This is a genomic window from Actinocorallia aurea, assembly GCF_054783995.1.
Genome location: NZ_BAAGPQ010000008.1, coordinates 110403 through 211385, shown reverse-complemented (window position 1 = coordinate 211385; position 100983 = coordinate 110403). Strand labels below are relative to the sequence as shown.

The window sequence follows — 100983 nt, the reverse complement described above, 5'->3', positions numbered from 1 at the left end:
ATGATCCTTCACAACTGAGCGTCACGACCAACGAGCCGACCCCAGGGAGTGAGACAGAGCCAAGTGGTGGGCGGGTGCCCACCGGCCTCCTAAGGTCGTGAAGTCCATGCGGAATCGCGCGCCGCGGTCGACCCGACCGCCCGCCGACCTGAGGAGGTCAGCCTGACTTTCGAATTCGCTTCCATGGAATGGATCTGGACCGATCACTCCATCCGCGTCAACCTCCCCGACGGCCAGGAACGTCTCTACTCCGGCAACTTCGGCGAAGTCCTGGCCGTCCAGAACGACCTGGGTAAGCAGGGCTGGGACGTGGCCACGAGTGTGGCCAGCGGCAACTGGATCTACTGGACCTTCCGCCGCGTCCGCTGACCCCCGGCTTTATGACCTGGCGCGCTCTTCCCGCTGGAAGGGTCATCACATCGACCCATGGCGGTTTCCCTCGAACCTGAGTGGCAGCGCGGCTTCATCATGACGGGCACGACCACGGCTCGACGGCTGGGGCGGTTGGCTGCGGTCTGCATGGACGGACGCGGTGGCGGGCCCGTGAAGGGGATTGGGCGCGGCAGGGGCCGCGCCCAATCCGGTTCAGGGTGCCGGTGTTCAGATGCGGTGGGTGTCGAGGGTTTCGGGGGCGAAGATCTCGGTGGGGGAAAGGGGGCGTTCGGTCAGGCCCTGCTCGTAGGAGTAGCGGAGCAGGGTGCGGAGGGTGGGCAGATTGGGTTCCACGCCGTAGGGCCAGAAGTCCGGTCCCATGATGGAACGGGTGTGCTCCACCTCCTGGTAGAGCCAGGGGAGGGAGTAGCGCAGGGCGTTGGTCTCCCCTATCCGGCGCATCGCCAGCGCGAGGGATTCCTCGAAGGCCTTGTAGAGGGAGAAGGCCAGCCAGGGTGGGTTTCGTACAGGTCTCGGCGGAGGACCACCACGTGCATGATCGAGAAGATGCCCGTCTCTTGCGCGTACCGTTCCCCGCCGCCGCGGCAATCGGTGAAGAGCCGGGCGATGCCCGGTTCCCACGGGCGAAGGGGAGCGGCATCCGGTTGATGCGGACCAGTTCCTTGCGGTCCTTCTCGGGCAGGATCTCGACCATTCGGTCGGGTCATCTCCGCGGCGGTCCGGGACACCTCGACGAAGACCTGCCTGCCGGGGTGAGCGACAGCAGGTTCCGCCGCCGGTCGTGCAAGTCCCTGGCGCGCTCGACGTATCCTCGGCGGACGAGGCGGTTCACCACGTCGGCGACGGTCGAGGAGTCGAGGGAGACCCTTCGCACGATGGAGTTCTGGTCGATGGGCGAACGCTCGGCGATGGCGCTGAGCACCGCGAACTGGGTGGAGGTGACCTCTGTGGACACCTCGGTGGACCAGAGGTAGGTGTGCACCTGCTGGGCACGGCGGATGAGGTGGCCCGGCTGCTGGTACATGTCGATGCGCAGGGCCGCCCGCATGACGTCGCGGTCGCGGTCGTTGTCGTCGCTCATCGCTTCGCCTTGTGTCCTGGCCCGCTGCGGTAGCGGATGGCGCCTTGAGCGCTGACACCCACCTCGAGGGTTCCGATCAGGTCGATGTCAACGTGATCACGTCACCGTCGGTGAGCACGCCCGCCCCGGCGGGCGTCCCGGTCGCGATCACGTCACCGGGACGCAGCGTCATCGCGGCGCCGGCGTAGGCGATCAGCTCGGGGACGCCACAGATCATCTTGCCGGTGGGCGCGCGCGGTCTCTCCCGGGCTGCCCAGTTGGTAGCCGGCGACCAGCGTGTGCGTCGTGCCGAACATCCGGCTGGGGTTGAAGGCGTTGAGCGCACGGCGGTCAGCGTCGTCCACGCCGAGCGACATTGCCTCGTCGGCGCGGTGGAGCAGGGGCTCCAGATCTCGGAACCGCCACACGTGGGGCACCTCGGCGACCGAGGGCTCGGCATCGGTGGTTCCCGGGATCCTCCACAGCGACGAGACCTTTGGCCTCTTCGAGGCTCTTGTAGTCGTCGTCCGGCGCCTTGTCGGGCAGCGGGTGCATGTCCATCTCGGGGCACTCCCGGCCACATCTTCAGATTCATACGTACACGTATGTTCCGTGTACGTATGAAAAGCAGCCCGGTCGAAACGAATCAGGGGAAAGGGTGGCGATTTATTCACTCTTGCCCGCGTCGTCATCCACCCGGGAGGGCACGCACCCACGCGTGACCAGGCGCTGGTCCTGCCTGGGAGCGCACCAGGCGGACCGCCGCGGCCCCGCACCGACGCCGGAGATGCTCCGGATCGACGCGGCCCTGGCCCGGCCGGCACCGTTGGACGGGCCATCTCTCCGCACCGCCGACTCGTCCGAAGGACCCGCGCCGCCCGAGCGGTCACCGGGTCGGTACGGGCCAGGCGGCGTCATATGAGCGCGAACCCGCCCACTTGACCATGGACTTCGCGCGTTCGGGGACCAACAGGGAACCCGTCAGGGGCCGCCGATCAGGTGGGGCGCGTGGACGGGCGATGGCGATCGCCCTCGGGCGCATCGAGATCATTCACACGGGGACGCGGGCGGGTGGTTTGCTGGTGGGGTGAACGGATTCGGGCGGCGGGAGTTCCAGTTGGTGCTGCTGCGGCGGATGGCCGACTACCAGCCGGATCTGGTGTGGGAGGCGGCCCGGGCGCTGGGTTCCACGCGCACCGAGATGCGCGAGGTCAACGCCCGCTGGCAGCGGGTGCTGCGGTCCCGTGCGTTCCCCGGCGGACGACAGCGGTACGTGACCGTCCTGGGTCCACCCGAGACGGTGCGGGAGCGCCGCCTGGGCGACGTCGAGTTCACTGCGGCGCACTGGACCCTCCCCCTCTGGCCCGGCCTCCGGTTCGAGGTCCTCACGGCGGACAACGGGGCCCTGCTCCAGGAGTGGCTGGTCCGAGCCGACGGGGCCCCGGTACCTGCCCTGAACTCGGTGGCCGATCTGACGCCCTGGTCGTGCGTCGTCGGCGACCTGGACGCCCGCTTCGGCCCGCTGGCGCACCGCGAAGGAGAAGGCCCGAGCCGCTGGACCGCCGGCTTCACCGCACCGGACGGCTCACGCCACGTCGCCCACTTCGTCTGGGGCCTGCTCCAGACGGTCGCCGAGGCCTGAGCACCCGTCCGACGGGAGAAGACACCGACGGTCGGCCGGAACTGGTTCGCGCAAGGTCCGGAGCCGCCGCGACGACGCGAACCCCACCGGCTCGCCCCGCGATCACGCGAAGCGAGCGGCACCTCCGATCCCACGCCCGAAGGGCGCCTCGCCCGCCGCGACAGGCCCGACGGCCGACGCGTCGCCCCGGGGTGGCAGGAGGAATTCGGCGACCGCCGATCCCGACACCAGGGTGCCTCGCCCGTCGCGACCGAACCTGCCGCCACCGCGTCGCCGTGTTCGCGCCCCACGGGCGGAGTGCCGAACGGGCGGGGTGCCGAACGGGGACGTCAGGCGAGGGCCTGCGTGATGGTGGTGGTGACGTGGGCGACGGCTTCTGGGAGGGGCAGTTTGAGGGTGTCGCCGGTGGAGCGGGTGGTGAACTCGACGGTGCCTTCGGCGAGGCCGCGTTTGCCGACGGTGACGCGGTAGGGGATGCCGACGAGTTCGGTGTCCTTGAACTTGACGCCGGCGCGTTCCGGACGGTCGTCGATGATGGCGTCGATGCCTTCGGCCAGGAGGGCGGAGTAGATGTCCTCGGCGGCCTTGGCGGTGTCGGGGTCGTCGGACTGGGCGGTGACGACGGCGACCTGAAAGGGCGCGACGGACAGGGGCCAGACGATGCCCTTCGCGTCGTGGTGGCATTCGATGATGGAGGCCATGGCGCGCTCCACGCCGATGCCGTAGCTGCCCATGATGACGGGGGTGCGCTTGCCGCCCGCGTCGAGGACCTCGATGCCGAGGGCGTGCGCGTACTTGTAGCCGAGCTTGAAGATGTGGCCGACCTCGATGGCCTTGCGCACCTCCAGCGGGTTTCCGCAGCGCACGCAGGCCTCGCCCTCGGCGACCTCGCGCAAGTCGGCCCAGGTCGTGACGGCGATGTCGCGGGCGACGTCGACGCCGCGCAGGTGCACGTCGTCGGTGTTGGCGCCGGTGAACATGCCGGTGCGCCCGCGCAGCGCCTCGTCGGCGAGGATCGTGAGTCCGGTGACGCCGACCGCGCCGAGGCTGCCGGGCAGCGCGCCGAGGGCCTCCTGGATCTCGTCCGGCCGGGCCGGGCGCAGGGCCGTCGCGCCGGTGGCGTCGATGAGCTTCTGCTCGCTGAGCGGGTGGTCGCCGCGCAGCAGGACGAGGGTGAGCGCCTCGTCGAGGACGTAGACGAGGGTCTTGATCTGCCGGTCGCCGGGCGCGTCGAAGCGCCGGGCGAGGTCGTCGATGGTCCGCACGCCGGGGGTGTCGAACCGCTCCGGGCTACTCGCCCCGGGCTCGTCGGCGGCCTCGGCGAGACGGGAGACGGCCTTCTCGATGTTGGCCGCGTAGCCGCAGGACGGGCAGTGCACGACGAGGTCCTCGCCGACCTCGGCCGGGCACATGAACTCGGTGGACGCCGACCCGCCCATCGCCCCCGAGGACGCCTCGACCGGGATCGCGGGGATGCCGAGCCGTTCGAAGATCCGCACGTAGGCGTCATGGTGGCGGTCGAAAGCGGTGTCCAGGCCCTCGGGGGCGAGGTCGAAGCTGTAGGAGTCCTTCATGGTGAACTCGCGCGTGCGCATCAGCCCGCCCTTGGCGCGCGGCTCGTCGCGGAACTTGGTCTGGAACTGGTACCAGATCTGCGGGAGCTGCTTGTAGGAGCTCAGCTCGGTCGCGAGCGTGCCGAAGATCTCCTCGTGGGTCATGCCGAGAGCGAGGTCCGCGCCTTTGCGGTCCTTGAGGCGGAACATCTCCTCGCCCATGACCTCCCAGCGGCCGCTGCGCTCCCAGACTTCGCGCGGGTGCAGCGCGGGCAGGATGAACTCCTGAGCCCCGATCCGGCTCATCTCCTCGCGGATGACGCCGATCACCTTGGCGCGGACCCGCACCGCGAGCGGCAGCAGCGAGTAGTGCCCCGCCATCAGCTGCCGCACGTATCCCGCCCGCAGCAGGAGCCGGTGGCTGGGCGCGTCGGCGTCCGCCGGATCCGTCCGCAACGTAGGAATGTGCATCTGCGACCACCGCATGACCAGCCACCCCGCTTCGTTCACCGGTGCCGCCCGCGTCCCCCGCGAGCGGCGATGCCCGAAATCCTAGCCCGGTCCCGGATCCCCGCAGAAAGTTGTCCACAGGCCGGTGGACGGGTCGCCGAGTCGTCCCTCCGGAAAGCGAAGGGCTCCCGGCGGGGTGACCGCCGGGAGCCGCGGGTCTGCGTTCAGGACGCCGGCGTCGTGAACGTGCAGGGCAGGCGCTTCAGGCCGTTGATGAAGCCGGACTGGAGGCGGTCGGGCTCGCCGTCGGTGCGGATGTCGGGCACCCGGGTGAACAGCTCGCGGAGCATCAGGGTGATCTCGCGGCGGGCGAGGTTCGCGCCGAGGCAGTAGTGCGGGCCGGGGCCGCCGAACGCGATGTGCGGGTTGGGCGAGCGGGTGATGTCGAAGACGTCAGGGTCGGTGAAGACCGTCTCGTCCCGGTTCGCCGACGGATAGTACAGGGACACCCGGTCGCCGGCCTTGAACTGGTGGCCGTTCAGCTCGTAGTCGCGGGTGACGTTGCGGCGCATGAAGATGACGGGGCTCGCGTAGCGGATGATCTCGTCCACGGCGCCCCCGATGCGGCCGTCGAAGTCCTCCAGCAGGAGCGCGCGCTGGTCGGGGTTGTCGGTGAAGAGCTTGAGCGCGTGCGCGATGGCGTTGCGGGTGGTCTCGTTGCCCGCGACGACGAGGAGCAGGAAGAACGCGCCGAACTCCTGCGGCGTGAGGGATTCCCCATCGACGTTGGCGTTGACCAGAGCCGAGGTGAGGTCGCCGGTCGGGTTCTTGATCCGCTCGCGGCCGAGGCGGGAGGCGAGCCGGTGCAGCCGGTACCCGGCGAGCGACATGGTGCCGAGGGTGCGCAGCATCCCGAAGGTGCCCATCTTGGCGGTGCCGGAGCTGTAGTCGATCTCCGCGCCGACGTACTCCGGGTCGGTGTAGCCGACGGTGATGTTCGTCAGCTTCACGACCTGCGGGTAGTACTTCGGCGGAATGCCGAGCATGTCGCAGATGACCTCGGTGGGAAGGCGCACCGCGACCTTGGCCACGAAGTCGCCGGGGCCGGATTCGATCAGCTCGTCGACGATCCGGGTGGCGCGGCCGGCGATGTCGTCCTCGAACTTGGAGATCATCTTCGGGCTGAAGGCGCGGGAGACGACGCGGCGGATCTTGCCGTGCCGCGGGTCGTCTATGTCGATCATCGACTTGAAGTAGCGCTCGACGATCCGCGGCAGGTCGGTCGGGCTGGTCGCGCTCGGCTCGCTGCTGAACACCTCGGAGTTGCGGCTGGCCTCGGCCACGTCCGCGTGCCTGACGAGCGCGTAGGTGCCGGGGCTCTGCCCGACGATAGGCATCTTCGGGAGGGTGAAGAAGCGCGGCCCGGGGGCGGACCGCAGGACCCGGAAGGCCTCCGCGCGTTCGTCCAGGGGGAGCTTCCAGAACCTCAGGTCTGCGAGGTTGATGTCCTCGACGGCCAGTCTTCCCGCAGCGTTGTCCGTGGTCACCGGCGACCGCCCTCCTCGACGCACACACCAGATCGTTCCAACTTCTGGTGATGGGGCACACCAGAAATTCTGGTGTCAACGATGACCAGAATTTCGAGGGGCGTCAAGGGGTACGGCAGAATCGGATCCGTGACAGCCCAGCGACGCCCGCGCCCCTATCGGGGGGTCCCCGCCGAGGAGCGCCGCGCCCAGCGCCGCGCGGCGCTGATGGAGGCAGGGCTTGAGCTGCTCGGCACCCAGGGCTGGGCCGCCACGACCGTCCGCGGCGTGTGCTCGCTCGCGGGCCTGAACGACAGGTACTTCTACGAGAACTTCGCCGACCGCGACGCGCTGCTGCTGGCCATCGTCGACGAGCAGGCCGCGCTCGGCACCGCGCGGATCCTGGAGGCCGCAGAGAGGTCCGACCAGCGGCTCCCCGACCTCGCCCGCGCCTCGGTGACCGCGACGATCGACTTCCTCACCTCCGACCCGCGCCTCGCCCGCGTCCTCGGCCACGAGTTCCCCGCGCACCCGCTGCTCCAGCAACGCCGAAGCGAGATCATCGGCAACCTCGCGAAGCTGTTCACCGGCCGGACCGCGGCGCTGCTGGGCGAGTCGCCCCTGTCCGACACCGACCTGGCGCTCACCGCGTTCACCCTGACGTCCGGCCTGTGGGACCTCATCGCGGCCTGGCTGCGCGGCGACGTCCCCATCGGACGCGACCATCTCGTCGACTACACCGTCGCGCTCCTGCTCACCACGACGGACCTCGCCGCGCCCCTGCACAGGCGGCTCAGGTGACGGACGGCGCCGCACGCCGTGCGCGCCTCGCCCGTCCGACGAGGTGGGAGGCGGCCACGCCCAGGCAGCCGAGGAGAACCGACAGAAGGACGGCCGTCCGGTAGGGGTCCAGTACGCCTATCGCCCACAGCGCGATAGGCAGGAGCGCAAGGAGGCCCGATATCAGTGCGACGGGAGCCACCGCCAAGGCACGTCGTCTGTCGGAGCCGTTGAAGACCGCCAGGCAGAGCAGAACGAGACCCGCGAGCATGAGCGCCCACGTCACAGGCGCCGACAGCAGGACCGTGATGCCCTGGGCGTGGAGCGTCGAGCCGAGGGCCGCGCCCAGGACGGCGCAGAGGACGCCCCACAGCAGCGTGGCGCTCATCGGCAGTCCCACCCCGAGCGACAGGGCGAGGACCATGAGGCCGACGCAGAACAGGCGGAAGCCGTAGGCGTTCCCGTCATCGAGGCTCGGAGCCGTCCACACGACCTGGGCGGGCCCTTCCGCACTCGTTGAGGAGGCGAAGCCCAGCCTGTGCCAGACGCCTCCCAGATCCTTGAAGGCGAGGCCGTCTCCCCTGTTGGCGACCGCCACGACGTGGCCGCCCTCGATCTCCTGTACCGCGATCGCGCTGCTCGCGACCAGCGGGTCCAGTCCTCTGTCCTCGGCCTGGCGGCGCAGGAACTCCGTCCTGCCCTCGGGGACCTCCCAGGCCGTCCGCCATACCCGTCCGTCCTGGGTCTCCTCCACCGCGAGCCTTCCGGGGACGATCCTGTAGCAGTGGCTCGGCCGAGAAGGCAGGCACGCGCTGGTCGCGCCGCCGGGAGCGGGGGTGAGGCTCGGGCTCGGGCGCGCGCTTGGGCTCGGGCTCTGTGTCGGCGGTGAAGGCTCCGGTTCCTCCCTCTGCCACCAGGTCCGCCCTCCATCACCCGAGTAGGTCTCCCGAGCGAGGCCCTCGACGTGGATGCGCCCGTCGGCGACCCGGACATCGGCGACCGTACGGGGCTCGACCTGCGACGTCGCCGCCGTCGCGACGACGGCCAAGGGGACCGCGACCAGGATCCGGACCAGCCGGACCCAGCGCGCTCCCACACCGCTGTCCCGGCTCCTCAGGTGAACGGCCCAGCTCAGGCCGAGGGCGGGCAGCGCGAAGAGATCGGTCGGATCGGCGAGGACCGCCGACGGCCCGGCAGCGGCCGTCCACAGGGCCGAAGCCGCGTCCGCGCCTACGGGGGTCGCCTTCACCAGGGCGAAGCCGACGCCCGTGACGGCGACGGACCAGGCGGCCGCCCGTCTCCCGGCCCATCCGAACACCGCGAAGGCCAGGGCCAGAAGGGCGGGCGCGAACACGAGGCCCGCCACGTCGCTCAGCTTGCCCGTCAGCAGGCCGGGGAAGGCGGGTTTCAGCTGGTGGTCGTTGACCGCGAGGACGATCACGGCGCCCACCGTCACAGGGTGTCCCGCCCAAGCCAGGGCGGATCCTTGGGCCGGTGAAGGCCCGGTGGACGGTGCCTGCAGGCGCGAGGGGGGCATGTGCGCCGACCCTACGTGGGCGCGCGGAAACCCGGAAGGGTCCTGCTCAGCCTCCGCCGACGGGCTTCACACCGAAGGCCAGCGCGCAGCCCCCGGCCCGTGAGCCGCGAGGGTGTCTCCGGGGTTGCTCAGCGCGCAGGAGCCGAGGCTGAGGCAGCCGCATCCGATGCAGTCGTCAAGGGTGTCGCGCAGAGCCTGAAGGGCGGCTATCCGGGCGTCCAGACGGTCCCGCCATGACGCGGACAGGCGCGTCCAGTCGTCCCGGGTGGGCGTGCGGCCGGACGGAAGGGAGTCCAGCGCCTCCCGGATGTCCGTCAGCGAGACGCCCAAGCGCTGGGAGGTGCGGATGAAGGCGAGCCGCCTCAGGGTGCTGCGGCGATAGCGGCGCTGGTTGCCCGAAGTGCGCTCGGCGGTGATCAGCCCCTCGCGCTCGTAGAAGTGCAGGGCGGAGACCGGGACTCCGCTGCGCCGGGACGCCTCCCCGACCGTCAGCAGGCCGGTCTGCGGCGTGCTCTCGTCCACTTTCGGGCCTCCGTCACGCGCTTGACCTCAACAATGGTTCAAGTTCTACCGTCACCGCATGAGCATCTTCAAGCAGGCGCAAGAACGCCCTGAACGAACAGGACGCCCGGAACGGACGGAACGGGCGAGTGTCCTCGGTGGCGGGTTCCTGTGGGTGACGCTCGGATCGTGTGCTCTGGTCTTCCTCACCGCGTTCGAGAGCATCGCGGTCACCGCGGTGATGCCCGCGGTGAGCGCCGACCTCGACGGGGCCCGCTGGTACGCGCTCGCGTTCGCCGGGCCCCTCGCGACCGGGGTGATCGGCATGGTCGCCGCGGGACTGTGGGCCGACCGGCGCGGCCCGATAGCGCCGCTTTACACCTCGGTCGCCTTGTTCGGGGCGGGCCTGGTGCTCTGCGGGCTGTCCCCGACCATGGAGGTGCTCGTCGCCGGGCGGCTCTTCCAGGGCCTGGGCGGCGGGGCGATCACCGTCGCCCTGTACGTGGTCGTGGGCCGGATCTACCCGGAGACGCTCCAGCCCGTCCTCTTCGGCGCGTTCGCCTCGTGCTGGATCCTTCCCGCGCTGATCGGCCCTGCGGTCGCGGGGGGCGTCGCGGCGCTGCTCGGCTGGCAGTGGGTGTTCCTCGGCGTCGTCGGCCTGGTCGCGGTCGCGATGCTCATGGTCGTGCCGGCACTGCGCGACGCCGGCCCTCAGTCGGCCGAGGAGCGCGCGGACCGCGGATTCGCGCTGCTCGGGTGGGCCGCGCTCGCCGCGGCGGCCGTGCTGGTCCTGAACCTCGCCGGCGGCCTGCCCAAGATCGGCGCGCTCCTTTCCGCCGTCGCGGTGGCGGTCGCGCTGGCCGCCGTGCGGCCGACGCTGCCGGGCGGCACGCTCACCGCCCGGCGCGGCCTGCCGAGCGCGATCCTCGTCCGCGGGCTGGTGTCCGCGGCCTTCTTCGGCGGGGACGTCTACCTGCCCTACCTGCTCACTGAGAACTACGGCTTCGCTCCCGCCCTCGCGGGACTCACCCTTACCGTCGGCGGCCTGGCCTGGGCCGGAGCATCGGCCGTCCAGGGCCGCTCGGGCGGCCGGGTGGCGCACCTCGCCTGGATCCGGATCGGGTCGGCGCTCGTCCTGGCGTCGCTCCTCGGAGTCCTCGCCGCCGCCGCGTTGGCGCTGCCCGCGGCCGTCGCGATCACCGCCTGGGGTGTCGGCGGAGCGGGGATGGGCCTCATGTACCCGCGGCTGAGCACCCTGACGCTCAGCCTCTCCGCCCCCGCCGAGCGCGGCTTCAACTCCTCGGCGCTCGCCATCGTCGACTCCCTGGGCGGGGCGCTCGCCCTGGCCGTGGGCGGACTCATCTTCGCCGCCGCCTACGGCGGCTTCACCGGGGTCTTCGCTCTGGGCGCGGCCCTCGGCCTCGCCGCCGTCGTCCTCGCCCCGAGGGCGGCCCCATCCGCCGGACAGCCGGCATCTGACAACGCACCCATGGAGGTTGCAGCGTGAAAGCGATCGTGCAGCGGGAGTTCGGGCCCGCAGAGGTCCTGGTGCTGGAGGAGGCCGATCGGCCTGCGCCCGGCCCAGGGCAGGTCCTGGTGAGAGTGGGCGCGGCGGGCGTCCACGCCGTCGACACCAACATCCGCGAAGGCCAGGGGCCGCCCACGCTGCCCAAGCCCTCACTGCCGATGACGCCCGGCCGCGAGGTCGCCGGAACGGTCGAGGCCGTCGGCGCGGACGTCCCGGGCACGTGGACGGGCAAGCGCGTCGTCGCCCACGTCGGGGCCTTGAGCGGCGGCTACGCCGAATACGCGCTCGCTCCCGCCGCCTCCCTGCACGAGTTGCCTGAATCGGTCTCCTACGCCGCGGCGGTGGCCGCCATAGGCACCGGCCGCACTGCGCAACTCGTCCGCCGCTCGGTGGCTTCCGGGCCCGGGGACGTCGTCATCGTGACGGGCGCGTCGGGAGGCTTGGGCAACCAGCTCGCCTACCTCGCCCTCGCGGCGGGATCCCAGGTCGTCGCCCTCTACGGCGGAGAGTCCAAGCGCGAAGCCGTCGCCGGGATCGTCGGCCGGGACGGGAGCCGCCCTGAGGCCGTCGACACCTCTGCCGAAGACTGGACGGCAAGACTCACGGACGCGGTCGGCGCGAAAGGCGCGGCGGTCGTCTACGACGGAGTGGGCGGGCCCGTCGCGCGCGCGTGCCTTGAGGCACTCGCGCGCGGCGGTCGCCACATCATCTACGGATGGTCCAGCGGCTCCCCTGTCGAGGCCACCACCCAGGACATCGTCGACCGGGCGCTGAGCGTCACCGGCGCGCTCGGCGTACCCATCCCGGACCTGCGCGCGCTTGAGACGCTCGCCTTGGACGCGGTGGGCCGGGGTGACGTCGTCCCCCTCGTGAGCGCGTTCCCGCTGGCCGAGGCGGCCGCGGCGCACACCGCCATCGAGACCAGGGCCTCGCGCGGCAAGGTCGTCCTCGTCCCGGCCTGATCCGCCGTCCGCGTCACCAGCCGCGCGACCTCCTCCTCGCGCTCGGCCGGTGCCGGAAGGTCCCCCAGCCCAGCCCCTGCCCGCCTTCCTCGGGCGGGGGCTCCGGCGCTTCCGCCTCCTCCGCCTCGAACGCCGCCTCGAACTCCGACACGGCATCCGTCATGTGTTCCTCCGGCACCGCGGCCCTCCTCCGCTCGCAACCGACGGGCACGACCAGGCAGGACCTACCCGTGTCGCCGCCCTTCTCCCATCGGAACCCGGCGCACCCTTCCGCGCCAGACCCGGCAGCGGGCCTCATCGGGCCAGCCAACGGGAGCTGATCCACATCTTGAGCGCGCGCGCTCTCTTAGGCGGTGAGCGAAACGGAGGCACCGACGGATCGGGCAGCGGATGACGCTTCGAAGGAGTCCGTGCGCAACGGGATCCGCTGTGCTCGGTCGTCCACACGGTGGCCGGCTTTTGTGGCCGGCATCGAGGGCGTGCTCCAGGAGACATGGCTTGGGCGGGCCGAGCGGAGGCCCGAAACGCGGTCGCCTACCCGACGCGCACCGCGGTGGACGCCGCCCTAGCCCGGCGGCGTGGAGGCCTTTCGACGGGCGGGGCCGTCATGGCCGCGGCACCACGGCGAGCCCGCTGCCGGTGAACCCGAGCGACTTCAGCGTCAGCCGCGTCACTCCGCGGGTGGTGATCCGGCCCTTGGAGTTGCGCAGGATGTAGGCGCGGCCCGCGCGCTCTCCGGGCGATCCCACCACCAGCTCCGGCTTTCGGTCGCCCGACAGGTTCAGCAAGGAGACGACTTCGCCGAAGCCCGGCCACCTTTGCGGGCCTGCGCCGACGCTCTTGCGCGTGAACATCTGCGCGCCCTGGGTGGTGAGACCCTTCCGGGCTCCGTACAGCACGCGGACCTGGCCGCTCAGACGATCGCCGATGACGACGTCGTCACGGCCGTCCCCGTTGATGTCGCCCTTGGCGAAGAAGCTGTTGGAACCCCACGCGCCGCCGGGCACACCCGGCGTCGAGCCCTTCAGAAGCTGCGGCTTCTTGAAGCCCGTGGCACGGCGCAGGCTGACGCGCAGGGTGCCGCGGACCCTTGTCAGCAGATCCTCCCGGCCGTCCCCGTTGACGTCGGCGGCGAGCGTCAGACGGTTCTGGGCCAACTCCGTCAAGGCGACGGGAGCGGTCGGCCCGTCGGGAGAGCCCGCGAAGAGCGCGGGGGTCCAGCGCCCGAAGGAGGTCAGGACGATGTCGTCGATGCCGTCCCCCGTGAAGTCGGCGATCTCCGGCTGGACCGCACGGTGGTCGACGCGAACGACGGCGGGAGCCTGCCCCGGAGCCGCACCGCGGAAGACGCCGAACCCGGAGCCGTAGAAGAAGACGAGGTCGGGGCGGCCGTCGCCGTCGACGTCACCCGAATCGAGCTGTGAAGCACCCGACCATTCGGCCAGGAGCAGGTCCGCGTCTTCGGCCAGGCCCTTGCGCGAGCCGTGGTGGACGCGGATGCCGTCCGCGGCCGGATCGGTGACGGCGAGGTCGGCGTAGCCGTCGGTGTCGAAGTCCGCGGAGGCGACAGTGGGGAGGGCGATGCCCCGGAGGACCTGCGTGCGCCCGGTCTTGGCGTACCGGATGACCACCGGCCGCGGCGGACCCCCGGTCTTGGCCTCCGGGCCGAGCAGCACGAGGTCCGGGCTGCCGTTTCCGTCGAAGTCATAAGGGGCCGCAAGGGACGCGGCGGAGGCCGGCGCGGGGAGGGCGGTGAGGAGGGCCGCGGTGGTCGTGACCGCCACGACGAGGGAAGCAGGACGCATCGAACCGTCCGTTCGGGAGCGGATCAGAAACAGGGTGTCCCTTGTGACGCCCGCACCGCACCATCAGTTCGTACAAAACCGACAATCCGGGCGGTCTGGAAATCAGCGCCCGCCGACGGGATCCGTTCAAGGAAAATCTGCCGTCGGCAGAGAAGGCTTTCCGCGCATATTCACACGCCCTATCGTCGAAATCGAAGCACCGTCTCGATCATTTCTGCGACAGGGAGCGAAACCATGGGGGAAAGCACTGGCGAAATCGTCGGGGGCCTCGACGACCAGCTCGCCGCAAGACTGCTCTACCAGCGCATAGTCGTACTGGGCGCCGAGGTGGAGGACCGGATCGCCAACCGGATCTGCGCGCAGCTCCTGCTGCTCTCGGCGGAGGATCCGCGCCGCGGAATCAGCCTCTACATCAATTCTCCCGGCGGCTCCGTCAGCGCCGGACTCGCCATTTACGACACCATGCGGCTCATCCCCAACGAGGTGAGCACGCTGGCGCTCGGCCTCGCCGGGAGCATGGGGCAGTTCCTGCTCAGCTCCGGCGCCCCCGGCAAGCGCTACTGCCTGCCGCACGCCCAGATCCTCATGCACCAGGGATCGGCGGGCTTCGGCGGGACCGCGGCCGACGTGGAGATCTACGCGGCCCACCTCGAACGCGTGGGCTCCCTCCTCACCCGGATCACCGCCGAGCAGACCGGCCGGCCGTACGAGACCGTGGAGCGCGACAGCGAACGCGACCGCTGGTTCACCGCCGAGGAAGCGCGCGCCTACGGGCTCGTCGACCACGTGGTGGAGCACATGGACGACATCCGCCCCGCACCCCTCACCTACCGAACGGGCCTGTGACGATGAGCCAGTACACGATCCCGACCGTCGTCGAGCGGACCCCGCGCGGCGAACGGGCCTTCGACATCTACTCGCGGCTGCTGTCCGACCGGATCGTCTTCCTCGGCACCGAGATCGACGACGGCGTCGCCAACGTGGTGATGGCGCAGCTCCTGCACCTGGAGTCCGAGAGCCCCGACACCGAGATCGGGCTCTACATCAACTCCCCCGGCGGCTCCTTCAGCGCGCTCACCGCGATCTACGACACGATGCAGTTCGTCCGCCCCGACGTCGCGACCTTCTGCATGGGCCAGGCCTCGTCCGCGGCGGCCGTCCTCCTCGCCGCAGGGGCGCCGGGCAAGCGCGCGGTGCTCAAGCACTCCAAGGTGATGCTGCACCAGCCGTCGAGCCAGTCGCGCGGCACGCTCCCGGACCTCGCCGTCCAGGCGCGGGAGGTCGCGCGGGTGCGCACGGAGATGGACGAGATCCTCGCCAGGCACACCGGGCATCCCGCCGCGAAGATCCGCAGCGACACCGACCGCAGCGTCACCTTCGACGCCGCCGAGGCCGTCGCCTACGGCCTCGCGGACGTCGTCATCTCCAGGCGCGACGACATGCCGGTTTGAGCGCGCTGGGCGGCCGGCGCCCTGCCGGCCGCCCAGCGGCTCAGGCGGCCAGGCAGAAGACGTCCCCGTGCCCTGCCGGACGGGCGGGGCGGGCCAGGGCGACGGGGGCTCGGAAGGCGATCATGCCGCGTCCCACCTCCGTGAGGACCTCGCCCAGGTCGACGCTGAGCGCCTCACAGACGGAGGCCAGGACCTCCGAGGATGCCTCCTTGCGACCGCGTTCGACCTCCGAGAGGTAGGGCATGGAGATGCGCGCGTGGCGGGCCACGTCGGCGAGCGTCCTGCCCTGCTCGCGGCGGAGGCGGCGCAGCTCCCCGCCGAGTAGGTCGCGCAGCAGCGGCCGCGCGGCGATCTCTTCGTCCAGCCCGTCCCGCACCTGTTCCGGCATCGCTGCCCCTCCCTCACGCCTCGGCGGCCCGCTCCGCGAACGGGCTCACCGGTCCTTCCTAACCCGGGACCGGCGGCGCGGGAAGCCTGTTTCGCATCTGGCGAAGCGGCGCGGGCACGCTCGCCGGGAGGGTTCCGCCGGATTCCCGGGCTGGCGACGTCCGCGGGTGATCATCCTGTGGCGAGCCGCGCCGCCGTCGGAAAGAGCTGTGACCGAGGGGATGCGGCGGTTATCCACAGGCGCGTGCGACGCTCTGTGACGATCCGTGCTTGAGTTGTGGCATGGACGAGAACACGCTGAAGACCGTCGAACTGAACAACGGTGTCGCCATGCCCCGGCAGGGCTTCGGGGTGTGGCAGGTCGGCGACGACGAGGCCGTCACCGCCGTCGGCCTCGCCCTCGACGCCGGATACCGCAGCATCGACACGGCCTCCGCCTACGGCAACGAACGGGGCGTCGGACGGGCGGTGCGCGAGTCGGACCTGCCCCGGGAGGACGTGTTCGTGACGACCAAGCTGTGGAACGCCGACCACGGCCACGACGCGGCGCTCAAGGCGTTCGACGCGAGCCTGGAGAAGCTCGGCACCGAGTACGTCGACCTCTACCTCATCCACTGGCCCATGCCGGCGCGTGACGATTACGTCGACACCTGGCGCGCGCTGGAGCGAATCGCCGGGGAGGGCAGGGCCCGGGCGGTGGGCGTCTCGAACTTCGCGATGCCGCACCTGGAGCGGCTCGCCGAGGAGACCGGGCTGGTCCCCGCCGTCAACCAGATCGAACTGCACCCGTACTTCCCACAGACCGAACTGCGCGCCTACCACGCAGAGCACGGCATCGCCACGGAGGCCTGGAGCCCGCTCGGACAGGGCCGCGGCCTCCTCGACGACCCCGTCCTCGGCCGCATCGCCGCCGCCCACGACCGCTCCCCCGCCCAGATCGTCCTGCGCTGGCACCTTCAGAACGGCGACATCGCCATCCCCAAGTCCGTCACCCCGTCCCGCATCAAGGAGAACCACGCCCTGGCCGACTTCACCCTCACCTCCGAGGACATGACCGCCATCAACGCCCTGAACCGAAACGAGCGCTACGGCCCAGACCCCCTCCGCTTCAACGCCACCTGACCACAGCCCGAACCGGCCTCTCCCGACCTGCGTCCCCGCACGACGCGAGCCGCCGCGCGGGAACGTCGTCGGCCGGTGGTCGGCGGCAAGAAGCAGGGGCGAGTGCGGGGTTCTCGCCATGGGCGAGGTGTATGGCTGTGAGTCCCACGGGCCGCCGACCTCGCCCCGCGCGGGGATCAGCCCGAAGGTCCACTGGGTCGGCCTCCTTAGACCCCATGCCTCGGCCCAGCGCCGCCCCCGAACCACAGGCCACGAGGCCCTCGCACAATCACGTCGGCCGGGCAACGGCCCAGTAAGCGATCGCCACCGCAACACCCGCTCCGGCACCCCCCTTCGGCGCACAGCGCACTCACGCCACGCGAGGGTCACCGAAGCAGAAGGGCGTGCCGGACCGTTGCAGGCTTCACTGCCGACCGGACCGCGTAGACCGACCGGATCACGTCTTTGGACTGATCGCGCGTTCCGGCTGTGTCACGTCTCCGGGCTCGGGCACGTGTTCCGGCAGGTCCCGTGTTCCGGCTGGGAGCGTCTCCGGCTGAATCGCGTGTTAGGGCTGGATCGCGCGTTCCGGCTGGCTCGCGTCGCTGGGCTCGGGCATGTGTTCCGGCTGGCGGCGTCTTCCGGCCAAATCACGTCTTACGACTGGGCCACGTGCTCCGGCTGAATCGCGTCTTCGGGCTGAACCGCGTGCTCCGACTGGGCCACGTGTTCCGGCTAGGGCACCTGCTCCGGCTGGGGGGTGTCTTCGGGCAGGGGCGCGTCTTTGGGCTAGGGCACGTGCTGCGGCTGGAGGGCTTCTTGGGCTGGGGCATGTGTTTCGGCTGGAGGGCGTCTTTGGGGCGGGGGGTGGGTGCGGGGGCGGGGTGGGGCCGCCCCCGCGGGGTGATCAGGAGTCGCCGGTGACGGTGACGTGGGGGTCGGCGGCGTCGCCGGTGGACCAGACGTAGTCGGCCGCGGCGTCGTCGCCGAACTCGGCGAGCAGGAACTTCGCCGCCCAGCGGGCTGCGATCTCGATGCTCTGGGCCTGGGTGAGGGACTGGCCGGCGACCTCGGGGTCGGCGCCGGCGGGGTTCTGGACGTCGGTGATGCCGTAGTGGTTGGCGCCGGAGATCCGGACGATCTGCTTGGGGTCTTCCTGGAGGCGGCCGTAGGTCTCCTCGGCGTCGGCGGGGAGCGCGACGCCGTCCTGGAGGCCCTGGACGAGCTGGACCGGGATCTCGTTGTCCACGTCGGAGAACGTGCCGGTGAGGAACGACTTGTTGTTCGTGCCGAACAGCGAAGCGGCCTTCACCTCCGACGGCCGGGAGTAGACCAGCCCGGTGCAGAAGGGGAAGACGCACTTGCTCTCGGCGACGGACAGGCCCGCGGCCCCGCCGAAGGAGTGGCCGAGCAGCGCGATCCGGCTGAGCCGGAACCGGTTGAGCAGCGGCGAGGCGGACCTGTCGTCCTCGTCGCCCATCCAGTCGGCGGTGGCCGCCGCCTGCGACTGTTCCGGGTAGAAGTCGTTGTCGAAGAAGAGGAGACGCTTGTGGTCCGGAACCACGACGATGAATCCGTAGGCGGCGACCGCCTCGGCGTAGTCGGAGTAGAACCCTCGCCCGACCTGCGCGCCCTGGAGCATCAGCGCGACGGGCAGCCTTCCGGAGATCTTGGTCGGGTAGTAGACGTCGGCGGTGTCCCCGCCGACGGTCGTCACGTACGTGGCGACGGCGGGCACCGCCTGGGCGGACGCTGCGGGCGCCCCTGCCAGCGCGGCGCCCAGCAGGACGGGGATGACGGCTCGGGCCACACGACGAAGCCCCATGGGGCCTCCTTTTCGTATTGGAACGTCGTTTCCCTTACACAGACAAAGTTCCGCTAGTGGATACACATTCGTCAACCCCCGGCGCCCCGGACCGCCACTTCCGGCCATCGCGCCCCCGGAGTGGCGACCCGGACCCGCCGCGGCGACGGTTCCTCGACGGGCTCGGCGAGGGCGCCCACCACCTCGGTTTCGAGGCCCCCGATCTCGCGGGGGCCGACCGCGGGGCCGAGCGCGACGCCCGCGGGAAGGGACTCGGCGTGATCTCCCGCGCGCTGCGCGTAGACGGCAGCGGCTTCTGCCACCTCGACACCCGTGCCGGAGCCGACGGGCCCGGTCGTCCTGGAACCGCGCCGCACCCAGGCGTGAGAGCACCGCTTCGGAGCCCCGTCCCGGCAGAGGGCGCGTGGGCGGGGGTTCCGGGCGGACCTTGATCGCAGTAGCGTGGCGGCGGACCGTTGCGCGGGAGAGGAGGTGAGTCGCATCAGCGGTGTTCGTCGATGCGGGCACTCCCCCTCGGGGCGCGCGAAAGCGCTCGCGTAGAACGGGTGGGGAGTGCCCCGGGAAGCAGCCGGAAGGTTACCCATGTCGTTGGTGTCGAATGTTGTACTGATGGACGCGATCACCGCCTCGCTGCGGCAGGCAGGGTGCGTGTTCGCCGAGGACGAGGCCGCGGTGCTGGCCTCGTCCGCGAGGTCCGCGCAGGAGTTGCGGGCCATGGCCGCGCGGCGGGCGGCCGGGACTCCCCTTGAGCACGTCGTGGGGTGGGCGGAGTTCGCCGGGCTGCGGATCGCCGTCGCACCGGGGGTGTTCGTCCCGCGCAGGCGCACGGAGTTCCTCGTCGCCGAGGCGGCCCGGCTGACGCCCGACCACGCGGTGGTCGTCGACCTGTGCTGCGGCTCCGGGGCGCTCGGCGCCGCACTGCACGTCGCGCGTGAGGGAGTCGAACTGCACGCGGCGGACATCGACCCCGCGGCGGTGGCCTGCGCGCGCGGAAACGTCCGCGGCGCCGTCTACCAGGGCGACCTCTTCGACCCGCTGCCCTCGCGCCTGCGGGGCCGGGTGGACGTGCTGCTCGCGAACGTGCCCTATGTCCCGTCCGAGGAGATCCCGCTGCTTCCGTCCGAGGCCCGCGATCACGAGGCGCGCGCCGCCCTGGACGGCGGGTCCGACGGCCTCGACGTGCTGCGCCGCGTCGCCGCCGAGGCTCCAGGCTGGCTCGCCCCGCGCGCAAGTCTGCTGGTCGAGACGGGCGGCCACCAGGTCGCCGCCGCCGTCGCGGCCTTCACCCGCCACGGGCTGGCCGTCCGCATCGCCTCGGACGACGACTACGACGCGACGGTCCTCATCGCCTCGCTTTCCTGATTCCGCCCGGAACCCCGGCGGGCCGCAGGACGCCGGGGTTCCGCCACGGGTTACCGACGTGTCGGGCAGTCCACACCATGCTTGGAGAAACAGAGCTATATGGTGCGATGCGGAGTAGCTGGGTCTGAGTTCTGGAGGGGAAGATTTCCGCCGCGCGTCTGGCCGCCTGCCTCACCGTCGTGCTGTTCGCGCTCAACGGGTGCTCCGATGGCGTGGCGCCGCCGGAGGACGGGATTCCCGGACTCGGGGCGGTCTCGGTCATCACCAAGGACGAGGAGATCCGGCTGCCGCTCGACTACTTCTCGCCCAGCACCGAGGAGAACGACGACATCGTCCTCGCCGAGGAGTACCTGGGGCGCAAGTGCATGGAAGGGTTCGGGCTCACCTACCCGGTGAAGCCGCAGCGCCAGCCCGGCTACTCGATCATCGCCCACCCCGGAATGTTCGGTCTCATCGACCCTGACCAGGTGAAGTTCGGGTACGGCCCGGTGCTCTCGCCGAACGGCTGGGACGAGCCGACGGCGCCCGTGCAGAACCGTCCGGCCACCGCGGACGAGGACGACGTGTGGCTGGGCAAGGTCAACGAGTACGACGGCAAGGCTGTCCCGCAAGGAGGCTGCCTTATGGAAGGGCGCAGGCAGCTCGGCGGTACGGCCGATCTGTTCTGGCCCAAGGAAGAGCTCCAGGCCAAGGCCGTGAAGCTCGCCGACAAGGATCCGCGCACTGCCGAAGTCACGCAGGCATGGTCGGACTGCATGCGGGACGCCGGCTACTCCTACGCGTCGCCGGGCGAGGCCGCCTCCGACGCGCGGTGGCTGGTGCCCGGGCCGCCGAGCCCGGCGGAGGTGTCGGCGGCGGCGGCGGACGTCGGCTGCAAGACGCAGGTGAACTACGCGGGGATGCGCACGGCGATCCTCACCGCCTACGAGATGCGCCTCGTCCGCGAGCACAGGGCCCGGCTGACGACGCACAAGCTGGAGCTGTCGCTGCGGCTGAACAACGCCGAGAACCTGCTCGGCCGCACCGACGTCGACGAGTTCTGAGCACCGCCCTTGCCCGGCGCACCGACTCGCCGCCAACGCTTACGCGAGGTCGAGTCGCCGCCCCTTCGGCGATGCGCCGAACCTCACCTCCGGTCCTCCTCCGCGACGGAGCATCCGCCCCGTCCGGCAAAGCGAAGATCACCCAGGACCGGCCCGACCACACCGAAACAGTTCACTCGGGAACCATGGGATGTTCTCGGGCGTCCGACGGGGGCGGCGGGATCTTTCGGGGGACAATGCCCGGAGGCGGCCGGGGTTCGCCCTGAGCGCGGGACACGAGAAGGCGGAGTGATGATCGACGGAGTGCGGTACCTCGGGCGCGGCATCGGTTGGGTGGCCAGGAGGCCGGCCCAGTGGGTGTTCGGGCTGATCCCCGCGATCCTCACGCTCGTGCTGTTCGGGTGGCTGCTGGTGTGGTTCGGGTTCAAGGCCGACGACCTCGCCGAGTGGCTCACCCCGTTCGCCGACGACTGGGCGAAGGGGGCGCGCGATTCCGTCCGGATCCTGGCGGGGGTCGCGCTCTTCGCCGGCGGCGCGTTCGTCTCGCTCCTTCTCTTCACCGCGGTCACCCTGATGATCGGCGCCCCGTTCTACGAGGAACTCTCGCTACGCGTCGAGCGTTCCCTGGGTGGGCATGTGCCGGAGTCCGACGAGCCGCTCTGGCGGAGCGTCGCGCGCGGCGCGAAGGACGCGCTCATCCTCGGCGTCATCGCGCTGGGGCTCGGTGTCGTGTTCTTCGCGCTCGGGTTCGTGCCGGTGATCGGGCAGACGGTCGTCCCGGTGGTCGCGCTGGTCGTCTCGGGGTACTTCCTCGCGGGCGAGCTCACCGGCATCGCGATGGACCGTCGCGGGCTGCACCGCAAGGCGCGGTTCGCGGTGCTGCGCTCGGTGCGCGGCCGCACGCTCGGCTTCGGCACGGCGACGGCGGTGGTGTTCCTCATCCCGCTCGGCGCGGTGCTGTTCATGCCGGGGGCGGTGGCCGGCGCCACGCTGATGGCCCGGGACGTCTGCGACCGCGACACATCAACGGGCTTCAAGGTTGCATGAACGAACGATGATTATCCGGAACTTTTCGCCATATTTTTCCGGTCTCCGGTAGCGTGCTCCGGGCAGGAGCGGTCGACCCCGAGGTGAGGGATGCAGGACGGACAGCGTGACAACGCGATGAGAAAGGCGCTCCGGCGCAGGGGAGCACACCTGCTGGAGGCCGTGAGGCCTCCGGGCGTGGCGCTCAAGCGGAAGGCGCCACTGCCCGACCGGTCCGCCTCGCGTCTTGTCGACTCTCCTGTCTTCCTTCTCTCCTCGGTACGGTCGGGGTCGACCCTCCTGCGCGTGCTGCTGAACAGCCACTCGCGCATCCGCGCCCCGCACGAACTGCACCTGCGCACCCTCAAGGTGGAGCCGAGCCGCGAGTTCTCCGAGGACGTCATGGACGCGCTCGGGCTCGACCGCGCCGAGCTCGAACACCTGCTGTGGGACCGGATCCTGCACTTCGAGCTGGTGTCCACGGGCAAGGACGTGATCGTCGACAAGACGCCGGGCAACGCCCTGATCTGGCAGCGGATCTCCGCGGCCTGGCCGAACGCCCGCTACATCTTCCTCCTGCGCCACCCCGCGTCCGTGGTGGAGTCGGTGCTGAACCGCCGCAAGAACGCCGACCACGACGCGGTCGTCAAGGAGGTCCTCGCGTACGTCACCGGCGTCGAGGAGGCCCGGCGGATGCTCGACGGCGTCACGGTGAAGTACGAGGACCTCACGGCCGACCCGACGGGCGAGACCCAGCGGATCTGCGCCTACCTGGGCCTGCCCTGGGAGGAGTCGATGCTGGACTACGGCGCGCAGGACCACGGCCCGATCCGTCCGGTCTTCGGCGACTGGAGCAAGAACATCAAGTCGGGCAGGGTCCAGCCGGCCCGGCCGCTGCCGCGCGAGGAGGACGTGCCCGCCGAGCTGCGGGACATCTCCCGCGCCTGGGGCTACCTGTCCTGAGCGCCGCGCAGCCGCGCCGCTTTCAGCGACATGTGCAGCAGCAGCCTGTCGGCCCCTGAGTCCAGGTCGAGGCCGGTGAGGGCGGTCACCCTGCCCAGCCGGTAGTAGAGCGTCTGCCGGTGGATCGTGAGGGACGCCGCCGTGCGCTGGGCGTTGCCCGCCTCGTCGAGGTAGAGCTCGACGGTCTCGCGCAGGGCCTCGTGCGCCGGGTCGAGCAGCGGCGCGACGGCCGGGTCGGGTTCCGGCAGGGCGGTCAGCATCCGGTACGGGCCCAGATCCGCCCAGGCCGCGACGGGCCCGCCGACGGTCCTGGCCACCCGGTGGGCGAGCCTGGCCTCCTCCAGCGCCTCCCTGGCCGCCGTGAGGCCCCTGCGCGGCCCGCTCACCCCCGTCGGAACCCCCAGCCTGGCAGCGGACTCCCGCGCCTCGGCGGCCCGCACGACCAGCACGTCCCCCGTGCCGAGGACGCCCGCGGGGATCTGCGCGCCGGGCGCGAAGAGCACGGAGAACGCGGCGCCCGCCAAAGGGTGCCCGGCGAGCATCGCCGCCGCGGCCGCCCGCTCCTCCTGCGCCGCCGACAGCAGGCCCTCCAGCGCGCGGGACGGGCTGGCCGCGAGTTTGGCCGCCGCCTCGGCCGCGAGTTCCATGGCGGCGCCGAGCCTTGGGTCGTCGAGGCCGATCTCTCCTTCGTCCAGCAGCCACAGGTACCCGTAGGTGACGCCCCGGTGGCGCGCCGGAAGGCACAGCCTCGCCTTGGTCCCCTCGACGGGGTCGGCGGGGGTCCGCAGCGGCGCCGTGGCCCTGGCGATGCCGAACGACTCGAACCAGGCCCTGACCCGGGCGTCGGAGCCGCGGCGCAGGATCGATCCGAGCCGCACCGGGTCGAGGTCGCCGTGCTGGGCGGCGAAGGCGACCAGGCGGAAGTCCCGGTCCTCCAGGGTGGCCGGAGCGCCGAGCAGATCCGAGACGGCGTCGGTCAGCTCCTGGAAATCCCTCTCGTACACATGTCCAAAGTACTCGTGACCGTTGTCGATGGCCGCCGCGCGTGGCCCTCCCTAGGGTCGGGAACATCCGCGAAAAGGAGGTGTCCCTCATGCTCGGTCCGATCCTGCTCTCCGCCGCCCGCAGCCAGACGCTGCGCCGTGTGGTCTCGGCGAGCCCGCTGACCCGTCCCGTCGTCGACCGGTTCGTGGCCGGGGAGACCCTCCCCGACGCGCTCGGCGCGGTCCGCGCGAACGCCGCCGACGGCATCGACGTGACCTTGGACTTCCTCGGTGAGGACATCACCACCGAGGCCGAGGCCCTGGCCAACCGGGACGCCTACCTGCGGCTGCTGGAGGCCCTGGGCACCGAGGGCCTGGCCGCCCGGGCGGACGTGTCGGTGAAGCTGTCGGCGTTCGGCCAGTCCCTGCGCGAGGACCTGGCGCTGGAGGGCGCCCGGCGCGTCGCCGAGGCGGCCCGCGCCGTCGGCAGCACCCTCACCCTGGACATGGAGGACCACACGACGGTCGACTCGACCCTCGGCATCCTCGGCGAACTGCGCAAGGACCACCCCGAGACCGGCGCGGTCCTCCAGTCGTACCTCTTGCGCACCGAGGACGACGCCAAGGCGCTCGCCCACGAGGGCTCCCGGGTCCGCCTGGTGAAGGGCGCCTACAAGGAGCCCGTCGAGGTGGCCTTCCAGGACAAGTCCGAGGTCGACAGGAACTATGTGCGGCTGCTCAAGATCCTCATGGCGGGCGACGGCTACCCGATGATCGGCAGCCACGACCCGCGCATGATCGAGATCGCCAAGACCCTCGCCGCCCGCAACGGCCGGACGATCGACTCCTACGAGTTCCAGATGCTCTACGGCATCCGGACCGAGGCGCAGCACAGGCTCGTCAACGAGGGCCACCGGGTCCGCGCCTACGTGCCCTACGGCGGCGACTGGTACGGCTACTTCATGCGCCGCCTGGCCGAGCGCCCGGCCAACCTCGTGTTCTTCCTGCGCTCCTTCACCACCCGTTCCTGACGGCTCAGCCGATCCTGACGGCGAGTGACATCTCGATCACTCGACGCCATAACGGGCTACCCGGGAATGCCCGCCGGGGGCCGAGCATGTTACTTAACCTAAGTAAGTACTTCGCTCGACCCCCGGCAGGAGCCCCCTTGACCAGTACCGTCCCCGACGCGACGGCCACCGATCAGAAGGAACGACAACCCACTCAGGGTGAGGCGGCACCAGCGGGCAGGTCCGTCTGGATCACCCTCATCGCCCTCGCCCTCGCCGGATCGGTCGTCTCGATCCAGCAGACCCTCGTCATCCCGCTGCTGCCGACCATCTCGGCCACCTTCGACGTCCCGGTGACCTCCGTCACCTGGCTCTTCACCGCCTCGCTGCTCGCCGGAGCCGTCGCCACGCCGCTGCTGTCGCGGTTCGGCGACATGTACGGCAAGAAGCCGATGATGCTCCTGACCCTCGGCCTGCTCGCCGCCGGATCGGTGATCTGTGCGCTGTCGGCCGATCTCGGCGTCCTCATCGCCGGCCGGGCCGTGCAGGGCGTCAGCGCGGCGATGATCCCGCTCGCCATCGGCACCATCCGCGACACGTTCCCCGGCCCGCGCGTCATGAGCGCGATCGGCATCGTCAGCGCGACCCTCGGCGTCGGCGGCGCGGTCGGCATGCTCATCACCGGGCTCATCTCCAGCCATACCCCCGACCACCACCCGGTCTTCTGGGTCGCCGCGGGCGCCGCGGTCCTCGCGTTCGCCCTGGTCGCCTCGGTCGTGCCGAACGGCGGGGTGCGCCACGGCGGCAGGCCCGACATCGCGGGGGCCGCACTGCTGGCCGTCGTGCTCGTCTGCCTGCTGCTGGCCATCAGTCAGGGCAACGGCTGGGGCTGGACGTCGCCGGGGGTCCTCGGCCTGTTCGGCGCCGCGCTCGTGCTCGGCACGGGCTGGGTCGTGCTGGAGTTGAAGGTCGCCGAACCGCTGGTGCGGATGAGCATCCTGGCCGGCCGCAGGTCGCTGTCGGCGAACGTCGCCTCGGTGTTCCTCGGCTTCTCCATGTACGGGTCGTTCACCCTCATCGCGGCGCTCGTCCAGGCCTCCCCGGAAAAGGTCGGCTACGGTCTCGGTGGAACGGTCCTCACCGTCGGCCTGCTGGCGCTGCCGAACACCGTCGCCATGGTGGGCGCCTCGTTCCTGTGCGGCCGCCTCGCCGCCCGCATCGGCGCGGCGTACACGCTCGCGCTGGGCTCGGCCATCGCCGGCGGCGCCTACCTCTACCTGGCCCTGCTGCACTCGACAACGCAGGACTTCCTGGTCTTCAACTTCCTCCAGGGCCTCGGCTTCGGCATCGCCTACGCCTCCATCGGCACCCTGGCCGTCCAGCACGTCCCGATGGACTCCAGCGGGATCGCCAGCGGCATCAACGTGCTGGTGCGCACCGCCGGCGGCAGCGTCTCGGCCGCGATCGGGGCTGCCATCCTCACCGGCGGCGGCCTCGTGCCGACCATCGGGGACTACGTGCTCTGCCTGTACATCGTGCTGGTCGGATCGGTGGGCGCGGCACTGGTCGCCGTCGTCCACGGGTTGCGGCACCGGGACTGACCCCGGTCCACTGCCGCAGCGCGGCGCCCTCCTGGGGCGCCGCGCCGGGCGCGTCAGGCGTTCAGCGCCTTCAGAGGGCCTTCACCGCGGAGACGAACGTGCGGAAGGGCGGGCGGGCGAACGCCAGCGCGGGCGCCTGGGGGTTCTTGCTGTCCCGCACCCCGACAGCCGTGGTGCGTGCGGCCGTGCCGACCTCCACGCAGGCGCCGTTCTGGGCGCTGTGGCTGCTCTTCCGCCAGGCGACGCGAGAGTTTTCCGACATTTTTCGTCTGTTTCCTTCATGGGTTCGGTCCGCGCGCGTCGCCATCCTCGGCGATGATCTGCCGGATGAGTTCCGCGGATGATTCCGGGGAGAGCGCGACCGCGCGGAGCTGATCGTAGATCTGCGTGTATTCCAGGAGATCCGCGGCTTCTTCGAGATAGATCGAGCCGCGGCGGAACTGAAGGTACACGATGGAGGGATCACGTCGCGCGGGAAAGTTCAATATATGAAAACTTCCGTCGACGGCCGCGTGCGCGCCTGCCGAGAAAGGCAGGATCTGCAACGTCACATTGCGCGGCTCGCACAGCTCGATCAGCCTCTCCAGCTGGACTTTCATCACCGATCGACCGCCGACGGCGCGCCGCACGGCCGCCTCGTTGAGAATGATCCACAATCGCGGTGCGTCCGGACCCCGCATCCTTTCCTGGCGCTTTGTCCGAACTTCTACGCGGCGATCCTTTTCGAGCTGGCTTTCCCCGGGAAGAAGTGGATCGACCTTGAGCAGGGCCCGGAAATAGTCCTCGGTCTGGACCAGGCCGGTGATCAGTTCATGTTCATAGATGAGAATGTCGGACGCTTCCTCTTCCAATCCGACATAGGTTTCGAACCAGATCGGAATGGAAGAACGCGGCTTCTGCCACCAGCCGCGCAGGCGGCTTTCCCGCGCCAGCGTCATCAACTGCTCGGAATGGTCGTCGGCGAGGCCGTAGTAGAGGCACAGCGCCCGCACGTCGTTGACCTTCGGCGCGTGGGTGGCGTGCTCGATCCGGTACACCGTCGTGCGCGGCACGTTCGAACCGCGGGCCACCTCGTCGAGATTCGCCTGCCGCTCGGCTCGGAGTTTGCGCATCACGGCGGCCAGACGCCGCCTGCGGACCGTCGGACTTGTCCGTCCCATCACCATGTGGACACTCCCGCGTCCCTCGTCCCGGGCCCGGGGGAGGCCCAGTTTGGAATATTCCAGCGAAGCGCTTTACATGACGCCCTGTCGCGTCCCACACTCAGAGCGTAGCGACACGGACTGCGCTGCGTGAGCGGATCTCAGGGGGTTCCGGCGATGGACCGGCCGATGTTGAGAGAACGACAATGCTGACGGCCACGCGCGTCACGATGCCGGGGATGCCCGAGCAGGCACGGGTGGCGCGCAGATGGCTCGCGGAATGGCTGGGCGAGGACCACCCGGCCCACTACGCCGCCGTCCAGCTCCTGTCCGAGGCGTTCGGGAACAGCGTGCTGTACGCGACCCCGGGCGGCCGGATCGAGCTGGGGGCCGAACTGCGCGACCAGCAGGTGCTGGTGGAGGTCGTGGACGCCGGCGGCGGCGGCGACCCCGTGCCCGGCCGGGACCCGGCGGGCGACGCCGAGAGCGGCAGAGGGCTCTTCATCCTCGACGCCCTCGCCAAGGAATGGGGCTGGGAGCGCCTGCCGGACACCCGGCTGCGCTTCTGGTTCACCGTCGGCTTCTGACCGCCGCGCACGCCCGGACGAGCGCATGCCTCAAGCTGGCACGTCGAAAGCCTGCACGTCGAGACGGGCACGGCCCCGGCCCCGCCCGACCTACGCCGCGTTCGGGCCTTCGTCCGGGCCTTCGTCCGGGCACGGGGCAGGCAGACGGCCCGGCTCTGCCACGGCACCGGTGCAGGCGGAACGCGCGGGCGCCGCAGAGCCCGGCACCGGGAGCGGTCCACACGGGGTCCGGTCCCGGGGCGCCGGGCTTCAGATGAGCCGGCCGCGCCAGGTCGGGTGCGCGGGAGCCCAGCCGAGCGACTTGGCCTTCGCGTTGGAGACGGGCCGGCCCGTCGCGGCCGCGTGCCTGCGCGCCTTCGGCTCGGGCGCGCCCAGCGCCGCGGCGTAGTCCGGCAGCCACTCGTCGGCGGTCGCGGACTCGTCGTCGACGATGTTCACGATGCCGGCCTCCCAGTCGAGGGCGGCCACCGCCGCGTCGGCCGCGTCTTCGAGATGGATGAACGAGGTCCAGAAGGGGCCGCGCGGCAGTTCGCCGTCCATCACGTTGGCCGCGATGCGGCCGTCGGCGGCGTACCAGGTGCCCGGGCCGTAGAACGCGCCGTAGCGCAGCACGACGCCGCGCGGCATCTCCGCGACGGCCTCCTCCAGCGCGACGACGCTCTTGTACGGAGGCAGGGTCGGGTCGAGTTCGTCGGTCTCGACCGCGGGCTCCTCGCCGCGCACGTACAGCCAGGCGATGCTCTGCGCGATCATCGTCTCGACGCCCGCCGCCTTGGCCGCGTCGACGAGGTTGCGGGTGCCGTTGATGCGCAGCAGCCCGTTGGCCTCGAAGTCGCGGTCGGACAGGTCGGTGAGCTGGTGCATCACGATGTCGGGGCGCTCGGCCTTGACGGCCTTCTTGAGCTTGCGCGCGTCGAGCACGTCGACGATGACGGGGTGGGCGCCCAGTTCCTCGATGAGCTTGCCGCTCTCGCGCCGCCGCGAGGTGCCGGACACCTCGTGGCCTGCCGCGACGAGCTTCGGCACCAGGGCGCGGCCGACCGCGCCGGTGGCTCCGGCAAGAAAGATCTTCATATTGGGGGGACCTCCAGGAGTCTCACTTCTGTGTGGTCACCTGCGGACCAAGCCCAAGCTATCCCGTCTTGACGCTGTCTGGCGACCACCCCGTCCGGGGTTTGCGCACTCGGTGTAGTCCCATGGTCACCACAAGGCTCAGCAGTCCCAGACCGGTGAGGACGCCGAGTGCCACGGGAACGGCGTCCTCACCGAAGACGGCGGCGCCCAGCGCGGCGTATCCGAAGGTCGAGGGGAGCGCGCCGATACCCGTGCCGAGGAGGAAGTGACGGTAGCGCGCGGCCGAGGTGCCGAAGGCGTAGGAGACGAGACCGAAGTTGGCGACGGGCAGGAACCGGACGGTGAGGACGCCGACGACCCCGTTGCGGCCGATCCAGCCGTCGAGCCCGGCAAGCCGGGCGGCGACGCGCCCGCGCCATCCGCCGGGTCGGGCCGCCAGCAGCGCGTCGACGTACTCGCGACCGAGCGATCTCCCGACGAGGAACGCGGCGCTCGCGCCGAGCAGCGCCCCGGCCAGCACGTAGGCCATGCCGGGGCCGAGCCCGAACAGCAGCCCGGAGACGAACGCGAGAGCGGTGCGCGGGAACATCGCCATGATCAGCAGAGTGCTGCCGAGCACGGCGAGGACCGGGCCGAGCGGTCCCGCGCCCTCGACGGCCGCGGCGATCCCCTCCCGGTCGGGCAGGACGAACGCCGACAGGGCCGCAGCCGCGACGACGCCCGCGACGAGCAGGGCGAAGCGCAGGGCGGGGCTCTTCAGGACGGGACGGCGCGCAGGTGCGGGCGGGGGAGCCGGGTCCCCGGGGGGAGCGGACTCGGTGGCCGGGCTGCTCATGGTGGTAGCAGCGTAACCGCCGGGTGCGGCAGACTGCGCCGGTGACCTCGGTGACCCGCGCTGACCTCATGGCCCGCTACGGCGTCGGCCGCAGCACCCTGGAGAAGTGGTTCAGGGAGCGCGCCGAGAACGGCCACCCCGAGCCCGACGGGGCCGCCGGGCGCACGCTGACGTGGGACGCCGACGCGTGGCACGTCTGGTACACCGCCCGTGAAGCCGCCCCTGAGGCTCCCGAGGGCCTTCTGTCCCGCGACGAGCTCGGCGCCCGGCACGGGCTGTCCAAGCACGCGTTGAAGGAGCTGTGGGCGGCCCGGGAGACGAACGGGCACCCTCAGCCCGCCCTCGTCCGGGGCAAGGCCCTCTACTGGGACGGCGACGCGTGGGCCGCCTGGTACGACGCGCTGCCCGACGAGCCGGAGGCGGACCCGGACGCGTTGATCACCCTTGCCGAGGCGGGGCGGCTGCTCGGCCTGTCCCCCGGTTCGGTGACGGTTTACGCGAGCCGCCCTCCGAAGGGCTGGCCCGCGCCCGTCGAAGAGGTGGCCCTCAAGGGCGGCCGGGTGCGCCGCCTCTACCGCCGGGATGACGTGCTCGCCTACCGCCGGGCCAAAGAGGCCTGACCGGCCGGAGCAAGACCCCGCTGACCTTAGAGTGGGAAGGCTGGCTTCCGTCCGGAGAGGGGTTACAGGGTGTCCACCGTCAAGGCGAAGATCGACGAGGTCTCGGCCGAGGCCGCGCGACGGCGCACCTTCGCCGTGATCAGCCACCCGGACGCCGGCAAGTCCACGCTCACCGAGGCGCTCGCGGTCCAGGCCGCGGCGATCTCGACGGCGGGCGCGGTGCACGGCAAGGGCGACCGCGCGGGCGTCACCTCCGACTGGATGGAGATGGAGCGCAGCCGAGGCATCTCGATCACCTCGTCGGTGCTGCGGTTCGACTACCACGGCGCGCTGCTGAACCTGCTGGACACCCCGGGTCACGCCGACTTCTCCGAGGACACCTACCGCGTCCTGTCGGCCGTCGACGGCGCGGTCATGCTGCTCGACTCGGCCAAGGGCCTGGAGACGCAGACCCTGAAGCTGTTCGACGTCTGCAAGCACGGGAACGTGCCGATCCTGACCTTCGTCAACAAGTGGGACCGGCCCGGCCGCGAGCCGCTGGAGCTGCTCGACGAGATCGAGCAGCGGATCGGCCTGCACGCTGCCCCGCTGAACTGGCCGGTCGGCATCGCGGGCGACTTCCGCGGCCTGATCAGCCGGGCGGACGGCTCCTTCACCAAGTTCGTGCCGGGCATCGGCGGCGCCAAGGCGCAGGCCGTCCGGATGTCGGCCGAGGATGCCGCGGCCGAGCTCGGGGACGTCTGGGAGACCGCGATGGAGGAGCTGACCCTCCTCACCGAGATCGGCGCGGAGCTCGACGAGGAGGCCTTCACCGGCGGGATCTCCACGCCCGTCCTGTTCGGCGCCGCGCTCCCCCAGTTCGGGGTGAGCGCCCTGCTGGACGCCCTCACCACCTATGCCCCGCCGCCTTCGGCCCGCAAGGACGCCGGGGGCGGAAGCCGTCCGCTGGACGCGCCGTTCTCCGGCCAGGTCTTCAAGGTCCAGGCCGGCATGGACAAGGCGCACCGCGACTCCCTGGCCTTCATCCGGGTCTGCTCGGGCCGCTTCGAGCGCGGCATGACCCTCACCCAGAGCTCGACCGGCCGCGGCCTGGTCACCAAGCACGCCCAGACGGTCTTCGGCCGCGACCGCACGACCGTCGACACCGCGTACCCGGGCGACGTCATCGGCCTGCCCAACACGCACGGCCTGACCGTCGGCGAGTCCCTCTACGACGGCCCGAAGGTCGAGTACCCGGCGATCCCGGCGTTCGCGCCCGAGCACTTCATGGTGTGCCGCGCCAAGGACGTCGGCAAGTACAAGCAGTTCCGGCGCGGCATCGAGCAGCTCGACAGCGAGGGCGCGGTGCAGGTGCTGCGCAGCGACATCCGCGGCGAGCAGGCCCCGATCCTCGCGGCGGTCGGCCCGCTGCAGTTCGAGGTCGTCGCGCACCGGATGGAGCACGAGTTCAACTCGGCGGTGAACCTCACCGGCATGGACTTCTCCGAGTGCCGCCTCACCGACGCCGAGTCGGCCGAGCAGCTCGCCAAGATGCGCGGCGTCGAGGTCTTCACCCGGTCCCTCACCGGCGACCTCGTGGTGCTGTTCGCCGACAAGTGGCGGCTGCGCGCCATCGAGCGGGAGTTCCCGGACCTGAAGATCGAGCAGATGCTGGCGGCCGGGCAGTACTAGCCCGGCGCGCGCTGACATTTGTCATGCCGACCCGGTGATCGGCGGCACTGACCCGCGCCATGCCCCGGTTCCTACCGTAGGGGCATGGAAGCGATCCGATTCTCACAGGTGCGCAAGGCCTACGGGCAGGTCCAGGCCGTCGACGGGCTCGACCTCTCCTTCGCCGGAGGGCAGAGCGTGGCCCTGCTCGGGCCGAACGGGGCGGGCAAGAGCACGTCGATCGGGATGCTGCTCGGCCTGGTGCGGGCCGACGCCGGCACCGTCGAGGTCTACGGCGGCACTCCCGCCGAGGCGGTCCGCAAGGGGTGGATCGGGGCGATGCTCCAGGAGGCGGAGCTGCCCGAGGGGCTGACGGTCAAGGAGATCGTCTCCTTCGTCGGCGGGCTCTACCCCGAGCCGCTGCCGCTCGGCGAGGTGCTGGAGATGGCCGACCTCGCCGACCTGGCCGGACGCCGGGTGACGCGCCTGTCGGGCGGGCAGGCGCAGCGGGTGCGGTTCGCGATGGCGATCGCGGGCGCCCCTCGGGTCCTGGTGCTGGACGAGCCGACCGCGGCCATGGACGTCGAGTCGCGCCGCGCGTTCTGGACGGGCATCCGCGGCTACGCCGCCGCGGGCCGCACCGTCCTGTTCGCCACCCACTACCTGGAAGAGGCCGACGAGAACGCCGACCGCGTCGCGGTGATCGCCCGGGGCCGCGCCGTGGCCGACGGCACCCCCGCGGAGATCAAGCGGCTCGCGGGCGGGCGCAAGGTCAGGTTCACCCTCGGCGACCAGCCTTCGGCGGGCCTCGACCGGCTGCCCGGCGTCGTCGAGGTGCTGGTGCAGGGCGGGTCCGCGGTGCTGCGGACCACCGACTCCGACGCCACCGCCGCCGCCCTGTTCACCGAGAGCGGCCTGCTGATCAAGGACCTGGAGATCACCGGCGTCGGCCTCGAAGAGGCGTTCCTGACCCTCACCTCCGCCTGACCCCCGCTTCGCCTGCACCTCCCTCCCCCTAAGGACCTGTGATGCTCTCCTACCTGCGTCTCGAAATCGTGCGGGCCCTCCGCGACCGCCGCTTCCTCTTCTTCACCCTCGCCTTCCCCGTCCTGCTGTTCCTGCTGCTGTCGAGCGTCTACGGCGGCGACGGCCAGACCGACGACGGCACCGGGCTGACGGCGGCGCTGTACATGATGGTGGCGTTCGGCTCCTACGGCGCGATCGGCGCCGCGCTGAACTCGACCGGCCCGAAGCTGGCGCTGGAGCTGCGCGGTGGCTGGCTGCGGCAGCTCCGGCTGACCCCGCTGGCCGCCTGGAAGGTGATCGTCGTGCGGATCGTCACCGCGCTCGTCGTCGCGCTGCCCTCCCTGGCCCTGGTGGGCCTCGCGGCGGCGCTCTTCCAGGACGTCCGGATGCCCGCGGCGCGCTGGGTCGTCCTCATCGCCGTCCTCGCCCTCGGCACGCTCCCGTTCGCCGCGCTCGGCGTCCTCATCGGCACCGCGGTCAAGGCGGACGTGGCCCAGCCCGTCACCCTGATGCTCTACACGCTGATGGCGATCGTCGGCGGCCTGTGGCTGCCCGTCTCGCAGCTCCCGGACTTCCTCCAGGACGTCGCGCCCTGGACGCCCGCGAACCGGATGGGCGAGCTCGGCTGGGCCCTCGTCGCCGGGCACGCCCCCGACACCGCCACGCTGGGCGTCCTCGCAGGCTGGACCGTCGCGCTGGGCGCGCTCGCGCTCGTCGCCTACCGCCGCACTACCGTGTCCGCGTGATGCTCGACATGTCCGGCCCGGAGGAGAAGCGGAAGAAGATCACTTCTGTCCGCCTCGTCCGGGCCCTCGGCCTTTCCCTGGGATTCCTCTACGCCCTTCCCCAGGTCCACCAGATCGCCGGACTGGGCGGCGCCCGAGGCCTCTTGGCGGGCGTGGTGTTCGTCCTGTTCACGCTGCTGTACTTCGGGCTCGGCCTGTACCGCGACGCCTGGCAGCGGGCCCGGCCCGTCCCGCGCTGGGCCCTGTACGGGTCGTTCGTCGCGCTGTGCGCGGCGGCGCCGTTCGTCTTCGGGCCCGGAATGGACGGCACCCCCGTGTACGCGGGCGTCATCTCGGCGCTCCTGCTGTCGGGGCGGCCCGCGATCGTCGCGGTGTGCCTCGCCGCGGCGGGCGCCGCCGCCGTCGCGGTCCGGGACGGCGACGACACCGACACCGTCCTGATCTTCGGCGGGACGACGTTCGGCCTCGGCATGCTGCTGCTGAACTACCGGCGCTCGCGCGAACTCGTCGGGCAGCTCCGGGCCGCGCGGGCCGAGGTGGCGGTGCTGGCCGCGGCCGAGGAGCGGCTGCGGATCGCCCGCGACCTGCACGACCTGCTCGGCCACAGCCTGTCCCTGATCGTGCTGAAGAGCGAGCTGGCGGGGCGGCTGGCCGAACGCGACCCGGCCGCCGCGGTCCGCGAGATCCGGGACGTCAACGCGGTGGCCCGCGAATCCCTGCGGGACGTGCGCGAGACCGTCACCGGCTACCGCAGGCGAAGCCTCGCCGAGGAACTCGACTCCGCGCGCGGCGTGCTCGCCGCGGCCGGGGTGGAGCCGGTGCTGCGGACGTCGGGGACGCCGCTGCCCGAACCGGTGGACGCGCTGTTCGCCTGGGCGGTCCGCGAATGCGTCACCAACGTGGTGCGGCACGCGCGGGCGACCCGCTGCGAGATCACCGTCGCGGCGGCGCGTCTTGAGGTCGCCGACGACGGCAAGGCCAAGGCGCCCGTCATGCCGGGGAACGGGCTGGAGGGGCTGCGCGAGCGGGCGGCCGAGCTGGACGGCACCGTGCAGACCTCGGTGCGGCGTCCTTCCGGGCTCGTCGTTAGGGTCGCCCTGTGATCCGAGTGCTGCTCGCCGAAGACCAGGCGATGGTGCGGGGCGCCCTCGCCAGCCTGCTGTCGCTGGAGGACGACCTCGACGTCGTCGCGACCGCCGGAGACGGGGCCGAGGCCGTCGCGCTCGCGGTGGAGCTGCGCCCCGACGTGGTGCTGCTGGACATCGAGATGCCGCGGATGGACGGGCTGACCGCGGCCGCCGAACTCGCCGCGAAGGCACCGGGGTGCCGGGTGGTGATCCTCACGACGTTCGGCCGTCCCGGCTATCTCCGCAGGGCGATGGAGGCGGGCGCCGCGGCCTTCCTGGTGAAGGACAGCCCCGCCGAGGAACTCGCCTCCGCGATCCGCCGGGTCCTGGCCGGCGAGCGCGTCGTCGACCCGGCGCTCGCCGCGACCGCCCTCAGCGCCGGCCCGAACCCGCTGACGGCCCGCGAGGCCGACGCCCTGCGCGCCTCCCGCGACGGCTCGTCCATCGCCGACATCGCCCGCCGCCTCCACCTCTCCGAAGGCACCGTCCGCAACTACCTGTCCTCCGCCATCGGCAAGACCGGCACCCGCAACCGCATCGAAGCCGAAGAACGCGCCCGCCTGCACGGCTGGCTGTGACCCCGGGATTCTGCGCCGCGGAACTTCCCGCAGGTCACGCGCCGACCCGCGGGGGTTCCCGGCCCTACTCGTCGCGCAGGCCGCCGATCAGATCCGCCCAGACCACACGCGACAGCCCGAGGACGGCCTTGTGCGGGTGGCACGAATCACGGACCATGATCATCACGTCGTAGGGCGCGACCTCGACGCAATTCACATTCGGTTCACCACTCGCTGAACTCTTGCGCCAGGGAAGCCCGGCAAGGGCATCCGGCTGAGCAGCCATCCGGCGCTCCTCCCATTTCTCGCGGTGTGCCCCCGTGCTCCGAGAATTCGGAAGTGGTCGCTCGCTGAATGAGTCAGGGCGCACGACACTCATCCCGTGGAAGATTGTCTAAGAATCTGGGTGATTTGACCAGAATCTTCCACCGGCTGTTGGGAGGAGCGTCTGGCTCAGACGCGATCGTCGAGCTCGGCGGCGACCTCCAGCATCAGGTCGAGGGACTTGTCCGGCGGCAGTGCCTCATCGACGCTCTCCGCGTAGACGTCGCGGTAGTCGTTCACCACATCGGGGTCGGTCGCCAGCTGGCTGGCGCCCTTCGCGCCTTCGATGTAGACCACGTCGTCCAAAGGGCCGTCGAACTCCAGCAGGTTGAAGCCGAGGGACCGCAGGCCCACATAGAAGCCCGCGCTGAACGGCACGATCTGGATGCTGATCCGCGGGTTGGCCCGCGCCTGTTCCACCGCGTAACGGATCTGCCGCTGCTGCACGCCGGGGTTGCGGCTGACGCCGATCTGCCGGCGCAGCACCGCCTCGTCGATCACGTAGTGGACCTGGGGCTGGTCGGCGCGCTCGGCCAGATGGCGCTGCCGTTCGAGCTTCAGCCGGACGCCCGGACTGCGCATGGCCGCGCCCGGCTCCGCGTCCGCCGAAGCCTCAAGGACCTCCGCGTACTCGGGAAGCTGGAGCAGACCGGGGAACACCGTGCCGTGATAATGGCGGAGAAATGAGGCACCTGACTCATATCCCACGAAATTCAGGTAGCGGTCGCTGATCATCTCCCGATACCCGCTCCACCACCCCTGCTCCCGGGCACCGCGGGCGAGATCCTGCATCCTCGCCTGCTTCGACTCCGACGTCACTCCGTAATGGACGAGCAGGGCACCAAGGTCGACGCGGTTGATGCCGGTCTTCCCGCCTTCGATCCTGATCAGTTTGGAGGGGTGCCACTCAAGCGCCGCCGCCACCTGTTCCTGGGTGTAGCCGGCGTCCTTGCGCGACCGCACGAGCTCTTCTCTGAGCAGCGCACTCTCCACCACCGGGCCCTGTCCGCTGGGCATGAAGACCGATCACCCTCCGTCAATAAGGTGGATAGCGAAATGCCAGGTAGCACATCGCCACCCAATACACCCCGAGCCGCCGTTGGCACGAGGAACTTCCCATGTGCTCTCTGAATCCTTACACAGCCGCCACCAGAGACGGTATCGAACCGCCGTTTCATCTGGTTACGATCTGATGCATCACGGTATGATGGCATTCACGATGCAACCTAGCAGATGATGTCATGACAGAACCGAGACAAGATCATCCTACTTACCGCAGTCAACACCGGAACCGCCCAACACCCCGCACGCGTCGTAGCGAGAACGACACTCCGCCTCTATCGGACCCGAACCCGTCCCGGCCCTCCTCGGAGCACTGTGCGAGCCGAGGGAGCACCAGCGAGTCGCCCCAAAGCAGAGCACCCCACCCTTCCAGCGCATTCCCTGTCGCCAAACCGAGATGCGCGCGGAAGGGCGGGGCGACCCATTCATACGCAGTACCCGAACGGGACATCACATGAGCCAGCCTTCCGACTTGACCTGCGCAATCGACCCCTCCGAGCACATCCAGTCTACGCGTGGGAACGCGACCCCGACCAGGGTCGGAAACTCTCCTGAGAGGTTTCCGGCACATGTCCGGGCCGCCTCTCCCGCGGCCCCGGCGCCCCTTCCCGGGGAGCCCTCCTCCGCCCTTCTCCTCCGTCTTCCCGGCTCCCCGACCATGGCGGACGGCGCCGCTCCGTCCCGGCGCGACGCCCCGCTCACCGGGCTGCTGCGCCGGCTGCGGCGGCTGCCGTGGCCGGAACAGGACGCCGCCGCACTCCTGGCCCGCCTCGCGGCGAACTGGCCCCTCGCCCCGCGCGACGACGGCGTCCGCGCGTACGTGCGCCCACGGGTGCTCGGCCTCGTCGCGGGCCCCGCCCCGGTGCCCTGGGGCTCCGTCGTCACCGTCTCCTCGCCCGGTCCGGCAGCCTTCACCGGGCAGAACTGCTCCATCCTCATGGTCGACATCACCGGGTTCAACGGGATCGGCCGCACCGACGCCGACCGGCTGGCCCTGCGCGAGGTCATCTACTCGGGTCTGCGGGCCGGGTTCGAGCGGGCCGGGACGCCGTGGGAGGACTGCCACGTGGAGGACCGGGGCGACGGCGCCCTCGTCGTCGTCCCGCCGCACATTCCGACGCGGGTCCTGCTGCGACCGCTGGAGGATCTCGCCGAGGCCGTCCACACGCACAACCTCACCGCCCTGCCGGGCCGGCGGCTCACCGTCCGGGCCGCGCTGAACGTGGGCCCCGTCGTCGCCGACGCGCAGGGGCTGGTCGGCGGCGAGATCAACGGCACGGCCCGCCTCCTCGACGCGCGCGTCCTGAAGCGGCGGCTCGCCGAGAGCGGCGGCGCCGTCGGCGTCATCGTCTCGCGGTTCGTCTACGACACCGCGGTCCGCTCGTTCCCTTCCTTCGCCGCGTTCTACCCGGTGCGCTTCCAGGTGAAGGAGACCCGCGCCAGCGGCTGGGTCGCCTTCCTGTAGCGGGCCGAGGCTGGGGCCGGCGCCGTCCTCCGGCGGCGCCGGCCCGCTGCGCCTCCTCACGGGCAGGCGCAGCCCGGAACCGTCCACCGCGTGACGGTCTGGTCGGGATGCTCCTCGACCAGGACGGAGCCCTCGCACAGAAGGAAGATCAGGGGAAGCCCGCGGCCGCTCTCGGCCAGCAGGTCGAAGTCCGGGTCCGCGAACGCCGGATCGGCCTCCGGATCGGACAGCCGGCGCATCTCCGAGACGGTGCGCTGGGTGAAACCGACGTGGCCGGACGGTGGCATCCGGTGCACGAGCTTTCCGGTGAGGTGACCCCCGATGTGTCCCACGGTGAGGGTCGCGTCGCCGGGAAGGCCGTGGACGACGCAGTTCCCGAGCAGTTCGGAGACCACGACGAGGTAGTCGTCCCGCGCGCCGCACTCGGCGGGGAGCGCGCGGCGGACCCACGACCGTGCCTCGGCCACCCGGGAGGCCTCGGTGAAGAAGGTCCGCTCGACCGCGTTGGGCGAAGCGGTCGCGAGCGCTTCGTCGAAGGTCATGGCTCACAAAATAAGGAGCGGCGGCGCACCCGGTCCAGTTGGTTTCTCATCGTTTCTCCTACGGCGCGGCGGCTTCGATGAGCGCGCGGGCCTCCCTGCCGTAAACGGACGCCTGCGCGAGCCTTTCGAACGTGCCCAGATACGCCTGGACGTCGCTGGGCTGCCGGTTGCGGACCTGCCCGGCGACCAGGTCCGGCCGGACCTCGCGCGCGTCGTAGATCCAGAAGCCCTCCCAGGGCCAGACCGGTCGCGGCGCGCGCAGCGGCAGGATGCCGAGGACCACGTTGGACCGTCCGCCGGTGAACTCCAGCAGGCGGGCGAGCTGGGCGCGCATCCCGCTCGGCGGCAGCATCGGCGCGTGCAGGGCGGCCTCGGAGACGACGAACGAGAACGTCTTGGTGCCGTCGTCGAGGTAGCGCTGGTGGGACTGCCGTTCCCGGGTCGCGTCGGCGACGTCGTCGGGGATCTGCCGGAACTCCATGATGGCCGTCAGATGGGCGGTGGTGTACTCGCGCGTCTGGAGCAGCGACGGGATCGGCGCGTGCTGGAAGATGCGGAACTCGCGGGTGTCCTCGTAGAGGACCTGGAACGAGCTCTGCACGGTGCGCAGCCCGCCCTGCTCCATCCGCCGCCACTGGACGTACAGGCCGTCGAGGTTGCGGACTGCGGCGATCAGCTCGGGGATCTGGTCGGAGTTGCCGGTCGCCTGGCACCAGACCCGGATGTCCTCCTCGGTGGGCGTCTGTCGGCAGTTCTGGATCTTGGAGACCTTCGACTTGACCCAGCCGACCTCGGCGGCCAGCGAGGTCACCGTGTGCTGCGACTGGGTCAGCAGCTGCCTCAACTGCGAGGCGAGGATCTTCGATGCCTCGTCCGCGCGCTCCTTGGTCGTCGGCATGTACTGACGGTACGCCGGTTGTTTCTCTTTGTCCCCGGGTGTTTCCGAGCCGGGATGAGAAATCGCGGCGGTCCCGCCCCTCCCGTCAGTCCAGTCGCGCGAAGTCCTTCACGTGCAGGACCGCGGTGCCCGTCTCGTCGGAGGCGGCGAGGTCGACGTCGGCGGTGAGCGCCCAGTCGTGGTGGCCCGCCGGGTCGGCGACGGTCTGGCGGACGTGCCAGACGCCGGGCTCCTCGGTGATCTTGAGGAAGGCCGGGCCGCGCGCGTCGGCGCCGGTGGGGAGCTCGTCGTGCTCGTCGAAGTACTCCTCGACGGCGTCCTCCCAGTCGGCGGCGTCCCAGCCGGTGCCGAGCTCCTCCAGTTCGCGCCAGGCGCGGCGCGAGGCGAGCTGGAGGTGGCGGAAGGCGGCGTTGCGGACGAGGACGCGGAACGCGCGCGGGTTCGCGGTGACCGCGTTGGTCTTCTCCTCGATGGGCTCGTCCGCCTCGGCCGTCGGGTTGGCGAGCTGCTCCCACTCGTCGAGGAGGCTGCTGTCGACCTGCCTGACGAGTTCGCCCAGCCACTCGATGAGGTCCTGGAGCTCCTCGGTCTTGGCCGAGTCCGGCACCGTCTGGGCGAGCGCCTTGTAGGCCCCGGCCAGGTACCGCAGCACGATGCCCTCACTGCGGGCCAGCTCGTAGTGGTGCACGTACTGGGAGAAGTTCATCAGCCGCTCGGAGAGGTCCCGCACGACCGACTTCGGGCGCAGCGGGTGGTCGGCGACCCACGGGTTGCCGCGCGCGTAGATCTCGAACGCGCCGTCGAGGAGGTCCTCCAGCGGCTTGGGGTAGTCGACCTCCTCCAGCAGCTCCATGCGCTCCTCGTACTCGATGCCGTTCATCTTCATCTCCGCGACGGCCTCGCCCTTGGCCTTGTTCAGCTGGGCGGCGAGGATCTGGCGCGGGTCGTCGAGGGTCGCCTCGATGACGGAGACGACGTCGAGCGCGTACGTGGGCGCGTTCTTGTCGAGCAGTTCGAGCGCGGCGAGCGCGAAGGTGGACAGCGGCTGGTTGAGCGCGAAGTCCTCCTGGAGGTCGACGGTGATGCGCACCCACCTGCCGTCCTCGTCCGGGACGGTGAGCTCCTCGACGATCCCGCCCGCGCGCAGCGACCGGTAGATGGCGATCGCGCGGGAGATGTGGCGGCGCTGGGCGGCGCGGTCCTCGTGGTTGTCGGTGAGGAGCTTCTTCATCGCCTGGAACGCGTTGCCCGGCCGGTTGATCACCGACAGCAGCATGGTGTGGCTGACCTCGAACCGGGACATGAGCGGTTCTGGCTCGGCGGTCTGGAGGCGGTTGAAGGTCTCCTCGTCCCAGGAGACGAAGCCCTCCGGCGGCTTCTTGCGCACGAGCTTGCGGAGCTTCTTGGTGTCGTCGCCCGCCTTGAGGACCGCCTTGTGGTTCTCCACGATGTGGTCGGGCGCCTGGCAGACGACGTAGCCGACGATGTCGAACCCGGCACGTCCGGCGCGGCCGGCGATCTGGTGGAACTCGCGGGCGCGCAGGCGGCGCACCCGGCGGCCGTCGTACTTGGACAGGGCGGTGAACAGCACGGTGCGGATCGGCACGTTGACGCCGACGCCGAGGGTGTCGGTCCCGCAGATGATCTTCAGCAGCCCGGCCTGCGCGAGCCGCTCCACGAGGCGCCGGTACTTGGGCAGCATGCCCGCGTGGTGCACGCCGATCCCGTGCCGGACCAGCCGCTCCAGGGTCTTGCCGAACGTGGTGGTGAAGCGGAACCGGCCGATCAGCTTGCCGATCTCGGCCTTCTCCTCCTTGGTGCAGACGTTGACGCTCATCAGCGACTGCGCCCGCTCGATCGCCGCCGCCTGGGTGAAGTGGACGACGTAGACCGGGGCCTTCTTCTCCAGCAGGAGGTGCTCGATCGTCTCGTGCAGCGGAGTGAGCTTGTAGGAGTACTCCAGCGGCACCGGACGCGTCGCCGAGCGGACGACGGCCGTCGGGCGGCCGGTGCGGCGGGTGAGGTCCTTCTCGAACATCGCCACGTCGCCGAGCGTCGCCGACATGAGCAGGAACTGGGTCTGCGGCAGCTCCAGCAGCGGGATCTGCCAGGCGACGCCCCGGTCGGGCTCGGCGTAGAAGTGGAACTCGTCCATGACGACGAGCCCGATGTCGGCGCGGTCGCCCTCCTGCAGGGCGATCGCCGACAGGACCTCGGCCGTGCAGCAGATGATCGGCGCGTTCGGGTTGACCGAGGCGTCGCCGGTCATCATGCCGACGTTCTCGCTGCCGAACTGCTCCACGAGGTCGAAGAACTTCTCCGACACCAGCGCCTTGATCGGCGCGGTGTAGAAGCTGCACTCGTCGCGGGCCAGCGCGGCGAAGTGGGCGCCCGCCGCGACCAGGGACTTCCCGGAGCCCGTCGGCGTCGCCAGGATGACGTTGGCGCCGGTGACGAGCTCCATCAGCGCCTCCTCCTGAGCCGGATAAAGGCTCAGGCCGCGCTGCTCGGTCCACCCCGCGAAGGCCTCGAACGCCTTGTCGGGATCGCCGTCTTCGGGAAGCAGGTCGTGGAGGTTCACCCTTCCATGATGGGTCATCCCCAGACCGCGCCGACCTCCTCGGCGACCTCGGCGGCCTGGGCCCGTCCGGCCTCGAAGGCGGGCAGCCAGAGGCGGCCGTCGAGGATGTCCACGCCGAACAGCTCGATCGAGACCTGGTTCGGGCCGATGGCGGCGATCTTGGCGTCACCGAGGGCGATGATCTCCCTTTCCAGGACGGGCCTGGGCGTCATGTGCGCCATCGGCTCGATGATCACGACCTGGTCATGGCCCGCGGCGAGGTCGGCGTTGCTGACCGAGCGGACGCCGCCGTCCATGTAGCGGCGCCCGGCGATCTCCACGGGCGGGAAGACCGCAGGGACGGCGCAGCTGGAGGCGACGGCGAGGCCCAGAGGCACCCCGGCGTCCTTCGTCCAGATCTGGAAGGCGCCGTCCGCGGTGTCCACGGCGGTGATCCGCAGGTCCCGGTCGGGCCACTCCTGGCTCGGCAGCCGCTCGCCGATCTGGGCGAGCCTGGCCCCGTCGCCGGTGACGGTCAGGGCCAGCTCGCCGATCCGTCGCCGCGCCTCCTGCGGGTCGAGGCCGGGGTCGCCGTACATGAGCGCGAAGGCCTGCATGACCTTGTCCATGTCGACGTCCATCGCCTCGGCCGCCTCGGCTTCGGCGGCGGCGACCGCGGAGATCTCGGTAGCCAGGTCGGTGCCTTGGGCGACCATCGCGCCGACGACCGAACCCGCGGAGGTGCCGATGATGAGGTCGGCCTCACCGAGGTCGACGCCGGCCGCGCGCAGGCCCGTGACCAGGCCCGCCTCCCATCCGATGCCGGCGACGCCCCCGCCGGCCAGGACCAGTGCTCTGCTCATGGTCCCAGTGTCGCGCAGAAGGGCGGCGCGCCGGAATCAGGCCCCCATCCAGGCGGGGTCGGCGGGCAGCGCGCCCATTCCCGGCGCGAACGACCCCGCGGGGAAGCACGCCCAGGCCCTGGTGTTGGTCTCCTTGACCTCGATGGAGACCGGCCGGTAGCGGTCGGCGAACCTGAGGCCGGAGACGACCTCGCCGAAGACGAACGCCGAGACGATCACGCCGAGGTCGGCGGTCGTGGCGGCCAGCTCCTTCTTGAAGTCCGGCGCGTCGAGGGCTCGGTGGAGCTGGTTGGCGGCCCTGCCGACGAGCCCCCGCCCGTCGTGGATGACGTGCCCGGCGTCCACGGACATGCGCATGCGCAGCCGGGACGGCTCGGCCGCGCGCCGGTTGTGGTCGGCGAGCAGCCTGTGCAGGTGCCCGACGAGCGGATCGATGAGCTTGACGGTCGGTAGCCCGGCGGGCAGCGCCATGAGGATGCCGTCGCCGCGGTCCTCGCGGTGGCTCTGCGTCCAGGGGAGCCGCAGCCCGCCCTGGTCGAACGCCTGCTCGACCAGCCGGTACATCGTGTCGCGCAGGTAGATCATGTCCTCGTGGCTCCGCGCCAGGTTCCCGAAGGCGCAGATGTCGAAGGCGAGCAGTGCGTGCACGCCGCCTTCCGGGCGGACCCTGCCCCCGTCGGTGCAGGTGGTCGGAAAAGTCCCTCGTCTAGTGTGGTGAGACCGCTTCATTACCCAGCCATCCCCTGGTTCTACTTCCTGGTGTTGCCCCCAGACGGGGATGAGACGCAACAAACCGGCGATCGGCTCCATCCCAATGGTTGGGATGTTTTGATGGAGTTCGAAGCGATTTCCAGGAGGGATCGAGCCATGCCCGGGCCGCTCTGGCGTGACATCTCCGAGACGCTGCTCAGGCGGATCGAGTCGGGGGAACTGGAGCCCGGCGCCCAACTCCCCACCGAGCCGGAGCTCATGGAGGAGTTCATGGCCGGGCGCAACACCGTCCGCCAGGCCCTCCAGCCGCTGATCCAGCGCGGCATGATCACCGCCCAGCCCGGTCGCGGCACCTTCGTCACCGAGAAGATCGACCCGTTCGTCACCACGCTGACCGAGAACCCGAGGACGGGCTTCGGCGGTGGCGAGGGCGCCGCGTACATGTCGGAGGCGAGCCTCCAGCAGCGGATGGCCCGCAACGGGCCGATCAAGGTCGAACTCCAGATGGCCACCCCGTACATCGCGCGCGGGCTCGGCGTCGAGGCGGGCACCCCCGTCGTCAGCCGGCACCAGGACAGGTTCATCGACGGGCGGCCGTGGTCGCGGCAGTCGTCGCACTATCCGATGACGCTCGTCGAGGCAGGGGCCGCGCTCCTGCTCCAGGCGGTCGACATCGACCAGGGCCCCGTCGCGTACCTGGAGGACGCCCTGGGCATCCGCCAGGTCGGCTACCAGGACCTCGTCCTGGGCCGCCCCGCCCACCCCGCCGAGGCCGCGTTCTTCCGGCTCTCCGGCCCCGGCAGCCTGGTCTTCGAGCAGCGCCGCACCGCCTTCGCCATCGACGGCCACCACATCCGCCTCACCGTCACCGTCTACCCCGCCGACCGCAACCGCTTCCTGATCAACGAAGGGGTCGTGCCCGAACACGCGGTGAGCCCCCCGCCCGCGAAGGACCGCGGGTGAGGGACTCGGCGCGAGTCCGTCTCCTTCGTCAGGCCCTGGCCGCGGCGCGGACCGGCCGCAGCAGGTCCATCAGGCGCGGCCCGGGGTGCCCGAGTTTCTCCAGCATCCGCGCGGCCTCCCCCGCGGTGAGCCGGTCGGCGGGGTCCTTGCGGAGCAGGCCGTCGATGACCGGGCGCAGCGGCCCGGCGTTGCGCGGCGGCGTGTGCTCGTCCACGAGGACCGCGAGCATCGACGCCAGCGCCCCCGCACGTCGGTAAGGCGGACGCCCGTCTACGGCGGTGTAGAGCGTGACACCCAGGGACCACAGGTCCGAAGCCTCGGTGAGCCGGTCGTTGCGCGCCTGTTCGGGCGACACGTACGCCGGGGAGCCTTCGAGGACGGTCAGGTCGGTGTCCTCGGTGTGGATGGCGAGCCCGAAGTCGGTGAGGACCACACGTCCGTCGGGGCACACCATCACGTTGCTCGGTTTGACGTCCCGGTGCAGGAGTCCGGCCGCGTGCGCCGCGCGCAGCACCGCGCACAGCTGGCGGCCGATCTCGGCGGCCCGGGCCGGGTCAAGCGGGCCCTCCTCGTCGATGACCTGTTGCAGATTGGGCGCGTCGACGAACTCCATGACCAGCCACGGACGTCCGCCGGCGACGAGCACGTCGTGCACCGCCGCCGTGCCGGAATGGCTGAGCCGCGCCATCGACCGCGCCTCACGGGTGAGCGAGCGGCACAGTTCGCGCCGTCGCTCGGTGTCCGCTCCCAGCGGGAGCAGGATCTCCTTGACCGCGACCACCCGGTCGAGGACTTCGTCGTGGGCGCGCCACACCACGCCCATGCCTCCACGGCCTCGCTCTTCGAGCAGCCGGTAACGCCCCGCGACAAGAATTGGTCTGACCCCCGTCTCGCACGTCCAGCACGCTCTCTGTCCTCACGTACTGCCCGTTTTGCGAGGATGAAATGGTCGGGTGATCTTCAAGAGTCGGGCAGTTTTCGGCCGCGTCGCGACAGCCACCAGGCCCAGACGAGGCCGCCCAACGGGATTTCCACGACATAAGTGAAGAAGCTGTACAGCAGGACCGCAGTGGCCGCGCCCGCCGCGTCAAGGCCGAAGTGGACGAGCACCGCTGCCGTCCCCGTCTCGGAGACCCCGGTCCCGCCGGGGGTGAGCACGACGCTCGTCAGCACCCGGTTGAGCGCGAAGGCCGCGACGGTCTCGGCGAGCCGCGGCGGCTCCCCGACCGCCCAGAGACACGCGTAGAACAGCACGCCCTGGAGCAGCAGGTATCCCGTCATGCCGAACGTGAGGACGCGCCAGCCGGTGCGCAGGACGTCGAGGGTCTCGGCACGGACCCGCAGCAGCGAGGCGCCGAGGCCGCGCAGCAGGGAAGCCATGCGGCGCGGCGCGCGGGCGGCCAGCGCGCGCAGGCGGGCGTCGACCCAGCGCGCGGCGCCTTCGTACCGCAGCGCGACGCCGAGGAGCACCGCGCAGCCCGCGAGCAGCGCGCCCGCCGACGCCGCCGCGGCGGCCAGCTCCCGGTTGGGCGCCTCCCCGATCGCCAGCAGGGCGGCGATGCCGACCGCGGGCAGCAGCAGCCTGCCGAAGACGTTCCAGACCCCGCTCACCAGCGTCGAGACCGCCACGGACGCGGCGGGGAACCCCCAGCTCCCGGCCATCGCGAACGTCGCGGCGACCCCGGCGGCCCCGCCGAACGGCAGCAGGTTGCTGACCGCGCTGCCCGCTGCGTTGAGCTGGAACGCCTGCGTGTGCCGCAGGCCCGGCAGCGAACCCGTCAGGACGAACGTGTACAGGCCGAGCCCCGCCAGCCACAGCACCACGAGCAGGGCGGCCTGGCCCGGTCCGAGCGCGGTGAGGCCCGCCGCGATCGCCGTCCAGTCGGCGCCGACGAGCCTGGGCATCAGCGCGATGAGCCCGGCAGCGAGGGCCAGTGAGGCCGCCGACAGGACGAGCCTTCTCACCGCCGTACGTAGTACTCGGTGCCGAGCGCCAGCCTGAACAGCGGCCCGGGCAGCCTGCACAGCACGGCCAGGAGGCGTGGGCCGCCGGTACCTTGGCTGGCGTGCGCGGCCATCGCGGCGCGCTTCGCGGCGGCGAAGCGGCGGACGTCGACGCGATGGCTGATCTCTGAGCCGGGTGTGTATGCCTGCCTCCAGCCGTCCAGCGGGAACACGCCTGCCAGCGGGCGCAGCCACCGCCACAGCCGGTCCCGGTCCACCGTCGCCTCCAGCACCACAGGCGTGCCCGCGGCGCGCGCGGCGGCCACCCCCACGCGGTGCACCTGCACGTGGTCGGGATGGCCGTAGCCGCCCCGCTCGTCGTAGACCGTCAGCAGGTCCGCGTTCTCCTCCGCAAGGATGCGCGCGAGCCTCTGCGCGGGCTCCTCGACGGGACGCGACGCGAAGCCGCCGGGCGCGCACCCGTCGAGTCCCGAGTCGGGGTAGCCGAGCGGGACGACGCGGGCGCAGCCGAGGACGCGGGCCGACTCTTCGAGCTCGCGCAACCGCAGCGGGCCCAGCGCGCGGGTGCGCAGCCCCGTGCGCCCGAGTTCGCCCGCGGTGGCGACGACGAGGACGACCCGGTTGCCTTCCGCCGCGAGCCTCGCCATGAACCCCGCGGTCAGCAGCGCCTCGTCGTCGGGGTGGGCGTGGAAGAAGACGCAGGTGCGCATGAAGCGGAATCTGCCCTGCGCCTTGTGAAGATCAGGCCGTGCGGGGGTCAAGTCTGGGTCAGAGCGGACGCCGCAGCCCGGTTCCGGCGCGCGCGCTCCCGAAACTCACGAAGGTGAGGATTCTCCATGTGAGCGACTGCTTCCTGCCGCGCCTCGGCGGGATCGAGGTCCAGGTGGACGAGCTGGCGGCGGCACAGCGCGGGTGCGGGCACGAGGTGGCGGTGGTGACCGCGACCCCCGGGCCCGGCTACGACGGACTGCTGCGGGTCGGTCCGCGCGTCCCGTGGGGCCTGCCCGTCGGCGGATCGCTGCGGCCGGTCGTGGAGGAGCTGAAGCCCGACGTGCTGCACGTCCACGCGGGCGTCGTGTCGCCGTTCGCGTGGCGGGCCCTGGCGACGTGCCGGGACGTGCCGACGGTCGTCACCGTCCACAGCCTGTGGGGAAGGCCGACCGGGCTCGTCTACCGGCGGCTCGTCGACCGGGACGTGGCCGTCACCGCGGTGAGCGAGGCGGCGGCCCGGCCGATCCGCCGGGCGCTCGGCGCCGACGTGCGGGTCGTCCCGAACGGCATCGACACCGCGCCGTGGCGGGCGATCCGGCCGTGGCTGCCGACCGGCGCCGTCCACGTCGTCGCGGTCGGCAGGCTCGCCCCGCGCAAGGAGCCGTTCACGCTGCTCAAGGTGCTGCGCGCGGCGGGCAAGCGGGTGCCGATCCGGGCGACGATCGTCGGCGACGGCCCCGCCTCGCGCGGGGTGCACCGTTTCCTCCGCGAGAACCGCATGGCGCACTGGGTGCGCGTCACCGGCAGGCTCGACCGGTCCGAAGTGCGCGAGGTGCTCGCCTCCGCTGACGTGTTCGTGGCGCCCGCCAGGCTGGAGTCCTTCGGGCTCGCCGCCCTGGAGGCGCGGCTCGCCGGGGTGCCCGTGATCGCGCACGCCGCCTCCGGTGTCGCCGACTTCGTCGCGCCCGAGCGCGAGGGGCTGCTCGCCGGATCGGCGAAGGAGATGACCGAGGCGCTGGTCCGGCTCGTCACCGACGCCGACCTGCGGCACCGCATCGCCGAGCACAACGGCGCCACGGTGCCCGAGCGGTGCACCTGGCCCGCGGTCCTCGCCGCGTTCGAGGAGCTGTACGAGGGCCTTTGCCCCGCACCGACCGACCTGTCGGAGGGATCTCTCCCGGAAAGAGACCAGTCGGCGAGCCGGTCGGACGGCGCGCGGGTGCCCGGCCCCCAGGAGCCGGACCCGGGCGAGGAAGTGCCGCGGACCGGCCGCCCGGAGGACGACGGTCCGCGGCACCCCGGCAGCGCGCAGAAGCCCGGCAGCGCGCGGAACCCCGACGGGCCTCAGACGCCGAGCACGGACCGCGCCCACTTGTAGTCCGACTTGCCGACCGCGGTCCGCTGCACCTCCGCGACGATCTGGAGCTGGCGCGGCATCTTGTAGCCCGCGATCCGCTCACGGCAGTGCTCGACGATCTCCTCGAGGGTGATGCCCTCGTAGCCCGGGGCCGGCGCCACGACGGCCGCGACGCGCTGGCCGAACCTGTCGTCGGGCACGCCCACCACGACCACGTCGTAGACGCCGGGGTGCTCCTTGACGGCGACCTCGACCTCTTCGGGGTAGACCTTCTCGCCGCCGGTGTTGATCACCAGGGAGCCCCGGCCGAGCAGGACGATCGAGCCGTCCTCCTCCAGGCTGGCGAAGTCCCCCGGGACGGACCAGCGCACCCCATTGGAGTCGGTGAAGAACGTGGAGGCGGTCTTGGCCGGGTCGTTGTAGTAGCCGAGCGGGATGTGGCCGGTGCGGGCCAGCTTGCCGATCTCACCGGCCTTGACGGGCCGCAGGTCGTCGTCGAGGACGGTGATGCCCTCGTTCATCTTGAAGCGCGCGGTGCCCTCCTTGCCTTCGACGGACGGGCCGCACGCGCCGGTCTCGGACGCGCCGTAGCTGTCGAGGAACAGGCCGGTCGCCAGGTGCTTGCCGAGGGCGGCCTTGGCGACGTCGGTGAGGGGGGCGCCGCCCGAGCCGATGGCCAGGAGGCTGGAGATGTCGTAGCCGCCCTTGTCGAGTTCGGCGGCGAGCGGCCTGCCCATGACGTCGCCGACGATCATGACGATGTTCGCGCCCTCCTCCTTGACCAGGTTCAGCACCCGCGCCGGGTCGAAGGAGTGCTCGTTCCACAGGACCAGCCTGTTGCCGCTGAGCAGCGCCATCATCGCCACCCACTGGCCCGCGCCGTGCATGACGGGCGCGCAGTCCAGCACGGTCGCGCCGGGGGCGGCGACGCGCTCGACGATCTCCTCGGGGGTCTTGATCGGCTCGCCGAGGGAGTTGCCGCCGCCGAGCGCGCCGAAGAAGATGTCCTCCGCGCGCCACTCGACGCCCTTGGGATAGCCCGTGGTCCCGCCGGTGTAGATGATGTAGCGGTCGTCGTTGGAGCGCGCGGCGAAGTCGTCGTCCGCGGACTGCGCCGCGAGCGCCTCCTCGTAGCCGACGGAGTCGGCGATCTCCTGGTCGCCGCCGTCCTCCAGCACGATGACGTGCCGCAGCAGCGGGAGTTGGTCCCGGTCGAGCCTGGCCAGCAGGGAGCGCTCCCCGATCACCGCGACGGACCGGGAGTCGGTCAGCACGTGGTGCAGTTCGCCGGCGACGTACCGGTAGTTCACCGGGATCGGCACCGCGCGGATCTTGAACGCGCCGAAGAAGGACTCCAGCCACTCGGCCCGGTTCCACGAGAGGATCGCGACGTGGTCGCCGGGGCCGACGCCCTGGGCGGCGAGGTGATGAGCGATCTTGGAGGCCCGGGCGTTCAGTTCGGCATAGGTGAGCCGGACATCTCCGGCCACCAGAGCCTCCCGATCAGGTGCCGCGGCTCCCGCCAGCAGCTCCAGAAGATCGGCCAGGTTGTAAGTGGACATGGGTCTCCTCCCGAGGGGTGATCGCGCGAGACGTGCGGCCATCCTCGTTTCCATTGGATTAACCGGCAATACCTCGCATCACCCCCACGAGGAGATTCGGATCACAATTCGGACTCGTTACCAGGCTGCTGAGCTGGGGTCCAGTGCCCCGGCGACGGAACTCGGCCCGACACCCTTAACGGCGTTCTTATGGACCGAACGGCAGGGTAGATAACGATTCAGCAACCTGTCGCTCAGCGACCTGGCGGCAGGGGGCCAAGACGTGGGGGGCCAAGACGTGAGCACACCGGTTGCCTGGACACCGCCGAGTTGGGAACAGATCGTCACCGAGCACTCCGGCCGCGTGTTCCGGCTCGCCTACCGGCTGACCGGGAACAGGCACGACGCCGAAGACCTGACCCAGGACGTCTTCGTCCGGGTCTTCCGATCCCTGTCCTCCTACACCCCGGGCACCTTCGAGGGCTGGCTTCACAGGATCACCACCAACCTCTTCCTCGACGGCGCCCGCCGCCGCCAGCGCATCCGCTTCGACGCCCTCACCGACGAGGCGGCCGCCCGGCTGCGCAGCGTCGACCGCGGCCCGGCCCAGATCATCGACGACGCCGCGCTCGACCCCGACGTGCAGGCCGCGCTGGACTCCCTCGCGCCCGAGTACCGCGTCGCCGTCGTCCTGTGCGACATCGAGGGCCTCACCTACGAGGAGATCGCCGCCACCCTGGGCGTCAAGCTCGGCACCGTCCGCAGCCGCATCCACCGCGGCCGGGCGCAGCTGCGCATGGCCCTGGAGCACCGCAAGCCCCGCTCGGCCCGGCCTGCCGACGCGGTCGCGGCCGGAGTCTGACCCGCCCGCGACCCTTCCGCTAACCCAAAGGTCGGCTGTGTCCTAGCGGAGACAGGTGGGTTTCTCCGGGGTTTCTTGTGATCGCCCGCCTATGACCGCCCGGTCTTCCCGGGTTATCTTCCGGCCATGGACATGGTCTTCGCACGCCGCGGGTCAGGCCCGCCGCTCGTCGTCCTGTGCGGCACGGGGCCCCGCGGCCGGGCCTGGGAGCCGGTCATCGGCATCCTCGCGGCCGAGCGGGAGGTCCTCCTCGCCGCCGTCCCGCCCGGCGACCTCGACGCCACCACCACCGCGCTCGCCTTCGCGCTCGCCGACCTCGACCGCCCCCACATCGCCGGATGGGGCTTCGGCGGGCTCGTCGCACTGGAGGCCGCGGAACGCGGCCTCGTCTCCTCCGCCACGGCCATCGCCCCGACCGGCTTCACGACGGCGGACGAGCCCTCCCTCCTGCTCGCCGCAGCCCGGCGCGCGGCGGCCCTGCCCGGCCTGCTCCTTGAGCGGCTGGTGCCCCCACCCGTCGCGGGCTCGCTGCCCTACCGGGCCGGGTTCGGCGGCGCGCGGCCCGCGCCGGACGACGGCTCCGCGTTCTCCGGCGACCTCGCCGACGTCCCCGTCACCCTGGCCTGGGGCACCCGACGCCGCGGCGGCGCCCCCACCTCCGCCCGGTCGGCCCGCGCTCAGCTCCCCCACGTCACCCACCTGCGGCTGCCCGGCTGCGGCAGGGTCCCCATGGCCGACGCCCCGCGCATGGTCGCCGAGGTGATCCTCACCGCCACGGCGGCCGCCGAGCGGCAGCGGGTGGCGATCGCCGGTTAGGGCCGCGCGAGCGGCAGTCGCAGCACGAAGCAGGCGCCCTTGGGCGTGTCTACGGCCGCGAGGTCGCCGCCGTGGGAGCGCGCGATGTCGCGGGCGATGGCCAGGCCGAGCCCGGTGCCCCCCGCGTTCCTGCTGCGCGCGGTGTCCAGCCGGGAGAAGCGGGCGAAGATCCGCTCCCGGTCCTCCGGGGGGATGCCCGGGCCGTTGTCGCGCACCTGCATGACCGCCTCGCCTCCCTCCCGGCGCACGATCACCGTGGCGTCGCCGCCGCCGTAGCGCTCGGCGTTGTCCAGGAGGTTGCCGTAGAGCCGGGCGAACTGGAAACGGACGCCGTGCACCCGCACGCCGTGCTCCGCGTCCAGCCGCACGCCCTTGCGCGCCTCCAGCCGGGCCAGCTCGCCGAGGTCGAAGTCCTCGGCGACCGACGTGCCCGCGCCGAGCTGGGACAGCAGCAGCAGATCGGTGATGATCGCCTCAAGTCGGTCGGTGTCGCGCAGCGCCGCCCGGGACACGTCCTCCCAGTCGGCGTCCTCGGGATGCAGGAGGGCGCCCTCCAGGTTGGCGCGCAGCCCCGCGATGGGGGTGCGCAGCTCGTGCGAGGCGTCGGAGGCGAACTGGCGCTGGCGCTCCACCGAGCGCTCCAGCCGCTCCAGGGTCTCGTTGGACGTCTTGGCCAACCGCACTATCTCGTCATCGCCCTTCGGGACGGGCACGCGCTGGTGCAGGTCGGAGGCGCTGATCTCCGCGAGCTGCCGCCGGATCCCCTCGATCGGGCCGAGCGTCCGGCCGACGATCAGCCAGGTCGCCCACGCGGTGAGCGCGGACAGGCACACCACGCCGAGGCCGGTGAGGAGGTTGAGGCCGATGCCGGACAGCGCCGAGGGCATCGGCATGGACGCCACGACGATGTCGGAGTCGCTGTAGATCGTCGTGCGCAGCGCCACGATCTGGGAGCAGTGCTCGGAGGGCGGGCACTCGACCCGCTGGGCCAGTCTGTCCTCGGAGGGCGGTCGGAGCACGCTGAGCGGAGGCTTGTTCCGGGCGTCGGACGTTCCGGCGATGACCCTGCCGTTCTCGTCGACGACCTGGATGAGGTGGACGCCGGCCACCGACGGGATCGGGTCATCGAGGTGGCCCGCGCGCACGTCCGCCGAGACCCTGCGCACCGCGCGCTCGGCCGACTCCTCTATCTGGGCCTGGATGTTGCGGCGGAACAGGCTGGTGACGCCGATGGCGATCAGGCTGAAGACGAGTGCGGACAGCAGCGCGGCCACCACGGTGTCGCGCGCTCGGATGGAGCGCGGCCACCACCTCATGCCTACCCCCGATGCCTGCCCCCGACGGCCGCGACGAGGTGCCGCGGCGACCCGACATGCGTCCGCCCGATGCCCGACCGGGCCGCGGCGACCGCCCTCGGTGTGCCTACCCGGACGAACGGCCGTCCCAACCCGTCGCGCACGGACTCGTCACGCATGGTGACATCACCGACTGTACTGAATCGATCACGAGAATGGGGGTGGGGGTGCGGAACGCCGTCCACGGACTGAGACCGGGGTCGGTCCGGTGAACTTTCGATGAGACCTGGCGGCATCGGCCCGCGGGGACTGACTCAACGGGTCAGCATGGCGTTATGTTGCCGGAGTGGCATTTTCCGCCCCGACCGGGGAGGAAATCGGCGGTATTCGGGGCCCGATGCACCATGATCAGGTAACGACCGTTACTAGATTGGAACATCGCCCCGCACACCCCCTCCCTCCAGCGATATCCGCCCTTATCGGACCTCTCGGGCGCGCTCCCACCGCAAAGAGCGCGGAAGTTGCCAAGGAGCGAAGGCCGATCCTGGCCCTCCCCGGACCTACACTGGCGGTCTGGTGAACCACCAGAGCATGATTTGCACCACAATCTCAGACGAAAGTCGTCATGATCATTGACATGATCACGACGATCGAGCTGCCCCAGGGCGCGCGGGGCCAATGCCGGATGGAGGTCACCGCGTGACAGCAGAAGTGGGCATCCCCTCCCGCACCGGGCGTGCCGGGCGGGGCCCATGGTCGGACATTCCACGCGAACTCGCCGAACACGTTCTGCCGCACCTCGACCTGGTCGCCGAAGAGATCATCAAGGAGATCCGCTTCCAGGTCCGCGAATACTCCCGGGGTGAGGGGCCCTACGCGTCCACCCTCCGCACCGTCGTCGAGCGCGCGCTCGCCCACTTCGTCGAGCGCGTCGCCCAGGGCGGACCGCACCCCGACCCCGACTTCTTCGAGACCATCGGCCGCGGGGAGGCGGGTGAGGGCCGCAGCCTCGACCCGCTCCAGGCCGCGATGCGCGTCGGTGGGCTCGTCGCCTGGCGGCGGCTGTCGGAGAACGCGTGGGAGCTGGAGCCGCGCGTCATCACCGCGCTCGGCGAGGCGGTCTTCGTCCACCAGGACGACATCGCCCGGCAGGCCGCCGAAGGCTACCGCCAGGCCCAGGCCGACGCCGCGGGCGAGATGCAGCGCCGCCGCCGCAGGCTCCTCGGCCTGCTGCTCGCGGGCAACGCGGGGCACGACGCGATCGCCGACCTCGCCGCCGCCGCGCACTGGCCGATGCCCCGCACCGTCGCGGCCGTCGCCCTCGACATCCGCCACCAGGACACCCGCCCGCCGGCGTTCCCGCCGGACGTGCTGGTCGACCTCGGCCGCACCCAGCCGTCCCTGCTGGTCCCCGACCCCGACGGGCCGGGCCGCAACCAGCTCGTCGACCGAGCCCTCGCCGACTGCTCCGGCGTCATCGGGCCGACCGTCCCGGTCACCGAGGCGGCCCACTCGATGCGGCTCGCCCGGGCCATGCTCCAGCTCGGCCAGCGCGGCGTCATCGACGCCGAGGGCGTCGTGCGGTGCGTCGACCACATGTCGACGCTCATCCTCTTCCAGGACGAGCAGCTGCTGAAGTCGCTCGCGGAACTGCGCCTCGCCCCGCTGTCGCACCTGCGCAGCAGCCAGCAGGACAGGCTCGCCGAGACGCTGCTGGCCTGGCTGCAGTCCGGCCGCAACGCCAACGAGGTCGCGATGCGGTTGCACGTCCACCCCCAGACCGTCCGCTACCGCCTCCGGCAGTTGGAGGAGCTGTTCGGCGACCAGCTCCTCGACCCCGATCTCCGGTTCGACCTGGAGATCGTGCTGCGGGCCCGCAGGCTCCAGCAGTCGGTCGCGCCGGTCCCGGCCGCGCCCGACCAGGCGGTCGCGGGCGAGGTGATCAGCCTCCGCCGCGTCTGATCTGAATTCGACGAACATGACGAAGGCCACCGGCGGTTTTCCGGTGGTCTTCGTCATGTAGCCGGGGTTCCAAAGACACGACGAAGGCCACCGCGTGATGCGGTGGCCTTCGTCGTTCCCCCTCCTCCCCAGGAAGGTCCGCGTCAGCGCGCGAAGAACTCGTCGTCGGGGCGGGTGCCGATCCCGATGGTGAGCCGGTTGGTGTAGTTGAAGAACGAGACGACCTCGATGACCTCGACGATCTGCTCGTCGGTCAGGCCGTGCTCGCGCAGGCCGAGGACGTCGGCGTCGTCGACGTGCGACGGGTTCACGGTGAGCTTGACGGCGAGGTCCACGATGGCCTGCTCGCGGGGGGCGAAGCCGATCATGTGGTGGTCGTCGGCGATCCGGTGGGCCAGTTCGCGGTCCTTCAGGACGGCGGCGAGACCGGCCCGGTGGTTGGCCTTGCAGTAGCCGCAGCCGTTCTCGTGGGAGACGACGACGGAGATGAGCTCGCGCTCCTGGATGGTGAGCGTGCCCGCCTTCGGGTCCCACAGGGAGTGGTAGAAGGCCAGCAGCCGCTTCAGGGTCTCGGTGTTGTGCGCGTAGCTGTTGAGGTAGTTCGGGACGCGGCCCTGGTGCTTCTCGGCGTCGACGAACAGTTCCTCGACGTCCGCGGGGAACTTCGAGCGGTCCGGGGTCCCGAAGCGGGACAGGCGGGGCTCGGCTACTTCGAACGTCATCGGTGACTCTCTCCTTGCTGATGTTCCCATCTTCCCTACCGATAATGTAGGAATAGAGGAGAACTTCGCAAGCCCGGATGATGAATTACGGAAGGTGACAAAATATGACAATCCAGACGGACGTGGCTGCGCCGCCCGCGCTCACCGACGAGACCGCCCCGGCCGTCGCCGCCGAGGTCGCCGACCGGGTACGGCCCGGATCCGCCGAACGCGACAGGGCGTCCCGGCATCCCGCCGCCGAACTCGCCGACCTCGCCACCACGGGCCTGCTCGGTATCTCCGTCCCGGTCTCCCACGGCGGCGGCGGGGTGCGGCCGAGCACCGTCGCGGAGGTCTTCCGGCTCCTCGCCGTCGGCGACGCCGCGGTCTCCCAGCTCCTGCTCTCGCACTTCGTGCTGGTCGAGCTGCTGAAGGCCGCGGGCTCGGACGAGCAGAAGGAGTTCTTCTTCGGCGAGGCGGTGCGCGGCGTCCGGTTCGGCAACGCCACCGCCGAGCGCGGCACCAAGCACGTCTTCGACCGGACCACCGCGCTCACCGCCGACCCCGCGGGCGGGTTCCGGCTGGACGGGCGCAAGTTCTACACCACCGGCGCGCTCGCGTCCGGCTGGATCGGCGTGGCCGCCTCGACCGACGGCGACCAGTCCCGGCCCGTCCTCGCCTTCGTCAGCCCCGACGATGAGGGCGTGGAGTTCGCCGACGACTGGACCGCCTTCGGCCAGCGCCCGACCGCGAGCGGCTCCATCACCTTCACCGGCGTGCACGTGCCCGCCGACCGCGTCCTCGTGCTCGGCCCGGTCCCGGCCGACCCGCCGCCGCAGACCCTCGGCGCCTACGACCAGATCCTGCACGCCGCGATCGACGTCGGCATCGGCCGGGCCGCCTTGGAGGACGGCGGCGCCTTCATCGCCGAGCGCAGCCGCCCCTGGTTCGAGTCCGGCCACGACCGCGCCGCCGACGAACCCCACACCCTCCTGCACTTCGGCAAGCTGACGACCCGCCTCCACGCCCTGGAGGCCCTGTTCGCCCGCGCCGGCACCGTTCTCGACGCCGCCTACGCCGCGCCCGCCCTCACCGACGAGAACACCGCCGCGGCCTCCCTCGCCGTCGCCGAGGCCAAGGCGTTCGCGCAGGAGGTGTCCGTGCAGATCGCCGCCGACGTCATCGAACTCGCCGGCACCAGCGCCGCCGACTCCGCCCACGCCCTCGACCGCCACTGGCGCAACGTCCGCGTCCACTCCCTGCACGACCCGGCCCGCTGGAAGTACCACCACATCGGCAACCACGCACTCAACGGCGCCAACCCCCCGCGCTACCCGCTGCTCTAGACACGCGTGAGCCCCCGCCCTGCTCGGGGCGGGGGCTCACGGCGCGGAGGCTAGGAGCGGTACAGGTTGATCTTGTCTTCGCCGATCTTCTCGCGGAGTTCCCGGTCGTCGATGCCGAGGCCTTCGGAGGGGGCGGCGCAGAGGAGGGCGACCTTGCCGATGTGCTGGTTGGTCTGGACGGCGCGGGTGGCGTCGGCGGCCGTGTCGAGGTCGAAGACGCTCGACAGGGTCGGGTGGATCATGCCGAGGCCGATGAGGCGGTTCGTCTGGACCGCCTCGTGGTAGTTGAAGCCGTGCGAGCCGATGATGCTCTTCAGGCGCATCCACAGGAAGCGGTTGTCGTACTCGTGGCGGTATCCCGTCGAGGAGCCGCAGGTGACGATCTTGCCGCCGCGCTTGGCGACGTAGACCGAGGTGCCGAAGGTCTCCCGGCCGAGGTACTCGAAGACGATCTGCGGGTCCTCGCCGACGAGCGAGCGGATCGCCTCGCCGAGGATCCGGCCCGCCTTGCGGTTCTGGAAGCCCTCCGCGCCGAGGCCCAGCTCGCTGCGGTTGATGACGTGCTCGACGCCCTGCCGGCGCACGAGGTCGGCCTTGTCCTCGGAGCCGACGACCGCGACGGGGATGCCGCCGCCGTTCTTGGCGAGCTGCGTCGCGTAGGAGCCGAGGCCGCCGGTGCCGCCCCAGACCAGGACGACGTCGCCCTGCTTCATCTGCGCGCCGTGCGCGCCGACGAGCATGCGGTAGGCGGTCGCCGCGCACAGGGTGCTCGCGCCCGCCTCCTCCCACGACAGGTGCGCGGGCTTCTTGATGAGCTGGTTGGCCTTGACGACGCAGTACTCGGCGAGCGAGCCGAAGTTGGTCTCGAATCCCCACGCGAGCTGCGACTCGGTCATCATGCCGTCGTCGTAGGAGGCGTGGTCCTCTTCGTCGACGTACGCCGGGGAGATGACGACCTTGTCGCCGACCTTCCAGTTCTTCACGCCGATGCCGGTGCGCACGACGACGCCCGAGGCGTCGGAGCCGAGGATGTGGTACGGCAGGTTGTGCCGGGCGCCGTTCGGGCCGGTCTGGCCGAACTTGTCGAGGAAGGCGAAGGTCGGCACGGGCTCGAAGATGGCCGACCAGACCGTGTTGAAGTTGATGGCCGCCGACATCACCGCCACGATGCACTCGTCCGGGGCGATCTCGGGCATCGCGACCTCGCCGACGTGCATCGACCTGCGGACGTCCTTGTCCTTCTCGCCCTCGAAGATCCCGACCTCTTCGCGCAGCGTGTAGGCCGCCTTGAAGGATTCCGGAAGGGCGGTGTTGAGCAGCTCCTCGGGGGAGGCGCCGTTGATCACGGCCTGGAGCAGATCAGACATGTGGGTTCCTCTGAGTGAGCCCGCCGTGGGCTAGTGGGCCAGCTCGCCGGCCAGGTGCGCCGCGATGAGGTGCACACCGGGCGGGTCCAGCAGGTTGAGGTGGTGCGTCCCGGTGACCTCGACGATCTCCAGGTTCGGGCACAGCGGCGCGAGCCCGTTGGTGTCGTCGAGGTCGATGTAGCGGGCGTCCTGGACGGCCCACGGGGTGGGCAGGGGCGCCTTGTAGAGGATGACCCGGCCGTCGTAGGGCTTGTAGGCGTACCTCTCCAGCGTCCTGGTGTCCTGGTGCGAGGTGAGCTGGTGGTGCAGTACGGCGGGGGGCAGGGAAGCCATCACGGGTGCGGCCCGCTCGGCGACGAGGGCGAACATCTCGTCCTCGTTCTTCCCGGCCAGTTCCGCGTACTCCAGTTTCACCTCGGTCCCGTACGTCTCGGTCAGGTAGGCGGCGAATCCGGCGAACCTCTTGGCGAGGTTGTCGGCGTCGTCGTCGGTGGGCAGCGGGACGCCTCCGTCGAACAGCGCGACGAACTCGACCTCGTGCCCGGCGGCGGTGAGCTGCCGGGCGGTCTCGTAGGCGAGGGTCGCGCCGAACGACCAGCCGCCGAGCCGGTAGGGCCCGGAAGGCTGGGTCTGGAGGATGTGCTCGACATAGCGCGCGGCGCGTTCTTCGACGCTGGGGGCGTCTTCCCAGCGTTCGAGCCCGTAGAACGGCTGCGCGGTGCCGATGAGGGCGGCGAGCTGCTGGTAGCAGCCCGTGGTGCCGCCCGCGGGGTGCGCGGCGAAGAAGGGCCGCCCGTCGCCGAGCGGCTGGAGGGGCCGGACGGTCTGCCTGGCCGCCTCGTCCTCGGCGGCCCGGATGACGTCGGCGACGCCCTGGGCGGTCGGTTCGGCGAAGAGCACGGACCGGTCGAGCGTGGTGTGCAGCTCTTCCTGGAGCGCGGTGTGGATCAGGTCGGCCTGGTGCTCCTGGCCGCCGAGGGCGAAGAAGTCGTCGACGACGCTGACCCGCGCCAGCCCGAGCTGCTCCTCGAAGAGCCGGACGACGACGCGCTCTGCGGCGTCTCGGGGCATCACGTAGGCGGAGTCCTCCGCGGGGGCGGCCGAGGAGCCGCCGAGGCCGAGTTCGTCCGCGGCCCACTCTTCGAAGGCGTTGACGCTCGCGCCCTGCAGGAGGACGGCGGGCGGGACGGTGAGGCCGAGGTCGTGTTCGACGGCGCTCTTGATCCGGACGGCGACCAGGGAGTCGAGGCCGAGTTCGGTGAGCGGGACGGCGGGGTCGAAGCGGCTCGCGTCGAAGCCGAGGATGGCCGAGACGCGTTCCAGGATGCGGGCGCGAAGCGCGGCGCGGGCGGCGTCGGGGTCGAGGGCGCGCAGGCCGTCGGGGCCGGGCCAGTCATCGCCGTCGCCGGACTGCCCGGCGGCCTCGACGAGCGCGGTGTAGAAGGGCATCCGCCGGATCTCGGGAAAGAGTTCGACGGCCTTGGCTGCGTCGAACCGCAGGACGCCGGTGGCGGGCCGGTCGTAGGCGAGGAGCGCTTCGAGCGCCTCGACGCCTTCGGCGGGCGTCAGCGGCTCGATGACGGTGACGGCGGCCTCGGTGGCCCCGCCGACCTCCGCCCAGGTGCCCCAGTTGACGGTCGTGGCGGCGAGCCCGTGGGCGCGGCGGTAGGCGGTGAGGGAGTCCAGCGCGCCGTTGGCCGCGGCGTAGGAGCCCTGTCCGGGCGAGCCGAGCAGCGCTGCGGCCGAGGAGTGCATGAGGAAGAAGTCGAGGTCTTCGGGGACCGCCTCGTGCAGCCGCCATGCGCCCGCGACCTTCGCCGTCCACACCCTGTGCAGATCCTCCGCGCCGACTTCGGCGAAGAGCCTGTCGGCCATCGCGGCGGCGCCGTGCACGACGCCGCGCAGCCGCAGCCCGCCTTCGGTCGCGGCGGCGACGAGCCGGGCGGCGGCGCCTTCGGCGGCCACGTCGCCGAGCACGACGGCGACGTCCGCGCCCGTCTCGCGCAGGCGGGCGATCTCGGCCTCGGCCTCGGCGTTCGGCCCTGACCTGCCGGACAGGACGATCCTGCCCGCCCCGCGCTCGGCGAGCAGCCGTGCGGTGACCAGGCCGATGCCGCCGTAGCCGCCGGTGATGATGTACGCGGCGCCCTTGCGGACCGCCTTGCGGGGCTTGCCTTCGGGCAGGGAGGCCGCGGCGAGGCGCGCGCCGAAGCGGCGGCCGCCCCGGTAGGCGATCTCGGTGTCGGTGGTCCCGGCGGCGATCTCCGCGGCCAGCGTCCCGGCGGCGTCGGCGGTGTCGTCGAGGTCGAGGTGGGTGGCGCGCAGGCCGGGCTGCTCGAACCCGAGGACGCGCACCAGCGCCGGGAGGAAGCCCTGGCCGGGCCGGCCCGCCTCGCCGTCCAGGACGGAGCGCGCGCCGCGCGTCACCAGCCACAGCCGCTGCGAGGTGAGCGCCCGCGCCGCGCCCGCGACGGCGAGGACGAGGGCCTCGTCGGTGAGGTCGGCGGGCGGGACGAGCGCGAGGTGCCGGGTCTCGGCGGTGGCGGCGGCCCGGATCGCGGTCTCGGCGTCGGCCCAGTCGAGGTCGGTGAGGACGGCGAGCCCGTCGGCCTCGCCTTCGGCGGCGTCGAGCGGGGCCTCGGTCCAGACCGCCTCGACGAGCTTGGCCGACAGCGGCACGGGCACGTCGCGGCGGGCCAGGACGACGCCGGAGGCGACGAGCAGAGGGTTTCCGTCCTCATCGGCGAGAAGGATCTCGCCCGTGGCGGAGGTCCCGGTACGGGTCAACGTCGTCCGGCACAGGCCGCCCCGGTGGGTGGCCCCGTAGACGCGGAGTTCTCCGATGCCCGTGACGACGAGGCCGTCTTCCCCGGCCTCCGTGACGAGCTGCTTCAGGCACCTGTCGAAGACCTCGGGGTGGATCCGGTAGTGCCGGCTTCCCTTGGAGGCGCCCGCCACCGCGGCCCAGTCTGCGACGTCGGCCTTGGCGTGGGCGTCCGTGAGTTCGTCGGCGGGGATCGTCTCGGCGGTCGCCAGCGGAGCCCAGACGCCCGCGGGAGTCCGGACGTGGACGGCGACCAGGCCGTCGGCGTCGAGGCTCGTGCTCAGCTCCACCTCGCCGTCTACGGCGTGCAGGCGGCTCAGCTCAAGCGCGCGCACGGCCGCCCCGTCGAGGGTCGCTCCGGCGGCGAGGGCCATCTCGGCGAGCGGAGCGGCCGAAAGGTACGGGCCGTCCCACGAGGTCCTGCCCTGCCAGACGTGCCTGTCCTCGCCGGGAAGCTCCACATGCGCGCCGAGCAGCGGGTGCGTGTCCGAGCCCGCGACGCGCCGGGCGCCTTCCATCCAGTACCGCTCGTGCTGCCACGGCGCGCGCGGCAGCGCGATGAGCCCGCCGTCCCGCGGCCCGGTGATCGGGTGCCCGTGGACGGCCAGGGTGGCGAGCTGGGCGTGGAAGGTGAGGGTGTCGTCGGTCTCCTGGCCCTTGGGGGCGCGCTTGAGCGAGTGCAGCACCTGCGCGCCGGAGCCGTCCAGGGTCTCCCCCACGGCCATCGCGAGGATGGGGTGCGCGTTCAGCTCGATGAAGGTCCGGTGGCCGTCCTGCGCGGCCGCGGTGACGGCGTCGGCGAGCCGGACGGGGTTGCGCAGGTTCGCGGCCCAGTACTCGGCGTCGAGCGGCGCGGACCCGTCGAGGAGCTTGCGGGGGCGCTCCAGCGCGGTGGTGTACATCGGCACCTCGCCGACGCGCGGGGCGAGTTCGGCGAGCTGCGCGCGCAGCTCGGGCAGCAGCGGGTCCACCTGCGGTGAGTGCCCCGCGCCCTCGGCCTTGACCTGCCGGGCGAGGTACCCGCGGCCGGACGCCCAGGCGAGCACCGCCTCGATCGCGTCGGCCTCGCCCGTCACCACGGTCTGCTTGGGCGAGGACAGCACGGCGGGGTGCACGGTGGGCCCCTCATACTCCTGGAGTTCGGTGAGGCCGCAGCCGACCACGGCCATCCCGCCGCCGCCGACGAGGGCGGTCATGAGCTTCGAGCGCCGCACGATCACCTTGACGCCGTCGGCGAGGGTGAGCGCCCCGGAGACGACGGCAGCGGCCACCTCGCCCATCGAGTGCCCGATGACGGCCGACGGCTCGACGCCGTAGGAGCGCCAGACACGCGCCAGGCCGACCTGGACGGCGAACAGCACGGGCATGATCTCGGCGGGCCCCTCGGGCATCCTGCCCTCTTCGAGGAGGTTCCACAGGTCGAGGCCGGCCTCTTCGGCGAACAGCCCGTCGAGGTCGTCGATGGCCTCCGCGAAGGCGGGTTCCTCGGCGAGCAGGGACTGCGCCATGCCGGGGCGCTGGGCGCCGTAGCCGGAGAACACGAAGACGGGCCGGGCGGGAGTGCCGACCGCCGTTCCGGTGGCGACGGCGGCGCTGGGGGCCCCTTCGGCGAGGGAGGCGAGCCCCGCGCGCAGCCCGTCAAGGTCGCGGGCGACGACTGCCGCGCGGGCCCTGCCGCGCGGGTCGCGGCGGCGCAGGGTCGCGGAAAGGTCGGCGAGGGAGGCGTCGGCGAGGGAGGCGTCCTCGTCGAGGGCGGTCAGTAGGGCGCGGGCGTAGCCGGGGAGGCGGTCGGCGGCGACGTCGGACAGCGGGAACATCCGGACGGGGACGTTCTCGGCAGGCTCCGACTCCGGCGCTTCGACCGCTTCGAGCCTGATGTGCGCGTTCGTCCCGCCGAATCCGAACCCGGAGACGCCGGCCCGGCCCGGCCTCCCGTGCGCGGGCCACGGCGTCATCGTGTCTGCGACCTTCAGGTTCAGCTCGCCGAACGGGATGTGCGGGTTCGGCTCGCGGTAGTGCAGCGACGCGGGGATCGCGCCGTGGTGCAGCGCGAGGACCGTCTTGATGAGCCCTGCCGCGCCCGCCGCGGCCTCCATGTGGCCGAGGTTGGACTTCACCGAGCCGAGCAGCAGCGGCTCCGTCCGGTCGCCGCCGAGCACCTCGCCGAGCGCGCGGGCCTCGATCGGGTCGCCGAGGAAGGTGCCCGTGCCGTGCGCCTCGATGTAGTCGACGTCGCGGTCCGCGGCGTACAGGTCGCGCAGCAGGGCCTTCTGGGCGTCGGCGTTGGGCGCGACGAGCCCGTTGGAGCGGCCGTCGGAGTTGACGCCGGTGCCGGTGACCACGGCGAGGACCCGGTCGCCGTCGCGCCGCGCGTCGGACAGGCGCTTGAGGACGAGCACGCCGCAGCCTTCGGCGCGGACCATGCCGTCGGCCGAGGCGTCGAAGGCCTTGCAGCGGCCGTCGGCGGCGGTGCCCCCGGCGGCGTCGAACGTCATCGTGATCGTCGGCGAGAGCAGGACGTTCACGCCACCCGCGAGAGCCACGTCGCTGTCACCCGCGCGCAAGGACTGGACGGCAAGGTGGGTGGACACGAGCGAGGACGAGCAGGCGGTGTCCACGATCATCGAGGGACCGCGCAGGTCGAGCAGGTAGGACAGGCGGTTCGCGACGATGCTCAGGGCGGCGCCGGTGGCGGTGAACGCCTCAAGACGCGTGAGGTCGGACGCGGTGAGCCCGGCGTACTCGGGGGCGGAGACGCCGATGAAGACGCCGGTGCGGGTGCCGCGCAGCCGGGCGGGCGCGATGCCCGCGTGGTCCATGGCCTCCCAGGCGACCTCCAGGACCAGCCTTTGCTGGGGGTCCATGACGGCGGCCTCGCGCGGGGTGATACCGAAGAAGCGCGCGTCGAACCCGGCGATGTCGTCGAGGAAGCCGCCGCGCTTGGTCACGTTCGACAGGAGGTCGGCTATCTCCGGGGAACCGTCGTCGAAGGCGTCCCAGCGACCGTCGGGCACCTCGCCCACGGCGTCGCCGTTTTCGGTCAGGAAGCGCCAGAATTCTTCGGGTCCGTCGATCCCGCCCGGGAAGCGGCAGCCGAGGCCGACCACGGCCACGGGCTCGTCGGCGCGCGGCGCGGCGGACGCGACCCGCAGAGGGGCCGCGGGCTCGGCCGCGTTCCCGCTCAGCGCGGCGGCGATGCGGGAGACGGTGGGGTGCTCCCACACCAGGGTCGCGGGCAGCGAACGGCCGAGCAGCTCTTCGAGTTCGCCGGCGATGGCCACGGCGTCCCTTGAGGACAGACCGAATTCCTCCAGCGGACGGTCCACATCGACCGCGTCGGGAACCAGGTCGGCCCGGTGTGCTATCTCATGGACCAGGAAGTCTCGGATCTCACCCTGGAGCTGCGAATCCCCGGTGCCTTCGGACATGAGCTCCCCCAACATGGGCATGGGCCGGTGCGAGCGACCACCTTGTCCTAGTTTGGGTGCAACCCTCTGCGCACGCGGACCAAGAATCTCGGGTGTTCCTTATCACCCCCATGACAAGAGGTTTCCGTCCACCATATGGGTGAATTGGGGCTAAATGGGACGGGACAGGTATGGGTGGACGTTGGCGGTCGTGGCCGTCAGCGCATTCATGGTGACCTTGGACAACACGGTCACCAACATCGCCCTGAAGACCATCCGTGAGCATTTCGGGGTAAGCCTTTCGGCCGTCACCTGGGTCACCACGGCCTACATTCTGATCTTCTCCTGCCTGCTGATCGCCGGCGGCCGTCTCGTGGACGTCTACGGGGTCCGCCGCACCTACACGATCGGCATGACCGCGTTCACCCTCGCCTCCCTAGGCGCGGGCCTCTCGCAGGAGATCTCCCACCTGATCGCGTTCCGCGTGCTGCAGGGCGCGGGGGCCTCCCTCGCACTGCCCGCGACGCTGGTCATGGTGATGAACAACCGGACCGACAAGCAGAAGTCGCTCGGCAACCTCGTCTTCATCCTCACCGGCACCGTCGCGTCCGCGCTCGGCCCTGCCATCGGCGGCCTCATCACCGACGCGTTCAGCTGGCACTGGATCTTCCTGATCAACGTCGTGCCCGGCATCGCCGTCATCGCCCTGGGCCAGTTGGTCCTCGACGGGCGGACCGAGAACCGGCCCGAGAGCGTCGACCTGCCCGCGGTCCTCACCTCCGCGACCCTGCTGTTCTCCATCACCTACGGCGTCCACGCCGGAGGCAATCCCAAGATCGGCTGGACCGACCCGAGCGTCCTCGCGATCTTCGGGCTCGCCCTCATCTCCCTCTTCTCGTTCATCCTGGTCGAGAAGTGGGCGCCCAACCCGATGATCACCACCGAGTTCTTCCGGAACCGGGCGTTCTCGGGCGCGCTCGCGGGCCAGATCCTGTGGGGCATGGGGTTCTCCGGCGTCCTCACCTACTCCGGGAACTTCGTGCAGGAGGTGCTCGGCTGGTCGGCGTCCCAGGCGGGCGCGGTCTTCATCCCACCCGCCGTCATCATCGGCCTGGTGACGCCCGTCGGGTTCTGGCTGTCGACGAAGTTCGGACCGCGCATCCCCATCTCCATGGGCATGGTGTCGATGTCGTGCGGCCTCATCGCCTTCTCCGGGCTGAGCCAGGGCGACGACTTCTACGACATCCTGCCCGGCATCGTCCTCGTCGGCATCGGCTCCGCGCTCACCATGCCGCTCGGCCTCTACGCGCTGAAGGCCGTCCCGGAGAACCGGACGGGCGTCGCGGGCGGCCTCATCAACGTCGGCCGCGAGATGGCCGCCGCGCTCGGCATCGTCGTCCTCGGCGCGCTGCTCACCTCGATGGAGCGCGCGGCCGAGGCCGAGGGCAAGAGCGAGACCGCCGCGCTGGAGCAGGGCTCGTCGGCGGCGCTCATGCTCGGCGCGGCGCTCGTGCTGGTCGGCGCGATCATCACCGTCAGCACCCTCCAGCGCAAGAGCGAGATCGCCGAGGAGCCCGAAGGCACGCCGCGGCCTTCTCTGGACGCGTCCTCGGTCACTTCAGGGTCCTTCCCCGTCATCCCGGACTGGTGGGGCACCAACCGCAAGGCGGGCATCCCGTCCGCGTGGCCGCCTCCCCCGCCCTACAGTCCCTATGAGACGACGACGGAGGAGGACCCCTCATGGGCCGGAAGGTAGTCATCTTCGCCGCCGGCTCGCGGGGCGACCTCCAGCCGTGCGTCGCGCTCGGCCGGGGCCTGGCCGACCGGGGCGACGAGGTCAGCCTCATCTCCAGCGACGCCTACCGGGGCCTCATCGAAGGGGCAGGGCTCGGCTTCCAGCACCTGTCGATCGACCCGACGAAGATCGTCGACTCGCCGGAGGGGCAGGAGTTGCTGAGCGGCGGGCGCAACCCCGTCCGATTCCTGCGGAACATGAAGCGGATCGCCGCGCCGCTCGCCGAGCAGCTCCTGGCCGAGGTCACCGAAGGCACCGACGGAGCCGACCTCGTCCTCGCGCCCACCCTCGGCTACCTGGGCGCGCACATCGCCGAGCACCGGGGCATCCCGCACGCGCTCATCCACTTCCAGCCGTCGCAGCCGACCGGGCGCTTCCCGCACCCGTTCGTGCCGCGCGCCCGCCACTTCGGCCCCTACGCCAACCGGCTGACGTACGAGGCGCTCGACTTCGTCACCTGGCAGCTCACCCGGCCGTTCATCAACACCTGGCGCACCGAGCGGCTCAAGCTCGCCCCACTCTCCCTGGCCGGCCCGCAGCGCGCCGCGCGTTCCGCGCTGGTGCTGTGCGCGTTCAGCTCAGTCGTGGTGCCGCGCCCCGCCGACTGGCCCGACAACGTCAGGCTCACCGGGTTCTGGTTCCTCGACCAGCCGCACTGGGAGCCGCCCGCGGACCTGACCGCGTTCCTGGAGGCGGGGCCGCCGCCCGTCTACGTCGGGTTCGGCAGCATGCTGCCCGCCGACCCCGTGGAGACCGACCTGAAGGTGCGCACGGCGCTCCGCCTCGCGGGCCTGCGCGGCGTCCTGCAGGGCGACCCCGCGACGTCGGAGGACGACATGTTCGTCGTCAAGGACGTGCCGCACTCCTGGCTGTTCCCGCGGATGGCCGCGGCCGTCCACCACGGCGGCGCCGGCACCACCGCCGAGTCGCTGCGCGCCGGGCTGCCGACCCTCGTCTGCCCGTTCTTCGGTGACCAGCCCTACTGGGGCGACCGGGTGCACGCCCTGGGCGCGGGCCCTGCCCCGCTGCCCGTCAAGGACCTCACCGTCGAGACGTTGGCCGCCCGGCTGCGCACCCTCGCCACCACGGCCCAACGCGCCCGCGCCCGGGACCTCGCCGCCTCCCTCAACTCCGAGGACGGCGTCGCCCGCGCCTGCGAGGTCCTCGACGTGCTCCAGCACTGAACGCCGCCCCGGACGTGCCGGGGCGGCGGATCAGGCGTCGGCGGCCGGGACCCGGGAGTCCAGGACGAGCTTGGTGCCCGGAACCGCCGCGGCCTGGAGGGTGCGGAGGTGCAGGAGGGACGGGTGCTCTTCGAGGAGGCGGGCGGTGTTCGCCAGGGAGCGGAGGGCCGCGGCCTCGGTCCGGGCCCGCTCCAGGTCGGCCTTGCCGCGTTCGCGGGCCAGGACCGTCTCCAGGGCCGCCTTGCGGAGCTCGCCCGGGAGCATGAGGTCGCGGACCGTCGCCTCGGCCACGCGCAGGCCGAGGTCCGGGACGTCGCCGACGAGCCCTTCGGTGAGGGCCGCGCCGAGCGCGGTGCGGTCGGCGAGCAGCTCGTCGAGGGGCGCCGCCGCGACGACCGCGCGGAGCGCGTCCTGGACGCGGCCGTAGAGGACCTGGTCGGCGTTCTTGGCGCCCATGACGTAGGCCCTGGGGTCGGTGACCGCCCAGGCCGCCGCGACGCTCAGCCGCAGGGACAGGCCGTCGCGGGTGAGCACCTCCTGGCCCGCCACATGCAGGACCCGGGGCCGGAGGTCCACCGGGAGGGTCTTGTGCCGCTGGGCCGGCCACACGCGGTGCCGCCCCGGCTCCAGGACCCGCTGGAACCTGCCGTCGCGGTAGAGGAGCGTCCGCTCCCAGTCCATGACCGTCACTCGCATCCTCTGCCTCCTTCACGTCGCTGGATCGCGTCTCGGTGGGTCGTGTCTCGGTGCATCGCGTCTCAGTGGATAACGTCTCGGCGGGTTACGTCTCGGCGGGTTACGGACGGACCTTCTCCGGCCGCGGCCGCCCGGCGGGGGCGTCCTCCCCGAAGGGAGAGCCCGCAGGGCCGGACGCCCGCGCACGGCCGGAGAAGGGCCGCCTGAGGGAGTCGAACCCCGGGGCGCGCGGCCCCATACCTGGTGGACGGTGGCCGGAGGAACACGGGGAACGCGGTGCGGAGATTCCGCAGCGCCCCTTTTCCGGCCCGCCTTCGCCCCTTCATGGTGACAGGTCCGTTTCCCGGCGGCCATGCATTTATCGCCCGCTCCGCCCGACCGATGCCGGTTCGCGAAGGTGCCGCTTGCGCGCGGGCGAGACGGGAATGAGCGCTGGGACGGATTGGTTCGACGGGACGCGAGACTCGGGGGAGTCGGCTGGAGGGGGTGCCGTGGCGGGGTGCGACGGAGGCTTCGAGGAAGGGTTCGGGACGAGGCTGGGAGTGCTGCGGGTGCCCGGGGAGCTCACCGCGCCGGGCAGGGTGCGCCGGTGGGTGCGGGGGCTCCTCGCGCAGGACCGGGACTGGGCCGGTGAAGGTTCGGAGGTGGTGGAGCTGCTGACGTCGGAGGTGGTGACGAACGCCGTCCAGCACGGGCCGAGCGGCGGCGAGATCAGGGTCGCGGTGTGGCGGGACGGCAAGCGCGTGCGGATCGAGTGTTGCGACGTCGGCGGCGGTGTCCCGGTCGCCAGGGAGGCCGAGGAGGGCGACGAGGACGGCCGCGGCCTGATGCTGCTCGACGGCCTGGCCCGGGAGTGGGGCAGCCGGACGGACCCGGACGGCACGTCGGTCTGGTTCGAGGTCGACGCCTGAGCGGTGTGCCGCCCGGTCCGCGTGCACCGGGTGTCAGTACTTGCGGGCCTTGACGGCCTTCATCGCCTGCGGCCAGGACCGCTTCAGCTCGATCTTCCAGAACGGCCAGGAGTGCCGGCCGCCCGAGTAGATGTGCGCCTTGTACTTGATGCCGAGGGAATCGAGGCGCTCCTTGAAGTCCATCGTGCTCATGCCGACGAAGTACTCGGAGATGAGCCCGGCGTCGCTCGGCAGGAGCATGCCGCTCCCGGAGGAGAAGTAGATGCCCGTGCCCTTGAGCTTCGGCGCGAGCGTCCACGGGTCGTGCGCCTCCCAGTTGGCGCGGTCGTCCACGGGGTCGCCGTAGATCAGGTTCGGGTCGGTGCGGGGCGAGTTGATCGTGCCGAGCGCCTCGGGGATGCCGGGGGTCAGGATCGACAGGAGGCTGCTGTAGGCGGCGACGTACTTGAACCGGCCCGGATAACGCGCGGCGTACGTCATGGCGCCTTGCCCACCGGAGGAGTTGCCGAGGATCGCACGGCGGGTCCCGGTGTGCATGTTGCGGTTCATGAGCTGGAAGACCTCCGTCATGTGGAAGGTCTCCCACTCGGGCGGTCCGCCGGCGCCGTTGTTGTACCAGTTCGTGTACGAGCCGTTGGCGCCTTCGGGCAGCACCACGATGGCGTTCCACTTCGCGGCGAGCTGCTCGATCTGGGAGCTGCGCGTCCACGACCTGTAGTCCGCCGCACCGCCGCCGTGCAGCATGTAGACGACGGGCCAGGTCTTCGTGGTCTTGAACTTCCAGCCCTTGGGCAGCAGCAGCCGGACCTTGCGGGTCTTGCCGCCGAGGCCCTTGGACTTCACCGAGACGTCGAGCCGCCTCTTGTCCTTGGTGAGCCATGTGTAGGAGGTGATGGCGCTGCCGTTGTCGGCCTTCTTGAAAGAGACCTTCTTCGAGGACGCCTTCTGGGAAGAACCTGCCGCGGCGGCCGGCGCGGGCACCGCGGAGGTGAGGCCGAGCGCGAGGGCGAGCGCGGCGAGGGCGGCGGGGAGGGAGCGGGCGGGGGTGCGCATGGGGGCTTCTTCTCAGTACTTCTTCGCGCCGATGGTCTTCATGATCTTCGGCCAGACGAACGCGGCCTCGCGGCGCCACGCGGGCCAGTTGTGCCGGCCCTTCGCGTACAGGTGCGCCGTGAAGGGGATCTTCAGATCCTTCAGCTTGGTGCGGAAGTACTTGTCGCTGTAGCCGGTCCACTCCTCGGCGATGAGGCCGATGTCCCAAGGGTCGAGGTCCTGCGGGTCGCCGGGGCCCGCCTCGCCGTCGAGGCCCGAGGAGAAGAAGATCTTGGTGCCGCGCAGCTTCTCGGCGAGGTCGTACGGGTTGTGCTTCCTCCAGTTGGCGGCGTCGGCCGGGTAGCTGCCCCAGATGGCATTCGGGTCGGCCCCGTTGCCGGAGTTGATCTGGGAGAGGAACTGCGGGATGAACGGCGCCCGGATGTGCAGAAGGCCGCTGAGGGAGGCGGCGTACTTGAACTTGCCGGGGAAGCGGGCCGCGTACGTGATCGCGCCCTGGCCGCCGGACGAGTTGCCCATCACCGCTGCCGACGCGCCGGCCCGGAAGTTCTTCTGCATGAGCGGGATGACCTCCTTGACGTGGAAGTCCTCCCACTTCGGCGGGCCGCCCTTGCCGTAGTTGTACCAGTTCGTGTACGAGCCGTTGGCGCCCTCGGGCATCGCCACGATGACGTCGTACTTCGCGGCCATCGCCTCGATGTCGGTGCTGCGCGTCCACGACTTGTAGTTGTCGTGACCACCGTGGTACAGGTACACGATCGGCCAGGTCTTCTTGGACTTCTGCGACCACTTCTTCGGCAGCAGCAGCCTGACCTTGGGGTTGACGCCCGGGAGCGAGGGCGTCTTGATCGTGACGTCGGCCTGGCGCTTGTCCTTGCTCAGCCAGGTCAGCTTCGTGATGGCCGCGCCCGACGGGGCGGGCTCGAACTTCAGCCGGGGTGCGGCCGAGGCCGGTCCCGGGACCAGGCCCGCGGTCAGGGCCAGCGCTCCGACGAGGCCACCGGCTCTCAGGACGCCGTTACGGCGCCGGGGTTCACCGTGCATGATCATCCTCCACCTCGCGCCAGTGCCAGCCCGACCCGTCCGGGTCCGCCGTGATCTGCCGCCGCTTTCCGGGCGGACCGCCCGGATGGCGGCCTCCGCCCGTCCACACATAGCCGCCCCCCTGCCGGGGGACGATGCCGCGCCTCGGACGTCCGTTCTGTCCGTTCAGCGCCGGACTTGTTGTTGATGTCACAGCCTTCCCGCCCTTTTCAGGGGTTTCGCCGGAAAGGTCGATGTCGTGCACCTCGCGCAGGTCGATCGCCGCGTGCAGCCGCTTCAGCGGACCCGGCAGCCACCAGTTCGCGTCGCCGAGGAAGCGCATGGTGGCCGGGACCAGCAGCGAGCGCACCAGCGTCGCGTCGACGACGACCGCGACGAGCAGGCCGACGCCCAGCTCCTTCACCGTGGTGATCTTCGCGGTGGAGAACGCCGCGACCACCACGACCAGCAGCACCGCGGCGCTGGTGATGATCCCGCCGGTCTGCTGGAGCCCACGCGCGACCGCCCTGCGGTTGTCGTGGCTGGCGTCCCACTCCTCGCGGATGCGGCTGAGGAGGAACACCTCGTAGTCCATCGACAGGCCGAAGACGATCGCGAGCACCAGGATCACCGAGTTGGCGTCCAGCGAGCCCGTCGGGGTGAAGCCGAGGATCCCGGCCAGGTGCGCGTCCTGGAACGCCCACACCATCGCGCCGAACGAGGCGCCGATGGACAGGAGGTTCATGATGACGGCCTTGAGCGGCAGCAGGACCGAGCCGAACGCGGCGAAGAGCAGGATGAAGATCGCCACCCCGACGAACGCCGCGGTCTTGGGCAGCGACCTGGCGAGGCTGTCCATGAGGTCCATCTGGACCGCCGTCGAGCCGCCGACGACGATGTGGTTGACCGCCTCGGGCCGGTCCTGCGGGTTGTCGAGCGCCCTCAGATCCCGGACGAGCTGCTTGGTCGCCTCGTCGTTGGACTCGCCCTCGTAGGTCACCTGCATCCGGACGAGGCCGTCGCGCTGGCTCTGGTTGGTGAACTGCGCGGCCGTCACGTTCGGCATCGCCGCGACCTTGTCGCGGAAGTCGGAGAGGTTCTTGGGGAACTCGTCGCGGCCCGGTTTGAAGTTCTTCGGCACCAGGGCGCCTTCGAGGAGCACGTCGATCGGGTCGAGCACGCCGCCGGAGAACTCCGCCTGGACGGTCTCGACGACGACGCGGGCCGGCATCCCCTCGGGGAGCGAGCGGATGTCCGACAGCCCGAACGACACGTGCAGGAACGGCGTCACCAGCGCGACGAGCACCGCGCTCGTCCCCACGAAGTACAGGAACGGGCGCTTCATCACGCTGTGCCCGAGCTTGTACCAGGCGCCGTCCTCGTCGCGGCGGGGCTTGCGGGCACGCCGCTTGCGCCAGGGCATCTGCCCGAACTCGATCTTCGGGCCGAGGATCGACAGCATGCACGGCAGCACGACCAGCGACATGATCAGCGCGACGATGATCACCGCGTTGCCCGCGATGCCGATCGACTTCAGGAACATCTGCGGGAACAGCAGCAGGCCCGCCATCGACGCCATGACGGTGACCGCCGAGAACATGACGGTCCGGCCCGCGGTCGCCATGGTGACGCCCATCGCGGTCGGCCCGTCGCGGCCCTTGCCCAGTTCCTCCCGGAACCGGTTGATGATGAACAGCGAGTAGTCGATCGCGAGGCCGACCGCGAGCATGCTCACCAGCGACGTCGTCAGGCTGGACACGTCGACGATGAGCGTCGTCGCGCGCATGACGGCCAGCGCGCCGAGGATCGAGAAGACACCGACCAGGACGGGCTGGAGGGCCGCCGCGACACTGCCGAACACCAGGAGGCCGATGATGAGGACCATGGGCAGCGAGATCATCTCGGCCCTGGTGAGGTCCTCGGTCATCTGGGTGAGGAAGTCGTTGCCGATCTGCACCGCCCCGCCGACCTGGACGGTCATGCCGGGCGCGTCGATGTGCTTCTTGACCTCCTCCAGGTCCGCGACCTTGGCGGAGTCGGCTTTCACCGGATCCTTGTCGCCCTGCAGGACGAGCATCACCAGGGTGCTGTGGCGGTCGTGGGAGATGATGTTCTCCCGGCCCTCCCTGGCCTCCTTGGCCTTGCCCGCGATGTGCCAGTAGCTGAAGATCTGCTTGACGTTCGCCTTCGGCAGCCTGCCGATGGTGGGCAGCACCGACTGCATGAACTCGGGGTCGGTGACCTCGTACTTCTCGCTGCGGTAGACCAGCATGACGTCGGGGTTGGCGCCGCCCCACACCATCGAAGCGGTCCGGTTGACCGCGGTGGAGTCGGCGCCCGGGTCCTCGAAGCCGCCGGACTTGAGCACACCGGGGCTGAACACCCCGAGACCCCAGAAGCCCGCGCCGAACGTGATCAGCACGGACAGGAGCAGCACCAGCCAGCGGAACCGATGGACGAAGCGTCCCCAGCCGTACATGTAGGTCTTTTCTCCTGCCTTGCTTAGCGCGCGAGCCTGTCGGCAGTCCGGACGAGGTCGCCGTCCAGGTAGCGGCTGCGCGTCGCGGCCCTGGCCACCTTCCCGCTGGACGTGCGGGACAGCGAACCGGGCTCGATGAGGACGAACTCGTGGATGTGCATCTCGTGCACCTGGTTGACCTTCGCGCGCACCGCCCGCTCCACCTCGGCGAGGTCGAGCCTGGCCACCGGCAGCCGCCGGTTGCGCTCGGCCACGACGACGAGCCGCTCGGTCTCCTCGCCGGGGACGGCGAAGGCCGCGACGTAGTCCGGCCGGATCGCCGGGGAGGCGGCCTCGGTCGTCACTTCGACGTCCTGCGGGTAGTGGTTGCGGCCGTCGACGATGATGAGGTCCTTGATCCGGCCGGTGACGTACAGCTCGCCCGCGTGGACGGCGCCGAAGTCGCCGGTGCGCATCCAGCCGCCCGCGGGGATGCCCGCGGCGTCCTCGATCACCGCGTCGAACGTGTCGGCGCTGCGCTCGGGGTTGTTCCAGTAGCCCAGCCCGACGTTCGGGCCGTGCACCCAGATCTCGCCGACGGTGCCGTCGGGCTGCTCGCGCCGTGTGTCGGGGTCGACGATGGCGACGTACTGGCCCTGCGGCGCGCCGTTGGAGACGAGCGACTGGGCCGTGTCGGCGTCCGAGGGGACGATCCGGCCCTGGGTGAGCGCCTCGCGGTCGACCTTGAGCATCCTGGCCGGCACGTTCGGGTCGGGGTTGGTGACGAAGCTGCCGGACACGAAGACCGTCGCCTCGGCCAGCCCGTAGGCGGGCCGCAGGACGCCGGGCCGCAGGCCGACGGGCTCGAACGCGCGGGTGAAGTTCTCGACCGTGGACGGCCGGATCGGCTCGGCGCCGTTCAGGCAGACGTTCAGGCCGGACAGGTCGAGGCCCTCAAGGCTCTTGGCGTTGGCCTGGCCGGCGATGTAGTCGTAGGCGAAGTTCGGGCCCGCGGTGTAGACGTTCGGGCACTCCGAGATCAGCCGCATCCAGCGGATCGGCCGCATGAGGAACGACATCGGGTCGGCGAGGATCACGTGGTTGCCGTGCACGAGCGGCAGGGCCAGCGCGGTGACCAGGCCCATGTCGTGGAACAGCGGAAGCCAGGTGACGGCCTCGCACGTCTCGATCTCCGGCGGGTCCCAGGACGTCCACAGCTGGCGGGCGTTCGAGGCGAACGCGCCGTGCGTGATCTCCACTCCGGCCGGGGCGCTCGTGGACCCCGACGTGTACTGGAGGTAGGCGAGGTCGTCCGGGCCTATCTCAGGCAGCTCGTAGCCTTCACCGATGCTCACGTCGATCTCGTCGGACAGGACGATGCCGCGCGGCCGGGGCACGTCGTGCTCGTCGAGGAACTTCTCGACGTACGGCAGCGCGGAGGCCGTCGTCACGATGACGGCGGGGGCCGAGTCGGAGTAGGCCCGCACCAGGCGGTCGGCGTTGCCGGGCAGGTCCGGGGAGAACAGCGGCACCGCGACGATCTGGGCGGCGAAAGCGCCGGCCATCGACGTGAGGTAGTCGAGGCTCTGCGGAAGCAGCAGCGCGGCGCGGTCGCCGGGCTCGGCGTACTCGCGAAGGGACACCGCGACGGCCGTCGCCTTGCGCCAGGCGGCGGACCAGCTCAACGTGTGCTTGGCCCCGTCCCGGTCGGACGAGTAGTCGACGAAGGTGAAGGCCTTGGCGTCGGGCTTGGTCACGGCATGCTCGGCCATCAGCCCTACGAGAGGCCGGCGATCGAGGTCGGGGAGCAGCGAACCCAAGGCCATGAAGGACTCCAGGGGGGCGTGGGTATGACCTCGTGAGGCTACCGGAATGCCCTCCGCAAGGGTCACTAAGCGCCAGGACGATTCGATTCAGGACCTTTTGTTATCCGGATGACAAGACCGTGATGAAACACCCCCTACCTGTGACTTCGCCGGCAGACCGCGCCGACGCCCTTCCTCCAGGTCGTCACTCAACGCCTTCCGGGCCTGCGCACCGGGTGACCATCGCGGAGTGACAGGCGACGCCGCCACGCGCCGATCGCCACCGTGCACCACAGCAGGAGCACCTCGCCGACCACCGCGATCGCCAGGACCGTCAGCCACGCCGACTTCTCCTTCGGCTCCGACCACGCGTCGGCGGTGTCGAGCGACATCGCCGCGTGCTCGACCAAGCGCGGGGCCGGGATCGGGGCCGGGGCCTGGGGTGCGGGAGCGGGGGCGAGGCTCGGCAGGGCGACCTGCGGTGCCGCCTCCGGCACGGTGTACGACCCCCCGGTCGCCGCGTGGGGCGCGGGGGCGTACGCGCCGGCGGGCGGCGCTGCCGGGGGTGCCACCACGGGCGCCCGCGGCGGCTCCGGCTGCGGCAGGACCGGCGGCGCGGGCTGCGGGACGAGCCTGGGCAGCGCGACCTCGGGCGGCGCCACATAGACCGTCCTGGTCTCCACCGGCCGTACCGGCGCCTCGATGGCGGGCCTGCCCTCCGGCCGCTCGGGCACCTGGACGTCTTCCTCGTCCGCCTCTACTTCGTCTGCTGCCTCGTCGGCCTTGTCCAGCTCGTCGGCCGCATCCGATCGATCCGATTCATCGGCCTCATCCGGCTTGGCGGCCTCATCCGACTCGTCGGCGACGGCGTCGTCCTCCGTGGCCGTGCTGCCGGGCCACACCGGATCGATGTCCTTCGCGCCGACGCCGGTGGATCCGGCGGGCGGCTTGGCCCCCTTGGGGACCGTGGGCTTGGCCTCCTCCGGCGGGCGTGCGCCGACCGGACCGGGCGACGCAGGGCGGGGCTCCTGCTCGGGAAGGGCCTCATGCTCGGCAGAAGCGCCCTCCTTTGGAGAGGTGTCCTGCTCTGGCGAGATGTCCCGGGCTTCGTCCTCGGCCTTGGTCAGCGGCACGTCGTCGGCGTTGGGGCCCCGGCTGAGGGAGGCGGACTCGTCCGCCAGGCCGTCCGCGGGAGAGGGCGGCGGCGCGAGCGCGGGCACGGGCCCGGAGGCGGGTTCCGCGGTCACGATCGATCCTGCGGCGTTGGCCGCGGCGACCGCCGCGGTGAACCTGCCGGGCGTGCCCGTCTCGCGGACGCCGAAGCGCGGCAGCCGGATCGTGCCCTCGACCGAACCGGGGCTGCACGACAGGCCCGTCGGCACCTCGACGCAGTTCTCGGGGCGTTCGGTCCACTCGGCGTCGGCGCCTTCGGCGGACACCGACAGCCGGACGTCCTTGGCGACGCCTTCGGGCACGCTCAGCGCGACCTCGTAGTAGTGGACGTCACCGGCCCTGCCGAGCGCCTCGGCGACCGCCTCGACCTCGACCTTCCGCTCCCCCGACGGCCGGTCCTGCTCGGTGCCTCCGCTGCTCCAGGCCGCCATCGGCCAGGCCAGCAGGCCCGCGGACAGCCCCGCCGCGACCGCCGTGCTCCGCGCCCTTCGCACGCACGCCTCCCCGTCGATGATCACTGGGGGGTGTGTGACTCCATGCCCCGGCCCCTGCGCCGGTAACCTCGGGGCCCCTCTTTCGTTGCGCGAAAACCGGTTTCCGTACACTGGACGGCATGACTGTGCGTTCGCTGGAGCGGGCCTTCGAGCTGCTGGAGCATCTGGCGGACGCGGGCGGCGAGATGGCGCTGACCGAGCTGACCGAGCGGTCCGGACTGCCGATGCCGACGGTCTACCGGCTGATGCAGACCCTGGTCGGGCACGGGTACGCGCGACAGGAGGCGTCCCGGAGGTACGCGCTCGGCCCCCGGCTGATCCGGCTCGGCGACAGCGCGTCCCGGCTGCTCGGCACCTGGGCGCGGCCGGTCCTCGCCGCGCTGGTCGACGACCTGGGCGAGACCGCCAACATGGCGGTCCTGGAAGGCGACGAGGTCGTCTATGTCGCGCAAGTGCCGTCCCGCCACGCGATGCGCATGTTCACCGAGGTCGGGCGGCGGGTCCTGCCGCACTGCACCGGGGTGGGCAAGGCGCTGCTGTCCCAGCTTCCCGAGCAGGTCGCGCGGGAGATCGTCGGCCGGACGGGCATGCCGGCCCGCACCCCGCGCACCTTCACCGACCCGGACGCGCTGATGGCCGAACTCGCCCTGATCCGCGAGCGCGGCTACGCCATCGACGAGGAGGAGCAGGAGCTCGGCGTCCGCTGCGTGGCGGTCCCGCTGCCACAGAACCCCGCGCTCGCGGCCTTCTCGGTGTCCGGGCCGAGCGGGCGGATGACCCCGGAGACCGTCGAGAAGGCCATCCCGGTGATGCGCGAGGCCGCCGCGGCGTTCGCCGTCGACCTCGCCGCCCGCGACTAGCCGCGGGACGGCCGAGGAACACGAAGGCCGCGCGGTCCCGGGTAGGGACCGCGCGGCCTTCGCGCGGAGATCAGCCCAGCGGGTTGGTCGGCAGGCCCACCTGGCCCGAGTCCAACTGCGTGAGGCCGGGCAGGCCGGGCAGACCGCCCAGCTTGCCTCCCGCGCCCGCCGGGTTCACCGACTTGGCCGCGGCCCCGAGGCCGGTGAGACTGCCCTTGATCGCCTTCATCAGCGGGCCGTCCGCCTGCAGGAGCATCGAAGCGGGGGTGCCGAGCGCGACCGGGTCGCCATCGGCGCGGCGCGCGGCCGCGGCGAACTCGGCGCTGCGGTCCGGCACCGACTCCGCCTCCGCGGGGGCGCCGGACGCGACGCGGCCGAGCGGCAGCGTGTTGGTGAGCTGGCCGATGATGTCCTTGTTCCCCGTGGCCCCGGTGAGCTGGCCGACGAGGTCTCCGCCGCCCTTCACCGGGGCGCCCTTGATCCCGGGCTTGCTGCCGCCGCCCTTGCCCTTCTTGCCGCCGAGGAGGCCGCTGACCAGGTCGCCGGCCGGGTTCTTGCCGCCGAGAGCGCCGTTGAGCAGACTGCCGACCGGGTCGGTGGGCGCGGGCTTCCGCGCCGCCGAGCAGTGGGAGACCGCGTAGTCGGTCGCCGCGCCCGCCTTGTCGACGTGGCGGAGCCCGACGACCTCGCCGCCGAGCGCGTCGCGCGTCTGGTGGTTGAGGATCGCGTAGGCGCCGTCGGCGAGCGGGATGCGGGTCTCCGCCGCGGGCGTCTCGGGCAGGCGCTTGCCCGCGAGCCGCCCGTCGACGACCGTGGTGCCCGTCAGGTCGCCTTCCGGGGTGGCGGCGCACCGGCTGCCGAGCTGAGTGAGATTGAGCGCGTTGGGGCTGGCGCTGACGCCGGACAGCAGCGCGGTGACCTGCTGGGTTCCGTTGGCGAGCTGCTGGACGACGCCGAGGCCGCCCGCCACGCCCATGCCGTCCTTGCGCACCTGCACGCCTTCGACGATCTTCACCACGGGCCGCGCCTGGTTGGCGACCAGCCCGGTGCCCTGCGCCAGGATCGCGGCCGGCCCGCCGTCCTTGGCGGCGGCGGCCGGCGCCGTGCCGATCAGGGCGAGCACCGGCGCGAACGCACTGGCGCAGACCAGGGCCTTCGTCGAGTTCTTCATTTCCCCATCCCCCTGCGGACTCGGTCAGACCGCCTTTCCGACGGCACCATCGTGGCGGACGTTAGTACAGGTCAGGGTGCGGGGAAAGGGAAACGACGAGTTCCTTGAAGATGCCGTGAAGCCTTTCACGGAATGAGCACGCCCCGCCTTTTCCACTATTTCCCCCAACGAATTCGACTGCCTTTTCCGGCTTATCGTGACGAGTCCGCGCGGAATCCGGGCCCGCCGGGGGGTGGCGCGGGAGGGCTCTGGAAGGCCAAGCTCTTACCTATCCTTGAGCGGTGGCATGCCCAGGCATGACCCGCGAGACCCCGGAGGACCAGGCAAGTGGCTCACAAGATCAAGCCGAGCGACAGCGGCGACGCGAGAGCACGCGTGGCCAAGATGCGCGCTGCGGAGAAGCGGCAGGAGCGCATCCGCTGGATCATCACCTTCGCGGTGGTGATCGTCGTCGTCGGCGCCCTGGGCGGCGGCGCCTTCTGGGCGATCAACCGGGACAAGGCGGCCCAGGACAAGGCGCACGCCAAAGCCAACCAGCAGCGCATCGAGGCGGGCCCGCCGTGGGCGCTCCCCGACGACCCGATCAAGCGCGCCGAGGAGCTGGGCCTGGACGTCAAGCTGGGCATGGAGGGCGACGCCAAGCACATCCACGCCCACCTGTCCCTGTTCGTGAACGGCGAGCAGCAGCAGATCCCGGCGAACCTCGGCATCGACGCCGCGGGCAACATCGCCGAGCTGCACACCCACGACACCCGGGGCGTCCTGCACGTCGAGTCCTTCAGCGCGGACAAGGTCTTCCACCTCCAGCAGGTGTTCGACCTCTGGGAGATCCCGCTGTCGAAGACCGGGATCGGCCAGTTCAAGACCGACGCCACCCACACGCTGAAGTTCTACGTGGACGGCAAGGAGGTCCAGGACGACCCGAACGCCATCGATCTCGAGTCGCACCGCGAGATCGCCGTCGTCTACGGCACCGCCGAGCAGAACGAGAAGATCGAGGTCCCGGCGACGTTCGCCTTCGAGGAAGGCGAGTGACCCGGGTCGCCACGGCCTGAGACCACCAGCGGGCACGGCTCCCCTCGCGGGGGGCCGTGCCCGTCTGCGTCTCAGGAAGTCGGCTCAGGAAGTCGGCTCAGGAAGTCGGCTCAGGCGCCGCCGGGGGCCGAGGCCAGGTCCGCGCATTCGCGCAGCCCCTTCCAGCGGGCCAGTTCGGCCTTGGCCGCGGCGCCCTTGAGCGCGATCGGCAGGCCCGAGGAGATCCGGGCGGGCTTCCAGGACGCGTTGAGCACCTTGCGCCCCTTGGTCTTCAGGACCAGGACGCCCGAGGCCGCGGTCGCGCCGTTCGCCGAGCTGAACACGAAGTTCCCCAGGCCGTAGTGGACGTACCTGCCGCGCAGGTAGCCGCCCGCGAGCGGCACATGGGCGTGGCCGCCGACGATGACGTCCGCGCCGGCCTCGACGAGCTGGTCGGCGAGCTCCTCCTGGCGGGGCAGCGGGCACGACGCCATCTCCTGACCCCAGTGCAGGTAGACGACGACGAGGTCCGACCCCTTGCGGGCCGCCTTGACCGCTTCGACCATCCGGTCGACGTCCTTGGCCGAGGCGAGGCCGCCCTTCTCGTCCGTCGCGGTCCAGGCCGCGATGAGGTGGTCGTCGAGGACCTGGGTGGCGCCCAGCACGGCGATCTTGTTGCCCTTGATCTCCGTCCGGTAGGGCGCGTAGGCCTCGTCGGCGTCCTTGCCGATCCCGACGGTCGGGAACTTCGACTTCTTGATGGCCTTCAGCGAGTCGGCGAGCCCCTCCTCCATGAAGTCCATGCCGTGGTTGTTGGCCATGCTCACCGCGTCGACCCCGGCCGCGCGCAGCGCCTTGAAGGCGGTCGGCGGGGCACGGAAGGTGAACTCCTTGCCCGGCGCGGGCGAGCCGCCCTCGGTGATCGCCGTCTCCAGGTTGACCATGGCGAAATCGGCCTTGCGCAGGGTCGCCGCGATGGGCCCGAGCGCGGTCTTGGGGGTGGCCAGCCTTGCGCGCAGGTAATCCTCGAAGTGGACGTCCCCGCCGAACGCCAGGGTGACCGCCTGCTTGGCGGGCGGCCCTGATGAGGCCCCGCCGTCGGCTTCCGCGCTCGGCCGCGTCTCGCCCGCCGCCTCCGACGCGTCCTCGCCGCTGCTGCATCCCGCCGCGCCCAGCGCGAACGCCACGGCCACCGCCGACATCAACTTCGCCCGCATTGGTCCTCCCACAGACGGGTGATCTCTGCCATCCGGCAGGATGGCAGAGCCTGATCTCCCTTAGGTGACGCCGTGCGGAGGTCGGGTGTTCGCGGGCTCAGCACGCGGGCTTCACTGCTCGAGTCCCGCGCAGCCGGTGAGCGCCTGCCAGGCGGTGTAGGCGTTCTGGGCGGGTTCGTCCTTGAGCGGCGCGGGCAGCCCCGGCGACTCGATCTCGGCCGGGGCCCAGTCCGCGCCGCTGACGATCGACCCGCTGAAGGTCAGGGTGAGGATTCCGGTCTGCCCGGTCGGCCCGTCGGCCTCGAAGTCCGGGGTGACGAACGAGCCGAGCCCGTAGTGGACGTACTTCTCGTCGAGCAGGCCGCCGCCCTGGAGCACCCCGGCGCCGGCGCCGACGACGGCGTCCGCGCCCGCCTCGACGTACTTCGCAGCCTCGCTCTTCTGGGTGTCGTTCGGGCAGCTCTGGCCCTTGTCGCCCCACTCGCTGTAGACGACCACCGCGCTGTACTTGCCGTCCGCGTCCTTGATCGCCTGGAGGAGCCTGTCATCCCCCGCGACGTCCTTCTCCGCGCCGAAGAACGCGACCTGGCCTCCGTTGACGTCGGCGACCAGCGGCTCGAACGTGCCGCCGACCACGGGCATCGTGGTGTCCTTCGGCACTTCGGCCGCGCCGACCATCGCCGCGTCCACCCCGGCCGCCTGGAGCGCGGGCAGCGCCTTGACGTCCGAGGCGTGCACGACGGTCACGTCGGCGGCGCCGAGCCGGTCGGCGACCGAGGACAGGGCCTTGGCCGGGTCGTCGAGCCGGCTCGCGAGATCGCCGGTGAAGGAGACGTCGCCCGCGAAAGCGAGGGTGAAGACCGCCCCCGCCGTGCCCCGATCGGCCTCGGACCCGGTGTCCGTGCCGGACGACGAGCATCCGGCGAGGGCGAGGAGGGCTCCAGCGGCGATCAGTCTGCGCATCATCCCCCTAGGATGCCCGGCTCCTTATGCTGGTTCGTACCGCCCCCGCGAAAGGACGAGCGTGGACATCGACCTGATCAGGCAGCACACTCCGGGCACGAGGCACGCCATCCACCTGAACGCGGCGGGTGCGGCGCTGCCGCCCGAACCCGTCCTCTCGGCGGTCGTCGCGCATCTCACGCTGGAATCCGAGATCGGCGGCTACGAGGCGGCCGACGCCGCCGCCGAAGGCCTCGCCGACTCCTACGCCGCCCTGGCGGAGCTGGTGGGCGCCGACCCCGCCGAGATCGCCTTCGCCGAGAGCGCCACCCGCGCCTGGGACCAGGCGTTCTACTCCATCCCCTTCAAACCGGGCGACCGCATCCTCACCACGGAGAGCGAGTACACGAGCAGCGCCCTCGCCTACGCCCAGGTGGCCCGGCGGCACGGGACCGTCACCGAGGTGGTCCCCGACGACGCCGACGGCACCATCGACCTCGACGCCCTCGCCGCGTCCCTCTCCCAGGGCGGCGTCCGGCTCGTCTCGCTCAACCACATGCCGACCCACGACGGGCTGATCAACCCGGCCGCCGCAGTGGGCGCCCTCGCCCGCGAGCACGGCGCGCTGTTCCTGCTGGACGCCTGCCAGTCCGTCGGCCAGATCCCGGTGAACGTCGCGGAGTTGGGCGCGGACCTGCTGTCGGCGACAGGGCGCAAGTTCCTGCGCGGCCCGCGCGGCACAGGGTTCCTCTATGTCCGGTCCGCGGTCCTGCCGCTGCTCGACCCCGCCGTCGTGGACCTGCTGTCGGCCGACCTCGCCGGGCCCGCCGACTTCGTGCTGCGGCCCGACGCGCGGCGGTTCGAGAGCTGGGAGCGGTCCGTCGCGGGCCAGCTCGGGCTCGGCGCCGCCGCCCGGTACGCGCTCGACCTTGGCCTCGACGCGATCGCGACGCGCGTCCAGGGCCTCGCCGCCCGGCTGCGCGCCGGGCTCGCCGAGCTGCCCGGGGTGACCGTGCACGACAGGGGCGCGCGCAAGAGCGGCATCGTGACCTTCGGGCACGCCGAGCGGCCCGCCGACGATCTCGCCCGGGACCTCGCCGCACGCGGGGTCGTCACCCGGGTGTCGGAGCAGACGTTCCGCTACGACGGCGGGGCCCACCCGCCCGCGCGGGTGCGGGCCTCGGTGCACTACTACAACACCGCCGACGAGATCGACAGGGCCGTCGAGGCGCTGGCCGAGGTGCTCGGGCGCTAGCCGACGGCCAGGGCAGCCTGGTCGCGGTAGGGCGTGGTGGCGTAGTGCTTGCGGAACCAGTCGGTGAGGGCGCCGTCGACGCTGACCGCGGCGGCGACCGGCGGGCGCGGCTCCAGGCCGGGCGCGTCGGCCAGCGCGTGGCCCATCCGGAAGGTCGCGGCCTCGGCGATGCTCAGGCCGGCGTCGGCGAGGAGATCGCGCAGGGCCATCACCTCCGAGGTCGGCACCAGCAGATCGGTGCCACCGCTGACCAGCAGCACCCGGGGGTCCTGCCGGACGATCTCGGCGGCCCGCCCGGCGACCTCGAGCCGCGCGGCGATCGCCCGCGTCTCGGCGTCCCACGGGTACGGGCCGAGCCGCTGCTCGCGCGCGGCGACCGCGCGCGTGGGGCTGGCGACGGGCGCGACCAGGGCCGCGGCGGAGACGTCGACCCGCTGCTCGGCCAGGGCGAGCAGCGCGACGAGCGCGCCTTCGCCATGGCCCACCAGGCCGATCGCGCCGTCCCCGCAGCCCAGCAGGCCGCGCAGCGCGGCGACGGACTCGGGCAGCTCCGCGGCGACGCGCTCGACGGTGCCGCCCAGCAGCCGCACGTAATCCCGGTCGGCGACGTCGCCGGGCAGGCGCAGCCCCAGGTAGACCCGCCAGACCGGCACCGAGGTCATCGGCAGCGCCGCGGCCATCGCGGCCTCCGAGCGCGGCGGATCGAAGGCGTGCCAGGACACGATGAGGCCTTCGGCGGGCGGAGAGTCCACCGCGGTCGGCGGCAGCGCAACGAAGGGGACGCCTCCGACGGAGCCGCTGCGCGGCCGCGCGATCTCGTCACCGGTCATGCACCCATGGTGGCAGGATGGACGGCCATTGGACGCGCCAAAGACGTAATGTCCGGGAATCATGGGTTTCGAACGTCGGACCGGTCCCGCACCGGACCGACGGCAGATCGATCACTGTTCGAGATAGCCCGACAGGTAGGTCTGGATGAGCCCCTTGGCCTCGCCGATCACCGCGTCGTCGCCGTCGGCCGCCCGCCGGAAGGCCATCTTGATCAGCGCGTCCGCCGACTCGACCGCGATCGCGAACGCCCGCTCCAGGTCCGGTCCGTCGGGCACGCCCGTCGACTGGACGATCAGCTCGCGCAGCCGGTCGGCCACCACCGCGTTGTTGTCGGCGGACTCGTCCAGCAGGTGCAGGTCGGCGACGTCGCCGAAGCGCAGCACCCGGAAGCCCGGGACCGTCCGGTGCATCTCCACGAAGATGTCGATCGCCCGGCCGACCAGCAGCGACCAGCCCTCGGCGGGCAATTCGTCCAGGAGCACGCCGATCCGGTCGCCGAACTCCTCGAGGTTGCGCAGCGCCAGCGCCTGCGCGACCGCCCGTTTGTCCGGGAAGAACTGGTAGACCGAACCGATCGCCACCCCTGCCCGCTGGGCGATCCGCGTGGTCGACAGGCCGTCGTACCCCGCCTCGTCAAGAATCTCGGCGCACGCGTCGAGCATCCGCTGGACCCGCTCGGCCGAACGGCGCTGAGCGGGCTTCCGCCGCAGTGGGGTCCCCGTCTCCGTCACCGCTCCATCATCCCCCCGGGGGATACCGACCGCATCACCAGCCTGTCCGGTAGGCATGGCTTCGTCCTGGGGTTTGTACCTTGGAGGGGTGACGCGGTATCCACCACCGGCTCAGCGCGGCGCCGGCGGCCGGCGCGATGGCCTGTTTTCGTGATTCTGAGTGTTCCTGGGGTGGAGAGATGGACCTGACCGCCAAAGCGGACTCCGCGGCGCAGCTGCGCGGCGCCGGGCTGAGAGTGACGTCCGCGCGGGTGGCGATCCTGGAGACGCTCCGCTTCGCGCGCCACCTCACCGCCGAGGAGGTGGCCGGGAAGGTCCGCGAACGCGTCGGGACGGTGTCCTCCCAGGCCGTCTACGAGGCGCTCAACGCCCTCACCGACACCGGCCTGCTGCGCCGGATCGAACCCGCCGGGTCGGCCGCCCGATACGAGTCCCGGGTCGGCGACAACCACCACCACCTGGTCTGCCGCGGCTGCGGCGCGGTCGCCGACGTCGACTGCGCCGTCGGGCACGCGCCCTGCCTGGAGCCCGCGAACGCGGCGGGCTTCGCCGTCGACGAGGCCGACGTCATCTACTGGGGGCTCTGCCCGTCCTGCCAGGCCGCCCAGGCGGTCAGGCGCCCAGAGCCTTCATGATCAGCGGCCACGCCGTCTTGTACTCGCGCTGCCAGTAGTACCAGGAGTGCAGGCCGTCGCCGTAGAGGTGGACGGTCGCCGGGATGTCCATGGCCGCCAGGCGGTCGGCCATGTCCCTGGTCGTCAGGCCGACGAGCTTCTCGCCCGTCGTCCCCGCCGCGTACGACTTGACGACCTCGACCACGTCCCCGTCCTTCTCCTCGAGGATGACGCTCGGGGGCGGGTCGAGCGGTCCGGGCAGGCCGGTGGTCCCCGCGGAGATGTAGACGCCCGTCCCGCGCAGCGCCGCCGCGTTGACGTAGGGGTCGTGCTCCAGCCAGTTCCAGCGGTCGAAGAGCGGGTCGCCGAGCTTGGCGAAGGGGTCGTCCACCTCACCGAAGGCCATGTCCGAGAGCAGCATGATCGCCGGAAGGCCCGGCTTGGTGGGGTGCAGGACGCTGCTGAAGGCCGCGGCGTAGCTGTAGAGGCCCGGGTTGCGGGTCGCGTACATCATCGCGCCGGAACCGCCGGAGGAGATCCCCATCACGGCCCGCTTCGCGCCGCCGTGGTAGTTCCGCTCGATGAGCTGGCGGAGCTCACGGGTGTGGAAGGTCTCCCACTTGGGCGCGCCGCCCTTGCCGCCGTTGTACCAGTCGACGAAGCCCTGGCTGTGCCCGCCTTCGGGCATGACGACGATGACGTCGGAGCCGGCCGACGTGGCCTCGATGTCGGTCTTCTCGGTCCAGATCGTGTAGGTGTCCGGCCCGCCCGGCAGGACGTAGAGCACCGGCCAGGTGCGGGTGGCGTCCTCGGTCCAGCCCTCGGGGAGGAGGATCCGGGCCTTGGGGTCCATGGCGGTGATCGACGGCGTGTCCACGGTGATGTCGACGGTGCGCGGTCCGATCCGCTCGGTCGCGATGATCGCCGCACCGCCATCGGCGGGGACAGGGGCGGCGGCGGCCGAGGCCGGTGCGGGGGACAGTCCCGCCGCGGCCACGGAAAGGGAGGTCACGATCCCGAGAAGACCACGACCGAAATTCTCAAGCTTCACCGTGCTGCACTCACCGTTCACCGGCCCCAGTCAGGGTTCCCTCACGGTTACCGTGAAGTAGAGCGCAACATATCGGACATAGGTCCGAGAAAAACAGATCAGCGCATTGCGGTTCGGTCGCCTTCCCACCACGGTTTCGCACACTTCGGGAACAGCTGGCGGTCGAAGTCGGCCCGGTACTGGTCGTGCACCCGGTCGTCGGTGATCCGGAGCACCGTCTCGTCGTTGCGCCGCAGGTCGAAGGGCATGTAATTGAGGCTGCCCGTGAAGACCGCCTTCCGGCCCGGCACGCCCTCGAAGCTCCCCGCACCCGCGTCGATCGCCAGATACTTGGAGTGGACCGTCATCGGCTCGGTGCACTCGCGCGCCTCGTCCACGCCCTCCCGCACGTACTCCTCCATCCGGGCGACCGCGTCCGGGTTCGTGCCGAGCATCCCGTAGACGAGTTGCACCCGGCAGTGCCCGCCGGGCGCGGCGCGCAGCTCGGCCAGCCGCTCGGCGACCGGGCGCAGGCCGAACTTGAACATGGCGATCCGGATCCGGGTCGGCCGCGCCGGGTCGGCGCTGCACCGCACCCGGTCGAGCGCCTTGGAGACCGGGTCCTCGAAGCCCGCGCTGGGCGTCGTGTAGAGCTCGTGCTTTCCGGTGATGACGTGCGTGAAGGCGTCGTCGGACGGCGGGACCACCCGCTCGACGCCCTCGCGCAGCCGCTCGAAGTAGTCCCCGTAGGCCGAGTACAGCGCCGGGTCCGCGACGGTGTAGGCGTTGTTCCAGAACTCCGTCCGCTCCTCCAGGGTGAGGTTGGCCGAGCTCTGCACGACCACGTCCGGGGTCGCGCCGACCTTGGAGAACAGGAAGAACTTGTTGTGGTGGATGCCCGTCCCGAGGCAGCCCCAGCGCGTGCGGCACTCGGCGGCCCATGACGCGTCGTCGAAGCCCGGACGGTACCGGCCGATCCTCTTGCGCAGCGTCTTGAAGTACCGGCGCGCCTTGCTGTCGACCGAGCTGTTGGTGATGATCCGCACGTCCACCCGGCGCTCCTCCTTGGCCCTGACGAGGGCGTCGGTGATCGCGTCGTCGCGCCACAGGTACATCGCGGCGCGGATCTCCGAGCCGGGCGCGGCGTGGTCGATGAGGGCGAGGAGGCGGTCGCGGATGGCGTCCTCCCGGCCGGGTCCCGCGGCCGTCGGGTGGCTGAAGACCGCGCCCTGGGGCGGGCGGTACTCCGCGGGGGCGGCGTGCGCGGGGGTCACGCAGACCGGCGCCGCGCAGAGCGCCGCGGCGGCCAGCGGGAGGGCGAGGGATCGATGAGGCGACACCGCAAGATCATCCCTCCGCGCCCCGGAGGCGACGCGGTCCCCTGTCCACCCTTGACCCTGCCTTGGCGGCCTGCGGACCCGCCGCCCTGCCGCTGTGCGCGGGCCCAGAATCGGAGGACGGGCCTGTCAGGAAGGGTCCGGTAAGTGGTTACATACCGGATATGAGCCGTATCGCGACGAGGACATGCCCCCTGTGCGAGGCCCTGTGCGGGCTGGAACTCACCATCGAGGGCACCGAAGGCAATGAGAAGGTCGTCAAGGTCCGGGGCGACCGGGACGACCCGTTCAGCAAGGGCTTCATCTGCCCCAAGGGCGCCAGCTTCGGCAAACTCGACAACGACCCGCACCGGCTGACCGCCCCGCTCGTCGACGGCGCCGAGGCCTCCTGGGAGGACGCCTTCGCGGAGGTCGGCCGCTCCCTCCGCCGGATCATCGACCAGTACGGCAAGGACGCCGTCGCCGTCTACTACGGCAACCCCAGCGCGCACAGCGTCGCCGGATCCCTGTACGGCACCGCCGTCATCAAGGGCATCGGCACCCGCAACGTCTTCAGCGCCAGCACCTCCGACCAGATGCCCAAGCACGTCGCCGCCGGATACCTGTTCGGCGACCCGCTGGCCATCCCCGTCCCGGACCTCGACCGGACCGGATACCTGCTCATGCTGGGCGCCAACCCGCTGGAGTCCAACGGCAGCCTCTGCTCCGCGCCGAACTTCCCCGGCCGGCTCAAGGCCATCCGGGCGCGCGGCGGGCGCGTCACCGTCGTGGACCCGCGGCGCACCCGCACCGCGGAGACCGCCGACGAGCACGTGCCGATCCGGCCCGGCGGCGACGCCTGGTTCCTGTTCGCCCTGGTCGAGACCCTGCTGTCCGAGGACCTGGCGAAGCCCCGGCACGAGGTGGACAACCTCGACCGCCTGCGCGCCCTCGCCGCCGAGTTCACTCCCGAGGCCACCGAGCCGCTCACCGGCGTCCCCGCCGCGACGACCCGGCGGATCGCCAGGGAGCTCGCCGAAGCCGAGGCCGGTGCCGTCTACGGGCGGATCGGGACCTGCACCCAGGAGTTCGGCACCCTCGCGAGCTGGCTCGTCGACGTGCTCAACATCCTCACCGGCAACCTCGACCGGCCCGGCGGCGTCATGTTCCCCAAAGCCGCCCACTCCTTCGGCAGGCGCTCGCGGCCCTACCGGACGGGGCGCTGGCACAGCCGCGTCCGCGGCCTTCCCGAGGCCAACGGCGAACTGCCCGTCGCGGCCCTCGCCGAGGAGATCGAGACCGAGGGCGAAGGCCAGATCAAGGCGCTCATCACCATCGGCGGCAACCCCGTCCTCTCCGCGCCCGGAGGCGACCGGATCGGCCGCGCGCTGGCGGGCCTGGAGTTCATGGTCAGCGTCGACCCCTACGTCAACGAGACCACCTCGCACGCCCACGTCGTCCTGCCGCCTCCCCCGCACACGCGGTCGCCGCACTACGACGTCGCCCTGCTGTCGTTCACCGTGCAGAACTACGCGCGCTACTCCCCGCCCGTCTTCGACCGGGGCGACCGACCGTCAGAGTCGCAGATCATCGCGCGGATCGCCGGGGAGATCCTCGGCGTCACCCCCGAGCAGCTCGACGAGACCGTCATCCAGGGCACCCTCAAGAAGGCGGGCCGCGAGGACCTGCGGGCCGAGCTCGGCCCGCCCAGCGCCGAGACGCGGCTGGACATGATGGTCCGGCTCGGCCCCTACGGCCTGACCCTCGACGAACTGGTCGGCGGCAAGGTCATCGGGCCCCTGGAGCCCCGCCTGGACGAGGTCCTCGTGCTGGACCGCATCGACATCTGCCCCGAGCTCTTCGCGGCCGACGTCGCGCGACTGCGCGCCTCCCGCAAGGCCGAGGGCTTCGTGCTCATCGGCCGCCGCCACCTGCGCTCCAACAACAGCTGGATGCACCACATCGACGAGCTGACCGGCGGCACCAACACCTGCACCCTGCGGCTGCACCCCGACGACGCCGCCGACCTCGGCATCAAGGCCGGAAGCCTGGTCTCGGTGGCATCCCGGACAGGCTCCCTAGAGGTGGAGGCCGAACCGAACGACGAGATCATGCGCGGCGTCGTCAGCCTCCCGCACGGCTGGGGCCACGCCCGGCCGGGCACCCGCGCCGGCGTTCCGGCCGGGCGCGCGGGCGTCAGCGCCAACACCCTGACCGACGAGTCCACCATCGACGTGCTGTCGGGCAACGCGGTCTTCAACGGGGTCCCGGTGACCGTCACCCCGGTCGGCTGACGCGGCGGCGGCGCCGTCCCGTCCGGGATCGGACGGCGCCGGACCCCGCAGACCGGGTGCTGCCCTCCGCCGTCACCGAACGTGTGGGTTACTGTCGGAACTGTCGGCTTGACCGGCCTGGTAGCCGGGCGCCCGGCCGCCGGGCGCAAGAGACGCGACACGAGGGGGTCTCCGTCGGTGAACCGGGGAAGAGCAGGCAGGCTGATCAACAGGGTGGCCCGGCCGGTGCGCCGCGCCGCCTCCCGCGCCCATCCCGTGGGCCTCGCCGAGCGGCTGGAGCTCGACTCCCGCGCCGACCTCCGCATCCGGGAGATCACCGGAGTGGTCAAACGGGCGCTTCCGCGCGGCGTCATCCGCAACACCCTGCACGGGGTGCCTTTGGGCCATCCGGCGCACGCGCCCCTCACTGATCTGCCTATCGGCGCCTACTGCTCGGCGGTCCTCCTGGACTTCCTGCCCGGCACCCAGCGCGCCAGCAAGGTCCTCATCTTCGCGGGGCTCGCCGCCTCCGCGCCCACGGCCGTCACCGGCTGGGCCGACTGGTCGGCGCTGCACCGCGAGCAGCAGCGCGTCGGGCTCGCCCACGCGGCCTCCCAGGGCGCGGCGAGCGTCCTGTTCGGCGCGTCCCTGCTGGCCCGCCTGCGCGGGCGCACGGCCACGGGCAAGGCGTTCAGCCTCGCCGGGCTCGGCGTCCTCGGCGCGGGCGCCTACCTGGGCGGCCACCTGGCGTTCCGGATGGCCGCGGGAGCCAACCATGCGCCTTCGGCGGCCCATCTCGTCCCGCTGGGCTGGCACGACCTCTGCGCGCTCGACGACCTGCCCGACGGCTGGCCCGTGCACCGCGCCCTCGGCTACATCGACCTGTTCGTGCTGCGCCAGGGCGACCGCGTGCACGTCCTCGCCGACGCGTGCGCGCACCTGGCCGGCCCCCTGCACCAGGGCCGCATCACCGCGGTGGACGGCGAGACGTGCGTGATGTGCCCCTGGCACGGCAGCGTCTTCCGGGTGGCCGACGGCTCGGTCGTCGACGGTCCCGCCACCGCCCGCCAGACGGCCTTCGACGCCCGCGTCGAAGAGGGCGGCAGGGTCCAGGTCCGGCCGATCTGAACCGCCCTGCCGATCTGAACCGCGGTGCCGATCTGAAGTGACCTGCCGATCTGAACCGCGCTAGTCGTCGCCCTGGTCCGCCGCCGGGTACTCGACCAGCGCCACCACCCGCCCGGCCATGAACCGGGCGGTGCGGACCGGTGTGCCCGTCCTGGTCACCTCGGCGACCTCGACGAGCCCGCGCCGGTTGACGATCTCCACACGGCGTCCCGCCTTCGTGGCGACGACCTCGTAGGTACGCGGGGATCCGTCGCCCGCCTCGACGACGATCTCTACCCGGTCGCCTTTCACGGTCCACCTCCGCCGCGGGGAACTCCTGTTCGATTCCTACCCGAAGACGAGGTTCGCAATCGCACTCAAACCCACGCAAACAATGACAGTTCGCAAAGCCCACGGCGGAAGCTTCCGGCCCACCGAAGCGCCCAGGTAACCGCCCAGCATCGCGCCGACGCCGATGAGCAGGACGGCCCACCAGTCCACCTCCGCGATGAAGATGAAGATGATCGCCGCCGCCGCGTTGACGATCCCGGACAGCCCGTTCTTGATGCCGTTGACCGTCTGCATCTCGTCGGCAAGGAAGATCCCGAGCAGCGAGATCAGCAGGATGCCCTGCGCCGCGCCGAAGTAGCCGCCGTAGACGCCCGCCGCGCAGACCAGCACCCAGAGCAGCGGCCCGCCGTGCGAGACCGCCTTCCTGCGCCGCTTGGCGACCCAGCCGTTCAGCTTCGGCTGGACGACCACCAGCACCAGCGCGATCAGGATCAGCACCGGGACGATCATGTCGAACGCCTCGGCAGGCAGCTTCAGCAGCAGGATCGCGCCGATGATCGAGCCGATCAGCGAGGCGCTGCCGAGGCGCAGCAGCAGCTTCGAGCGGCCCGCCAGCTCGCGCCGGTAGCCCCAGGTCCCGGTGATCGACCCCGGCACGAGGCCGATGTTGTTCGAGACGTTCGCCACGATGGGCGGGTAGCCGAGCGCCACGAGGGTCGGAAAGGTGATCAGTGAACCCGACCCCACGACGGCGTTGATGCCGCCTGCGGCGGTTCCGGCCACGAGGATCGCGGCGGCTTCCCACGGTGTCATGGGCCCTGATCGTAGACAGAGACGCCGGTCACACCGTCAGCGGGGTCGGGTTTTGGATCCAATATCCTTGGTAGGGATACATCAGGCGGGGAGGGCCCGAGCCGCCCAGCGCCCGTTCGTCTTCTCCACGCCCAGCGGAATCCCGAAGCAGGCCGTCAGGTTCTGCCCGGTGAACACCTCGTCCACCTTGCCGGCGGCGACCACCTGGCCCTTGCGCAGCAGCAGCGCGTGCGTGAACCCCGGAGGCACCTCCTCCAGGTGGTGGGTGACGAGCACCATCGCGGGGGCGGTGATCTCGTCGGCCAGCCGCGACAGGCGCGTCACGAGGTCCTCCCGGGCGCCCAGGTCGAGGCCCGCCGCGGGCTCGTCCAGCATCAGCAGCTCGGGGTCCGGCATCAGCGCCCGCGCGATCTGCACGCGCTTGCGCTCACCCTCCGACAGCGTGTTGAAGCGCCGCCGCACCAGCTCCGAGGCTCCCAGCGCCTCCAGCAGCTCCACCGCGCGCCGCACGTCGGAGGAGTCGTACTCCTCCTGCCAGCGGCCGATGATCGCGTACGACGCCGTCAGCACCAGGTCGATCACCGTCTCGTTCGGCGGGACCTTCTCGGCGACCGCCGCGCTCGCGAACCCGATCCTGGGCCGCAGCTCGAAGACGTCGGCCTCGCCGAGCTTCTCGCCGAGCACGTGCACCGCGCCCTCGGTCGGATACAGCGTGGTGGCCGCGACCTGGAGCAGGGTGGTCTTCCCCGCGCCGTTCGGTCCGATGACCACCCAGCGTTCGCCCTCGTTGACCGTCCAGTCGACGCCATCGAGCAACCTGGCCAGTCCGCGCCGGATCACGACGCCCTCAAGCCTCAGTACCTCACCCATTAAGTCCTCCGCGCCCCACCCTATTGCCTCTCGAAGGGTGCGCACCGGTCCCGCGAGCGCACCGGGACGCCGGTTACTGTAGAGGGATGCGTGACCGCCGTCCCTCCCCCAGCCTGGTCGCCTGGGCCAACGCCTGGCTGACCGGGCACACCGGCCTCGACCAGGCCGTCGACGCGATCGAGCGCACCGGCCCGCACCTGGTCGGCGAGGTGCCGCTGCGCGCCTGGCTCGCCGGCCTGCGCCCGGCCGGACTCACCGGCCTGCGCCTCGCCCTGCCCGCCCCCGGCGACCCCCTCGGCCTCACCGGCCCGCCCGAGTTCAACGCCGTCGCCATCGAGGCCGGCGAAGCTGCCGTCGCCCTGCTCGACGGCACCGCGATCGGCCTCGTCCCGAGCGCCGACCTGCGCGGATCGTCCTACGCGGGCACCTCCTGGCGGGTCTTCGCGGCCCGCACCGAGCAGCCCGACGTCCCGTCCCTCTCCGAGTCCGACCGCGCCCTCACCGCGGCCATGCGCGAGGTGACGGAGATCATGACCACGATCGACGACATCAACGGCCAGCGCTCGGCCGTCCTGAAGGCCCTACGTGACGACGCCGACAGCGGCCTCGCCCCCGGCTACCCGGCCCGCGCGCACCGCGTCGACGCCCAGGCCTCCCGCCTCGGCCTCATCCTCACCCTCGCCGCCCGCACCGCCGGCCACACCCTGACCGCCCGCCAGGCCGCCGCCCGCGCCGAAGCCCTCACCACCCTCGACCGCGCCGTCCGCCGCGCCCACGTGGCCGCCCACGCCGCGGTCTTCGAACCGGCCCGCTAGCCGGCCCGGACGACGACGGTGGAGACCACCTTGTCGGCGAGGGTCTGCCTCTTGGTGTCCCACAGGGGCCACAGGAAGCCCAGGTAGCAGATCACGTAGTCGATGATGTGGGCCAGGCGGCGCACCACCGCCATGCCGAAGCCGATCGGCCGCCCGGTGGCCTCGGCGACCAGCCGCGTGTTGGTCGCCCTCTTGCCGATCGACTGGCCGGTCGTGCCCTCCTGGTAGGCCAGCCACCCGAAACCCGCGAGGTTGAGGAGCAGGCCGAAGATCGTGAAGAGCGCGCCCACGCCCTGCGCCGCGCCGGCGGCCCCAGGATCGCTCGCGATGGCGTCGCCGACGGAGAACAGGATCAGCGGCACCACACCGATGAGGAGGAGCTCGATCAGCGAGCCCGCCACGCGCACCGGCCAGCCCGCGTACGCGCCGAAGGCGCTGCCCGCGTGGCCGTACGGGGCGTGGTGCGCGGTGCCGTATCCCGGCTGCGGCGGAAGCGACGGATACCCGTAACGCCGCGGCGCGGGGGCGATCGGGGGCTGGGACCCGCGGAACCACTCCTGAGGCGGGGTGTACGACTGCGGCGGGGCAGGCGGCCAGGGCGTCTGCGTCGCCGGACGGGACGGCGCCGTGGGCGGCCTGGGCGCGGGCGGCGGCGTGAGGTGTGACGGATCGGCGAACGCGCGCTGCGGCGCGGCGGGCGGGGCCGCCGAGACCGCGCCCGGACGCACGCCGAAGCGCACCTCTTCGAGCCGGGCCAGCGCCTCCTCGGCGGTGGCGGGCCGGGCGGCGGGGCTCTTGGCCAGCAGGTCGAGGATCAGCCGCTCCAGCGCCTCGGGCAGGTCGGGTGCGAGGCCGCGCGGCGGCTCCGGCGCGCGGGCCAGGTGGGCGTGCATGAACTCCGGCAGCGTCGAGCACCGGAACGGCAGTGCGCCGGTGAACATCTCGTACAGCAGGATCCCGAACGAGTACAGGTCGCACCGGTGGTCGACGCCCCTGCCGTCGAACTGCTCGGGGGCCATGTAGCCGGGGGTGCCCATGATCGAACCGGTCATCGTGGCGTCGGCGAAGCGGGAGATGCCGAAGTCGAGGATCTTCAGGCCGCCGTTGTCGAGCAGCATGACGTTGGCGGGCTTGACGTCCCGGTGCACCACGCCTTGGGCGTGTGCCGCGCCGAGGGCGCCCAGCAGCTCGCCGGCCACCCACAGCGCCCGTCCCCGCGTCAACGCGCCGGATGCCAGCTCCTCGCCGAGGTCGTGGCCTTCGAGGTACTCCATGACGACGTAGAGCGTCTGCTCGTACTCGCCGAAGTCGTGGACGACCGTGATGCCGGGGTGGGAGAGGTTCGCCCCGATCTCGGCCTCCGCCCGGAGCCTGCGGGCCGCGTCGGGCGTCGGGCTCACGGCCAGCGTCTTGATCGCGACCCGGCGGTTCAGCCTCTCGTCGCGGCCCTCCCAGACCGCGCCCATCCCGCCCTGGCCGATCTTGCGCACCAGAGCGAACCGCCCCGAAAGCACCAGACCCTCGTGCAAGACAGCGTCCCCTCTCACCGGGCCCGCTCACCGAAATTCCCCGGTGCAGCGTAGTACGGCCCGCCCCACCCCGGACGAAGAACGCATTCGTCTTCCTCCGGACATGGGCGGGGCCGTCAGCGCGTGAGGACCTTGGCCTGGACGATCTTGTCGGCGAGGGTCTGCTTCTGCGGGTCCCATAGTGGCCAGAGGTAGCCGATGAAGCAGGTCCACCAGTTGATGATCTGGAGGAAGACGCGGCCGACGCCCTTGGCCGCGCCGAGCGGCTGCCCGCTGCGCGCGTCGACGACCTGGAGGCGGAAGACGCCCTTGCCGGGGCCGTAGCCGAGGACGCCCTCCATCACCCCGAACAGGACGTAGACGATCGCCCACACGGTGAGCGTCGCGAAGAAGTCCGCGTCGGACATCTCCTCCTGCATGAGCGGGTCGTTGCTCATGACGACGCCACTGAAGAGCGCGGCGCAGAAGAAGCCGAGGACCCAGTCGACGGCGAACGCGCCGGCGCGGCGCAGGAACGACGGTTCGCGCACCTGCGGACGGCCCGCCGCCCACGGCTGCTGCGGGTAGGCCGGCTGCGTGGGGATCATCGGCGGCGGCATCGGGGTCTGCGGATAGCCCTGGACCGGCGGCGGCGTCGGCGGGCCGGGCTGTGCGAACGGCGCCGGCGTGTGCTGGACGGGCGGGGTGGGCCCGCCGAAGGCTGCCTGCTGGAGCGGCGGCTGCTGGGTGTGCTGCGGATACTGCGGATACGTGGGGCCCGGCGCGGGCTGCTGCTGGAACGCGAAGGGCAGTTGCGTCCCCGCGTTCGCCGGCGGCACGGTGCCGGGCTGCGCCGGCGGGTCGGTCTCCGGCGGGTTCGTGAACGCCTGCGGCGGGGCCGCCGCGAGCGGACCGCCGAACGTCGCGGCCGGGTCGTTGAAGCGCACCGCCTCCAGCCGGGCCAGCGCCTCCTGCGCGGAGGCGGGCCGCGCGTCGCGCTCCTTGGCCAGCAGGTCGAGGATGAGCCGGTTCAGCGTCTCGGGCAGGTCGGGGCGCAGCATGCGCGGCGCCTCCGGCTCCCGGTACAGGTGCGCGGTGACGAACTCGGGCAGCGTCTGGCACTCGAAGGGCAGGCGGCCGGTGAACAGCTCGTACAGCAGGACACCGAACGAGTAAAGATCGCAGCGCCCGTCCACCTCGACCCCGGAGAACTGCTCGGGCGCCATGTAGCCGGGCGTGCCGATGACCGAGCCGGTCATCGTGGAGTCGGCGAAGCGGGAGATGCCGAAGTCGAGGATCTTCAGGCCGCCCTTGTCGAGCAGCATGACGTTGGCGGGCTTCACGTCGCGGTGCACCACGCCCTGGGCGTGCGCCGCGCCGAGCGCGCCGAGCAGTTCGCGCGCCACGGCCACCGCCTTGCGGGCAGGGAGGGGGCCGGTCTTCAGCGCGTGAGCGAGGTCGTGGCCTTCCAGGTACTCCATGACGACGTAGAGCGTCTGCTCGTACTCGCCGATGTCGTGGACGACCGTGATGCCGGGATGCGAGAGGCTCGCCCCGATCTGGGCCTCGGCCCGCAGTCGTCGCGCGGCCTCGGCCGTCGGGCTCACCGCGAGGGTCTTGATGGCGACCCTGCGGCCCAGCGTCTGGTCCCGGCCCTCCCAGACCGCGCCCATGCCCCCTTGGCCGATCTTGCGCACCAGCTCGAAGCGCCCCGACAGAACCAGGCCTTCGCGCAACCCTTCCACCTCCCCGAGAAGGAACGGGGCGTCCCTGAGGGACGCCCCGGTGCAGCGTATTACGCGTCAGTGGGACCGGACGACGACGGTGTGCATCACCTTGTCGGCGAAGGTCTGCTTCTTGGCGTCGAACAGGGGCCAGAGGTAGCCGATGTAGCAGAAGCCGTCGAGGATGTGCGCGATCTTGCGCACGAAGGCCTGGCCGAACCCGATCGGCTGCGAGGTGTGCTCGCTGATCAGGCGGATGTTCACCATCCGCTTGCCGATGGTCTGTCCGGTGGTGCCCTCCTGGTGGACCAGCCACAGGCCGCCGGCGATCGCGATGACCGCGCCGACCAGGATCAGCAGAGATCCGGCCGCGGAGCCGCCGGTGGACGTCACCTGGCCGTACTCGTCGATGGTCGTCGTCCCCGCGCTGAGGGCGATACCGATCCCGTAGAAGATCGCGGGAACCAGACCGACGATCAGGCCGTCGACGAGCGACGCGGCGACCCGCGAACCCCAGCCGGCGTAGGCGCCGATGGCGCCGCCCGCGTAGCCGTACTGCTGCGGGGGCACACCGTACTGCGGCTGCGCCGCGGCCGGGAAGGCCGGCTGCGCGGGGTAGGCGGGAGGCGGCGTCGCCTGGTAGGCCGGGGGCTGCTGCGGCGGCTGCTGCGGCGGGTACTGCTGCCCGTAGCCCGGCTGCTGCTGGCCGTACGGGTCATAGGGAGGGGGAGTTCCCACGTTCGTTCTCCTAGGTCGATGGGGGTTGTGCGAGGGCAGGAGGTGGGCGGGACGTCAGAGGACCCCGCACCTGAACAGCTGCCAGATGCCGGATCCGGTGACGGCCGTGCCGAAAAGCCAGGCACGAGCCCGCGGAGCCACCATGCGCCACCTGTCCTCCACCCCCAGCGGTGCCGCCGCGAAGATGATCGCGCCGACGAAGACCAGGGGGTTGGCGAGGAGGGCCCGGACGGGATGTCCCGATCCGAGCTCGATGAAGACGGTGGTACCGCCGCAGAAGGGACAGGGGATTCCGGTCAGGAGCCGCATGGGGCAGACGATCCCGGGGTCATGGACCCCGTGTGCCGCGGTGACGAGCACTGCGGCAGCCGCCATGGCGGCGACCCTCGTGGCGGTGACTCCGAGGGGACGCCGGCGCATTGCCATGACCCCCGTCATGAGTGCCTCCACCCGACCTTGTCCTTAACTGGCCCTTATACCGGCTTGTCGGGTTGATCCGTCAAGCCGTGGGGCCGCCCCGGAACCAGACCGTTATGGCCGGGCCTCCGCGACCGCTCCCACCATGGTGGGATGCCGAAGACCGGGCTGAGGTTCCGATTCCTCGACGACATCGAGAATGACGCAGGTGATGTTGTCCGGTCCGCCGTGGTCGCGCGCCGCCTGGATGAGCCGCTCGACCGCGCGCGTCAGCTCCTTCTCCTCCGACAGGATGTCGAAGATCTCCTGCGCGGCGACCGGGCCTGACAGGCCGTCGGAGCACAGGAGATAGCGGTCGCCGAGGGCCGCGTCGCGCGGCCTGAGGTCGGGCTCCCGGTCCGGGCCACCGTCGAGCACCTTGAACAGCATGTGCGAAAGATGCGAGTTCTCGCCCGCGTCGCCCCCGTCGGCCAGGAGCTGCGCCAGCGTGTGGTCGCTGGTGATCTGGAACAGGATGCCGTCGCGCAGCAGATAGGCGCGGGAGTCCCCGATGTGAGCGATCGCGAAGCGGCTCGTGCCGTTCCACAGCATCGCCGTCAGCGTGGTGCCCATCCGGTTCAGCTCGGGACGGGCGGCGATCTCCTGACCGAGCGCGCCGTTCACCTCCGCGACCGCGCGGCCCAGCGTGTCCTGGAGTTCCTCGTCGGCCACCGGCACGTCATAGCGGCGGAGGGCGTTGATCACCGTCGAGCTGGCCACCTCGCCGCCCGCATAGCCGCCCATCCCGTCGGCGACCGCGAACAGGAAGGGACCGGCGTACCCGGAGTCCTCGTTGTTCTCCCGGTTGCAGCCGATGTCCGAACCCGCTGCGTACCTGATTGCGACGTTCATAGCAGTTTCGATGACGATCTCCTTGCGGCGGTTCGTGCCACCCCCGCGGCCGACGACCCCACTTGCGGTCTGGCATCAGAGTAGTGGGTCAGCGTATCGCGCACCGTTCACCGGTCCGTTTTCCCCCGGCACCGGCCCGCCCTCGGAAACCGGCTCCGGAACAGCGCCGCGAACGGCGTCCCCCGCGACGCGTGTGTGTGGACTCGTCGTCCCATGGGTAAGACGCTACCCCTCCGCGCGCGCAAGCGGATCAGTCTCTGGTTCCACCCTTGTTCACCTTCCGTACCGCGTACGGATGACTTTGCGTCCCCTAAACGTCATCCGTCCACATCCTGGACTCGGTGCCCGCTTCGCGGCCACGGAACGGTAGCGTGGGTACCAGTCATGGAACGCACGCTGCTCATCACGCTGACCGGCAAGGATCGCCCCGGGGTGACCTCCCGGCTGTTCTCCACCCTCGCCGCCTTTCCGTTGCAGGTCGCCGACGTGGAGCAGGTCGTGATCAACGGCCGGCTCATCCTCGGGGTCCTGGTCTCGCACTCCGGCGACGAGAGCGTCGACGGGGTTC

At 71.4% G+C, this 100983-nt stretch carries 92 protein-coding genes (1 of these 92 cut by a window edge); 39 read left to right on the top strand and 53 right to left on the bottom strand.

The window, feature by feature from the left end; translation table 11 throughout:
* Positions 1-183: 183 nt before the first annotated feature.
* Positions 184-369, top strand: a complete 186-nt coding sequence (locus ACYVOM_RS11130; RefSeq protein WP_460303200.1) for a hypothetical protein — start codon at positions 184-186, stop codon at positions 367-369.
* 231 nt (positions 370-600) lie between these two features.
* Here ACYVOM_RS11130 and ACYVOM_RS11125 read toward each other — a convergent pair whose 3' ends face one another.
* From ACYVOM_RS11125 to ACYVOM_RS11115, 3 genes are all read right to left on the bottom strand, one after another.
* A complete protein-coding gene (locus tag ACYVOM_RS11125) occupies positions 601-834 on the bottom strand; it encodes a hypothetical protein (RefSeq protein WP_460303199.1) in 234 nt (77 codons plus the stop codon).
* Positions 835-1096: 262 nt separating this feature from the next.
* Positions 1097-1474, bottom strand: coding sequence for a MarR family winged helix-turn-helix transcriptional regulator (locus tag ACYVOM_RS11120; protein WP_460303198.1), 378 nt, complete (start codon positions 1472-1474; stop codon positions 1097-1099).
* 76 nt (positions 1475-1550) lie between these two features.
* Positions 1551-1913, bottom strand: coding sequence for a fumarylacetoacetate hydrolase family protein (locus ACYVOM_RS11115; RefSeq protein ID WP_460303197.1), 363 nt, complete (start codon positions 1911-1913; stop codon positions 1551-1553).
* 627 nt (positions 1914-2540) lie between these two features.
* Between ACYVOM_RS11115 and ACYVOM_RS11110 the strand changes: the two genes are divergently transcribed.
* On the top strand, positions 2541-3095 hold the full coding sequence (locus tag ACYVOM_RS11110; protein ID WP_460303196.1) for a hypothetical protein: 555 nt from the start codon (positions 2541-2543) through the stop codon (positions 3093-3095).
* Between the two features lie 329 nt (positions 3096-3424).
* Here ACYVOM_RS11110 and ACYVOM_RS11105 read toward each other — a convergent pair whose 3' ends face one another.
* Positions 3425-5134 (bottom strand): proline--tRNA ligase, encoded by a 1710-nt coding sequence (locus ACYVOM_RS11105; protein ID WP_460303205.1) that lies wholly within the window; start codon positions 5132-5134, stop codon positions 3425-3427.
* A 188-nt stretch (positions 5135-5322) separates the two neighbouring features.
* The gene (locus ACYVOM_RS11100; RefSeq protein WP_460303195.1) at positions 5323-6645 is read right to left on the bottom strand and encodes a cytochrome P450; all 1323 of its coding nucleotides are present in this window, start codon (positions 6643-6645) and stop codon (positions 5323-5325) included.
* A 129-nt stretch (positions 6646-6774) separates the two neighbouring features.
* On the opposite strand from ACYVOM_RS11100, the gene ACYVOM_RS11095 reads away from it, so the two are divergent.
* Positions 6775-7425 carry a TetR/AcrR family transcriptional regulator gene (locus tag ACYVOM_RS11095; protein WP_460303194.1) on the top strand — a complete coding sequence of 217 codons (651 nt, stop codon included), beginning with the start codon at positions 6775-6777 and terminating at the stop codon, positions 7423-7425.
* On the opposite strand, the gene ACYVOM_RS11090 is transcribed toward ACYVOM_RS11095, so the two are convergent.
* Positions 7418-8854, bottom strand: coding sequence for a hypothetical protein (locus ACYVOM_RS11090; protein ID WP_460303193.1), 1437 nt, complete (start codon positions 8852-8854; stop codon positions 7418-7420). The genes ACYVOM_RS11095 and ACYVOM_RS11090 overlap by 8 nt on opposite strands.
* Positions 8855-9007: 153 nt before the next feature.
* Positions 9008-9463 carry a redox-sensitive transcriptional activator SoxR gene (soxR, locus tag ACYVOM_RS11085; protein ID WP_460303192.1) on the bottom strand — a complete coding sequence of 152 codons (456 nt, stop codon included), beginning with the start codon at positions 9461-9463 and terminating at the stop codon, positions 9008-9010.
* A 58-nt stretch (positions 9464-9521) separates the two neighbouring features.
* On the opposite strand from soxR, the gene ACYVOM_RS11080 reads away from it, so the two are divergent.
* Together ACYVOM_RS11080 and ACYVOM_RS11075 are read left to right on the top strand one after the other, a co-directional pair.
* Positions 9522-10949, top strand: a complete 1428-nt coding sequence (locus ACYVOM_RS11080; RefSeq protein ID WP_460303191.1) for an MFS transporter — start codon at positions 9522-9524, stop codon at positions 10947-10949.
* Positions 10946-11932: an alcohol dehydrogenase catalytic domain-containing protein gene (locus tag ACYVOM_RS11075; protein WP_460303190.1), complete on the top strand. Its 987-nt coding sequence runs from the start codon at positions 10946-10948 to the stop codon at positions 11930-11932. Before ACYVOM_RS11080 ends, ACYVOM_RS11075 begins: the two co-directional genes overlap by 4 nt.
* 13 nt (positions 11933-11945) lie before the next feature.
* Here ACYVOM_RS11075 and ACYVOM_RS11070 read toward each other — a convergent pair whose 3' ends face one another.
* Complete coding sequence (locus ACYVOM_RS11070) at positions 11946-12095, bottom strand: hypothetical protein (RefSeq protein ID WP_460303189.1); 150 nt, start codon at positions 12093-12095, stop codon at positions 11946-11948.
* Positions 12096-12537: 442 nt separating this feature from the next.
* On the bottom strand, positions 12538-13737 hold the full coding sequence (locus ACYVOM_RS11065; protein WP_460303188.1) for an FG-GAP repeat domain-containing protein: 1200 nt from the start codon (positions 13735-13737) through the stop codon (positions 12538-12540).
* 234 nt (positions 13738-13971) lie between these two features.
* Here ACYVOM_RS11065 and ACYVOM_RS11060 point away from each other — a divergent pair, with 234 nt between their 5' ends.
* Both ACYVOM_RS11060 and ACYVOM_RS11055 read left to right on the top strand, forming a co-directional pair.
* A complete protein-coding gene (locus ACYVOM_RS11060; protein ID WP_460303187.1) occupies positions 13972-14583 on the top strand; it encodes an ATP-dependent Clp protease proteolytic subunit in 612 nt (203 codons plus the stop codon).
* A 2-nt stretch (positions 14584-14585) separates the two neighbouring features.
* Entirely contained in the window at positions 14586-15188 is a 603-nt protein-coding gene (locus tag ACYVOM_RS11055) for a ClpP family protease (RefSeq protein ID WP_460303186.1), read from the top strand.
* Between the two features lie 40 nt (positions 15189-15228).
* Here ACYVOM_RS11055 and ACYVOM_RS11050 read toward each other — a convergent pair whose 3' ends face one another.
* A complete protein-coding gene (locus tag ACYVOM_RS11050; protein WP_460303185.1) occupies positions 15229-15576 on the bottom strand; it encodes a helix-turn-helix domain-containing protein in 348 nt (115 codons plus the stop codon).
* Positions 15577-15872: 296 nt separating this feature from the next.
* Here ACYVOM_RS11050 and ACYVOM_RS11045 point away from each other — a divergent pair, with 296 nt between their 5' ends.
* Positions 15873-16697, top strand: coding sequence for an aldo/keto reductase (locus ACYVOM_RS11045; protein ID WP_460303204.1), 825 nt, complete (start codon positions 15873-15875; stop codon positions 16695-16697).
* Positions 16698-17583: 886 nt separating this feature from the next.
* Here ACYVOM_RS11045 and ACYVOM_RS11040 read toward each other — a convergent pair.
* Both ACYVOM_RS11040 and ACYVOM_RS11035 read right to left on the bottom strand, forming a co-directional pair.
* Positions 17584-18501: an alpha/beta hydrolase family protein gene (locus ACYVOM_RS11040; protein ID WP_460303184.1), complete on the bottom strand. Its 918-nt coding sequence runs from the start codon at positions 18499-18501 to the stop codon at positions 17584-17586.
* 71 nt (positions 18502-18572) lie between these two features.
* Positions 18573-18803, bottom strand: a complete 231-nt coding sequence (locus ACYVOM_RS11035) for a hypothetical protein (RefSeq protein ID WP_460303183.1) — start codon at positions 18801-18803, stop codon at positions 18573-18575.
* A 307-nt stretch (positions 18804-19110) separates the two neighbouring features.
* On the opposite strand from ACYVOM_RS11035, the gene ACYVOM_RS11030 reads away from it, so the two are divergent.
* The 4 genes from ACYVOM_RS11030 (at position 19111) to ACYVOM_RS11015 (ending at position 22895) form a co-directional block, all read left to right on the top strand.
* Positions 19111-19863 (top strand): putative protein N(5)-glutamine methyltransferase, encoded by a 753-nt coding sequence (locus tag ACYVOM_RS11030; RefSeq protein WP_460303182.1) that lies wholly within the window; start codon positions 19111-19113, stop codon positions 19861-19863.
* A gap of 179 nt (positions 19864-20042) precedes the next feature.
* A complete protein-coding gene (locus tag ACYVOM_RS11025; RefSeq protein WP_460303181.1) occupies positions 20043-20906 on the top strand; it encodes a hypothetical protein in 864 nt (287 codons plus the stop codon).
* Positions 20907-21197: 291 nt separating this feature from the next.
* Positions 21198-21953 carry an EI24 domain-containing protein gene (locus ACYVOM_RS11020; protein ID WP_460303180.1) on the top strand — a complete coding sequence of 252 codons (756 nt, stop codon included), beginning with the start codon at positions 21198-21200 and terminating at the stop codon, positions 21951-21953.
* A 90-nt stretch (positions 21954-22043) separates the two neighbouring features.
* On the top strand, positions 22044-22895 hold the full coding sequence (locus ACYVOM_RS11015) for a sulfotransferase family protein (protein ID WP_460303179.1): 852 nt from the start codon (positions 22044-22046) through the stop codon (positions 22893-22895).
* On the opposite strand, the gene ACYVOM_RS11010 is transcribed toward ACYVOM_RS11015, so the two are convergent.
* Complete coding sequence (locus tag ACYVOM_RS11010) at positions 22883-23899, bottom strand: PucR family transcriptional regulator (RefSeq protein WP_460303178.1); 1017 nt, start codon at positions 23897-23899, stop codon at positions 22883-22885. The genes ACYVOM_RS11015 and ACYVOM_RS11010 overlap by 13 nt on opposite strands.
* A gap of 89 nt (positions 23900-23988) precedes the next feature.
* On the opposite strand from ACYVOM_RS11010, the gene ACYVOM_RS11005 reads away from it, so the two are divergent.
* The gene (locus ACYVOM_RS11005) at positions 23989-24909 is read left to right on the top strand and encodes a proline dehydrogenase family protein (RefSeq protein WP_460303177.1); all 921 of its coding nucleotides are present in this window, start codon (positions 23989-23991) and stop codon (positions 24907-24909) included.
* Positions 24910-25046: 137 nt separating this feature from the next.
* Positions 25047-26489 carry an MFS transporter gene (locus tag ACYVOM_RS11000; RefSeq protein ID WP_460303176.1) on the top strand — a complete coding sequence of 481 codons (1443 nt, stop codon included), beginning with the start codon at positions 25047-25049 and terminating at the stop codon, positions 26487-26489.
* Between the two features lie 70 nt (positions 26490-26559).
* Here ACYVOM_RS11000 and ACYVOM_RS10995 read toward each other — a convergent pair whose 3' ends face one another.
* On the bottom strand, positions 26560-26751 hold the full coding sequence (locus ACYVOM_RS10995; protein WP_460303175.1) for a DUF397 domain-containing protein: 192 nt from the start codon (positions 26749-26751) through the stop codon (positions 26560-26562).
* A gap of 16 nt (positions 26752-26767) precedes the next feature.
* The gene (locus ACYVOM_RS10990; protein WP_460303174.1) at positions 26768-27655 is read right to left on the bottom strand and encodes a helix-turn-helix domain-containing protein; all 888 of its coding nucleotides are present in this window, start codon (positions 27653-27655) and stop codon (positions 26768-26770) included.
* 215 nt (positions 27656-27870) lie between these two features.
* Here ACYVOM_RS10990 and ACYVOM_RS10985 point away from each other — a divergent pair, with 215 nt between their 5' ends.
* Positions 27871-28218 (top strand): ATP-binding protein, encoded by a 348-nt coding sequence (locus ACYVOM_RS10985; RefSeq protein WP_460303173.1) that lies wholly within the window; start codon positions 27871-27873, stop codon positions 28216-28218.
* A gap of 249 nt (positions 28219-28467) precedes the next feature.
* On the opposite strand, the gene ACYVOM_RS10980 is transcribed toward ACYVOM_RS10985, so the two are convergent.
* Positions 28468-29292 carry an NAD-dependent epimerase/dehydratase family protein gene (locus ACYVOM_RS10980; RefSeq protein ID WP_460303172.1) on the bottom strand — a complete coding sequence of 275 codons (825 nt, stop codon included), beginning with the start codon at positions 29290-29292 and terminating at the stop codon, positions 28468-28470.
* A 58-nt stretch (positions 29293-29350) separates the two neighbouring features.
* Positions 29351-30127: a TVP38/TMEM64 family protein gene (locus tag ACYVOM_RS10975; RefSeq protein ID WP_460303171.1), complete on the bottom strand. Its 777-nt coding sequence runs from the start codon at positions 30125-30127 to the stop codon at positions 29351-29353.
* A gap of 41 nt (positions 30128-30168) precedes the next feature.
* Between ACYVOM_RS10975 and ACYVOM_RS10970 the strand changes: the two genes are divergently transcribed.
* The 6 genes from ACYVOM_RS10970 to ACYVOM_RS10945 all read left to right on the top strand — a co-directional run bounded on the left by ACYVOM_RS10970 (position 30169) and on the right by ACYVOM_RS10945 (position 35874).
* Positions 30169-30747: a hypothetical protein gene (locus ACYVOM_RS10970; protein WP_460303170.1), complete on the top strand. Its 579-nt coding sequence runs from the start codon at positions 30169-30171 to the stop codon at positions 30745-30747.
* 69 nt (positions 30748-30816) lie between these two features.
* Positions 30817-32418 (top strand): peptide chain release factor 3, encoded by a 1602-nt coding sequence (locus ACYVOM_RS10965; protein WP_460303169.1) that lies wholly within the window; start codon positions 30817-30819, stop codon positions 32416-32418.
* A gap of 84 nt (positions 32419-32502) precedes the next feature.
* Entirely contained in the window at positions 32503-33384 is an 882-nt protein-coding gene (locus tag ACYVOM_RS10960; RefSeq protein WP_460303168.1) for an ABC transporter ATP-binding protein, read from the top strand.
* A gap of 41 nt (positions 33385-33425) precedes the next feature.
* Positions 33426-34169 carry an ABC transporter permease gene (locus ACYVOM_RS10955; RefSeq protein ID WP_460303167.1) on the top strand — a complete coding sequence of 248 codons (744 nt, stop codon included), beginning with the start codon at positions 33426-33428 and terminating at the stop codon, positions 34167-34169.
* A complete protein-coding gene (locus ACYVOM_RS10950; RefSeq protein WP_460303203.1) occupies positions 34169-35272 on the top strand; it encodes a sensor histidine kinase in 1104 nt (367 codons plus the stop codon). The genes ACYVOM_RS10955 and ACYVOM_RS10950 overlap by 1 nt, the downstream gene beginning before the upstream one ends.
* Positions 35269-35874 (top strand): response regulator transcription factor, encoded by a 606-nt coding sequence (locus ACYVOM_RS10945; RefSeq protein ID WP_460303166.1) that lies wholly within the window; start codon positions 35269-35271, stop codon positions 35872-35874. The genes ACYVOM_RS10950 and ACYVOM_RS10945 overlap by 4 nt, the downstream gene beginning before the upstream one ends.
* Positions 35875-35938: 64 nt before the next feature.
* Here ACYVOM_RS10945 and ACYVOM_RS10940 read toward each other — a convergent pair whose 3' ends face one another.
* On the bottom strand, positions 35939-36139 hold the full coding sequence (locus ACYVOM_RS10940; RefSeq protein ID WP_460303165.1) for a DUF397 domain-containing protein: 201 nt from the start codon (positions 36137-36139) through the stop codon (positions 35939-35941).
* Positions 36140-36306: 167 nt separating this feature from the next.
* Positions 36307-37194: a helix-turn-helix domain-containing protein gene (locus ACYVOM_RS10935; RefSeq protein WP_460303164.1), complete on the bottom strand. Its 888-nt coding sequence runs from the start codon at positions 37192-37194 to the stop codon at positions 36307-36309.
* A gap of 703 nt (positions 37195-37897) precedes the next feature.
* Between ACYVOM_RS10935 and ACYVOM_RS10930 the strand changes: the two genes are divergently transcribed.
* On the top strand, positions 37898-38704 hold the full coding sequence (locus tag ACYVOM_RS10930; RefSeq protein WP_460303163.1) for a hypothetical protein: 807 nt from the start codon (positions 37898-37900) through the stop codon (positions 38702-38704).
* Positions 38705-38760: 56 nt separating this feature from the next.
* Here ACYVOM_RS10930 and ACYVOM_RS10925 read toward each other — a convergent pair whose 3' ends face one another.
* From ACYVOM_RS10925 to ACYVOM_RS10905, 5 genes are all read right to left on the bottom strand, one after another.
* On the bottom strand, positions 38761-39246 hold the full coding sequence (locus ACYVOM_RS10925; protein WP_460303162.1) for an ATP-binding protein: 486 nt from the start codon (positions 39244-39246) through the stop codon (positions 38761-38763).
* A gap of 58 nt (positions 39247-39304) precedes the next feature.
* A complete protein-coding gene (locus ACYVOM_RS10920; protein ID WP_460303161.1) occupies positions 39305-40144 on the bottom strand; it encodes a DUF5753 domain-containing protein in 840 nt (279 codons plus the stop codon).
* 85 nt (positions 40145-40229) lie between these two features.
* On the bottom strand, positions 40230-42725 hold the full coding sequence (locus tag ACYVOM_RS10915; protein WP_460303160.1) for a DEAD/DEAH box helicase: 2496 nt from the start codon (positions 42723-42725) through the stop codon (positions 40230-40232).
* Positions 42726-42739: 14 nt separating this feature from the next.
* The gene (locus tag ACYVOM_RS10910) at positions 42740-43567 is read right to left on the bottom strand and encodes a patatin-like phospholipase family protein (protein ID WP_460303159.1); all 828 of its coding nucleotides are present in this window, start codon (positions 43565-43567) and stop codon (positions 42740-42742) included.
* Positions 43568-43603: 36 nt separating this feature from the next.
* Complete coding sequence (locus tag ACYVOM_RS10905) at positions 43604-44215, bottom strand: hypothetical protein (protein WP_460303158.1); 612 nt, start codon at positions 44213-44215, stop codon at positions 43604-43606.
* A 219-nt stretch (positions 44216-44434) separates the two neighbouring features.
* Here ACYVOM_RS10905 and ACYVOM_RS10900 point away from each other — a divergent pair, with 219 nt between their 5' ends.
* A complete protein-coding gene (locus tag ACYVOM_RS10900; RefSeq protein ID WP_460303157.1) occupies positions 44435-45241 on the top strand; it encodes a GntR family transcriptional regulator in 807 nt (268 codons plus the stop codon).
* Positions 45242-45269: 28 nt separating this feature from the next.
* Here the strand turns inward: ACYVOM_RS10900 and ACYVOM_RS10895 are convergent, their stop codons facing one another.
* The 3 genes from ACYVOM_RS10895 to ACYVOM_RS10885 form a co-directional block, all read right to left on the bottom strand.
* Positions 45270-46091, bottom strand: a complete 822-nt coding sequence (locus tag ACYVOM_RS10895; protein WP_460303202.1) for a serine/threonine-protein kinase — start codon at positions 46089-46091, stop codon at positions 45270-45272.
* A gap of 110 nt (positions 46092-46201) precedes the next feature.
* Positions 46202-47206 (bottom strand): lysylphosphatidylglycerol synthase transmembrane domain-containing protein, encoded by a 1005-nt coding sequence (locus ACYVOM_RS10890; protein ID WP_460303156.1) that lies wholly within the window; start codon positions 47204-47206, stop codon positions 46202-46204.
* Entirely contained in the window at positions 47203-47916 is a 714-nt protein-coding gene (locus ACYVOM_RS10885; protein WP_460303155.1) for a PIG-L deacetylase family protein, read from the bottom strand. The genes ACYVOM_RS10890 and ACYVOM_RS10885 overlap by 4 nt, the downstream gene beginning before the upstream one ends.
* 113 nt (positions 47917-48029) lie before the next feature.
* Here ACYVOM_RS10885 and ACYVOM_RS10880 point away from each other — a divergent pair, with 113 nt between their 5' ends.
* Complete coding sequence (locus tag ACYVOM_RS10880) at positions 48030-49295, top strand: glycosyltransferase family 4 protein (protein ID WP_460303154.1); 1266 nt, start codon at positions 48030-48032, stop codon at positions 49293-49295.
* Here the strand turns inward: ACYVOM_RS10880 and ACYVOM_RS10875 are convergent.
* Positions 49262-50836: an acyl-CoA synthetase gene (locus ACYVOM_RS10875; RefSeq protein WP_460303153.1), complete on the bottom strand. Its 1575-nt coding sequence runs from the start codon at positions 50834-50836 to the stop codon at positions 49262-49264. The genes ACYVOM_RS10880 and ACYVOM_RS10875 overlap by 34 nt on opposite strands.
* 277 nt (positions 50837-51113) lie before the next feature.
* On the opposite strand from ACYVOM_RS10875, the gene sigE reads away from it, so the two are divergent.
* On the top strand, positions 51114-51677 hold the full coding sequence (gene sigE, locus ACYVOM_RS10870) for an RNA polymerase sigma factor SigE (RefSeq protein ID WP_460303152.1): 564 nt from the start codon (positions 51114-51116) through the stop codon (positions 51675-51677).
* 126 nt (positions 51678-51803) lie between these two features.
* Positions 51804-52493: an alpha/beta fold hydrolase gene (locus ACYVOM_RS10865; RefSeq protein WP_460303151.1), complete on the top strand. Its 690-nt coding sequence runs from the start codon at positions 51804-51806 to the stop codon at positions 52491-52493.
* Here the strand turns inward: ACYVOM_RS10865 and ACYVOM_RS10860 are convergent.
* Positions 52490-53809, bottom strand: a complete 1320-nt coding sequence (locus ACYVOM_RS10860) for a sensor histidine kinase (RefSeq protein ID WP_460303150.1) — start codon at positions 53807-53809, stop codon at positions 52490-52492. The two genes, ACYVOM_RS10865 and ACYVOM_RS10860, sit on opposite strands and share 4 nt — an antisense overlap.
* 678 nt (positions 53810-54487) lie before the next feature.
* Here ACYVOM_RS10860 and ACYVOM_RS10855 point away from each other — a divergent pair.
* Complete coding sequence (locus ACYVOM_RS10855) at positions 54488-55750, top strand: PucR family transcriptional regulator (protein WP_460303149.1); 1263 nt, start codon at positions 54488-54490, stop codon at positions 55748-55750.
* A gap of 143 nt (positions 55751-55893) precedes the next feature.
* Here the strand turns inward: ACYVOM_RS10855 and ACYVOM_RS10850 are convergent, their stop codons facing one another.
* A complete protein-coding gene (locus ACYVOM_RS10850; RefSeq protein ID WP_460303148.1) occupies positions 55894-56472 on the bottom strand; it encodes a peroxidase-related enzyme in 579 nt (192 codons plus the stop codon).
* Positions 56473-56576: 104 nt separating this feature from the next.
* Here ACYVOM_RS10850 and ACYVOM_RS10845 point away from each other — a divergent pair, with 104 nt between their 5' ends.
* Positions 56577-57797, top strand: coding sequence for an SfnB family sulfur acquisition oxidoreductase (locus tag ACYVOM_RS10845; protein ID WP_460303147.1), 1221 nt, complete (start codon positions 56577-56579; stop codon positions 57795-57797).
* Positions 57798-57847: 50 nt separating this feature from the next.
* On the opposite strand, the gene ccrA is transcribed toward ACYVOM_RS10845, so the two are convergent.
* On the bottom strand, positions 57848-59164 hold the full coding sequence (gene ccrA, locus ACYVOM_RS10840) for a crotonyl-CoA carboxylase/reductase (RefSeq protein ID WP_460303146.1): 1317 nt from the start codon (positions 59162-59164) through the stop codon (positions 57848-57850).
* A gap of 30 nt (positions 59165-59194) precedes the next feature.
* Positions 59195-65416: an SDR family NAD(P)-dependent oxidoreductase gene (locus ACYVOM_RS10835; protein WP_460303145.1), complete on the bottom strand. Its 6222-nt coding sequence runs from the start codon at positions 65414-65416 to the stop codon at positions 59195-59197.
* Between the two features lie 190 nt (positions 65417-65606).
* Between ACYVOM_RS10835 and ACYVOM_RS10830 the strand changes: the two genes are divergently transcribed.
* Positions 65607-67151 (top strand): MFS transporter, encoded by a 1545-nt coding sequence (locus tag ACYVOM_RS10830; RefSeq protein ID WP_460303144.1) that lies wholly within the window; start codon positions 65607-65609, stop codon positions 67149-67151.
* Complete coding sequence (locus tag ACYVOM_RS10825) at positions 67136-68374, top strand: glycosyltransferase (RefSeq protein ID WP_460303143.1); 1239 nt, start codon at positions 67136-67138, stop codon at positions 68372-68374. The genes ACYVOM_RS10830 and ACYVOM_RS10825 overlap by 16 nt, the downstream gene beginning before the upstream one ends.
* Positions 68375-68404: 30 nt before the next feature.
* On the opposite strand, the gene ACYVOM_RS10820 is transcribed toward ACYVOM_RS10825, so the two are convergent.
* Complete coding sequence (locus tag ACYVOM_RS10820) at positions 68405-69070, bottom strand: slipin family protein (RefSeq protein ID WP_460303142.1); 666 nt, start codon at positions 69068-69070, stop codon at positions 68405-68407.
* Between the two features lie 491 nt (positions 69071-69561).
* Between ACYVOM_RS10820 and ACYVOM_RS10815 the strand changes: the two genes are divergently transcribed.
* Positions 69562-69981, top strand: coding sequence for an ATP-binding protein (locus ACYVOM_RS10815; protein ID WP_460303141.1), 420 nt, complete (start codon positions 69562-69564; stop codon positions 69979-69981).
* 33 nt (positions 69982-70014) lie between these two features.
* On the opposite strand, the gene ACYVOM_RS10810 is transcribed toward ACYVOM_RS10815, so the two are convergent.
* From ACYVOM_RS10810 to ACYVOM_RS10790, 5 genes are all read right to left on the bottom strand, one after another.
* Positions 70015-71034 carry an alpha/beta hydrolase gene (locus tag ACYVOM_RS10810; RefSeq protein ID WP_460303140.1) on the bottom strand — a complete coding sequence of 340 codons (1020 nt, stop codon included), beginning with the start codon at positions 71032-71034 and terminating at the stop codon, positions 70015-70017.
* A gap of 12 nt (positions 71035-71046) precedes the next feature.
* A complete protein-coding gene (locus ACYVOM_RS10805; RefSeq protein ID WP_460303139.1) occupies positions 71047-72078 on the bottom strand; it encodes an alpha/beta hydrolase in 1032 nt (343 codons plus the stop codon).
* A complete protein-coding gene (locus ACYVOM_RS10800) occupies positions 72068-74536 on the bottom strand; it encodes an MMPL family transporter (RefSeq protein ID WP_460303138.1) in 2469 nt (822 codons plus the stop codon). Before ACYVOM_RS10800 ends, ACYVOM_RS10805 begins: the two co-directional genes overlap by 11 nt.
* 23 nt (positions 74537-74559) lie before the next feature.
* The gene (locus ACYVOM_RS10795) at positions 74560-76287 is read right to left on the bottom strand and encodes a fatty acyl-AMP ligase (protein ID WP_460303137.1); all 1728 of its coding nucleotides are present in this window, start codon (positions 76285-76287) and stop codon (positions 74560-74562) included.
* Between the two features lie 242 nt (positions 76288-76529).
* Positions 76530-77987, bottom strand: a complete 1458-nt coding sequence (locus ACYVOM_RS10790; protein WP_460303136.1) for a hypothetical protein — start codon at positions 77985-77987, stop codon at positions 76530-76532.
* Between the two features lie 119 nt (positions 77988-78106).
* Between ACYVOM_RS10790 and ACYVOM_RS10785 the strand changes: the two genes are divergently transcribed.
* Positions 78107-78847, top strand: a complete 741-nt coding sequence (locus ACYVOM_RS10785; RefSeq protein ID WP_460303135.1) for an IclR family transcriptional regulator — start codon at positions 78107-78109, stop codon at positions 78845-78847.
* A gap of 70 nt (positions 78848-78917) precedes the next feature.
* Here ACYVOM_RS10785 and ACYVOM_RS10780 read toward each other — a convergent pair whose 3' ends face one another.
* Complete coding sequence (locus tag ACYVOM_RS10780) at positions 78918-80018, bottom strand: hypothetical protein (protein WP_460303134.1); 1101 nt, start codon at positions 80016-80018, stop codon at positions 78918-78920.
* Between the two features lie 327 nt (positions 80019-80345).
* Between ACYVOM_RS10780 and ACYVOM_RS10775 the strand changes: the two genes are divergently transcribed.
* Positions 80346-81053 (top strand): hypothetical protein, encoded by a 708-nt coding sequence (locus tag ACYVOM_RS10775; RefSeq protein WP_460303133.1) that lies wholly within the window; start codon positions 80346-80348, stop codon positions 81051-81053.
* A gap of 110 nt (positions 81054-81163) precedes the next feature.
* On the opposite strand, the gene ACYVOM_RS10770 is transcribed toward ACYVOM_RS10775, so the two are convergent.
* On the bottom strand, positions 81164-82249 hold the full coding sequence (locus tag ACYVOM_RS10770) for a CapA family protein (protein ID WP_460303132.1): 1086 nt from the start codon (positions 82247-82249) through the stop codon (positions 81164-81166).
* A gap of 111 nt (positions 82250-82360) precedes the next feature.
* Positions 82361-83215: a CapA family protein gene (locus ACYVOM_RS10765; protein ID WP_460303131.1), complete on the bottom strand. Its 855-nt coding sequence runs from the start codon at positions 83213-83215 to the stop codon at positions 82361-82363.
* A 58-nt stretch (positions 83216-83273) separates the two neighbouring features.
* Between ACYVOM_RS10765 and ACYVOM_RS10760 the strand changes: the two genes are divergently transcribed.
* A complete protein-coding gene (locus ACYVOM_RS10760; protein WP_460303130.1) occupies positions 83274-84446 on the top strand; it encodes an aminotransferase class V-fold PLP-dependent enzyme in 1173 nt (390 codons plus the stop codon).
* Here ACYVOM_RS10760 and ACYVOM_RS10755 read toward each other — a convergent pair.
* Both ACYVOM_RS10755 and ACYVOM_RS10750 read right to left on the bottom strand, forming a co-directional pair.
* Positions 84443-85276 (bottom strand): hypothetical protein, encoded by an 834-nt coding sequence (locus ACYVOM_RS10755; RefSeq protein ID WP_460303129.1) that lies wholly within the window; start codon positions 85274-85276, stop codon positions 84443-84445. The two genes, ACYVOM_RS10760 and ACYVOM_RS10755, sit on opposite strands and share 4 nt — an antisense overlap.
* Before the next feature lie 111 nt (positions 85277-85387).
* Positions 85388-86008 carry a TetR family transcriptional regulator gene (locus tag ACYVOM_RS10750; RefSeq protein ID WP_460303128.1) on the bottom strand — a complete coding sequence of 207 codons (621 nt, stop codon included), beginning with the start codon at positions 86006-86008 and terminating at the stop codon, positions 85388-85390.
* Positions 86009-86187: 179 nt separating this feature from the next.
* On the opposite strand from ACYVOM_RS10750, the gene ACYVOM_RS10745 reads away from it, so the two are divergent.
* Complete coding sequence (locus ACYVOM_RS10745; protein ID WP_460303127.1) at positions 86188-86643, top strand: Fur family transcriptional regulator; 456 nt, start codon at positions 86188-86190, stop codon at positions 86641-86643.
* Here the strand turns inward: ACYVOM_RS10745 and ACYVOM_RS10740 are convergent.
* Both ACYVOM_RS10740 and ACYVOM_RS10735 read right to left on the bottom strand, forming a co-directional pair.
* On the bottom strand, positions 86621-87634 hold the full coding sequence (locus ACYVOM_RS10740; RefSeq protein WP_460303126.1) for an alpha/beta hydrolase: 1014 nt from the start codon (positions 87632-87634) through the stop codon (positions 86621-86623). The two genes, ACYVOM_RS10745 and ACYVOM_RS10740, sit on opposite strands and share 23 nt — an antisense overlap.
* Positions 87635-87771: 137 nt before the next feature.
* Positions 87772-88992, bottom strand: a complete 1221-nt coding sequence (locus ACYVOM_RS10735) for a phospholipase D-like domain-containing protein (protein WP_460303125.1) — start codon at positions 88990-88992, stop codon at positions 87772-87774.
* 161 nt (positions 88993-89153) lie between these two features.
* On the opposite strand from ACYVOM_RS10735, the gene ACYVOM_RS10730 reads away from it, so the two are divergent.
* Complete coding sequence (locus ACYVOM_RS10730; protein ID WP_460303124.1) at positions 89154-91262, top strand: molybdopterin-dependent oxidoreductase; 2109 nt, start codon at positions 89154-89156, stop codon at positions 91260-91262.
* Positions 91263-91439: 177 nt separating this feature from the next.
* Positions 91440-92369 (top strand): Rieske (2Fe-2S) protein, encoded by a 930-nt coding sequence (locus ACYVOM_RS10725; RefSeq protein WP_460303123.1) that lies wholly within the window; start codon positions 91440-91442, stop codon positions 92367-92369.
* 60 nt (positions 92370-92429) lie between these two features.
* Here ACYVOM_RS10725 and ACYVOM_RS10720 read toward each other — a convergent pair whose 3' ends face one another.
* The 3 genes from ACYVOM_RS10720 to ACYVOM_RS10710 form a co-directional block, all read right to left on the bottom strand.
* Positions 92430-92660 (bottom strand): hypothetical protein, encoded by a 231-nt coding sequence (locus tag ACYVOM_RS10720; RefSeq protein ID WP_123671046.1) that lies wholly within the window; start codon positions 92658-92660, stop codon positions 92430-92432.
* 36 nt (positions 92661-92696) lie between these two features.
* On the bottom strand, positions 92697-93452 hold the full coding sequence (locus ACYVOM_RS10715; protein ID WP_460303122.1) for a sulfite exporter TauE/SafE family protein: 756 nt from the start codon (positions 93450-93452) through the stop codon (positions 92697-92699).
* 81 nt (positions 93453-93533) lie between these two features.
* The gene (locus ACYVOM_RS10710) at positions 93534-94322 is read right to left on the bottom strand and encodes an ABC transporter ATP-binding protein (protein ID WP_460303121.1); all 789 of its coding nucleotides are present in this window, start codon (positions 94320-94322) and stop codon (positions 93534-93536) included.
* Positions 94323-94408: 86 nt separating this feature from the next.
* Between ACYVOM_RS10710 and ACYVOM_RS10705 the strand changes: the two genes are divergently transcribed.
* Positions 94409-95137: a hypothetical protein gene (locus ACYVOM_RS10705; protein WP_460303120.1), complete on the top strand. Its 729-nt coding sequence runs from the start codon at positions 94409-94411 to the stop codon at positions 95135-95137.
* Here the strand turns inward: ACYVOM_RS10705 and ACYVOM_RS10700 are convergent.
* From ACYVOM_RS10700 to ACYVOM_RS10680, 5 genes are all read right to left on the bottom strand, one after another.
* The gene (locus tag ACYVOM_RS10700; RefSeq protein ID WP_460303119.1) at positions 95134-96666 is read right to left on the bottom strand and encodes a protein kinase domain-containing protein; all 1533 of its coding nucleotides are present in this window, start codon (positions 96664-96666) and stop codon (positions 95134-95136) included. The genes ACYVOM_RS10705 and ACYVOM_RS10700 overlap by 4 nt on opposite strands.
* A 116-nt stretch (positions 96667-96782) precedes the next feature.
* A complete protein-coding gene (locus tag ACYVOM_RS10695; RefSeq protein ID WP_460303118.1) occupies positions 96783-98381 on the bottom strand; it encodes a protein kinase domain-containing protein in 1599 nt (532 codons plus the stop codon).
* A 66-nt stretch (positions 98382-98447) separates the two neighbouring features.
* Positions 98448-99107, bottom strand: coding sequence for an RDD family protein (locus tag ACYVOM_RS10690; protein ID WP_460303117.1), 660 nt, complete (start codon positions 99105-99107; stop codon positions 98448-98450).
* A gap of 54 nt (positions 99108-99161) precedes the next feature.
* Complete coding sequence (locus ACYVOM_RS10685; protein ID WP_460303116.1) at positions 99162-99482, bottom strand: DUF2752 domain-containing protein; 321 nt, start codon at positions 99480-99482, stop codon at positions 99162-99164.
* A gap of 156 nt (positions 99483-99638) precedes the next feature.
* Positions 99639-100415 carry a PP2C family protein-serine/threonine phosphatase gene (locus ACYVOM_RS10680; protein ID WP_460303115.1) on the bottom strand — a complete coding sequence of 259 codons (777 nt, stop codon included), beginning with the start codon at positions 100413-100415 and terminating at the stop codon, positions 99639-99641.
* Positions 100416-100799: 384 nt separating this feature from the next.
* Between ACYVOM_RS10680 and serB the strand changes: the two genes are divergently transcribed.
* Positions 100800-100983: the beginning of a phosphoserine phosphatase SerB gene (gene serB / locus ACYVOM_RS10675; RefSeq protein WP_460303114.1), read on the top strand. Its footprint extends 1004 nt past the window's final position; only the first 184 of its 1188 coding nucleotides appear in the window; its start codon is at positions 100800-100802; the stop codon falls past the right edge of the window.

Excerpts from the sequence above, each read along its gene's own strand:
- ACYVOM_RS11130 (WP_460303200.1), top strand. The coding sequence starts at position 184 with ATGGAATGGATCTGGACCGATCACTCCATCCGCGTCAACCTCCCCGAC.
- ACYVOM_RS11125 (WP_460303199.1), bottom strand. The coding sequence starts at position 834 with ATGCGCCGGATAGGGGAGACCAACGCCCTGCGCTACTCCCTCCCCTGG.
- ACYVOM_RS11120 (WP_460303198.1), bottom strand. The coding sequence starts at position 1,474 with ATGAGCGACGACAACGACCGCGACCGCGACGTCATGCGGGCGGCCCTG.
- ACYVOM_RS11115 (WP_460303197.1), bottom strand. The coding sequence starts at position 1,913 with ATGCCGAGCCCTCGGTCGCCGAGGTGCCCCACGTGTGGCGGTTCCGAG.
- ACYVOM_RS11105 (WP_460303205.1), bottom strand. The coding sequence starts at position 5,134 with ATGCGGTGGTCGCAGATGCACATTCCTACGTTGCGGACGGATCCGGCG.
- ACYVOM_RS11080 (WP_460303191.1), top strand. The coding sequence starts at position 9,522 with ATGAGCATCTTCAAGCAGGCGCAAGAACGCCCTGAACGAACAGGACGC.
- ACYVOM_RS11070 (WP_460303189.1), bottom strand. The coding sequence starts at position 12,095 with ATGACGGATGCCGTGTCGGAGTTCGAGGCGGCGTTCGAGGCGGAGGAG.
- ACYVOM_RS11065 (WP_460303188.1), bottom strand. The coding sequence starts at position 13,737 with ATGCGTCCTGCTTCCCTCGTCGTGGCGGTCACGACCACCGCGGCCCTC.
- ACYVOM_RS11060 (WP_460303187.1), top strand. The coding sequence starts at position 13,972 with ATGGGGGAAAGCACTGGCGAAATCGTCGGGGGCCTCGACGACCAGCTC.
- ACYVOM_RS11055 (WP_460303186.1), top strand. The coding sequence starts at position 14,586 with ATGAGCCAGTACACGATCCCGACCGTCGTCGAGCGGACCCCGCGCGGC.
- ACYVOM_RS11050 (WP_460303185.1), bottom strand. The coding sequence starts at position 15,576 with ATGCCGGAACAGGTGCGGGACGGGCTGGACGAAGAGATCGCCGCGCGG.
- ACYVOM_RS11040 (WP_460303184.1), bottom strand. The coding sequence starts at position 18,501 with ATGGGGCTTCGTCGTGTGGCCCGAGCCGTCATCCCCGTCCTGCTGGGC.
- ACYVOM_RS11030 (WP_460303182.1), top strand. The coding sequence starts at position 19,111 with ATGGACGCGATCACCGCCTCGCTGCGGCAGGCAGGGTGCGTGTTCGCC.
- ACYVOM_RS11020 (WP_460303180.1), top strand. The coding sequence starts at position 21,198 with ATGATCGACGGAGTGCGGTACCTCGGGCGCGGCATCGGTTGGGTGGCC.
- ACYVOM_RS11015 (WP_460303179.1), top strand. The coding sequence starts at position 22,044 with ATGCAGGACGGACAGCGTGACAACGCGATGAGAAAGGCGCTCCGGCGC.
- ACYVOM_RS11005 (WP_460303177.1), top strand. The coding sequence starts at position 23,989 with ATGCTCGGTCCGATCCTGCTCTCCGCCGCCCGCAGCCAGACGCTGCGC.
- ACYVOM_RS10995 (WP_460303175.1), bottom strand. The coding sequence starts at position 26,751 with ATGTCGGAAAACTCTCGCGTCGCCTGGCGGAAGAGCAGCCACAGCGCC.
- ACYVOM_RS10990 (WP_460303174.1), bottom strand. The coding sequence starts at position 27,655 with ATGGTGATGGGACGGACAAGTCCGACGGTCCGCAGGCGGCGTCTGGCC.
- ACYVOM_RS10985 (WP_460303173.1), top strand. The coding sequence starts at position 27,871 with ATGCCCGAGCAGGCACGGGTGGCGCGCAGATGGCTCGCGGAATGGCTG.
- ACYVOM_RS10980 (WP_460303172.1), bottom strand. The coding sequence starts at position 29,292 with ATGAAGATCTTTCTTGCCGGAGCCACCGGCGCGGTCGGCCGCGCCCTG.
- ACYVOM_RS10975 (WP_460303171.1), bottom strand. The coding sequence starts at position 30,127 with ATGAGCAGCCCGGCCACCGAGTCCGCTCCCCCCGGGGACCCGGCTCCC.
- ACYVOM_RS10960 (WP_460303168.1), top strand. The coding sequence starts at position 32,503 with ATGGAAGCGATCCGATTCTCACAGGTGCGCAAGGCCTACGGGCAGGTC.
- ACYVOM_RS10955 (WP_460303167.1), top strand. The coding sequence starts at position 33,426 with ATGCTCTCCTACCTGCGTCTCGAAATCGTGCGGGCCCTCCGCGACCGC.
- ACYVOM_RS10950 (WP_460303203.1), top strand. The coding sequence starts at position 34,169 with ATGCTCGACATGTCCGGCCCGGAGGAGAAGCGGAAGAAGATCACTTCT.
- ACYVOM_RS10940 (WP_460303165.1), bottom strand. The coding sequence starts at position 36,139 with ATGGCTGCTCAGCCGGATGCCCTTGCCGGGCTTCCCTGGCGCAAGAGT.
- ACYVOM_RS10935 (WP_460303164.1), bottom strand. The coding sequence starts at position 37,194 with ATGCCCAGCGGACAGGGCCCGGTGGTGGAGAGTGCGCTGCTCAGAGAA.
- ACYVOM_RS10930 (WP_460303163.1), top strand. The coding sequence starts at position 37,898 with ATGGCGGACGGCGCCGCTCCGTCCCGGCGCGACGCCCCGCTCACCGGG.
- ACYVOM_RS10925 (WP_460303162.1), bottom strand. The coding sequence starts at position 39,246 with ATGACCTTCGACGAAGCGCTCGCGACCGCTTCGCCCAACGCGGTCGAG.
- ACYVOM_RS10920 (WP_460303161.1), bottom strand. The coding sequence starts at position 40,144 with ATGCCGACGACCAAGGAGCGCGCGGACGAGGCATCGAAGATCCTCGCC.
- ACYVOM_RS10910 (WP_460303159.1), bottom strand. The coding sequence starts at position 43,567 with ATGAGCAGAGCACTGGTCCTGGCCGGCGGGGGCGTCGCCGGCATCGGA.
- ACYVOM_RS10900 (WP_460303157.1), top strand. The coding sequence starts at position 44,435 with ATGCCCGGGCCGCTCTGGCGTGACATCTCCGAGACGCTGCTCAGGCGG.
- ACYVOM_RS10885 (WP_460303155.1), bottom strand. The coding sequence starts at position 47,916 with ATGCGCACCTGCGTCTTCTTCCACGCCCACCCCGACGACGAGGCGCTG.
- ACYVOM_RS10875 (WP_460303153.1), bottom strand. The coding sequence starts at position 50,836 with ATGTCCACTTACAACCTGGCCGATCTTCTGGAGCTGCTGGCGGGAGCC.
- ACYVOM_RS10865 (WP_460303151.1), top strand. The coding sequence starts at position 51,804 with ATGGACATGGTCTTCGCACGCCGCGGGTCAGGCCCGCCGCTCGTCGTC.
- ACYVOM_RS10860 (WP_460303150.1), bottom strand. The coding sequence starts at position 53,809 with ATGAGGTGGTGGCCGCGCTCCATCCGAGCGCGCGACACCGTGGTGGCC.
- ACYVOM_RS10850 (WP_460303148.1), bottom strand. The coding sequence starts at position 56,472 with ATGACGTTCGAAGTAGCCGAGCCCCGCCTGTCCCGCTTCGGGACCCCG.
- ACYVOM_RS10845 (WP_460303147.1), top strand. The coding sequence starts at position 56,577 with ATGACAATCCAGACGGACGTGGCTGCGCCGCCCGCGCTCACCGACGAG.
- ccrA (WP_460303146.1), bottom strand. The coding sequence starts at position 59,164 with ATGTCTGATCTGCTCCAGGCCGTGATCAACGGCGCCTCCCCCGAGGAG.
- ACYVOM_RS10835 (WP_460303145.1), bottom strand. The coding sequence starts at position 65,416 with ATGTCCGAAGGCACCGGGGATTCGCAGCTCCAGGGTGAGATCCGAGAC.
- ACYVOM_RS10825 (WP_460303143.1), top strand. The coding sequence starts at position 67,136 with ATGGGCCGGAAGGTAGTCATCTTCGCCGCCGGCTCGCGGGGCGACCTC.
- ACYVOM_RS10820 (WP_460303142.1), bottom strand. The coding sequence starts at position 69,070 with ATGCGAGTGACGGTCATGGACTGGGAGCGGACGCTCCTCTACCGCGAC.
- ACYVOM_RS10810 (WP_460303140.1), bottom strand. The coding sequence starts at position 71,034 with ATGCGCACCCCCGCCCGCTCCCTCCCCGCCGCCCTCGCCGCGCTCGCC.
- ACYVOM_RS10805 (WP_460303139.1), bottom strand. The coding sequence starts at position 72,078 with ATGCACGGTGAACCCCGGCGCCGTAACGGCGTCCTGAGAGCCGGTGGC.
- ACYVOM_RS10800 (WP_460303138.1), bottom strand. The coding sequence starts at position 74,536 with ATGTACGGCTGGGGACGCTTCGTCCATCGGTTCCGCTGGCTGGTGCTG.
- ACYVOM_RS10795 (WP_460303137.1), bottom strand. The coding sequence starts at position 76,287 with ATGGCCGAGCATGCCGTGACCAAGCCCGACGCCAAGGCCTTCACCTTC.
- ACYVOM_RS10785 (WP_460303135.1), top strand. The coding sequence starts at position 78,107 with ATGACTGTGCGTTCGCTGGAGCGGGCCTTCGAGCTGCTGGAGCATCTG.
- ACYVOM_RS10780 (WP_460303134.1), bottom strand. The coding sequence starts at position 80,018 with ATGAAGAACTCGACGAAGGCCCTGGTCTGCGCCAGTGCGTTCGCGCCG.
- ACYVOM_RS10770 (WP_460303132.1), bottom strand. The coding sequence starts at position 82,249 with ATGCGGGCGAAGTTGATGTCGGCGGTGGCCGTGGCGTTCGCGCTGGGC.
- ACYVOM_RS10765 (WP_460303131.1), bottom strand. The coding sequence starts at position 83,215 with ATGATGCGCAGACTGATCGCCGCTGGAGCCCTCCTCGCCCTCGCCGGA.
- ACYVOM_RS10755 (WP_460303129.1), bottom strand. The coding sequence starts at position 85,276 with ATGACCGGTGACGAGATCGCGCGGCCGCGCAGCGGCTCCGTCGGAGGC.
- ACYVOM_RS10745 (WP_460303127.1), top strand. The coding sequence starts at position 86,188 with ATGGACCTGACCGCCAAAGCGGACTCCGCGGCGCAGCTGCGCGGCGCC.
- ACYVOM_RS10730 (WP_460303124.1), top strand. The coding sequence starts at position 89,154 with ATGAGCCGTATCGCGACGAGGACATGCCCCCTGTGCGAGGCCCTGTGC.
- ACYVOM_RS10715 (WP_460303122.1), bottom strand. The coding sequence starts at position 93,452 with ATGACACCGTGGGAAGCCGCCGCGATCCTCGTGGCCGGAACCGCCGCA.
- ACYVOM_RS10710 (WP_460303121.1), bottom strand. The coding sequence starts at position 94,322 with ATGGGTGAGGTACTGAGGCTTGAGGGCGTCGTGATCCGGCGCGGACTG.
- ACYVOM_RS10705 (WP_460303120.1), top strand. The coding sequence starts at position 94,409 with ATGCGTGACCGCCGTCCCTCCCCCAGCCTGGTCGCCTGGGCCAACGCC.
- ACYVOM_RS10685 (WP_460303116.1), bottom strand. The coding sequence starts at position 99,482 with ATGGCGGCTGCCGCAGTGCTCGTCACCGCGGCACACGGGGTCCATGAC.
- ACYVOM_RS10680 (WP_460303115.1), bottom strand. The coding sequence starts at position 100,415 with ATGAACGTCGCAATCAGGTACGCAGCGGGTTCGGACATCGGCTGCAAC.